Consider the following 113,803-nt stretch of genomic DNA (forward strand, 5'->3'; position numbering starts at 1 on the left):
TCCTGCACGCCGCCACCAGCCTGGGCGTGGACGCCCGGGACTGCGTCGTGATCGGCGACATCGGCCGAGACGTCGAGGCGGCGCGGGCCGCGGGCGCCCGCGCGATCATGGTGCCGACGCGCTACACGCTCCGCCACGAGATCGAAGCTGCCGAGGAGACCGCCGACAGCCTGCACACCGCAGTGCTCAAAGCGATCGGCGAGGTCCCCGCGGAACCGGCCCCATGACGGGGATCCCGTTGTGGAGAGACGGCACGGCGACCAAGGTCATCTCCCAATTTTCTCCCACACACAGAAAAAGGGCCCGGTCCGCTTAGCGGATCAGGACCCTGATCTGGTCAAACTGGGTCGGGGTGGCGGGATTTGAACCCACGGCCTCTTCGTCCCGAAATCTCGGCTACCCCACTGGTGCACTCCTGTCCCACCCGCTGACGAGGGTGAGTCCGTCTCTCAAGATCTCTGGATATGCCCCTCACTCCGATGCGGTTGCTGTACTTCGTGGCTGTACAGACTGCCGTGACTGCCCAGGTCAGGAAGGGGGTTGTGGGGCGACCGTGCCAGCCGGCTGAAGCGGCACAGGAGGACGGTCCGAGCCTGATGTGCCGCCATCATGATCGCCAAGGCTGCGGCTGGGGTGCCAGCGGCGGCCGGGATGCCGTCGGTGAAGTGGACAAGTGGCCGCTCAGGAGCGATGTCCACTTCAGCGCGTGGACGGCTTCGGGCGCGGAGCATTTCAATCGGTCACGATGACGCCCGATGGTTCCTGGTGCCTGGTGAAGGCACCGGCTGAAGGCGGCAGACAGGGTCCCCGGCATTGGGAGCAGAGGAATGAGCGCGCCAACGATTGAGACACAGACCCAGGTGGCCAGCGTCGAGGGCCAGGGCGGCGGGTTCGACCCGTTCGACCTCGACATCGCCTTCATCGAGGGCACGCCGGCGGCGGACACGGTGCTGATGTGCGGTACCGGCGACACGTGCGGGAGCTCGTGCCCCAGCGCCTGCACGACGTCGTAGAGGGCGAAGTCCTTGTTCGGTCTCGGGCACGTGATCAGGAACGGAGCGTGAGATGACCCGAGTCAGGCGCAGGATCTACATGCGCAGCGGTGCGGCGATGCTTCGCGCCTCGGTGAACCTCACGGGACCGAATCTGCCTGCGTGGCCGGGGCCGGACGGCACGGGGGAAGACTGGCGGACGTGGATCGACCGGGCGTGGGCCGACAGATCGTTCCGGCGGGCGGTCAGCTCTGCCAGTCCGGAGCTCGCCCGACAGGTTGGCGTGATCGTCAGTGGGCGGCCGTTGAAGTTGCGTCGAATGCAGCGAGCCGCCTTGTCCGTCGCGCGTTACGCCAACCGGTACGTACATCGGTCTACGCCGTTTGGGTGGTTCGCGGGTGTCGGGCTCGTCGAGTTCGGTGCTGGGGCGTTCGTGCGATTCGGAGAGGGGCACGAGGTCTGCGCTCGGGTCGATCCGGCGGAGCTGGACGGCTGGCTCAGCGAGCGGGAGTCCGACGCCGTCGTGATGTCCGACGTCGATGTGTGTGTGAACAACCTGGCGCGGGTGGAGGGGAACCGCGTCTTCGTTCCGTCGGAGGGCGATTCACGCTTCTCGCTGGCGCTGACTTCGGCGGTGGCCCTGGTCCTCAAGACGGCCGTCGCGCCGATCGGTTGTTCGGTGCTGGTCGACAAGCTCTCGGCAGAGTTTCCGGGCGTCAGTGAGGAGCGGTCGGGCGCGCTCGTGAGGGAGCTGCTTCGGGTTCGCCTGCTCAGGTCGGCGATGCGCGCCGCCGCCACCGTCACCGATCCCAGCGCGGGAGTTCCGGCGCTCACGCAAACCACGGCCGGTACGGTCGATGTGCGCCTGGACGCTCGGGTGCGGCTGCCGGAGACCGTCTCCATCGAGATCGAGACGGCTGCGACCGCGCTGGCGAGGCTTGCCACCTATCCGGCTGGAACCGCGGCATGGCGCCGCTACATCGAGCGCTTCGAGGAGCGGTACGGCGAAGGTGCCGAGGTCGAGTTGGACCGGCTGGTCGACCCAGTCTCGGGGTTGGGGCTGCCGGACGGCTTCGGCCAGGTCGAGGAGCCCCCACGGCCGATGTCGCGCCGTGACCGCCTGCTGCTGGAGCTCGCTGGCACTGCTGCGGTCGAGGGCCGACGGTCCATGATCCTCACCGAGGAAATGATCGAGGAACTGGAAGCGGCTGCCGGAGGCCCTGCGCTCGTGCCAGCGCCTCACCTTGAGCTGTGTGCTCAGGTGCAGTCGCGCTCGCTTGCCGCTCTTGATGCTGGCGACTTCCGCGTCCGGGTGCTGACCGTCTCCCGCGCGGCGGGGACGATGACCGGGCGGTTCTGGCACCTGTTTCCCGAGGCCGCTTCCGAGTACGCCACCCTCCCAACGGTGGACCCTCAGGCCAGCCTGGCGCAGTTGTCGTTTCATCCCGCACGCGTCGGGGCCGATCTCTTGGCCCGCGCGCCGCAGGTACTTCCGAAGATCGTGAGCGTCGGCGAATTTCGACATGTGGGGCCGGACGTCCACTTCGCCTCCGACTTGTCGGTCGGACTGCGAGCAGGGCACCTCTATCTGACCGTGACGGAGACGGGTGACCGTCTGGAGCTCCTGACGCCGACGGCTATCAACTTCGTCTGGAACAGCTTCACGCCTCCTCTGGTCAGGTTCCTGGCCGAGATCAGCAGGGCCGCGACGCCCCAGGTGACCTGGTTCGACTGGGGCGCGGCATGGACGCTGCCTTTCACACCGGCGCTCCACTACCGGCGCAGCGTTCTGGCCGCCGCCCGGTGGCAGCTTCGTGCCCGGGTGCTGCCCGATCGAACGGCTCCCCTTGAGCGCTGGGTAGAGCGGCTACATACCTGGCGGCTGGGAGTCGGCGCTCCCGAGCGTGTACTCCTCGCTCTGGACGACCAACACCTGCATCTGAACCTCACGCTGAATCTTGATCTTGACCTCCTCCGCTCTCACCTCAGCGCTTCCCGCACCGCGATCCTCCACGAGGCACCACCGCTCGACGCGAACGGGTGGATCGGCGGGAGAGCCCATAGTGTCGTTCTGCCGATGAGGTCGAGCCGATGAGCGCACCCCACATGCAGGCGCTGGCCGAGGGAACGCTCGGGCTGGCGCTTCTGCACCTTGAACGCGGCGATCTCGCCTCCGCGCGACCGCTCCTGGCGGACGCGGTCGCCGATGGCGTCAGCGTCGGAGCGAACGCCTCCTTGTTCCACGGCGCTCCCGCGCTGGAGTTCGTCCTCGGGTGTGCTGGCCGACGAGATCCAGCCGTAGAGGACGCTGTCGATCGAGTGGTCAGTGCTCGCTTGTCAGCTGCGGACGAGCGCCGAGGCTCAGAACGGCGCCCCAGTCTCAAGGAATTCGATTTGATCTCCGGGCTCACCGGGATGGCGGCGCTGCTCCTGTCGCGTCCCCGACCTTCATCGGGTCTCGACGATGTCCTGACCTACCTGATCGGACTCGCGACCCCGTCGGAGGGAGTACCAGGTTGGTGGTCGGACGACAGCCCTGGCCACGAGGAGACCGTCGGCGGGCACAGCAATCACGGGATCGCGCACGGGATCGCCGGTCCGCTCGCGATGCTCGCGATCGCGGCGCGTCGTGGTGCCCGCATTGAGGGCCAGGTGGAGGCGATGGAGGTCTTCTCCCGCTGGTTGGAGCGCTTTGGGGCGTTCTACTGGGTCACGCGCGATCAACTCGCGGCCAACGACCCACCGCGGACACATCCGGGGAGGCCGTCGTGGTGCTACGGAGATCTCGGCATCGCTCGCGCGCTCCAGCTGGCGGCGATCGCAACGGGAGACCTGACCAAACAGCAGGCAGCCGAGGACCGCGCGTACGACGCCCTCACTGATCCGGTTCGTCTTGGTCTGGTCATTGACGCGTCGCTGTGTCACGGCTGGGCTGGCTTGCTCGCGGTCACACGGGCGATAGCTGCCGATAGCCGCAGCCCGCAGCGGTTCAGCGCCCTGGCCGAAGCGCTTTCCGCCCGTCTCGCCGAGACCATCGCGGCTTTGCCCAAGACGGGGTTTTTGGAAGGTCGAACCGGAGCCCGGTTGGCGCTGGAGGGATCGACCACCACCGGCTGGACTCGCGCGCTGCTGATCGACTAACGCGAACTTCGACCTGAGCAGGAGAGAGCACGACCAATGGACTGGAACGACGAGAACCTCCCGGTCATGACGCCCGAGCAGGGCTGGTGCCAGGTGACGGTCACGTTCAAGGGCGGTGCCGGAATCAGCAGGGAAGCCGCGATCGCCCTGACGGCCGCCCTGTCCGATCAGCGGTTCCATTTTCTCCGCAAGGAGGGGAAGCTTCGCTTGCGCACCGAGCGTCCTGCGGACAGGGTGTTGAACGATTTCGTCACCGCTGGCCTGGCGACTAGCTGGGCTGCTGGAGTGTATGAGCCCGAGACCAACGCGTTCGGCGGGCCTCAGGGAATGAGCGTCGCGCACCACATCTTTTGCGCCGACAGCCGGGCGGCTCTGGCCGAGACGGGAGACGCGCGCACCAGGGAGCGGGCCATCCTGCTCGTCTCGACCATGAACCGAGCCGCCGGGCTCGATCCGTTCGAGATCGGAGATGTCTGGGCGAAGGTCGCGGATCTCCGGCCGAAGATCGAGCCTCCCGCGAGCGGGCGACGCCAGGCATCCCTCTCCGCGATGCGCCGCCTGATGAACGCCGACGCGGGACAACGAGAGGACGCGGAGCATGGCTGGCTCGCACGAGTCGAGGCTTTCGAAGAAGCCGGTCGCAGCCTCAGGCAACTCAACGCCGACGGCCTGCTGACGCGCGGGCTGCGCGCCGTCCTCGCACATCATGTGGTCTTCACCTTCAACCGAGCCGCCGTGCCCGTCGCCGAGCAATCGGCAGCGGCATGGCTGGCCCGACACGCTGCTTTCACCGATGACGAACCCGCTGCCGCGCCCAGCGGATCAGCAGGTCCGACCGCCCATAACCTCACGAACATGGAGACGACCATCACCACGACCATCGATCCCGCCGAGCTCCGCGCTGACCTGGTGACCAGACTCACCGCGTCCGGCCACCTGCGCACCCCGGCGATCATCGAGGCGTTCTCGACCTCAGAACGCCACGCGTTCGTCCCGGATGCGGAGCCGGAGGCCGCCTACAAGGACGACGCCGTCTCGATCAAGCTCGACGACGACGGCGAGATGATCTCCTGCATTTCCGCACCGTCGATCGTCGCCACGCAGTTGGAGCAGCTCGACCCGCGCCCTGGACACAAGATCCTCGAAGCCGGGGCCGCTACCGGGTACAACGCAGATCTCCTCGGCCGCCTGGTCCACCCCGGCGGGCACGTGTGGACCGTGGACGTAGACCAGGATCTCGTCGACAACGCCAAGGCCAACCTCTCCACCGCCGGTGCTTCGAACGTCACCGTGCTCCTGGCCGACGGCGCGGCGGGGCTCCCCGAGCACGGCCCCTACGACCGGATCCAGTTCAGCGTAGGTGCCGGCGACGTTCCGAACGCCGTCCTGGAGCAGCTCGCGCCCAACGGACGCCTGGTGATCCCGATGAGGATTCGCGGCAGCATCTCCCGCTCTTTCGCCTTCGAGCGAGACGGCGATACCTGGAAGACCGTCTCCTGCGAGATGGCGACGTTCGTTCCGCTCCGCAAGGGAGTCTGCGACGACGTCTACACCCTCGTCCACCATCAGGGACCCGGGAATGTCCGGCTGGAGACCTTCAGCGAACAGCAGGTCGACCGCGAGGCGATGACCACCATCCTCGACACACCAGCCACTAGGAAGTACACCGGGGTCAAGTTCCGGCAGGGTGATCCGTGGCAGTGGGTCTACCTGTGGCTGGCGTGCGTCCTCCCGAACGGCCTGTCCCGGATGCCTGGCCAGCGGCCCGGATTCACGCCCCACTTCGGATGGGGCTCGATGGCGGCTCTCGACGCGGGGGCGCTGGCCTACCTGACCGTCCGGGAGGGCGAGGATGACGCTGGCCGGTTCTGGGAGATCGGAGTCCTCGGCCACGGCACCGGTTCGGCGGAGCTCACTGACCAGATCGTGACCGCGATCGCCGATTGGAGCCGCGACTACGGCAACAGTGCGCCCGAGCCCGGGTTCCGAATGGCCACCGCCGCCCACCGCGATCAGCTCAAGGCCGCTGAGCCGCGCTTCGTGATCGACAAGAAGTTCAGCCGCCTCGTCGTCGACTGGCCATGACGAGGGGCTAGAGCAGTGATAGAGCTCGCGATCGCCGCACGCATCCCGCTGGTTCGCCGTAACAAACCCCCTGGGCTCTCGCTGGAAGCACGCATCGCGGAGCTCACCGCGCTGACCGTCGAGCCGCCTGGCGCGGACCACCACCAGCTGGTGGCCCGCGCCAGCGGGGTCCTCAACTTCGCCGCCTTGATCGCATCGGACACCGGGCTCCCGGACCTCGCGGCCGACCTCTGCTGGCGTCAGCACGAGATCTTCACCGAGTCGGACGACCTTCCCGCGGACGTCGCGGTGATGTCGCTGATGCCGCTGGTCAACATCGCACGACTCCTGATCCGGGAGGGTGACGGAGACGCGGCATACGACACCCTCCACCGCCTGTACCGGGCTGCTCAGCAGCGCGGCAGCGCCGTCATCGGAGAACACGAGATCGACATGGCGTCGTTGATCCGCGACGACGAGACCCACCGCGTGATCTGCACCGAGCTGTGGACCACGCTCCTTATCGACGGAGCCCGAGCGCTCGCCCGGAGCGGCCGGTGGACGGAGGCCGCCAACGCGATCAGCACACACCGCGGAGTCGGAAACCGTCTCCTCGACGGCAGGCAGATCAAGATCATGTCATTTGTGGAGCAGAATCTCCATGAGGAAGCCGTCCGAACGATCGACGCGAGCACGCTGACCGATCCGTGGGAGAGCACCGTCGCGAACCTGCTCCGGATCTACTGTCGGCCGGACAGGTCGAAGATGGCTCTCGATGAGCTGGACCGGATGGTTCAGGCGGCCAAGACGCTGGTCAATGACCCCAACCCGATGACCGCTTCCTTCCGCGTGCGCGCCGGTCTGACCGCACTCGATCTGGCCGCGAACCAACATGTGCCGAGCGCGATCGACCTGTGTGGCGCGATCATCGAGGTGGCCACGGCCGACGCCTACGCGGCCCGTGACGTCCTGGACTCGGAGCAGCGGCCCCAGCTGACCGTTGACTCCGTCCGCAAGCTCACAGCAGTGGTCTCGGCCGCTGGGCTCGGGCAACGGTTCCTCAAACCGGGCCAGCTTGACGCCCTCACGAAGGTGGTCGCTTTGGCGGATCGCCGCTTGCGGGCCCTCATCGACAAGACCTCGCGGTCGAAGGCGCGCGGCGGTTGACCGATCAGGAGAGCGGGCTCCAGCGCCAGGGCCGGGCTCCGCTCTTGTCCCGAAGACAATCGACACGGAGTTGCGCCTCGGACCTGGCGTCGGGATGTTCGGACGCGTGCTGCGCCAGGTAGCAGGTCATACGCAGCTCTCGAACATCGCGCATCACTTCGAACCCGTCCCACGCCGTGACGTCCTGGCCGTACGCCTTGCAGAACTCGGCGTAGTCCTCAGGTGAGATCCAGGCGAAGGACGTCAGCTTGATCGCTGTGGAGACGAGATCCCAAGCGGGAGAGCCGATCGAGAAGCGCTCCAGATCCACGAAGAAAGCGGACGTCTCGCCGAGGGCGACGACGACGTTGCCCGCCCACGCGTCGCCGTGAACGACGCACGGCTCGTCTTCGGGGAGGTGACCCCAAGCTGCGCGCAACGCCTCAAGGTGATCGGCGAGGAAGGCACGGTCATCGGGGGACAGCGTCGAGGCGGCGCTGATCCGCTCGGGGAGCCTCACGAAGGGGTTCAACGGAGCGAGGCCGATCTCCTCAGGAACCCTTTGGGAATGGAGACGCTTCAGAAGCGAGCCGATCTCGCCAGGACGGCCCTGTCGATGCTCGGGCAGGAGACGCCAATAGGTGACGGGACGGCCGTTGATGAGGACGGGCTGGTCGATGTCGTTCAGTGCCTCAACCGCGGGAACTCCCCGTTGCGCGAGCCAGCCGGATACCGCGACCTCACGGGCGGCGACCGTGCCCTGGCCGACGCGACCGATCCGGACGACGGCGTCGCCGACTCGATAGATGAAGTTCTCGCCCATCCTGATCGGAGTCGCCATGGACGGGTCGAGGCCAGCCCTGGCGCAGGCTTCCTCCACGATGAGTGGAAGGTCCGCTGAGAGGGTCACTGGTCGGGCACCATCTTCCGGATGCGTGCGCACAGTTCGGGAACACCGTGCTCACGCTGGTGCGGCACCGCGGTCCGCGCCAGTTCACGGAGATCGGTGAAGGCACGGCGGGACTGAATGCCGGCAGCATCGCGTAGTGCGGCCCTGGCGACGGTCACGCCTTCGGCGGGATCCCCGGTCATCATGGTCAACGTGGCCAGTTTCGTGCCGGAAATTGCGCGTGAACGCGCGTACTGATCGGTGTGCCCAGACACGGCTGTCGCGAGTCGGCGGGCTGCTCGCGGCTCCCGAATCCCTGCCGCGACCAGATCGAAGAGGGCGTGGCCGGTGTCTCCGTGGTGCTGCGCGGCGTCGTAGTACCCCATCCAAGGCGGGTCGATGGCCGGGTCGCTGTGGGAGAACGCCTCGTCGGCCTTGCCCAACGCGCGCAGAGTCTCTTCGATCTTGCCCCGGTCGCCGAGCCGGACCAGTTTGGCCAGGGCGCGGGCACGGCCGGTGTGGAGCATCGCGTGCTCGGTGGCTGTCAGCCGGTCGGATCGGACGAGGGCGAGCTCGATGAAGGTCAGCCCGGTGTCGGGGTTGCCCACCCAGATCGCTTGTCGTCCCAGATGGGAGAGGACCTTCGCGTGAAGATGCCAGTCGCCGACTTCCTCCGCGCAGGAGCGGGCAAGCTCCAGCATGGTGCGCGCGTCGTCATGAGCGTAGGAGTCGAAGGCCATCCACCCGCAGGTCGCGGCCAGCGAACCGACGGCGGAGAAGAGCGGCTGACGGAGCTTGGGCGGGCAGCCGCTGTCGAGAAGCTGGACGGCCCACCGCAGCTGCGCATTGACGGCTTCGCGGACCAGAGCGCCCCCGTACGGGTGGTCCGCACTGCCGAACATCCGGGCCGCCTGAACAATCTGCTTGATCTCCTCCGGCGTCACACGGGCCGGTGGCGCCGAGGGGGCGAGCGCGTCGAGGAGTCCCGTGGCCGGTTGGCTCGCTGCGACGGTGCCCGCCGCCAACATCATGAACGTGCGTCGCTGCACTGGACCCTCGCCCCCGTCGTCGGGTTCTCCGGGTCCTATTTTGGCCAACTGGTACGGCGGCTCAGTAGGTGAACGGCCGTGAATCTGGCGGTTGTCCAGATTTGCTGGGGCACTGTCCACTTTGCCTGACCGGCTCGACGGAGAGGGCGTCTCGTTGAGGACGGCCGTCAGCGCGCCCCCGGTGGTGAGGATCTCGTCCAGCCGTGCGGCCAAATCGGGGGCGCATCGCCTGTCCCCACCCTCGATCTTGCTGATCAGACTGCCGCTGACTGCGGCCTCTCTGCCCAGCGCTGGACCGCTGTAGGCGCGCATGAGTCGCCAGCGTCGCAGTTCGGCACCGAAGCGGGCCTCTGGCGACCTTTCTGGATCTAGCTGCCTTAGCGGGTAGGGCATCGCAGTCCCAGGGTTGCCGGGTGACGCGGCGGAAGTGGACAAGTCAGTCGCCGGTCAAGGTGTCCGCTTCGCGGCGTGGCTCGGCTTTGGCGACAGCGCCTTCAATCGTGTCACGTCGAGTGATCAGGGTCCAGCCGTTCGGAGTCGTCTGCCGTGCGGCTCGGATCATTCGCCGGACAGCCGTCTCACCGTCCATTTCCCGGCGAGCCGAACCAATTGAAGGAAGCCCTTCGAGGCCCTTGGCGATGTGAGGAACGCCGCCGAGCACTATCGGCGGGCAGCGGCCTGCCGTCCGCGCGCTTATGCCCGGATAGTCGCCCTGGATCTGGTCGCTGAGGGAGAGCTTCTCCTTGCACAGGGCGGAATCGAGCAGGCATGTGCCACTTGGTCCAGCGCACTGGACCACATGGACGGCGTCGCCTCCGCGCGCGCCCGCAAGGCGGTGGTTGGGATACGGCGCGATCTGGTCCGCTTCCGCACTCGCGGGCTCCGGTGCGCCCAGCAGCTCGACGAGTATGCGGTCGAGCTCCTCCGTAACTGAACTTGCTGTGCCTTCAGGGTCTTTCTCTTGATCAGGAGGTGGCGCTGGGCGGCGGGGGATGCCCGATCACCTTCCGGGCTCCGGTGGTGCGCTGTCTGGGACATCGGCTTACCGATGACGCACCGACATCTGCTGAGGATCGTCACGATCCACGCCGCTACCAGCCTTCCGCCGTGCAGGATCAACCATGCGCAACACGCCACACCAGTCCGCGGCCACTGGAGTGTGGAGATTCCGCACCACATCCGAGACGCTATACCGCGAGAACGCCTGCAGGGCCAGAACCGGTGCCGCTCCCCAATCCTGGCGAGCCCCGCGCAACCTGGCCATCGGCCTGGCCCACCCGATCGGCTGGACCAGCATCGCCGCAGCCACCACATCGACGGCCTTCAGCTATGCGCTCGCAGGACAGAGGAACGCTTCAGCCCTGCCGCTGTCACGAGGAGGTTCTCCTCATGACAGCGGCCTTGGAGTATGCGTGCTCAAACTAGGTCTGTCTAGATCTCGCCGGACATTCCGGATAGAACGCCCTCACTGAGGACCTTCCCGCAGTGCGATGTTCTCCCCGCTGAACTTATCCAACACCTTTCTGTCACCCAGAGGCGATTTCAAAGTCAAGCTGGTCTTGAAGGGATATCCGACTAAAGATGAGCTTTCCGAGCTCCACGGAAAGGCGGACTGGCATGAGTTCTTGGCCTGGATTGCAATCGTTACGCTTGTCGGGGACTCGGTTGCCGTCTTGTCCACGATCTCCTGGCAGAACCGCCCATCTGGCTCCACCTTGCTGAACAAGAGTTCCGCAGTGAGGGTGCGGCCATCAGGCGATACGGTGATCGAGCTCACAGAATATAAGCTCGGCTGTATACTGCAGCCGGCGACGGAAACCGCCAAACCCAGCGCGAGAAGCATTGGTATCCTGACACCGTGCACAGCCAATGGAGACCTTCCACTCAGTTGACTCTACGCTTCTTTATATCACCGCCCCAGAGGGTAGCGACTCTCTCCAGGTCCGTGAAGTAGTTGGCGCAACTGACGAACCAGCTGCTCTGATCCATATTGCGTCCACCACTGGTGATTCCCTTGCCCGTGATGAAACCGTCAGGTCGAATCGTATAGACAGGGCCGCCGGAGTCCCCACCTCGAGTGCAGGTTCCGTCCCTCTTGCCAACAGTGGCCGGAGAGAGAACTCCTATCTTTCTCCCGTTGTGGTGCATTTCAAGCGTCTCAGAGACCGCGCTGACCACCCAATTACATAGTTGGCCTGTCGTGATACCCCCAGTGCAATAGCGATCGCCCTTCTGCGAGGTACGCGACCAACGTCCGGCGACTCCTCGCTTGCTCGTAGAGTTAGGGCCACCGATGAAGATGGAAGCCGTGTGCTTCTTGTAGAGAATGATACGAGCGATGTCGCCAAACTTACCTGTTTTCCCCGGAGGGGTGATACTTCCGGGGCCGTCAGTCCAACTGGTGCCATGAGGGACGCCGATAGAAGGGAATCTGTCCGGAGGACTGTTGGTGGGCGCACAGTGCCCCGCAGCGATCATGTAATTGTCGGATGCGGTTCCCCAGGCGAATCCGGTCGTGCAATTTCCGCCGATGGCGAGGGTGAATTTGCTGCCGCCGTTCACATGGGTGTCGTTATCATCCTGTCGACTGTCCTGCAGCACCGGAGGGACGGCGTCGGGCTGAAGCCAGATCACCACATTGTGCAGGCCATAATGCTGTGCAAGGGCAAGTCTCAATTCCGAATACGGAGCCAGCTACTAGGAAAGGGCGTGTGGGATCTGCGAGCTGGCTATCGTCGGCGACGTCAACGTCGTTGTCCAGCGACATCAGGAAGGTGGAACTTATCGTAAGTGGATACGTGGTCTTGGGGTCATCGAGAACAGATCCTGTAGGCGATAGACTCAACTTCTGAGTACCATCTTCAACGACCATCGCGCTTTTGAGCGGCTTTGCTCGATTGGCGCTTGACTTGGACTTGTTGCTCGGAGTGCCAGCCAACCTGATGCTTGAGGATGATTCTACGATTCGTCGCCCCGAATTGTCGGTCAGCTGCAACCGCCCGTTTTCTGTGCTGCTCAGTTCGGATGACTCCGTACGTATCGGTAGTGAGAGGTCGATTCCCTTCTTTGGTCGCTGGTGAAGAACTATTTCTTGACGGAACCCCGTGCCTAGAGCGGTGACTATCAGGTCTGTCCCCGGACCTGCTGCGTTCGGATAGGTCGCCCTGTTCCCTGCGACCGTTGGGCGTGGTAGCGATGTCGTCCAGCTTAGATGAAGAGCGCTATCACCACTTGCAGAAAGGCTAGCGAGAGGCTTGCCTTCGCCACCTACGGAAAGTCGCAGCCCGGATTTGGATAGCTTCGGCTGGAGGGCCCCGTCTTTTTCGACAAGAGTTGTATCGATCCACCCCCATTTTCCGTCCGGCTTTTCTACCCGCACCGGCTGACTCCAGCTCTCAACCGTTACGCGGCCATCGGGATGGCGGACCGCTCTTCTGTCCTCAGTCGCAGTGCCGAGAATCTCAGCTGGGTGGTCCGATGCTTCATCGATCAGCATTCTTGCCGGCTGATGAGCCTCCGAATAGGCCGACTGCGGCAAAATGGAGATCGAGGTGCTGATCAGCACGCCAACCAAGGCTGCGCGTAACAATTGGCGCTGATATGTAGCAAAGGTTGAGCTCAAGATAGTACTCCTCCTTTGTTTGTGGTGATCAACAAGGTGCGCGCTCGTTGACATCTGCACAAGCCTCGCCGTATTGGCTTCTGTCAGAAGCTGCCTTCACGATTTGTGATCAGTGCACTGCCCTCTGTGATCATCTGCAGGTCATTTGATTCGGCAAGTCTCTTTCTCCTCTTCTCTTCTCTTCGTATGGGCAATGCCCAATCGGTAATGGTCGGCTCTCTTGAAGGTGAGGTGGAAAGCCGCTGTCAGGGACTGCTTGCCGGTGAGAACCTTGAGCGGCTGAACCTCTCAACCGAGGGATCTATGCCTGTGATGACACCAGGCGTTCAGATCCACCTTCGGGAGAATCGGCTGCAAAGCCACGTCTCTCAGCGTGATGTACAAGGGCAGGGCTGAAGTGTTCTTATGTCATGAGACCGAGTAGCTGAAGGCCGTCGATGGGGTGGCTGCGGTAGTGGTCAAGCTGCGGCGACGGTGGTCCAGCCGAGCGGATGGGTCAGGCCGACGGCAGGGGTGAGGATCGTGCGCCGCTCGATGCCGCTCTCACGGGGGAATCCGATGCTCAGATCGGCTGGGCAGACGTCCACCGGCATCCTCCAAGGGGGTGATGGCTGACGCGGCAACCAACACCCAGCGCCCCCATCACCGGCCAGCGCATCCCTTGGCACGCATATGTCGCCTGTTTGTCGACAGTAGGGACCGGCTCGCTGCTCAGGACGTGGTCAGCAGGTTGAGCAGCGCCCGGTGGTAGACGGCATGGACCTGCGGGATCGAGTCCAGCCGGATCCTCTCGTCGGTGCCGTGCAGGCCCCGGTAGTCCACGCCGAACCCTGCGGTGGCCGGTATGCCGAGCCCGGCCAGGTAGTTACCGATGTTGGACGGCCCGGCCACCTTCGCCGCCAACGGCACCCCGACCTCCTCGGCCGCCGCGAGCAGCGCGACCCGAAGCGGGTCCTGCTCGGCCAGCGCGAACGCCGGCCAGCGGGTGGTGAGCTCCACATGGCTCGGCTGCGTCCCCGGCCATTCGACATCGAGGGCGGTGACGGCGGAGCGCAGGAGGTTCAAAGCGGCCTGGTCGTCGAGAGCGGGCGTGAGGCGGATATCGACGTTGAAGGTGCACAGATCGGGAACGGTCGAGTAGCCTTCGCCGCCGCCGATCGCGGTGACGGTCAGCTTGGCCGGCAGCGGGAAGCCCGGCCCCGCCGGTCCCGGCAGGGGCGCCTGGTGCAGGCGGGAGACGAGGGCGGCGGCCTTGGCGATCGCCGACGGACTGGTACGGCTCGCGCCCGAGTGCCCGGCGACTCCGTGCACGTGCACCCTTGCGCGGAAGACCCCGCGACCGCCGGTCACCACGTGGTCCAACCCCGGATAGCCGATCATCACCCCGTCGACCCGGCCACGAGCGGGGTCTTCGAAGAAGGCCTTTGCCCCGCCGAAAGCACCGGTGTGCTCATCGACGTCGAACAGCAGCACCACGCTTCCGGGCCACCGGTCGGACGTCTGCTGGAGCCGTACTGCGAGGTGGGCGAACACCGCCGCTCCCGCTTTGGAGTCCGACGAGCCGCGACCGTGCATCCACCCCTCGGTGATCTCACCCGAGACAGGGGGATAGCTCCAGACCTTCTCATCACCGAACGGCGCGGTGTCCAAGCAGGCGTCCAGCACATACCGAGGGCCTGGCCCGCTCCCGGCGATCTCACATATGAGGGCGACCGTGCCCCCACCTTGCCCGGTCAGCCGTCGGCAGAGCAAACCGTGTTCGGTCAGCCAGGAGGCCATGCATTCCAGCACCGGATCGTAGGGGTCGATCCCGCCCCGGCTGGGGATCCGGACCAGCTCACGCGTCAGCTTCACCACGGCGGCCTGGTCCTCGTGAGCTGCCTGGAGCACGCCCGCAAGGTCGAGGGGAGTGTTGTCGTTGCCTGTCATTTCCGTGCGCTCCGATCCTGCAGCACTTCCAGCGCGGCGACGTCCTGAACGGTCTCTATGCGGCGTGAGGCAGCATAGGCTTGGCGGCCGCGATCCGCTCGGAGATGTCCACGACCGCGGGTGCCAGGTCGATGACCGCGTTCAGCCGCGACATCGGCGCGTTGAGGTAGACGAACCAGCGGGTGGCCCGCCCCTCGGGGAAGCGTCGGCGGAACTCGGTAGGTGTCAAGTCAAAGGGGACACAGGGGTAGCAATAGCTAAGCTGCCGACTCCTCAGACGGTGGGCCGCCCTCCTGATCAGGCTTGTTGATCCACGCCGCAGCCGGGAGCTCGGGCAGGCGGGGCCGGCAGGTGAAGCGCTGCGGGTTGACCATGCGGAAGGCGTCGACGGTCGCGGCCCGCCTGTCCTGCACGGCCTGAGCCGTACCGATGTGCACCGTGAAGGGCGTGTGCAGGCCGATACCGGAATGGTAGTGCTCGTGGTTGTAGTAGTCGAAGAAACGACGGCAGAAACCACGCGCATTGGCGATCGAACCGAACGCCTCAGGAAATACAGGGCAGTATTTGAGTGTTTTGTTGTGAACACGAACACGGGAGGCGGAGTGTGATGGCGCTTCACTGAATGTGGTGCTGTGTGAGAGATGGAGGTTTACTGGCCCTCCAGAGTCGCTCTGCGGGGAGAGGCTCTAAACCACCCCGAGCTGCATTGGCTGAAGACCGTTGTGGTGAACGTCGCGGGAAAAGGCACGGCTCGACCGTGTCAGGTAAGGTCCGGGAAGATGAGCGATGGGTGAAATCCTTCTGCCGTTGACGTGTCGAAATCAAGTCAGATGAGGTCGAAACCGAGGTCGTAAAACTACTTCGGGATGAGTCTGGGGGATACCCGTTTACTGCCCAGGCGGCCTCCGGCATATAGGCAGCATGAGCCCGGATCAGGCTCTCGTATGGAACGTGTGAAGGCGTGTCCCGACACAGCCGTGGAGACGGCGAGAGGGAGGGCTCCAAGCGGCGAATCCGCGAGGAGCGGAGTACCGATGCGGGACACGCTGGCGGACTCGCCCGTAGTAGCTGTGAAGTCCCTGCGTATCGCAGTGGGGGTGGAGCCAAGGGGAGGGGTCGTCCTGGTAAGCGAATGTGATCAACCGTGAAGGGAGGAATCGCATGAGTGAGCCGAAGTCTAAGGTCAAGTCGCATGATATCTCCAAGCGGCTGGTGTGGGGTGCTTGGTTGAAAGTGAAGGAGAATGGAGGAGCGGCCGGGGCCGACGGCGTGTCGATCTCGCAGTTCGAGGAGAACCTGAAAGACAACCTCTATAAACTGTGGAATCGCATGTCCTCGGGTAGCTACTTTCCCGGACCGGTCCGCGCGGTGGAAATACCCAAGAAGGGCGGAACGAGGGTTCTCGGCATCCCGAACGTGGTCGACAGGATTGCGCAGACAGCGGCGGTCATGGCGCTGGAGCCGAACGTGGAGAAGGTGTTCCATGACGACTCCTACGGCTACCGCCCTGGACGCTCCCCGCTGGACGCTGTCGGGACCTGCCGGAAACGGTGTTTTAAGAAGGACTGGGTCGTCGACCTCGACGTCAAAGCCTTCTTCGACTCCGTGCCATGGGATCTGATGCTGAAAGCGGTAGAGCGGCACACGGACTCGAAATGGGTCCTGTTATATGTGGAACGCTGGCTCAAAGCCCCGATGCTGATGCCCGATGGCACCCTGACAGCCCGGACGAAAGGGACGCCACAAGGCGGTCCGATTTCCCCGTTGCTCGCCAATTTGTTCCTGCATTACGGCTTCGATATGTGGATGTCGCGGGAATACCCGACGGTGACATTCGAACGCTTCGCAGACGATGTGGTGGTCCATTGCGTGACCGAACGACAGGCCCGGCAGGTGCGGGAGGCGATCGAATGTCGGTTCGCCGAGATCGGGCTGGAACTCCACCCCGACAAGACGAAGATCGTATACTGTAAGGACAGCAGACGTCACCAGGAGTTTGATCAGGTGACGTTTACGTTCTGCGGATATGCGTTCCGCCCCCGGATGGCCTTCGACAAGAACCGGAAGCAGATCTATACCGGGTTCTTGCCGGCGGTGGCTCCGGAAAAGCTGACCGAGATAAGCCGCAAGATTGCATCCTGGCGGATCCATCGGCGCACAACTCAGACACTCAACGAAATCGCACGATGGCTGAGCCCGGTCCTTCGAGGCTGGCTCAACTATTTCACCGTGTTCTACCCGAGCGCGGTGATACCACTATGCGAGCGCATTGACCGCCATCTGATGCGCTGGGCGCGATGGAAGTACAAGCGGCTGAAACACAGTGACAAGCGCGCGAGGAAATGGCTGGAAAGCGTTCGGAAGCGAGCGCCTCGGCTGTTCGCGCATTGGGCGCTGCGGTACTGACCGAAGGACTGGACGGCACGAGCCGGATGAATCGAGAGGTTCACGTCCGGATCTGTGGGGGCGGGCAGGTGAGATCCCTGCCCGCTACCCGGCAACTGCGCCTCCGAATATGGGTTGTCGTTGCTCGTCTTCGGCCGGGAATACGATTTGGTGATCCCCAGTTCCGACAGCAGTTCATCCACCGAGATCGACGTCATCGCGGCGCCTCGATCGGAATGGATCACATCGGGGGCGATACCGCCGTTGCCTCGGATCGCGTTCTCGATGAACGCCCTCGCGAGCAGTCCGGATTCGCGGGTGTGCACCTCCCAGTGCACCGCGTAGCGCGAATGGATGTCGAGCATCACGTATAAGTCGAGGAATTGGCCCCGGACCGGTCCGCGCAGCCTGGTGATGTCCCATGTCCACACCTGGTCGGGGTGGCGGGCGATGAGCTGGGGCTTCTTTTTGGCCTCGTGGCGGGCCTGGGCGCGCCGCTCGCGGACCTGGCCGCGTCTGCGCAGCTCGCGGTACATGGTCGACGGTGAGGCGAGGTAGAGGCCGCGGTCCAGTAGTGCGGCCCAGACCTGGCGTACGGACTTGTCCCTGAACTCCTGGGAGTTGAGGACGGAGACCAGGTGGTCGCGCTCTTCTTGTGAAAGGGCGTTGGGCGGTGCCGTTCTGATCGGCTGCCGGTGTTCGGTCCGGGGTGTGCGGTTCCGGTAGAGGGTGGATCGGCCGACTCCGGTCAGACGGCAGGAGGCTTTTACGCCGATATGGGGTTCGAGTTGCTCGTGGGTTGCCGCGCGGAGCTCGGTTACTGCTTCTCCGAGTCCGCGCTCTCGGATATCGATTCCAAGAGCGCCACGATATGCAGGTGATCCCGAACCGGTTCCGGGAAGGCTTTGATCAAGCAGCGGCCGGCCAGGGGGCGGGGGGATTTCGCATGTCGGGATGGGTGCCGTGATGGCCGACACTGTCCCGCGCCGAAAAGCAACCCAAGCGGAGCTCGCCCATGCACATCACCGCACCCCGCACCACCTGCGAAGCAACCACGTGATCCGAACTCCGAACAGCTCCTAGGGGCAGCTTGGCGCCGAGTGGCCCGTGGAAGTGGAGGAAGGTCTGATTGAACACGGCGATTCGCAAGGCGGGGTTGTGCGATGTCATGGCGGGCGACTCCGTGACCCCAGGTGGCGCCAGATGGCGGCTGGTTCGAGGGTCGAATGAGGATCAAACGATCAAGAAGGCCGGTCCGCCCTCAAGCGAACCGGCCTCTGACCTGGCCAAATTGGGTCGGGGTGGCGGGATTTGAACCCACGGCCTCTTCGTCCCGAACGAAGCGCGCTGCCAAGCTGCGCTACACCCCGGTGCTCCGGCTGTCTCGCCGACGCTTCGACGAGTCTAGCGGACTTCGGGCGTACTTGCGTACGTCATGGGGAGCGGCGGGGGGTGAGGGTGAGGAGGGAGGCTTCGGGGTGGCAGGAGAAGCGGGCGGGGGAGTAGGGGGAGGTGCCGAGGCCGGCGGAGACGTGGAGCCAGGAGCTGTCGTGGCGGCTGAGGCCTTTGGCGCGGGCGCGGTCGATGCCGCAGTTGGTGACGAGGGCGCCGTAGAAGGGGACGCAGATCTGGCCGCCGTGGGTGTGGCCGGCGAGGAGGAGCTGGTAGCCGTCGGCGGCGAACTTGGTCATGTTGCGGGGTTCGGGGGAGTGCATGATGCCGAGGCGGAGGTCGGCGTCGGCGGGGGCCGGACCGGCGATGAGCTCGTAGCGGTCTCGATCGATGTGGGAGTCGTGGATGCCGGCGACCGCGATGTCGCGGTCGCCGGCTTTGATGCGAGCGGTGGCGTTGTTCATGTCGAGCCACCCGGCGGCTTCCATGCCGGCGCCGAGTTCCTCCCAGGGCAGGCTGGTGACCTTGCGGCTGTGGATGCCTTTGGAGCTGCGCCAGAGGTAGCGGAGGGGGTTCTTGGGGATCGGCGCGTAGAGGTCGTTGGAGCCGTAGACGAAGAGCCCGGGGCGGGACAGGAGGGGTTCGAGGGCGTGGAGGAGGGCCGGGACGGCCTCGGGGTGGGCGATGGAGTCGCCGGTGTTGACCACAAGGTCGGGTTCGAGGTCGCCGAGTGATCGAACCCAGTCGATCAGCATGCGCCGGCCGGGCGTGAGGTGGAGATCGGAAAGATGCAGGATGCGCAGGGGGCGTTGTCCCGGGGCGAGCACGGGGACGTCGAAGCGCCTGAGCTTGAACCAGTTGCGCTCGACGATCGAGGCGTAGGCCAGGCCGGCCACGCCGGCACCGAGCAGGGACAAGGGGACTGCGACTGCTTTCCTCACGGTCTCATCATGCCTGACTTCGGGGGGTTCACAGAGGAAACCGAGGCGCCGACAGAGGTGGTGAGGCGGCAAGATGGACCGCATGAGTGGATTGAAGGACAAGCTACAGGCGGATCTCGCGACGTCCATGAAGGGCCGCGACGAGGTCCGCACGCGGACGCTGCGGATGGTCCTCGCGGCGGTCAGCACCGAGGAGGTGGCGGGCAAGCAGGCCCGGCGGCTGTCCGACGAGGAGATCGTCAAGGTGTTGACCCGGGAGGCGAAGAAGCGCCGGGAGGCGGCTGAGGCGTTCGAGAGCGCCGGGCGGGAGGAGAAGGCGCGCCTGGAGGTCGAGGAGCACGCGGTGCTGGAGGAGTACCTCCCGGCTCAGCTGTCCGACGAGGAGCTCGCACGGCTGGTCGATGAGGCCGTGGCGGAGAGCGGCGCCGAGGGTCCGAAGGCGATGGGCCAGGTCATGAAGGTCTTGAACCCGAAGGTGGCGGGGCGCGCGGAGGGCGGCCGGGTGGCCTCCGCCGTACGCGCTCGCCTGTCGGCCTGAGCCGCACGCCTGGTCTCTGTCCGGGCCGGGTTCGCGTCGGCCTGGCCGGCCCGGGTCTGGCGGCCTGAACCGCGAAGTCCTCCACAAGCGTCTGCCCGTGGAGGACTTCGGTGTCTCAGCTCGCCGTCCTATTCGACCGGCGTGATCGGACGTTCGTCGCCGAAGTTCCGGTCGAAGCGGCGGTCGGCTCCGTTTTCGCCCTGGCTGTCGGCGTCGCCGCCGTCCCCGTCGCCGCCACCGGTGTCGATGTCGCCGTCTCCGCCGTTCCTCGGCTCTTTCTTGACCGGTTTGGGGGCGCAGGAGCTGGCGCAGCCGCCGAAGCGCGCCATGTTGACCGGAACGAACGAGGTGGCCCGGGTGCCGGCGAGTGCGGCCCGCATCGACTCCACCCAGACCGGGCCGGCGATGGACGAGCCGTACATGTGGGTGTAGGACGTGCCGCCGATGGTCACGTTGGTGAGGTCGTGGGTGAAGGCGCCTCGGGTGTCGCCGATGCTGACGGCTGCGGCGAGGTCGGGCGTGTAGCCGGCGAACCAGGCGGCGGTGTAGTCGTCGGTCGTGCCGGTCTTGCCCGCCGCGTCACGGCCGATGTTGCCCTTGTCGCGCATGGTGCCCTTGGTGAACACCCCGGACAGGATGTGGTTGGCCGCGTCGGCGACCTCCGGGTCCAGGACCTCTTTGCACTTCGGCTTGTAGGTCTTGGTCTTGCCGTCCCTCTCGCGGATCTCGGTGATCGCCATCGGCTCGCAGTACTTTCCGCGCGCCGCGATGGTGGCGTAGGAGTTGGCGACGGTGACGGGATCGGACTCGTTGACGCCGAGCGTGAAGGTCTCGACTTGCTCAAGTTTCTCGCCGTTGGCCCGCTTCATCCCCAGTTTCTCGGCGGTCTTGACGGTGTCGCAGAGACCGACCCTCTGCTGGAGCTGCATGAAGAAGGTGTTGACGGAGTTCCAGGTGCCGGTCTGCAGGTTCTGGAAGCCGCCGCCGCCTTCGCTGGAGTTTCTGACGGGGTGGCCGGGGATGCCGACCAGGTTGTTCTTGCAGTCCCGGAAGGCGCTCGCGCTGGGAGCGTAGTAGACGTTTCCCGAGGAGAAGCCGTCGCTGAGCTTCATGCCCTTTTCGAGCGCGGCGACGAGGGTGTAGACCTTGGCCGTCGACCCCGTCTGGAAGCCGATGGCACCGCCGTGGGCCTCGTCGGCGACCACGTTGTAGCCCATCTCGTTTTTCTTGCCCTTGTTGCCGTAGGTACGGCTGGCCGCCATGGCCCTGATCTCGCCCGTGCCGGGCACGATCATGGCTTCGGAGACGACGGGTTTGTCCGAGGGGTAGGCGTACTTCCTGATGGCCTTTTCGGCGGCCTTCTGCATCTTCGGGTCGAGCGTGGTCTTGATGGTGAGGCCGCCCCTGACGAGGCGCCTCTCGCGCTCTTCCGGGGTCTTGCCGAACTGCCGGTTGTTGAGGATCTCGTACCGCGTGTACATGCAGAAGTACGCGTACTTGCTCTGCTCGCACCCGCCCGGCATCTCGGTGTCCTTCCAACCGAGTTTGCGCTTCTTCGCCGCTTCGGCCTCCTCCTTGCTGATCTTCTTCAGCTCGGCCATGCGGTCCAGGACGAGGTTGCGCCGGTCCTGTAGGCGCTTGCGTTGCGCCTTGCTGACGTTGGGGTCGGTGCTCGACGGGTTCTGTACGGCTGCCGCCAGCGTCGCCGCCTCGTGCAGTTCGAGCTTGGACGCGGGCTTGTCGAAGAAGCGCTTGGACGCGGCCTGGATGCCGTGGGCGCCGGCGCCGAAGTAGGCGATGTTCAGGTAGCGCTCAAGGATCTGGTCCTTGGTGTACTTCTGTTCGATCGCCATCGCGTGGCGGAGTTCGTTGAGCTTGCGGGTCAGGCTGGCTTCGACCGCGGCGTCCTGGTCTTCCTTGTTCTCGGCCGCGTTGACGAGCACCTGCTTGACGTACTGCTGGGTGATCGACGAGCCGCCCTCGGTGATGCCGCCGCTGGTGAGGTTCTTGACGAGCGCGCGGAGTGTGCCTTCGAGGTCGATCGCGCCGTGCTCGTAGAACCTGAAGTCCTCGATCGCGATGATCGCCTGTTGCATGATCGGCGCGACCTGGTCGAGAGAGACCGACTCCCGGTTCTCGTAGTAGAACTGCGCGAACTTCTTGCCGTTCACGTCGAGGATTTCGGTCACCTGGGGGAGCGGAGGCTCTTCCAGCTCCTCCGGCTGTAGTCGTAGGTCTTCTGTCGCGGATTTGACGGCGATGCCGGCGCCGCCGACCGCAGGCAAGGCCACAGCAGCGGCCAGTACGCCCGCGGCGCCTCCCGCGGCGATGAGCCGTACGAGAGTTGTGACCGCTGATGCCCGAACTTTGCCTGTAGCTTGCACGAGACCAAGGGTACGCGGGCTCCCTGACTCAATCGGTACTCAAAGTCCATTTCGCCTTGACCAGTCCCTGCCATCGGGGGGTGACTAGTCATTCCCGGCCACATGATCCCGGATGACCACACGGGAAATTGGCCCGACTGGGGCTGTCGGCGGGAACGCCTGGTTGCGTACGTTCTCCTCTGCGGCAACTGAATACGGAGGCTCGACGCCCGCGCCCGTCGGCCGAAACGACTGACCACCTAAGGGGAGTGGGGTCGAAATGTGGATCACGGATTGGACCTCCCGTGCCGCCTGTCGAGGTGCGGACCCGGATGCTCTGTTCGTCCAGGGTGCCGCCCAGAACAGGGCGAAGCTCATCTGCCGAGGATGCCCGGTCCGTACCGAATGCCTGGCCGATGCGTTGGACAATCGCATCGAGTTCGGGGTCTGGGGCGGGATGACCGAGCGGGAACGACGTGCGTTGCTTCGGCGGCGACCGGATGTCGCATCGTGGCGCGACTTGCTTGAGTCGGCCAAGGAGGAATACGAGCGGACCAATGAGCTGATAGCGGGTTGACTTTGACCCGGGTTCGGCTCGGCCCGCGCTCAGGCGAGCACCTCACGCCCGCGCCCGGTCCCACCGAACCCTGAACCCCGGGCCTGTACGGCCGGCGCCGCATTTCCGCGGCGACGCGTCACCTGCTGTGTGCCGTGCCGTACAGGCTCATCCACCTCTCACCCGACCGCGCGCGTGCCCTTCGGCGCCTCGGCGAGCATTTCGCCGATCTGCCGCAATCCGTCGAGGTCATGCACATCCTCAGCCATGGCAGGCACTTGAGTGACAGGCACGGTCGGGTGAGCCGAGATGAAGTGTTCTTGTTCGCGGGCTTCGCGAGCCGCCAGCTGCATACGGCCGGTGTGCAGGCGCAGCACCGCCGCGGTCAGCTCGTGTTCGCCTCGCGCTTCGAGCTCTTCGGCCGCTGCGGCGCTGCGCGCCGCCGACAGAGACGTCGCGGGCGTCCTGTGGACCCGATTCACCACGAGGCCGGCGAGGGGCATGCGCTCCTCCGCCAGCCTCTCCACGAAATACGAGGCTTCGCGCATCGCGTCGCGTTCCGGCGCGGCCACCACCAGGAACGCGGTGCCGGGCGCCTGAAGCAGTTGGTAAGTCTGATCGGCCCGCTGCCGGAAGCCGCCGAAGACGGCGTCGAGTGCCGAGACGAACGTCTGGATGTCTTTCAGCACATTGGCCCCGAGCACCTTCGTCAGCACCCCGGCCACCAGCCCGAATCCGGCGTTGAGCAGTTTGAACGCGCTGCGCCCCCCGGCCTTGGCGGGCGCGGTGAGCAGGCGGATGAACCTTCCGTCAAGGAATCGCCCGAGACGTTCGGGCGCGTCGAGAAAGTCCAGCGCCGACCGGGAGGGCGGGGTGTCGACGATGATCAGGTCCCACTCGTCGGACCGCCTGAGCTGCCCGAGTTTCTCCATGGCCATGTATTCCTGCGTGCCGGAGAAGCTCGACGACAGCGACTGGTAGAACGGGTTCGACAGGATCTGCTTGGCCCGCTCCGGGTCGGCGTGCGCCTCGATGATCTCGTCGAACGTGCGCTTCATGTCGAGCATCATCGCGTGCAGCTCGCCCGGCCCGTCGACGCCGGCGACCCGGCGCGGCACGTTGTCCAGGTGGGTCAGGCCCATCGACTGGGCGAGCCTGCGGGCGGGGTCCACCGTGAGCACGACGACCGACCTGCCGTGTTCGGCGGCCCGCAGCCCGAGCGCCGCCGCGGTGGTCGTCTTGCCGACGCCGCCAGCGCCGCAGCAGACGATGATGCGGGTGCGCGGGTCGGCCAGGATGGCGTCGGTGTGAAGCACCGGTGCTGATTTGACACTCATATCCGCTTCTCCGACTCGCCGGTCGCCAGCTGTACGTTCACGCCGCGCCCTGCGCCCGTATGGCCTCGGCGAGCTCATAGAGCCCCGCCAGGTCGACCCCGTCGGCCAGTAGAGGCAGTTCGTAGCGCGGCAGGTGGGCGCCGGCCAGCGTGCGTCTCTCGCGGCGCTCAAGCGCGGTACGGCGGGCGTGGTCGGCCACCTCGGCGGTGAGCGCCTCGGCGAGGGACTCGGCCATCGCCGAGGCGTTGCCGCTGTCGGCCAGTCCGACGGCCTTGAGGCCGAGCGCCAGCTCGGCCGCGTCGAAGTGGCCCTTGGCCGCGGCGTCCAAGGTCGCCTTGGCGAACAGCGGCGGTCGCGTCATGTTGATGAAGATGCCGCCCGGCCGGAGGCGTGCCTCGCGGAGCTCGGCGATGCCGTCGAGGGTCTCCTGGACCGGCATCTCCTCAAGCAGGGTGACGAAGTGGACCCGCGTCTCGGGCGAGGCCATGACGCCGCGCACGAGGTCGGCGTGGTTCTTGATCGGACCGAGCCGCGCCAGCCCCGCGACCTCGGAGGTGACGTTGAGAAAACGGGCGATGCGCCCGGTCGGGGGCGCATCGAGCACGACCGCGTCGTAGACGCGGCGGCCGTTCTTGCCGCGCCGCCGTACGGCCTCGCTCGTCTTGCCTGTGACAAGGACATCGCGCAGCCCCGGGGCGATCGTGGTCGCGAAGTCGACCACGCCCATCTTGGTAAGGGCCTTGCCCGCCCGGCGCATGCCGTAGAACATCTCCAGGTATTCGAGCATGGCCTCTTCAGGGTCCACGGCCAGCGCGAACACGTCGCCCCCGCCGGGGGCGACGGCGATCTTGCGCTCCTCGTAGGGAAGCGGCGGCAGGTCGAAGACCTGGGCGATGCCCTGGCGCCCCTCGACCTCGACAAGTAGGACCTTGCGGCCTTCGGCCGCAAGAGCCAGCGCGAGAGCGGCGGCCACCGTGGTCTTCCCGGTGCCGCCCTTGCCGGTGACGACATGCAGCCGTACGCCGTCCCAGTCGGTGTCGCGAGCGCTCACATTTCGAAGGCTACCGAACGGTCGTCGGGTGCCTTCGCCGACGGTCTTTGAAATGGCTCACACCGGGTGCGGCCTCGGCTACCGATGGGATAGCGGCATCCCGTTAGTGTGTGCCACATGAAGAAATGGGAATACCTGACGGCGCCGTTGCTGATCCACAACACGAAGATGATCTTGGATAACTTCGGTGCCGACGGCTGGGAGCTCGTGCAGATCGTGCAGGGCGCGACCCCGGAGCAGCTCGTAGCCTACTTCAAGCGGGAGAAGGCGTGACGCCCGAGGAGCGCCTCGCCGCGCTGGGCCTGGAGCTCCCCGAGGTGGTCGCCCCGCTCGCGGCGTATCTGCCCGCGGTGCGCACCGGCGACTACGTCTACACCTCGGGGCAGCTCGCCATGGTCGGCGGCAAGCTGGAGGTGACCGGCAAGGTCGGCGCCGAGGTGACGCCGGAGGTCGCCGCCGAGCAGGCCCGCATCTGCGCGTTGAACGGGTTGGCGGCGATCGCGTCCGTCGCGGGCGGCCTGTCCAACATCACGCGCATCGTCAAGGTCGTCGTGTTCGTGGCTAGCGCGCCGGGCTTCACGGGCCAGCCGGCCGTGGGCAACGGTGCCAGCGAGCTGCTGGCCGAGGTTCTCGGCGAGGCCGGCAGGCACGCGCGCAGCGCCGTCGGGGTGGCGGTCCTGCCGCTGGACGCCCCCGTCGAGGTGGAATTCGTGGCCGAGGTGCGCTGAATGGAAGGGGTCCCGCTCGCGGGCGAGTTCGTCTCGCGTGCCCGCGACATCATGGCCGGCAGGCTGGCCCCGGTGGCGGCGCGCGACGCCGCGACCGTGGTTCTGCTGCGTGAAGGGCTTGAGGTCTACCTGCTGCGCCGCAGGGCCGAAATGGCCTTCGCGGCCGGAGCCTACGTGTTCCCCGGCGGCTCCGTGGACGAGCGGGACAAAGATCACGGCGTCGCGTGGGCGGGACCCTCGCCGCGGGAGTGGGGCGACGTCCTGCACGCCGACGCCAAGACCGCGCAGGGGCTCGTGTGCGCAGCCGTACGCGAGACCTTCGAGGAGTCCGGGGTCCTGCTCGCGGGCTCCGGACCGGATTCGGTGGTCGCCGACACGACCGGGGACGACTGGGAGGCCGAGCGGCTGGCGCTGATCGACCGGTCACTGTCGTTCGCCGAGTTCCTCGACCGGCGAGGTCTGGTGCTCCGTTCCGACCTGCTCAAGGCGTGGGGGCACTGGATCACGCCGGAGGTCGAGGACAGGCGGTTCGACACCAGGTTCTTCGCCGCCGCCCTGCCGCCGGGGCAGCGCACCCGCGACGTGGGCGGTGAGGCCGACAAGGTCACGTGGCTCTCACCGGCCGAGGCGCTGGCCCGCGCGGAGGACGGGGAGATCTACCTCATGCCGCCGACCTTCACGACGCTGTCCGAGCTGTCGGGCTACGCGAAGGTCGCGGAGGTGCTCGCGGCCGAACGCACGATCAAGGCCTTCCTTCCACAGGCCGTAGAGATCGACGGGGAGATGCGGTTGATCATCCCGGGTGAGGACTACAGACGACCATGAACAGCCCCGAGGGAGCGCGTACGGCGCACGCCGTCAACATCCTCGCCCCCAACCCGTCGGTCATGACGCTCGACGGCACCAACACGTGGGTGGTGGGAGCGGGGGAGTCGGTGATCGTGATCGATCCCGGCCCGCTCGACGAGATCCACCTGCGGCGTGTCGCGGCGCATGTCGGTGACCGCCGCGTGGAGTCGATCCTGCTCACGCACGGCCACGACGACCATAGCGGCGGCGCGCGGCGTTTCGCCGAGCTGACGGGCGCGCCGGTCAGGGCGGCCGACCCCCGCCACAGGCTGGGGGAGGAGGGGCTGGCCGAGGGGGATGTGGTCGCCGTCGGCGACGCCGAACTTCACGTCTACGCAACCCCGGGGCACACGTTCGACTCGGTGTGCCTCTGGCTGCCGCACGACCGGGCGCTGTTCACCGGTGACACCGTGCTCGGCCGGGGCACGACCGTGATCGCCCCCGAAGGGGACCTGGCCGACTATCTGCGCACGTTGGACCGCCTGCGTGAGCTGGTGGGCTCCCTCGCGGCCGACGTGCTCCTGCCGGGACACGGCCCGGTGGTGGCCGACCCGGAGGCGGTCGTCGCCGCCTACGTGGCGCACCGGCGCGAACGGCTGGCGCAGATCAGGGCGGCCCAGGCGCTCGGAGCCGTGACGCCGCGCGAGGTCGTCGAGATCGTCTACGCGGACGTGGATCGGACGCTGTGGCCCGCAGCCGAGATGTCGGTGCGGGCCCAGCTCGCCTACCTCGAAGGACGCTCCGAGGCGCCCGTGGAAGGACGCCTCAGAGGACATCTTTAAGGGCGTCTCGAAGGACGCCGGGTCACCGTGAGCGGTTGTGCAGCCGCTCGGTGTCCATGATGACCACGGCCTTGGCCTCGATGCGCAGCCATCCACGCTGGGCGAAGTCGGCGAGGGCCTTGTTGACCGTCTCCCGGGAGGCGCCCACGAGCTGGGCCAGCTCCTCCTGGGTCAGGTCGTGGTGGACGCGGAGCCCGTCCTCGGTGCGTGTGCCGAACCGCTCCGCCAGGTCCAGCAGGGCCTTGGCGACCCGGCCGGGCACGTCGGTGAAGACCAGGTCGGCCAGCACGTCGTTGGTGCGCCTCAGCCGCTGGGCCAGGGCCCGCAGGAGATGCAGGGCGACTTCGGGCCGTCCTGTCAGCCAGGGGCGGAGGTCGTCGTGGCCGAGCCCGGCCAGGCGGACGTCGGTCAACGCGATGGCTGACGCCGTACGTGGTCGTGGGTCGAAAAGGGAGAGTTCGCCGAACATCTCGCCTGGCCCCAGCACGCTCAACAGGTTCTCCCTGCCGTCAGGAGCCGTGCGCGATAGTTTGATCTTACCCTCCAGCACCACGTAGAGCCGGTCGCCGGTCTCGTTCTCGCTGAAGAGCGTCTGTCCCTTGGACAGCGCGACCTCGGTGATGCTCGTGCGCAGCGCGGCTGCGCCCTCACGATCGAGAGCGGCGAACAGGGGGGCCTTGCCCAGCACGTCGTCGGTGTTCACTCCTGCCTCCTCTGCAAGCCATTGTGACGCACGCCATCGGGCGGGTCATGGGGAGGCTGTGCGCATAGGCTGTCCGGGTGCCCCGCAAAGCTCTCAACTCCGCCGCTGGCGAGTCCCGGCTGGCCCTTGTCCGCCGTGCCCGTCGTATGAATCGGATACTGGCGGAAACCTACCCTGATGCCCACTGTGAGCTTGATTTCGGCAACCCGCTCGAACTGCTGGTCGCCACGATTCTCTCGGCGCAGTGTACGGACAAAAGGGTAAATATGGTTACTCCAACCCTTTTCGCGAAGTATCGGACAGTTGAAGATTACGCCGGGGCCGACCGTGCCGAGCTTGAAGAGATCATCCGATCCACCGGGTTCTTCCGCGCTAAGACCACCAGCATCATCGGCATGGCCCAGGCCGTCTGCGTCCGCTACGGCGGCCTGGTGCCCGGCCGCCTCAAGGACCTCGTCACGCTTCCCGGAGTCGGACGAAAAACCGCCAACGTGGTGCTCGGCAACGCCTTCGGCGTGCCCGGCATCACCGTGGACACCCACTTCCAGCGGCTCACCCGCCGCTTCGGATGGACCACCGAGACCGACCCGGTCAAGATCGAGCACGCTGTCGGCGCACTCATCCCGAAACGGGAGTGGACCGTCATGTCCCATCGGCTCATCTGGCACGGCCGCCGCATGTGCATCGCGCGCAAGCCCGCCTGCGGCGTGTGCCCCCTCGCCGCCCTCTGCCCGTCGTACGGCACAGGCCCCACAGATCCGGACCTCGCGGCCAAGCTCGTCCGCTCGGGCCCCTTCTCGTAAGCGTCCGGCCCCCGAGGCCCCACGGCGTACGGCGAGGGCTTCGGGCACCCCTACACTTCGGTCATCTTCGAAAGGCGCCCTGTGATCGACGCGACGCATGTGCCCGAGTGGCTTGCCACTCTGACGACGGCCGCCGGGAGGGCCCCGGTGCCCGGCTATCTGAAGCCGCCGGCCGACGGAGGTCGGGCCGCCGCGGTGCTCATGCTGTTCGGCGAGAGCCCGCAGGGCCCGGACGTCCTGCTGATCCAGCGCAGCTCCCGGGGCAGCCGGCACGCCGGTCAGCCCGCCTTCCCCGGCGGCGGAGTCGACCCGCAGGACGCGAGCCCGGCGGCCGCCGCGCTCCGTGAGGCGCGAGAGGAGACCGGGCTCGACCCCGCCGGGGTGGCGGTCGTCGGCGCCCTGCCCGAGCTTTACGTCGCGGCCAGCGACAACCGGGTCACTCCGGTGGTCGGCTGGTGGCACACTCCCTCGGCCGTGAGCGCCGCGTCCCCCGACGAGGTCGAGTCGGTCGAGCGCGTGCCTCTCGCGGAGCTGTGCGACCCGGGCAACCGGCTGCGCACACGCACCCCCAGCGGATATGTCGGCGCCGCCTTCCGGGTGCGCGGCCTGCTCGTGTGGGGGTTCACCGCCGGTCTGCTCGACCGTGTCCTGGCCGCGGGCCGCTTCGAGCGCCCCTGGGACGCCTCGCGGGTGGAGGATCTGCCCCCCGACGTGCTGGGCCTCGCCGGCCGCCGATAACCGGGCCTCGTCGCCCGGCGTCGACGGGGCCTCGCGGGCGGGCGTCGGGCGGGCCTCACCGGCCGGTGCTAACGCGGTCACAGGTCGGCCGACGTCAGTGCGAGGCCGAGAGCGGCCCAGTCGGCCACGTCGTCGTCGCCGTCCTCGACCAGGACGCGCAGCGCGGCCAGTCCCGTCGGGTCGGGAGGCGTGCCGACGACGTTGGGCAGGGCGTAGGCCGCGCCGTAGCGCACCCGCGGGTCCTCGTGCCGCGCGAGGTCGATCACGGTGGGGAGGGCCCGCCGGTCACGGAGGTGGCCGAGGGCGATGAGCACCGAGTAGAGCACGATCGGATCCTCCTCGCAGGTGGCGAGGAAGCGCAGGATCGGCAGGCTGCGGTCGGCGAACGGCCGGTCCGGCGTGCCGAGTTGCCCGAGGATGTCCACCCCGAGCACGCGTTCGGTGGTCGTCTGCCCGGCGCACAGCCGCCTGGCCTCGGTGAAGGTCGCCAGGTCGCCGCGCCGCTGCAGGTCGGCGATGGCCTGCCAGCGGATCGGGCCGTCGGGGTCTCGGTCGGTGAGGGCCGCTTGGACCAGATCGCTTATCTCCGTTGTCGCGGACATGAAGTCACGATAACGCTACGGAGAGTGTCTGCCTTTAGGGTGATCGGCGTGTCGGGCCGGAGCCGTACGAAGCCGCGGCTCGACGCGGCTCGACACGGTCCTTCGGCGAAGAACTACGCATGGACCGGGCACGCTGGATAACGTTGATAGCGTGCGCGGCGATCTCCTTGACCTCATCCTCATCGGATTGATGGTTGCCTTCGGCATATCGGGCTACCGTCAGGGCTTCATCGTCGGCGTGCTGAGCCTTGTGGGCTTCGTGGGCGGCGCCTTCCTCGGCGTCGCCATCGCTCCTTCGATAGCGCGGGCCGTGGTGACCGGTGACACCGAGCAGGCACTGCTCGCGATCGTCATCGTGTTCCTCGCCGCGACGGTCGGGCAGTTCGCGTCGTCGACGATCGGCGCCGTGGTGCGCAGCCACGTCACCTGGGAGCCGGCGAGGGTGGCCGACGCGGTCGGAGGCACCGTCACCAGCGCGTTATCCGTCTTGATCTTCGCCTGGTTGATCGGGTCTCTTGTCCGGGTCTCGCCGATTCCGCCGCTCAGCCAGCAGGTCAACGGGTCTCTGCTGCTCTCCACGGTCGACCAGGCCCTGCCGCAGGCGGCCAGGGCATGGCAGAAGCCCTTCCGGGAGTTCGTCGACAAGTCCGGCTTTCCCGCTGTCTTCGCGGAGATCGGCGCCGGCGCGTTCGTCGAGGTGCCGCCGCCCGACCGGGGCGTGCTGCAGGGGGGCGACCTCAAGAGGGCCCGCCAGGGCATCGTCAAGGTGCAGGGCCGCGCGCCGTCCTGCAACAAGCAGATCGAGGGCACCGGCTTCGTCTACGCCCAAGACCGCATCATGACCAACGCCCATGTCCTTGCGGGCGTGACCCAGAACATCACCGTCACCGACCACTCCGGCGAATCGCATTCCGCCCGCGTGGTGCTCTACAACCCCCGGCGCGACATCGCCGTCCTGTACGCCCCCGGTCTCAACCTGCCGGTGCTCCGCTTCGACGGCACCGCGGCCAAGGGCGACAGCGCCATCATCGCCGGCTACCCCCGCGGCGAGGGCTTCACGCCCCGCGCCGCCCGCATCCGCATCAAGCAGGACGCCAAGGGGCCCGACATCTACGGCCGCACCACCGTCGTCCGCGAGGTCTACGCCGTACGCGGGCTCGTCCAGCCCGGCAACTCCGGCGGACCGCTCCTCTCCCCCGACGGGCGCGTTTTCGGCGTCATCTTCGCCGCCGCGACCGACCAGGAGGAGACGGGCTACGTGCTCACCGCGGCGGAGGTCCGCCCCGACGCCCAGGCGGGGGCGGCGGCACGCCACTCCGTCGACACGCAGGACTGCGACTAGCTCACGGCGCCAGCGCCCCGAGCACGGACGCGATCGCCTCGTCGGCGTCGGCGTCCTCCCCGGCCGCCACCCGCCTCGCCGCCTCGGCCACAGACCGCGTGGCGATGCCGTACGGCTCCCGCCCCGCGCCGGCCACCCGCTCCGCGCCGCGCGCCAGCAGGGCGGACGCCCCCCGGGCGTTGCCGCGTTGCAGATGGGTCAGCCCCACGCAGATCTGGGCGAGCCCCTGCCACAGGTCCCTTTCGTCGTCGGGGCCGGTCTTCCACCGGGCCTCCAGCACCTCGTGCGCGTGGAACGGCCTCCGCTCGGCGAGCAGCCGTACGGCTTCCGCCACGGCCTCACCCGCCTCCGGCGCGTAGTCGTCGGGCACGCGCGGCACCCCGCCGGCCGCGCCGTACGGCAGAGGCCGCCCGAACGAGTCCCGGGGCCGCGCGTTCTGCGGCCTGCCCGCGGGGTCGCGATCACGTGGACGGGTGCCCATCATCGCTCCGGTTCCGGATCGGCGAGCCAGCCGAGCAGCTCGGAGTTGAAATGCTCGGGGCGCTCCTCATGCGGGAAATGCCCGGCCCCTTCGAGCAGGCGCCACCGGTACGGCGCGGCCACGTAACGGCCGGACCCCTGTGCCGTGCGCGGCAGGATGCACCGGTCCAGCGCGCCGTGGAGCTGGAGCGTGGGCGCCTCGACCTCGGCGCGCATCTGCCGGGCGAACCGCAGCCCGTCGGGGCGGAACTGCGACCGGAAGAACCACCGGTAGTACTCCAGCGAGCAGTGGGCGACGTGGGGGATGCGAAATACGTCCTGATAGCGGCGGGCCACGCTCTCTTCCGGCCACGACGGGCCCGACCAGCGGTCGAGCAGCCTGCCCACCAGCGCGCCCTCACGGCGCGCCAGGCGCCGTTCAGGCAGCATGGGGACCTGGAACCCGAGAGCGTATCTACTGGCCTTCAGCTGCCCTCTGAGGTCGCCGAACAGCGCCGCGCGCAGCCGTCGCGGATGCGGAGCCGACACCGCCACCAGGCGTCGCACCACCTTCGGATGGCGCGCGGCCATCGTCCAGCCCAGCAGCCCGCCCCAGTCGTGGCCCACCACGACGCCCGAGGGCTCGCCGAGCGCGCGGATCATCCCGGCCGCGTCTCCCGCCAGGGTCGGCAGGTCGTATCCGCGCGGAGGCTTGTCGCTCCCCCCGTAACCCCGCAGGTCCACCGCGACCGCCCGGAATCCGGCGGCCGACAGCGACTCCAACTGGTGCCGCCACGACCACCAGAACTGCGGAAAGCCATGCAGAAGCAGGACCAGCGGCCCCTCGCCCGCCTCCACGACGTGGAAACGCGTGCCTCCGGCGTGGACCGAGCGGTGCTCCCACGGGCCGTCGATCCTGACCAGCGACTCGTCAGGTGCCATCGCCGACCGACTTGGGCCCGGAAGCGCTCGACGCGCTGTCCAGCGGGACTCTGTGGATGCCGACCTGCCCTGCGGTCGGCAGCGACTCGGGCCCGGGCGCCCCGTGGGGCTGGACCGCGGGGGCCTTGCCGTCCACGTTGGCGATGTCCTTGAGGTCGCGCAGCGTGCGTGTGGTGCGCTTCATGCCGGACAGCCCCTTGAGGCGGCGGTATCCGATGAACACCAGCAGCGTGCTCACCACCAGGTAGAAGACCGTCACGATCAAGAAGGCGAGCCACTGCCAGAGACCGAGCGCGACCAGGGCGTAGGCGATGGTGAACGACCCCAGGATCAGGCACAGGTGGGCCATGAACGCCGCTGCGGCGAACAGCCCGCCCGCCGTGCCGACCCGCTTGGCGTCGAACCTGACCTCGGCCTTGGCCAGTTCGATCTCCGAGCGGATCAGGGTGGAGATGTGGGTGGTCGCCTCGGCGACGAGCGCGCCCAGGGACTCGCCCTCAGGTGGCGGAGCCGGTGTCTGCGGCATGACGTTCTCCTATCGGGTGCAGGAAGTGTCAAACATCATCCTGCGCGTTGAGACGGTTTCGTATGCGCACCCGGAGCAAGACGGCGGCCGCGACACTCGCCGCGAAGCTCGCCGCGAGCACCCCGGCCGTGACCGCGTTGGTCCGGGCCACGTCACCGCTGTACGCGAGGTTGCCGATCAGCAGCGAGACCGTGAACCCGATCCCGCCGAGGATCGAAACCGCCGCCATGTCACGCCAATTGAGCTCGTCGGACAGTCTGGCGAGCCCGAGGCGTACAGAAAGCCAGGCACCGCCGAACACCCCCAGGAACTTGCCGATCAGCAACCCGGCGATCACTCCCAGGACTATCCGGTCGGTAAAGATCAAGCTGAGGCTCTCATTGTCCAGCAATACCCCGGCGGACAGGAAGGCAAAGACCGGTACGGCAAAGCCCGCGGAGATCGGGCGCACGTAGTGGTCCGCCCGCTCGCACGGCGAATAGTCCTCGTCCGGTCCACTGTGCACCCTGGTGAGCAGTCCCAGCGCCACACCGGCCACCGTCGCGTGCACGCCGCTCACCTCGACGAAATACCAGGCCAGGAGGGCGACGGGGACCAGCACCCACCATGACGTGACGTGCTTGCGCTGCAGATACCAGTAGAGGACGAGGAAGAGGATCCCGGCCCCCAGCATGAGAAGGTTCAACCCGTCCGTATAGAAGAGCGCGATGATCGTGATGGCTCCGAGGTCGTCCACCACCGCACAGGTCAGCAGGAACGCGCGCAGTGACGAGGGCATCGCCGACGCCGTCACCGCCAGCACCGCCAGTGCGAACGCGATGTCGGTGGCCGTCGGAATGGCCCATCCCCGCGCCGCGTCCGGCGCGCCCCAGCTCACCAGCAGATAGACGATCGCGGGTACGGCCATGCCGGCGAATGCGGCGATGATCGGTAAGGCGGCCTTCTTGAGGTTGGACAGCTCGCCGTGGACGAACTCCTCTTTGACCTCAAGCCCGGCCACAAAGAAGAAGATCGTCAGGAGTCCGTTCTGGGCCCACTTCACAAGCTCCAGATCGAGGTGGAGGAACTCCGGGCCGATCTTCGTGCTGCGTAGCGCGTCGTATGACTCGTAGGAGATATTGGCCCAGATCAGTGCTACCACGGTGGCGACCAGCATCACGATGCCGCCGATGGTCTCTGTTCGCAGCGCTTCGGCTACTTGCCGGGTGTACCTTACGGTCGGCCGAAAAGGCCAGATTTGGGCCGCGCGGCGCATGCTCCCCCTTGGTGGCTAGTCACGATCGGGACGTTCCCCCCGCGGCCGACCAGACTTCCCGGCACACCTGCGCCCTAGAGTACCCAAGGAGCAAAAAAGATCACTTCATGGGTTCGAATCACACCAAAGAGCGCGGATCACCATCTCTGTGATCCGCGCTCTCCGCGTACTTCAGATACCTCGGCCCCTGGAGCCTCCCAGCGAGGTCAGTCTTCGCTCTTGGCCGACGGGAGCTTGCCGGCGATCAGGTTCATCACCGAGTCGTCCGTCAGCGTCGTCACGTCACCGAGCGAACGGTTCTCCGCCACGTCCCGCAGCAGCCGGCGCATGATCTTGCCCGACCGGGTCTTCGGCAACTCGGGCACCACCAGGATCTGGCGCGGCTTGGCGATCGGGCCGAGGGTCTTGGCCACGTGCGACCGCAGCTCGGCGGCGATGTCGGCGCTCTCCTCGGCGCTGCCGCGCAGGATGGTGAACGCCACGATCGCCTGCCCCGTCACCGGGTCGGTGGCGCCGACCACGGCCGCCTCCGCGACCTTCGGATGCGACACCAGCGCCGACTCCACTTCTGTCGTGGAGATGTTGTGCCCCGAGACGAGCATGACGTCGTCGACCCGGCCGAGCAGCCACAGGTCGCCGTCCTCGTCCCGCTTGGCGCCGTCGCCGGGGAAGTACATCCCGTCGAAGCGCGACCAGTACGTGTCGATGTAGCGCTGGTCGTCGCCCCAGATCGTGCGGAGCATCGACGGCCACGGATCGCGCACCACGAGGAATCCGCCGCCGCCGTTCGGCACGGACCGCGCCTGGTCGTCGACCACGTCGGCGGTGATGCCCGGCAGCGGGCGCATCGCCGCACCGGGCTTGCCCGCAGACACGCCGGGCAGCGGGCTGATCATGATGCCGCCGGTCTCGGTCTGCCACCACGTGTCCACCACCGGGCAGCGGTTGCCGCCGATGTGCTCGCGGTACCAGACATACGCCTCAGGGTTGATCGGCTCGCCCACGCTGCCGAGAATGCGCAGCGAGGACATGTCGAACTTCGCGGGGATGTCGTCGCCCCACTTCATGAACGTCCGGATGGCGGTGGGCGCGGTGTAGAGGATCGTGACCTTGTACTTCTGCACGACCTCCCAGAACCGGCCCTTGTGCGGAGTGTCCGGCGTGCCCTCGTAGATCACGCTGGTCGCTCCGTTGGCCAGCGGTCCGTACACGATGTACGAGTGCCCCGTCACCCAGCCGATGTCCGCCGTACACCAGTAGATGTCGGTCTCGGGCTTCAGGTCGAACACCGCGTCGTGCGTCCACGCCACCTGCGTCAGGTAGCCGCCCGTCGTGTGCAGGATGCCCTTCGGCCTGCCCGTCGTGCCGCTCGTGTAGAGGATGTAGAGCGGGTCCTCGGCGTCGTGCGGCACCGGCTCGTGCACGTCGCTCTGGCGGTCGACCAGGTCGTGCCACCAGACGTCACGGTCGGTGAAGTCCACGTCCTCGCCGGTGCGCCGCACCACGAGGACGCTGGTCACGTTCGGGCACTCCTTGAGCGCCTCGTCCACCGTCGGCTTCAACGCGCTCGGCGCCCCGCGCCTGAACCCGCCGTCGGCCGTCACCACGACCTTCGCGTCGGCGTCCTGAATGCGGCCGCTCAGCGCGGTCGCGGAGAACCCGCCGAACACCACCGAGTGGATCGCGCCGATCCGCGCGCAGGCCAGCAGGGTGATCGGCAGTTCCGGGATCATCGGCATGTAGACCGCGACCCGGTCGCCCTTGCGGACTCCGAGCTCCTCAAGCGCGTTGGCGGCCTTGGAGACCTCACGCTTCAGATCGGCATACGTGAGGGTACGGCTGTCGCCCTCCGGCTCGCCCTCCCAGTAGTAGGCCACCTTGTCGCCGTTGCCGGCCTCCACATGGCGGTCGACACAGTTGTAGGCCACGTTCAGCTTGCCGCCGACGAACCACTTGGCGAAGGGCGGGTTCCATTCCAGTGTGGTGTTCCAGCGCTCGGCCCACGTCAGACGGTCGGCCGCGCGCTCCCAGAACCCGAGCCGGTCCTTGGCGGCCTCCTCGTAGGCCGCGGCGGTCACGTTGGCGTTCGCGGCCAACTCGGCCGGGGGCGGGAACTTGCGGTTCTCTTGAAGCAGGTTCGACAGGGTCTCCTGGGACTCACCGGGATCGCGACCAGGGGTGTCCGCCGCCACTACATACTCCTTCACGTGTCCTAAGGCCGCGCTCGCCCGGCCAGGTGGCCGCGCGGACTCGGGGCCGGCTTCGCCGTACCGGGCCTGATTGTGTCTGCTTGCATCCCACTTCACCAGCCGACGTGCGCTCCCCACAAGAGGTCTAGACAGGTCTGTACCGAAGGGTCGCATGATCGGTTGATGTTCACAGGTTCATGACAATCACGTCTGAAACGTTGTAATACCGAAATAATACGAAACGTGGGTGTTTCCGGACACGGCGCGCCGAGCGGTTCCGATCAATCGCCGAACGACCATTCCACGGTGATCCGGCCCAGTCCGCAGTCCGCGCCTTCAGGAAGCCTTCAGGAGTCCTTAGGGAGCCTTGGGGCCGGAAGCCTTTGGGCCTGGGGCGAGTGTACGTTTGGGCCCCGGGTGCGCGGCCGGATCCAGTGGGGCGACGGCGGCCCTCATGGGAGCGTGCCGGTAGGGTCTGGGCTCGTGAAGGACCCACTGGCTGCCATCGCCGAACTTCCTGGAGTGTCCGAGACGGTCCAGCAGGCCAGAGAGGCGGTCGACCGGCTCTACCGCCATCGCGTGCTCCGCCGCAGAAGCCCTGAGGTGTCTGCCGAGTCCGCCCTCCGGGGCGCCCGCGCCTCAGCGGCCCTGGAAGGCGTCGACGTGCCTCTCGACGCCCTCCGCAGGGAAGAGGTCACAGACCCGATCGTCCACGGCGCGCTGCGCGTCACCGCCGAACTCGGACGTCTCGGCAAGACATGGCGCACGGCGCCGCGCCAAGTTCTCGCCCGCCTCCACACCCTCGCCGCCGCCGGCCTCGTCGGCGAACCGCTCCTCGGCCGCCCCCGCACCGAAGCCGGCGCCCCGGACCCCCTCGGACTCGGCTCCGTCCCCCCGCCCGCCGAGACCTCGGCCCGCATGGACGGCCTGGTCACCCTCGTGACCGGCCCCACCGCCGCCCCCGCGCTCGTTCTGGCCGCCATCGTCCACGCCGAACTCGCCGTGCTGCGGCCCTTCGGCTCGGCAGACGGACTCATCGCCAGAGCCGCGGAACGGCTCACCCTCGTGGAGTTCGGGCTCGACCCCAAATCCCTCGCGGTCGTGGAAGCCGGACACCTGGAGCTCGGCGGTGACTACGCGAAGGCCCTGAGCGGCTACCTCACCGGCACGCCGGAGGGCGTGGCCCAGTGGGTGAGCCACTGCGCGTCCGCGGTCACCCTCGGGGTCCGTGAGGCCACGGCCATCTGCGAGGCGATGCAGCGGGGGTAGCGAGGGGCAGCGGAGCCGGGAGTCCTGGAGCCCTGGAGTCCTGGAGTCCTGGAGGCGACGCCCCGGGCGGGCGACCGACTTGGGGAGCATGTCCGGACACAGCGGACGGCGTCCCTGGACTGGGACGCCGTCGCCAGCACGTCACGCCGGGTTACCAAGCGTGCACCTGTATTCGTCGGACCGGGTCAAGCCCGTCTCGACGCGCCTCCCGCGGCTGGTCGCGCGTGGGTACCCGGCGGCCGTGCCCCGGACGTGTTGTCCGTGAAACCTTTCTACGACGGATTCGTGCAGATGGGAAGGCCCGGTTCCAAGCTCTTTGCCAACTGGCGGGACTTTGGTGGGCGAACCTCACTTATCACCCTGCAAGTCGTCAAAACTATGCAGGACCTCCGCGAGTCGGCTCGTCCCGCTGATCACTCACGGTAATGATCTCCGGGTGTGGCGCGAAAGAATGGAGGCGGTTACGCAAAGTGTCTGGTTCGTTACCCCGAAAAATCTAGCGGAAATCGTAGATTTCGCCTCGACGAAACTCGCGTTGATCGGGCACCATACGGTGGTATCTCCCTAAACTGGAGTGCCTGCGCATGGGCAACCTTTGCAACTCCCGTGCCATGTTCTGGTTAACTGTTGAAAGACTTTTTTCCTAAACGGGACCGGCTCTACCCCCCCGGAGCCGGACCGCTCGGCGACCCCCGCTCTCCCCCCCGGCGGGGGTCGCCTTTTTTCTCCAGCCCCTTCGGCCTCACGGGCCTCCGGGCTCCACCGGCTCTTACCGGCGCCAGGCGCCAGGCGCCAGGCCCGCCCTACGGCACAAGCCCCGCACGCGTCCCCGCACGCGTCCCCGCACGCGTCCCCGCACGCGTCCCCGCACGCGTCCCCGCACGCGTCGCGTACGCGGGCAGCGCCTCCCCGGGCCTCCCTGGGCCTCCCCGGGCTCGGCTGTGCCCGCGTGATCCGCCTGGCACCCGCCGTGGTCATCCACAGGTCGGCCGGAGGATGGCGACTATCCCCAGAATCACGTTCGGCCCCATGGGCGGCCCCTGAGCCGGGGCATCCTGAGCCTCCTCGAAACGAAGGAGGCAGGAATGAACCGCCCTTTGATCGTCACCGACCACCCGGAGCTCCTCGATGACCTGCTCCGCATCGCCGCGGCGGCCGGGGCCGAGCTGACGGTCGCGCACGCGGCCGTCCACGCCAAGCCGTTCTGGAGCCGGGCACCGGTCGTCGTCGTGGGCGATGACATGGCCGACGCCGTCGCGGCGATGGCGCCCCCGGCGCGCGACAGGGTCCTGCTCGTCACGCGCGAACACGACGATCCGGCCTCTTGGCGCCGATGCGTCGCCGTCGGGGCTCAAGGCGTTCTGGAGCTTCCCGACGCCGAGCGGCGACTCGTCGACGAGTTCGCCGACGCCGTGGAGCCGGTGACCAGGGCGGGGGTGACGGTCTGCGTGATAGGCGGGCGCGGCGGCGCGGGAGCAAGCGTGTTGGCGGCCTCGCTCGCGGTCAGCGCGTCGCGCAAACGCCTGCGCACCCTGCTCGTCGACGCCGACCCCTTGGGCGGCGGCATCGACGCCCTCATGGGCCAGGAGTCCGCCGAAGGCGCGCGCTGGTCCGACCTGGTGGCCCGGGAGGGCCGCATCAGTTTCACGGCCCTGCACGCGGCGCTGCCCTCCTTCGGCGAGTTGGCAGTCCTCGCGTTCCACCGGGGCCATGCAGCACAGATTCCGGCCGAGGCCATGCGCTCCGTGCTGCACGCGGGCCAACGCGGATTCGACCTCGTCGTCATCGACCTGCCCCGCCATCTCGACCTCGCGGCGGCCGAAGCGCTGGCGCGAGCCGGCACGACCCTGCTGGTCGTCACCGCCGACGTCCGAGGGGTCCTCGCGGGCGCCCAGGTGCTCGCCTGCCTTCAGCAGCACACCCGCGACGTGCGGGCGGTGGTCCGTGAAGGCGTCCTGGACAAGACGGTGGTGTGCGACTCGCTGGGCATTCCCCACGCGGGTGTCCTGCCTGACCAGCCGCGCCTCGCGATGGCTCTCAACCGGGGCAGCCCTCCTCCGTTGGGGACCCGCACTCCGCTGGGCCGACTCTGCGTGTCCTTTCTCGGCACCTTGCTCACCCCTGAGCCCACGGGTTCACACCGGGGGTGACGTCCGGCCGGGTGCCGGGCATGGCGGGCGGCTTCTTCCGGCGTCGGCCGGCACCGGCCCGGAGGAGAGGGAGGTCATGCGGGGAGGAAGAGCGGCCGGGTGGGTGCCTCCGGAGCGCCGGCCGTTGATCGCCGGCTGTGGCCGAAGACGCCCTGGGCCGAGTGGAGGCCCGATACCCCTCCGAAACAGCCTTCCCTTGTCTCGAACAGGTGCTCCCGTCAGGAGCGATCCGCTGATCCATTCAGCACTGTGGAGGAAAAGTGAGCATGATGAGCATTGACCACTCGGTGGTCTCTTCCGACCTCCTGGAGGCCGTTCGGCTACGGATCGCGCGGTCAGGAGTCGAGCCGACCGCCGCTCACGTGGCAGCCGCGGTAAGGGCCGAGAAAGCGGTGCTCGGCGACGCCGAGATCCTCACCGTCGCGCGGGTGCTCTGCGCCGACCTCATCGGAGCCGGGCCCTTGGAGCCGCTGCTCGCCGAGCCGGACGTGACCGACGTCCTGGTCAACGGCCCGAAGGAGGTGTGGGTCGACGACGGTCTCGGGCTGCGGCGCACGTCTGTCGTCTTTCCCGATGACGACGCCGTCAGACGGCTTGCCCAACGGCTCGCATCCGCGGCAGGCCGACGGTTGGACGACGCCTCTCCACACGTTGACGCGCGGCTTGCGGGCGGTGTCCGCTTGCACGCGGTCCTCGCGCCGATCGCGCCGGGAGGCACGTGCATCTCGCTGAGGCTTCCCCCTCGGCGCACCTTCACCATGCCCGACCTCGTGCGGTCGGGAGCCATCCCCGCCGACGCCGCCGATGTGCTCGCCGCCGTCGTGGACGCACGTCTCGCGTTCCTCGTCACCGGCGGCACCGGCACCGGCAAAACGACGTTGCTCTCGGCCCTTCTCTCACTGGCGGATCCCTCTGAGCGGCTTCTTCTCGTCGAGGACTCCGCTGAGCTCCAGCCGCGCCACCCGCACGTGGTGCGGCTGGAGTCACGCCCCGCCAACGTGGAAGGCGCGGGCGGTGTGGGCCTTCAAGACCTCGTGCGCCAGGCACTGCGGATGCGCCCTGACCGGTTGGTCGTCGGTGAGGTGAGAGGAGCCGAGGCGATCACCTTGCTGGCAGCCCTCAACACCGGGCACGAAGGCGGCTGCGGCACCCTGCACGCCAATACGGCGGCCGACGTGCCTCCTCGGCTGGAGGCCCTCGCCTGTGCGGCGGGTCTGACCCGGGAGGCACTGCACAGTCAGCTTGCCGCCGCACTCGACGTCATCATTCACCTGGTCCGCGACCAACTCGGCGGGCGCCGCAGAATCGCGGAGATCTGCCTGCTCAACCGCCTGCCCGATGGCTTGGTGGAAGCCGCACCCGCCTTGACCTTCACCCCTGAGGGCTCCACCATCCACGGCCTCGCCCTCCCGGCCCTGCGCAAGCGCATCCTCCAACGAAGAAGATCGCACAAGGTCTATGGCTGGGGATGAGCACCGGCGTGTGACGGGCCTTGCGCTTATCAGCATGCGGGAGACCACAGCTTCGGCACTGATTCGGCACTGATTCGGCACTGATTCGGCACGGCGAACGCCGCCTGATGAGGGTTGTCGGATGTCCCGGCCACGGATTTCACCGCGGGCCCGTGCATGTCGTGGGCATATGCCTGTGCATGTTCTGATCGCATTCGGCTCTGACACGTCAGAGAAACCGCTCAACCTCATATCGTTCGTGTGCCGCCCCTCCGGCCCGACCCATTAAGGAAGCACGGTGCTGACGATTATCGCTTCAGTTGGTGTTATGACCGCACTATGGTGCTGGTCGGCTCCACATTCGGAGACGGCGCGATTGCGGCGCCTCCATACCGGAGGTGACGTCCGCCAACGCCGTCATTTTAAGCAGGCTTGGAGCATACGCACTGCATGGCTTCTCCATATCCAACGGCATGCGGTGTGGCGAGGCAAATCTCAAGAAGTCATCGCATGGCGTCGCGCCCAAGTCGAGTTCTGCCAAGGACTCTCCGCTGAGCTCTCCGCAGGGCGCACCCCCGGTGAGGCGATGGTCCGCGTCATCGCGACCTCCGACTTTCCCGACCCGTCGCGCTTCGCCGCCGTGGCGGCAGCCGCGCAGGACGGACGCGACGTCGCCGCCGCCCTCGTGCGCGCAGCGCCCAGGCTCGGAGGGGAGGGCTTACAGAGGCTTGCCGCCTGCTGGCAGGCGAGTCATACGGCGGGAGCCGCCCTGGCCCCTCTCATCGATCAGGTCGCCGCCTCCCTCCGCGCATCCCTACGCCACCATGAGGAACTCACCGCCCATCTGTCCGGTCCCCGAGCCACGGCCAAGCTCCTGGCGATCCTTCCTCTGCTCGGCATCCTTATGGGAATCGGATTGGGGATGAGTCCGTTGGATTTTCTCTTCGGCGGTCCAGCCGGCTTTGCCTGCCTTGCGGCGGGTGTGGCCTTGAATCTCGCCGGTTTGTGGTGGATCCACCGGATGGTGAGCCGAGTGCAGGAGCCGTAGCGGTTGCGATTCGTGATCTCCAAATCACCGCGTCGGCCTTCAGCGCTGCTGCAAAATTGTGCGAGAAAGAGTAGTTCCTTTTATCGGTGGTCGTCTCGCCATAGTCGTCGCCTCGCCATGGCCTCCGTGTGTGAAATATCCGCCCTTTAAATCCGTCGGTGCAATACGTGTCGATTCCTCTGTGGAAAACGCTCTCCCGTGGCTGGAGGAATGTGTCGTGCTGCGGGATATGTGGACCCAGAGGCTTGCCGCCGGCCGTGTCGAAAACCTCTGGTCGGCTCAGATGCCCGCGACGGTGAAATCCCTGCCGCTCAACCACGCAGATTCAACTACAGTATCGAGGTGAGATCGCCGTCGTGATCCTTATAGCCGCCCTGCTCGTGTCACTCGCTTCATGGTGCTGGCTTTCCGCCGGCAGACCAAGTGAGCGTCTTTCAGAGCTTCTCGGGAGATCCGCTCCTACTGCGTCTCCACCTGAACGGGCCGACGCAGCCGCACCCCGAAAGATCTCATATGCTCCGAAGGCCACACATGGCTTACAAATCGCCCTAGAGGAGTTGCCGAATTCCAAGGCCATCCCAGGGTATTCCAGAGGTGGCACGCGGCGTAAAGCGGTGGTTGGAATGCGCCCCGGTCGCCGGTCGGCGATATCGACGACCCGGCCGGGTGAAGCTCTCGCTTCGTTGCGCTCCGCAGAGGTCTCCAGCAATAGGAACGGGAAGCCGCCTCAGTGGGTCGTCATCCTCTCCATGCCGTTGGCATTCTTATTCTTCGTTGTGTCCATTGGCGGCATGGCAGGGGTGATTCTCGGTCTACTCGCCGCACTTGTCATCGCCATGGCATCCCGTCGGCACGAGTCGCGCCATGGGCGTCTCGCGCGAACGCGCATGGCCGCAGACCTGCCGTTCGCCATCGAGCTCATGGCGGCATGTCTGCGTGCTGGGCGTCCCCTGGGCTCGGCCGTCGACTCGACGGCATCCGCGGTCGGCGGACCTCTGGCCGAGCGGCTGACCAGTGTGAGCAGGCGGCTGAGCCTGGGGGCCGACGCCGCCGACGCCTGGCGCGAGCTCGGGTCCGAGCCCGCGCTCGCCGAGCTGGCCAGAGGAATGGTCCGCGCCGCCGACAGCGGAGCACCGACGGCCCGCATCCTCACCCGTCTGGCAGACGACACTCGTCGTACGGCACACGCCGCAGCCCTGGCCGCCGCCCGTCGGGTGGGCGTCTACGCCGTGGCGCCCCTCGGGCTGTGCTTCCTGCCGTCGTTCGTGCTCTTGGGCATTGTCCCGGTCGTGGCCGGCTTGGCTTCACAGATCGTGCTGCCCTAGCGTCGGCGATTCCCAGGGCGCACATGAACAGCCTTTCTTTAAGCGCTGCTCGGGGTGGCGCTGAACCTCTCCTGGTGTCTTCTGGATTCACCAGCGACTCTGCGATGAACCCTCCTGGGTTCAGAGTGCTTCGAGTGCCCACGGCACGACTTTCTGCTGTGAGGCGAATATTCACAGAAGCCTCATCCGCAAAACGTGATTTCTCCAGAAATGGCAGGTCGTTGGTGCGTCAGGAGTGAAATGGGCCTGGTATCGATTGCTTCTCTCAGGCATCTACTTGATCTGGCGAGAACCGCTTATATCGGTCGGTTGTATCCACAGATTCGAGGCTCGGGCGGCGCCCTCATCGAGTTATCCACAGAATCGCGTTCGGCCGCTCGCGGGTTCAGCAGTTCCACCATTCTGGGTCTTCCATTCACCGGGCGGCCACGCCCGGTCGATCAACAGGAGAAAATCATGCACAAGCAGATCTCACACGTGAATTCTCGTGCCATGCGGCCCACCGCCGCCCTCGTCGGCCAAGCCTTGGCATCCGCATGTCCGCTGCGTGCAGCCTCGACGGCTCGTGGCCGGGGTCGTCCCGTCGACATGTGGATGGTCATCGGGATGGTCCTGCCGACAAGGCCGAGCGCGCCCACCCCGTCGGTCCACCGGGCCCGCCTGCTCGGCGCCGCCGCCATCCGGATCCTGCGGCGCCTCGTGGCCACCGCGATTCCCGCGACAGGGGCACCCGACATCGCGGCTCACCGCGGCTGTGGGACACAGTCGTCGATTCGCGGCCACGCCAAGCATGGGCGTGACAGGGGCATGTCCACAGCGGAGTACGCCGTGGGCACCATCGCGGCATGTGGCTTCGCCGCTCTCCTGTTCAAGATCGTCACTTCGGAGGAGGTCCGTACCCTGCTCGTCGAACTGATCAAGCGGGCCTTGAGCGTCGCCGGCTGATCGACGCGATCACACCATTCGCCAGAAAGCTGCCGCTATGAGCCAGGTCTTGGGATCCCCATGCCTTCCGTCGTTGCGGGCGGTCCTTCGCTCGCGGGGCTCGATCACCGCTGAGACCGCTGCGGTCCTACCGGTCATCGTCGTCGTGCTGGCCGCGTCCCTCTGGATGATCGCCATCGTCGACGGGCAGCTCCGATGCGTTGACGCCGCTCGAACCGGCGCGAGGGCCGCAGCCCGCGGCGAGAGCCCCGATCAGGTGCGCCAAGCCGTCGCCTCATCGCTCCCGTCCGGCGCACACGTGGTGGTCACCCGTGATGGTGGAGCCGTCCGTGTGGAGGTCGCATTCAAAGTTCGCCCGGAATGGGGAAACGGCTTGCCCGGCATCACGGTGCGGGCCACGGCGGTGTCCGCCGCTGAGCCGGGGGAGCCGGGGGAGCCGGGGGAGCCCCATCAGATCCCCCCGAGGAGACCGTTGCCTTCAGGCGACGGAAATCGGGAGCGGGAGGGCCGCCAAGGCCCGACCGTGCATTGACCTGACGGGTTGGCGCATCAGAGATCTCCGTTCGCCGGTGCGTTAGATGGATGGTGCTGTTGTGATTAAGAGCATCCACGGGGCAGGGCTTGCCCTTCGCCGGGCTATGGAAGCGGCCGAGTGAGCAGCCGCCTTCTTCAGGAGGCGGAGGAGTCACAGTGCCTTTTCTGCGGGGCCTTGGCGGTTCGATCGCCTTGAGGCCACGCCTCCCCTCGATCCAGACGGCCACAAGGAGATGGCCACAAAGGAACGCGATCGGCTGAAGATCGTGCGTGTGTTCGTACGGCGTTTCGCCTGGCGGCGGAATGCCTGCCCCTGCCCTGCTCCGCAGGGGTCCGATCCCTCCCCGCCTGAAGGCGGGGGTTTCTTCGGAGGTTTCTGATGATGTCTGGGGAGCAGACGAAGGCCCTATCCCGCCTGGAGCGCGGATCGGTAACCGTGTGGGCGCTGACGGTCATCGCCCTGATCATGCTTGTGACATATGCGGTGGTCGTGGTCGGCATGGTCCGCGTCGCGCGTCATCGGGCGCAAGCGGCGGCCGACCTCAGTGCGCTGAACGCCGCGAGAGTCTTGCTTGCTGACCACGCCCATGCGTGCCGGGAGGCGACGACTCTGGCGCACGCCAACGGGGCCGTGCTCCAGCGGTGTGATGTGACCGATGAAACCGTTGATGTGCGCGTCGCTATACGCACGACTCTGCCTCTACGGGGTGTCGGCCTGCACGTCATCACAGCACGCGCGAGAGCCGGTCCCGCCGAGGCATCACGAGCGTTGCCCACGCCTCAGTGACCGACCGGCTTCCGCGAAAGCCCCTATACGACCAACCGCTCTCTCGGGCACCCCCTCGTGTCGTTAGTAGCAACACCACCAGCGGATCGTCTCGACGGTCACGGCCAAAAAGCGCGGCGGGCTGCGCGCCAAGCGCCGCGCCCTGACCTCATGCACCACTCCAAGGGGCGCTGCCCGGGCCGGTTGAGGGGGATTGGGGGTGGGGCCTGCCTGATGGGGGCGGTGTGTTCGGAGTCAGGGCAGCAGGATGTCCAGGAGTTGCAAGGCGCCGGCCTTGTCGAGGGGGTCGTTGCCATTGCCGCACTTCGGCGACTGGATACATGAGGGGCAGCCGCGTTCGCATTCGCAGCTGGCGATGGCTTCGCGTGTCGCGCGTAGCCAGTCGGCGGCACGGGCGTATCCCCGTTCGGCGAAGCCGGCTCCGCCTTGGTGGCCGTCGTAGACGAACACGGTGAGAAGGCCGGTGTCGGGGTGGAGTTCGGTGGAGACTCCGCCGATGTCCCATCGATCGCAGGTGGCGAAGAGAGGGAGGAGCCCGATGGAGGCGTGTTCTGCGGCATGGGCCGCTCCGCCGAGGTGGAGGCCGGTTTCGGCGAGCTCGGAAACCCGGGAGGGAGGCAGGGTCCACCAGACGGCGCGGGTGCGTAGTGTGCGCGGCGGGAGGTCGAGCGGTTCATCGCCGAGCATCTCTCCGGTCTGGAGTCTGCGCTTCAGATAGGAGATGACTTGGCGGGTCACCTCGACTTCGCCGAAATGAAGGTGCCCATGCCCGAGCGGGTGGGATCGCAGCGTGGACAGGACGGTGATGTCGGTGACATCGCGTGCGTAGGTGGAGTAGTCCGGCTCGCCGGAGGTCAGCAGGGCGATGCCTGTCTCCAGGTCCAGCTCTTTGACCAGGAAGCTCTCGCCTTGGTGCACATAGACCGCGCCTGTGTGAACGGAGGTGTGCGCGGATGACTCGTCCACTGTTCCAAGGAGACGCCCTGTCGTCTGTTCGACGAGTTGGATCAGTTGTCCTCCGCCGCCACGGATGTCGGCGAGGTCGGTGGCTCGCTCGCGGCTGGTCCAGAACCACCCGGAGGCTCGACGGCGCAGCAGGCCCCGGGCCACCAGGTCGTCAAGGACTGCGGGGGAGCTGGGTCCGAAGATGGAAAGGTCGTTGTCGGTGAGGGGGATCTCCGCCGCCGCCGCGCAAAGGTGAGGCGCGAGAACATAGGAGTTGTCGGGGTCGAGGACGATGCTTTCGACGGGCTGGCCGAACAGCGCCTCGGGATGATGCACAAGGTAGGTGTCGAGGGGGTCGTCTCTCGCGATGAGCACCGCGAGGGCGTCCTGTCCCGCGCGCCCGGCTCGCCCGGCCTGCTGCCATAGAGACGCGCGCGTGCCCGGCCATCCGGCGATCAGCACGGCGTCCAGCCCGGAGATGTCGACGCCGAGTTCCAAGGCGTTCGTTGTGGCGAGCCCGATGAGAGTGCCGGTCCGCACGGCCTTCTCCAGTAGTCGCCGGTCCTCGGCCAGATACCCCGCGCGATAAGCGGCGACCTTGTTCGGCAGATCCCGGAGGTCGTCGTCCAGCGTGAACTCACCCGACGGGCTGCTCCCTGCCAGGCTGTCGTTCTCCCGGTCGCCGGGTCCGATTTCCGGGACGGCGGGTCCGCCGTCGCTGGGCTCCTTTACCGGAGTGGCGGACCTGCTGTTCCGGTTGTGCTGGTGGCTTTCCGGGGCGGTAGGGCCGCTGTCGCGGTCGTCGAGTCCGATTTCCGGGATAGCGGGTCCGGTGTTGCGGTCGCCGGGTCGGCTTTCTGGAGTGGCGGGTCCGCCGTTGTGGTCGCCGGGTCGGCTTTCTGGGGCGGCGGGCTTGTTCTCCCGGTTGCCGGGCGCGGGCTCCTGGCCATGGGGCGCGGCTTCATGGGCGGGGGCGCTGGGCTCCTCCGACGGAGAAAGTGGGTGCCTGCGTGAGGGAGAGGTGGTGTTGCGGGTCCCCTGTGTGTAGGGGGTCGTTGTTTGGTTTTGGAGTGGCCGAGGTGCTGAAAGAGGCTGCTCGGACAGCGTTGAAGAACGTGAAGGGGGGAGAAGATCGCTGAGTTTCGCGCGTGCGGTCATGGCCACCGTTTCGGCACCGCGGCGCGAGCGCACGAAGGCGAGGGTCCTGACGTTGGCGGCGACGAGGTCGGCGAGGAGATCGGCGGTCTCGGCGGCGGCGGTACGCCGTACTGGAGCCCCTCCTTCGCCCCGCAGATCGGTCAGAGGGGGCTCCCAGAGGGCAAAGGTAGTGGCGCCCCTCGGTGAGGTGTCGGTCGTCACCTCGACCGTTTCAAGCCCTGTTAGGCGGGTTGCGGCGATACCGGGATCTCTGGCGGTCGCGGAGGCGAGCATGAAGACGGGGCGCGAGCCGTACTTCGCCGTGACTCGGCGGAGGCGGCGGAGGATCTGGGCGACGTGGGATCCGAACACGCCGCGGTAGCCGTGGCACTCGTCGACGATGACCATGCGGAGGCGGCGCAGGAAGGTGGACCACTGGGCGTGGCGGGGCAGGAGATTACGGTGGACCATATCGGGATTGGTCAGCACGTAGTTTGCGTGTTGCCTGATCCAGGCGCGCTCTTCGAAAGGTGTGTCCCCGTCGAAACACGCCGCCCGCAGCGGTGGCATGTCAAAGGCGCGCAGTGCTCTGAGCTGGTCGGCGGCGAGAGCCTTGGTGGGGGTGAGATAGAGAACGGTGGCCCCGTCGAGCACTTCGGTGATTGCCGGCACCAGGTAGGCAAGGGTCTTTCCCGAGGCGGTGCCAGTGGCAATGATCACGTTTTGGCCACGGTGCGCGTGCTCGGCGGCCTCCAACTGGTGGGGCCAGAGGCCGAAGACCCCCAAGTTCGCCATACGCGTAATGACGAACTCGGGCGTCCAGGCGGGCCAACGGGCTTGACCAGCTTGACGTGCTGGAACGTGCTCCACGTGCGTCACGCGCTTCCGGCGTGCGGGAACGGCGAGCAGGTTGCCGAGTAGGTCATCTGCTCGATGCGGAGTCGAAGCGGAGGAGGTCACTGGTTTCCAGTCTGTCATCCGGGGGCAGAGTCGCCGGGACTCGTGATTTCGTATAGACACTGAGGCAGACCGTGGTTGAATGCCGCGCGTCGGGGTCTTGTTATTCCGGGGTGACCAACCCCAGATTGCCAGGCCCGCAACTGTACTTTCGCAGGCAAGGCGCTGGAGGATCTGTGGATCTGAAGTTGGACCACCACACCGAGGACGGGCTCACCACAGTTGACGTCGAGGGCGAGATCGACGTCTACACCGCGCCACGACTTCGTGAGCTCCTGATCGACCTGGTGAACAAGGGTAACTTCCACCTGCTGGTCAACATGGAGAAGGTCGACTTCCTCGACTCGACCGGCCTGGGTGTCCTGGTAGGCGGACTCAAGCGTGTGCGCGCGCACGACGGGTCACTGGAACTCGTCTGCACACAGGAGCGCATCCTGAAGATCTTCCGGATCACCGGACTTACGAAGGTCTTCGGGATCTACGCTTCCGTGGAAGAGGCCAGGGAAGCTCACGGCCGAGACAAGTAGTCATGGCCACCGTCGAGCTGACGTTCAGTGCCCTACCCGCCCACGTGCGCACGGCCCGCTTGGTCGCCACGGCGATCGCCCGGCGCACAGGCGTGCAGGAGTCCCTGCTGGACGAGGTGCGGCTCGCAGTCGGTGAAGCATGCTCAAGGGCAGTGGAGGCACATCGACTGCACTGCCCGAGCGAGCCCATCCGCATTGAGCTGTCCGATGACTCGGGACGGTTCGAGGTGGTCGTCAGCGACTCCGCCCCCAATGAGGAGTCGCCGATCGAGGAGCCTTCCCAAACGCTCCACCTGGGCGACGAGGCATCTTTCAACCTGGTGCCGGACAGTTTCATGTCGGGATTCGGCATAGCTGTCATCACCGGGTTGGCCGACGACGTCGAGGTCTACCCCGGACCCAAGGGAATGCGCATTCGCATGAGCTGGCCTGCAGCCGCCACTGCGGCCAACGGGCTGACCCCCGCCTGAAACCAGGATCATCACCCCCAACGACCAGTGAGCTCCCGCTCACGACTGAGCTCCTGCTCACGACGCAGACCGCTGCCGGGCGAAAGCCGTACGGCATACGGAGTCGAACGGCGACGCCGGCATTGGCGCATCCCATGCCAATACCGGCGTCGCCGGGTGTCGTTTCCAGCCCTTTCGATGGGCTGCCCGCGCTCTCTCCGGGAAATCGTCGAGGTGAGCATCCGGGGCGGCGGCCGTCCGGCTTTGATCTTTCGCCGCTGCGCGAGGCGCCGTCGGGCTGCTGTGTCGCGGGATGCGTGGTTGCGGGATGCGTGCAACTGCCCAGGACCGCTGTAACGAGTCCCGATGCCAGCGCACTTCACGTGTTCTGAGAGGGCCTTGCGGAGATCCGTACGGTCGCCGTCAAGGCCGTATACCTGCGGCCCTCGGGCCAGTGGGCGATGATGTTGTCGCGTTCGGCCAGCCGCCGCCAGAGTGCCGACCCGCCCGCGTAGACGCCGGTGGGCACCAGGTTCTGGCCGCGGGGCCAGCCGAAGCCGCCGTCGACCAGGCCGTTGTACATGGGCCAGCTGGAGGATGCCGTGGTCTGTGTGAACGCTCTCGACGCTAGACACTATCTAGGACCAAATCGGTCCTAGATATATCAATAGTCTGGTCACCATGGCTGATTCTGTCGCCCGGCTCCTGACCCTGCTCTCGCTGTTGCAGTCTCCCCGGGAGCGGCCGGGCAGCGAACTCGCCGACCGTCTCGGAGTGACCGATCGGACAGTGCGGCGTGACATCGACCGGCTGCGCGGCCTCGGTTACCCGATCGAGGCGACCCTGGGCACTCTGGGCGGCTACCGCCTCGCAGCCGGACAGGCGATGCCTCCGCTCCTGCTGGACGATGAGGAGGCGGTCGCGGTTGCCGTCGGGATCCGCGCCGCCGCAGGGATGGCTGTGGACGGGCTCGGGGAGGCTTCGGCACGGGCACTGACCAAGCTCACCCAGGTCCTCCCGGCGCGGCTGCGGCAACGTGTCTCCGTGCTCGCAGCGGCGACGATGCCGGTGATCGGGGACGACCCGCAGGTCGATGTGGATGTCCTGACGGCTCTGGCGGGGGCGATAGCCCGCATGGAGAAGGTCCGCTTCGAGTACCGCTCGGCAGACGGTACCGAGACAAGGCGCCTTGCGGACCCGGTCGGTCTCGTCGCGCACCGGCGGCGCTGGTATCTGGTCGCGTTCGATGACGATCGCCGGGAATGGCGGACCTACCGAGTGGACCGGGTGAGCGAGCCGCGCCCGACAGGGATGCGCGCGTCTCCGCCCGAACTCCCGGCGGATAGCCCTGCGGACTACGTGGCCGGGCGTCGCTCCGACTGGGGCACTGTGGTTCACCAGGTCGAGGTGACCTTCGACGCGCCGCTTTCGGCGGTGGTCGGCCGCCTGGGAGACGGCCCAGCCGAAGTACGAGCAATCAACGCCAAACAATGCCGCATGACCGCCGAACGGGACGATCCCTTGCCGTGGCTGGCTGAGCGGATGCTCGCGCTCGGATGTGAGTTTGAGGTCCACTCCCCACCTGAGCTGGCCGAAGTCCTCGCAGAACTCGGTACCCGGGCGACGCGGGCGGCACGCAGCATCCGACCTGTATGACGAGCAAGCGGTTCAGTCGGCGGCGCGAAGCGAGAACCGGCCGATTGCCGATATTCGCCCCGGGAGCCGCCGCGCGGGGCGCGATCTCTGGGTTGGCGCCGGCGGCCAGTGCTGTTCCCGCCCCTGACGACCGATGTGCGGCGATCTTGGGGACGGCTCTGATGTAACCGGAGGCGCGGCAGGCTCCAGCAGAGGGGAACCGTGCTCGCCTGGTGGGCGATGGCGGGGTGCCTTCCGAGGGTGGGCGACCATCGGGCGCGGCGCTCGGGCTTGGGTGTTGGTTGGGATTCGAGCAGGTTGGTGCTGATCGATTCCCGAGCGGGGTGGCCGGCCAGGTGCGGGGCCGGCGCCGTACGTGGGGGTGGGATGGGTGGTTGTGGTGGGATCTGGGGGAATATGAGATGGGTTATGGGCCAGGTGGAATGTAGATAAGAGTGCAACCGAATAGTGGTGACAATGGGGTTGCCGTTTTCCCTGTGGATGCCACGGAGGGGCAATAGCCAGGTCAATTCTCGGCAGTTGCTCGATGTAGGGCCAATTCAGCAAGTTCAGAGGCTTCATATCCGCCGCGACGCTGCGTAGACTCCCCGGCACCGGCCAAGGTTTGTCCCGCGGAGCGGCGAAGCAGGCCCGCGAAGGCCCTGTGGGGCGTGTGTCCCGCAGTGCGTCGAGGGTCTGGTCGATCGTCACCACGCAGGCGGACGCAACTGGAAGCGGCACAGCCAAACACCCGGATGTGCGCCGCCCGATCCAGTCTCACGAGAAAGCTCCGCCGCGCCGTCCGGGCAGGACGCCAATCCGTCTTGCCGAGGAGAAGTATGTCTGGGCCTTATCTCTCCGCTGCGGATCCGACAGCGGTAACCCTGAGCGGTGGCCACCTGACGATTGTCGTGGTGGTTGCCGCAGTGGCTCTGCTCGCCCTAGCCGTTGCCGGCGGCCTGGTGCGTGAGGTGCTCGCTGCCGGCCAGGGCACCGAGCGCATGCAAAACATAGCCAAAGCAGTTCAAGAAGGTGCTGCGGCTTATCTTACCCGGCAGTTCCGCACGCTCGTGCTGTTCGTCGTACTGATTCCGTTTTTGCTTCTCTTGCTGCCGGCCGACACGACCGGTGTCGCGATCGGCCGTTCGCTGTTCTTCGTGGTCGGAGCGTTGTTCTCGGCGCTGACCGGCTTCATGGGGATGTGGCTGGCCGTCAGAGGAAATGTTCGTGTCGCCGCCGCCGCCCGGCAGTCGGGGGAGAAGGCGGCGATGCGGATCGCCTTCCGCACCGGTGGTGTGGCGGGCATGTTCACGGTCGGGCTGGGCCTGCTGGGCGCCGCGGTCGTGGTGTTGATCTACAAGGGCGACGCGCCCGCGGTACTGGAGGGATTCGGCTTCGGCGCGGCGCTGCTGGCGATGTTCATGCGTGTCGGCGGAGGCATCTTCACCAAGGCCGCCGACGTGGGCGCCGACCTGGTCGGCAAGGTGGAGAAGGGCATCCCCGAGGACGATCCGCGCAATGCCGCCACCATCGCCGACAACGTGGGAGACAACGTCGGCGACTGCGCGGGTATGGCGGCGGACCTGTTCGAGTCGTACGCGGTCATGCTGGTGGCCAGCCTGATCCTGGGCAAGATCGCGTTCGGCACGGAAGGTCTGGTCTTTCCGCTGATCGTGCCGATGGTCGGTGTGATCACCGCGATCATCGGCATTTTCACGACGTCGCCGCGTTCGGGCGACCGTTCAGGAATGACCGCGATCAACAGGGGATTCTTTATCTCCGCGGCCATTTCCGCCGTGCTGGTGGCGGTGGCGGCCTACCTCTACCTTCCGGGGAGCTTCGCCGAGCTGACCGATGTGAGTCCGGCGATCGCGGCGCTGGACTCCGACCCCAGGCTCATCGCGATCGGGGCCGTGCTCATCGGCCTGGTGCTGGCGAGCGCGATCCAGATCCTCACCGGATACTTCACCGAGACCCATCGGCGTCCGGTGAGGGAGATCGGCGAGAGCTCGCTGACAGGGCCGGCGACGGTGATCCTGTCGGGCATCAGCGTCGGCCTGGAGTCGGCGGTCTATTCGGCGCTGCTCATCGGCGGTGCGGTCTACGGCGCGTTCCTGCTCGGGTTCGGCAATGTGACGGTGGCGCTGTTCGCCGTCGCGCTGGCCGGCACGGGGCTGCTCACGACGGTCGGCGTGATCGTGTCCATGGACACGTTCGGTCCGGTGTCGGACAACGCCCAGGGCATCGCGGAGATGTCGGGTGACGTCGAGGGGGAGGGGGCGCGTGTCCTGACCAACCTCGACGCGGTGGGCAACACCACCAAGGCCATCACGAAGGGCATCGCGATCGCGACGGCCGTGCTGGCGGCGACCGCGCTGTTCGGGTCGTTCCGTACGGCGGTGGAGACCGAGCTGGGCAGAGCCAGTGAATCGGTGAGGGAGGCGCTGGGATCGTTCAGCACGTTCAGCCTGAGTGTGGATTCGCCGAACACCCTGGTCGGCCTGGTCGTGGGCGCGGCGGTCGTGTTCCTGTTCTCGGGTCTGGCGATCATGGCGGTGGGCCGGGCCGCGGGGCGTGTGGTGCTGGAGGTGCGTGACCAGTTCCGCCGCAAGCCCGGGATCATGGACGGCACGGAGCAGCCGGAATACGGCAGGGTGGTGGACATCTGCACCCGTGACTCGCTGCGGGAGTTGGCCACTCCGGGGCTTCTCGCGGTGCTGACACCCATCGCGGTGGGGTTCGCCCTCGGATACGCGCCGCTCGGGGCCTATCTGGCGGGCGCGATCGCGACGGGCACCCTCATGGCGGTCTTCCTGGCCAACTCGGGCGGCGCCTGGGACAACGCCAAGAAGCTCGTCGAGGACGGCCACCATGGCGGCAAGGGGTCGGAGGCGCATTCGGCCACGATCATCGGTGACACGGTGGGCGACCCGTTCAAGGACACCGCGGGCCCGGCCATCAACCCGTTGATCAAGGTCATGAACCTCGTGGCGCTGCTCATCGCCCCGGCGGTCGTGGCGAATGCCGACAACGTGGCGCTGCGGATCGGCATCACCGTGGTCGCCGTCGGCATCGTCGTCGGCGCGATCGTCTTCTCCAAGCGCCAGTCGGCCAACGTGGCCCCTGCGGGGAACAGCCGGCAGGAGCGCACACGCGAGCCGGTAGGCGGCTGACCTTCTCGGAAGCGACGTCTCGAAAGTGAGGTCTTGGCACGCGTGGCCTGCGGCGGGATGACCGCCGCAGGCCACGCGCGCATGCCACGGCTCGTTTCCGGGGCGGCCACCCCTGGTGGGAGACTGGCCGAGTGGTACGGCACAGCACAGGAGGCGCGCAGTGACCGAGCCGGAGCGACCCTCGGGCGGGAAGACGCTGGGGCTCATCCTGCTGGCGATGTTGGTGATCCTTGGAGCCCTGGTGGCGCTCGCCGTGTGGGCGTCGAGAGGAGCGTGACGGCATGGCCATATTGGTCGTGTTGCGGCATGCCAAAGCGGCCACGGTGCCGGGGCTGCCGGATGTGGACCGCCCGTTGACGCCTCGGGGCGTGCGTGACGCGGAGCGTGCCGGCCAGGCGCTCAAGGTTCGCGGCGTGGCGCCCGACCTGGTGGTGTGCTCCCCGTCGACGCGGACCAGGCAGACGGCTGAGCACGCTCTCGCCGTACTTTCGCCGGAGGCGCGGGTGGACTTCGAGCGGGACATCTACAACGCCTATCCCGATGATCTTGTCGATCTGCTCCGGCGCACCGACCCCGAGGTGGGCACGCTGGTGCTGATCGGGCATAACCCGGGCGTGCACGAGCTCGTGATGGGCCTGACCGGTGTGGAGGACGACCAGGCGTTCAAGCCCGGTTCGTTCGCCGTTCTGGAGACCGATGTGGCGTGGGCGCACATCGGGCCGGGCGACGGCCGTGAGGTGGCACGGTGGGGTCCGAGGGACTGAACCACTCACGCTGACCAAGCCCCCCGCAAACACTCGACCACGGCATACGTCAGGGCTTGGGGGGTTCGATGCGCAAGATCGTGGATGCGCTTCGAGCCGGCTATGCGCTTCCTTCACGGCCCCCGTGGACCTATGGGCTGGTCTGCGGACTGGCGATCGGCGTGCCGCTCCTGATCGGGGCGATGCTCAACGCGCCTCATGAGGGTGCGAGCGTAGCGCTCGGCGCCTACCTCGTGGCGTTCGGCGACGCCTCGGGCATACCGTACGGCGCGCGATCACGCCGATTGCTGGCCATGACGGCGTTCGTCACGGCAGGCGTGGGCATCGGGGCGCTGATGCGTCCGGTGCCGTGGGTCGCGGTCGCGGTGATCGGCGCGTTGGCCGCGCTCAGCGCGCGGTCGACCTGGGTCGGGCTGCCTCCGGTGCTCGGCATGGTGATCGCGTATTTCGGGGGCACGAGCCCCGGCGCCGCGATGCTGCTGCCGCTGACGGCGCTCGGCGGGCTCGTGCTGTCGGCCGCGGTGCTCGCACCGTGGCCCATGCGCCGGATGCGGCCGCTCCGCGAGGCGTTCGCCACGGCCTTCGAGACGCTCGCGGACCTCGTCGAGGGAGGCACGGGCACCCCGCTGCCCGACGCGCGCTGGGAGCCGCTGCGGCGCGCGGCGTCGGTAGCGCTCGACGACGCCCGTACGGCGTACGCCTACTACGGCTATCCCGTCGCGGCGGTCGACCGTGCGCCGGGCCTGGTGCTTGAGGCCCTGGTCCGTGTCTTCGACGAGACGGTCGCGCTGCGGAGCCTGCGGCAGGCGGCAGGGGAGGCGGTCAGGAGTACGGCATGGCCCGAGGAACTGGACCGGGCCCTGTCGGCGCAGGCCCGGGCGCTTCGGGCGACGCCGCTCGGGGGCGGCTCCGAGTGCGCCGCCGAGGCGATGGCCGCCGCGGCGGGGTTCGCCGAGCATGTGGAGTCGGTGCGTGAGCAGGCCCTCGCCGGCGAGGAGAGGCTGTCGGCGTCGGCGATCCTCGGGCAGGTGCGGCGATCCGTGGAACGCCTCACGGTGGCCGTGCGTGCGGCGTCGGCGCTGTCACTGGAGAGCGCGAGACCGGCCCCGCGCCTGCCGAGGTTCTCGCTTCCCGCGTGGCCGCGGTGGGAGCAGGGACTCGGGGCCCATCCCGTCCGGCTCGGGGCGATCACGGCCCTTGCCATGGCGCTCACCATCCCCATCCACAGCCACCTCGGCAAGTGGTTCGTCATTACCGTCCTGGTCAGCCTGCGGCCCACCTACGGGGACACCGTCGACCGGGTGACCCTCCGCATCGCGGGCACGACCCTTGGTTCGGCCGCCGCCGCGGTCGTCCTCGTGCTGGCCCCCGGCTCCTACACCCTCGCGCTGATCGTGTTCGTCTCCGCCTCGATCGGGTTCGCGCTGCGCGGCGTGAGCTACGGATACTGGTCGATCTTCAGCACGCCGCTCGTCATGCTCCTGTCGAACTACGCGGTGCCGCTCGGGTGGGAGGCGGCCGAGATCCGGGTGATCCTGACCATGGCCGGAGGTGTGCTCGCGCTGCTCGGAGCACGGCTTCTCTGGCCCCGAGGCGAGAGGGTACGGCTGCCGCTCAGGGTGGCCGACATGCTCGACGCCCACGCGGCGCTCGCGCGGGCGCTCGCGGGACAGCGCCTCGACGGCTTCGACGACCTGGTGGACGTGGCGGGACGAGCGGCCGACAAGGTCGGCGAATCCCTTGACCGGCTCGCCAAGGAGCCCGGCGGGCAGCCGCCGGAAGCCCTCAGGTCGGCCCTCACCTATGCCGGGCGGGTCAGGGACGACACGCTCACGGTGGCGGCCGTGCACCGGGTCAACGAGGCGGGGTCGGCGCGGGCGTCCGGCCTGTTGGACGCGGTGGCGGACCGGCTGTTCGGGCTGGCTCACGCCGTACGGACGGGGGAGCGGCCGGCGGCGGCCGACGACCTGGACGAGGCGCTGGAGGAAGTGGCGAGCCGGGTCGGCGCGCTGGCGAGGCTGCGGCGCGGCGAGGTGGAGTCGGGGCGGGCCGAGCAGATGACGCCGGTGCGGCGGGAGTTTCTCTTCATCGCCGCCGCCCACCCGGCGCTGCGCACCCTCGCGGTCGACGCGGTCAAACTGTCGGCCGCGGTCGAGAGGGGGGTGCCGGCCGGGCGGGGCCGGAGAAGGCCCGGCCGCGTCGGAGGGGCGGCCGGGGGCTCGGTGAGCTGAGGCGGCGGGCGCCTCAGCGGGCGTCGGTGACGCCGTCTTCGGCGTCGGCGGCCTCGACCTCGTCGCGTGAGATGCCGAGGAGGTAGAGGATCGAGTCGAGGTAGGGGACGTTGACGGCGGTGTCGGCGGCCTGCCGCACCACGGGTTTGGCGTTGAAGGCGATGCCGAGACCGGCCGCCGCGATCATATCCAGATCGTTGGCCCCGTCGCCGATCGCGACGGTCTGGCTGATGGGGATGCCCGCCTGTTCGGCGAAGCGGGTCAGGGCGCGGGCCTTGCCGGGGCGGTCGACGATCTCGCCGACGACACGGCCGGTGAGCTTGCCCTTCGAGACTTCCAGGGTGTTGGCCGCGGAGTAGTCGATGCCGAGGTCTGTGACGAGGGAGTCGGTGATCTGGGTGAATCCGCCGCTGACGATCGCGAACTTGTAGTCGAGGCGCTTGAGGGTGCGCACCAGGGTGCGGGCTCCGGGGGTGAGGACGACTTCGCTCTTGACCCGTTCGAAGATCTCCTCGGGGAGCCCGGCGAGGAGGGACACGCGCTCCCGGAGCGACTGCGCGAAGTCCAGTTCGCCGCGCATGGCGGCGCTCGTCACCTTCTCGACCTCGTCGAGGCATCCGGCGTGCGCCGCGAGCAGTTCGATGACCTCACCCTGGATGAGGGTCGAGTCCACGTCCATGACGACGAGCCGCTTGGCCCGGCGGGACAGCCCGGAGCGCTGTACGGCGACGTCGACCTGCTGAGCGGCGGCCTCGATGGCGAGCTCGGCGCGCAGGGCGTCGGGGTTGGCCCCGGAGACGGCGAGCTCGATGGACGTGACGGGGTAGTGGGCGAGCCGTTCGATGCGGTCGATGTTGGCGCCTGCGGCGGCGATGCGCCCGGTGATGCCGGCCATGGCTGCCGGGGTGAGGGGCGCGCCGAGCACGGCGATGTGCAGGCGTCCGCGTCGCCGCTTCTCCTTGGCCTGGGAGCCGGTGGAGAGCTCGACCTCCATGCCGAGGTCTTCGGCGACGCGATCGATCGCGCTCCAGAGCGCGCCGAGGGTGCTGCCCGTGCCGGTCGGGGCGCCGCCCGCGTAGGCGACGAGCACACCGAGTGTGAGGCGGCCTCGGATGACGACTTGTTCGACGTCGGCGACGCTGACGGGGAACTCCGCCAGGACCGAGAAGAGGCGGGAGGTCACACCCGGCCGGTCGGGGCCGGTCAGGGTGATGAGGAGCGTGCGCTGGTCCACAGAATCCCAGGCTAGTGGGCGCCTCGGGCAGGCGGCATAGGAGGTTCGCGATTCGGACAAGTTTCCGGGCTGCGGCCCTGGTCGGACAGGAGATCGCGGCGGGTGTGGTGGTGAAAATCACGTTGGGGGCGGCGGGGCGGTGCCGTACGGCAATGCGGGAGATGTGCCCTGATGTGGGAAAACCGTGGGGATTTAGGAACTCGGCAGCCCCGCGAGCCTCGTGCGCGGACTCGACACCGTCACCCACATCAGCATCGAAAGCGGTGCCCTTTCCCTTGCCGACCTATGGGTTCAGGGGATTTCCACGGTCATGCCGCTGCGCTATTTGAACGAAGGAATGCTGGACGTGATGGTCCGCGGTCAGGGGCCTCGGCTGTCCTGCTTGAGGCCGGGGTGCTCCTCGGTTTCGCCGCGGTCATGGGACTCGTGGCCGTGAAACCGTTCCGCTGGGACGACATCTGAGACATTTATCAAGTCCCCCCTCCGAACTCCTGTCTGAAATCCGCTTGCCGAAAGCCGCTTTCGCGAAACGCTTTCAGAAGGCGGTGCCGGAAACGGCTCTCTGAACGTGCCGAACGCCCGGCCATCGCGTGGTGGCCGGGCGTTCGCCGTACATGCGTCAGCGGGTGATCGCGGTCTTCACCTTCTTGCTGAAGAACCACGACTTGATGCCGGCCGCGTCGAGCTCCTCCTTGCTGAGGGTCTCGGAGCCGGTCGGGAAGTCGTAGGCGACCACTCCGAGCTGGGCCCGCGCGTAGCCGCGGGTCGTCTTCTTCAGGCGCACCTCGATGTCGAGCCATTCCTTGTCGCCGACCTCGGCGTAGTACGGCGAGGTGCAGAAGAAGGCGTTGTCCTCGAACTCGCACTCGGTGTCCTCGGGGCCGTCCCACCGGACCGTGCTGCCGATGCCCTTGGGCAGAAGGCCGCCGACGTAATAGTTGTCCGCCGTGTGCGGGCCGCGGTTGACCGCCGTGATGCGATAGGTGATTTTGCTGCCGGCGCGGACCTTCTTGGGCGCCTTGACCGAGACGGCGAAGGTGGAGTACGGCTCGGTCGCCTTCGTGGCCGCGGCGGCGGGCGCGGTGACCGTCGCCGAGGCCGGGGCCGCCGTGAGGGCCATGGCGCCGGCCAGGGGGGCCGCGAGCACGAGCGACGCGATTTTCTTCAGGGGGGAAGGCATGGGGTTTGCTCCAGAAAGCGGGGAACGGGAACGCTGCGGTGCTCCCGTAAAGTTTGCATGTTCTACCACGATCTAGGATGACTAGTAAAACGAATTGCTATACACCACATCTCATATGACTTGTCACATATGGTCACCGGCAGGCTCAAAAGCATGTCGGCGGCGCGCGTCGCGCTCCAGCCGTGCGTACCGGCGTTCCACCGTCTCCCAGGCGGGCGGCCGAGAGCGGATCTCGTCGGAGGCGGCGTCTATGGTGTGGGGGTGACTGCGCAGGGGGACAGCACGGACGGCCGTGCCGGCGTCGGTGACACCGACGCGGCGCTGCACGCCGTCAGCGCCGCCGTGCTCGCCGTCACGCGCCATCTATCGGTGCGCGAGGTGCTCCAGGTCATCGTGCGCTCGGCGCGTCGGCTGCTCAACGCCCGTTACGGCGCGCTGGGCGTGCCCGACGACGACGGCTCCTTCGCCGAGTTCGTGGCCGAGGGCATCAGCGAGCGCCAGTGGCAGGCGATCGGCCCGCTGCCGAGGCAGCACGGCATGCTGGGCGCGATGCTGCGCGAGGGAACGGCGATCCGGCTGCCCGACATCGAGGAGGACGCGAGGTTCGACGGCTGGCCTCCAGCCCATCCTGTGCTCAAAGACTTCCTCGGTGTCCCGATCCGCGACGGCGACCAAGTGCTCGGCATCGTCTTCCTGGCCGACAAGCGGGACAAGGGCGGGTTCACCGAGGCCGACGAGAAACTGTTGACGCTGTTCGCCGCGCACGCGGCCATCGCGCTCACCAACGCGCGCCTCTACGAGCGCTCCCGGGAGCTGACCCTCGTCGAGGAGCGCAAGCGCATGGCGCGCGAGCTGCATGACGCCGTGACCCAGAAGCTGTTCTCGCTGCGCCTGACCGCCCAGTCCGCGGGCGAGCTGCTCCGCGTCGACCCCGAGCGCGCGGCCGTCGAGCTCGACCGGGTGCAGCGCCTCGCGGGCGAGGCGCTCACCGAGCTGCGCACCGTGATCGTGGAGTTGCGTCCGGCCGAGCTCGCTCGGCACGGGCTCGTCGAGACGTTACGTAAACACGTCAACCTGCTCGACGTCCTGCACCCGGCGTGCGTGGTCTTCGACTCCGGGCCGATCGGCGCGGTCGAGCCCGAGGTGGAGATGGCCGTGCTCCGCGTGGCTCAGGAGGCGCTGCACAACGCGCTGCGGCACTCCGACGCCACCACCGTCGAGGTGGGCCTCGTGAGTGAGGGCGGCAGGCTCACGCTTCGGGTCCGCGATGACGGCAGGGGATTCGACCTCGAGGCTGCGGCGAGCTGCGGGCTCGGGCTGGCGTCGATGTCTGACCGGGCGGCCGCGGTGGGCGGCCGGGTGCGGGTCGAGTCCGAGCGGGGGAAGGGCACGTCGGTGCGCATGGAGGTCGAGTTCCGTTGATCCGGGTGCTGGTCGCCGACGACCATCCGGTCGTCCGGCAGGGGCTGCGCACGTTCCTCGGGCTCCAGGAGGACATCGAGATCGTCGGTGAGGCCGCCGACGGGGCCGAGGCCGTCGCGCTGACCGAGAGCCTCGGACCCGACGTGCTGCTCCTCGACCTCAAGATGCCCGTGCTCGACGGGCTCGGCGCGCTCAACGCGCTCAACGGGCAGGCCCCGGGTGGTGGTTCGGGCACACGCGTGCTGGTGCTGACCTCCATGAGCGACTCGGGCGACGTGGCTCCCGCGATGCGCGCCGGCGCCGCCGGCTTCCTCTACAAGGATGTCGAGCCTCAGGCTCTCGTCCAGGCGATCCGCGCCGTCCACGGCGGTCAGGTGCTACTCGCGCCGCAGGCGGTCGAGGCCGTGCTGACTGGCACGCCGCCGCCCGCGGGCGGGCCCGGCGCGGTCGGCGGGCGCCACGAGTGGCCGCTGACCCCGCTCACCGACCGCGAGCGGGAGGTGCTCGGGCTGATCGCGCGGGGGTGCTCCAACCGTGAGATCGCCCGCGAGCTGAGCGTCGCCGAGAAGACGGTCAAGACGCATGTGTCCAACGTGCTGATGAAGCTCGGCGTGCATGACCGCACCCAGGCCGCGCTCTATGCCGTACGGCACGGCCTGGGCTGACGGCTCCCCGCCCGCAGGGGACGGCGACGGCACTCTGCGCGTGTGGGACCCGCTCAAGCGCAAGCAGATCGGCATGGCGAAGAAGGCGCGCAAGGGTGGCGTCTACTCGGTCGCCGTGGTCGTCCTGGAAAGAAAGACCGTGGTGATCTCTGCAGGTAAGGAGAAAAAGATCAAACTTTGGAACCTTAAGGCGGGGTCTCCGACATCCTGAGGCTGCGGCACAAGCCTGTGTTGCGGCGTATTGTGTGGTCCCACTTCTAGCTCAACTTTCTCATGGTCTGTGCCGAGGAGGCGCCCATGCCGCCCGTTCGATCCCCCCGGACGGGTGACCCCGACGTACTCGGGGGCTACCGCGTTACCGGACGCCTTGGCTCCGGCCGTCAGGGCACGGTGTTCACCGCCCAGGCGCCGGGCGGTGCCAAGGTGGCGGTCAAGCTGCTCCACGCGAGGTTCCGGCTCACGGATGAGGGCCGTGACAGGTTCCTCGCGGTGATGGCCCCGTTATGTAAGGTCTCCTACCCCAACGTTGCCAACCTGATCGATGTAGGGGTCGAGGATGGCCTGCCCTACCTCGTCACTGAATTCGCCGCCGGCTCTACGCTTGCCGGGCCCGTGGCGGGCCCCGCGCGGCGCCGTCTCGCCGCCGGCACCGCCCGCGCCCTCGCGGCCCTTCACGCCGAGGGGAAGGCCCATCAAGCCTTCGGCCCGGGGGAGGTGCTGCTGTCGGATGACGAGCCCCGCGTGATCGGCGTGGGGCTGGCCGAGGCGCTGGAATCGGCTGAGACCGTATTCAGCGCGGTTGTCGGCACACCGCAGTACATGTCGCCCGAGCAGGTCGCCGGTGAGGAGCCCGGCCCCGCGGCGGATGTGTTCGCCTGGGCCGGGATGATGGTCTTCTCCGCCACCGGTCGGCACCCCTTTGGCGACGGGCCGATAGAAGAGATCATGGATCGCATCGCGATCTCGGAGCCCGACCTCCCGAGGGGACTGCCCTCGATCATCGCGCAATGCTTTGACAAGTCCCCTGGGAACCGCCCCACCATGGCAGCGGTCCTCTCCGTTCTTGAAGGAGTCGGCAAGGCCCCCGCCCCGTCCGCGGAGCCGGAGACCGGAATGGCACGGTCCGACGCTCCCGCAGCGGGTGCCCCGACGGCCACGAGGAGCCGCCCCAAGGCCCCGGCGCGCGCCAGGGGTACGGCCAAGGCCAAGAGCACGGCCCGCGCCGCGGAAAGCGCCCCGGACGTTCCGAGCACAGCGGATGCCGTGGCTTCTGCTGTGCCCCCTGCGGCCGGGCTCGCCACGGGCGCCCAGGCCGCCGGGGCTCAGCCTTCAGGCAGGGCGAAAGCCGCGGCAGGCACCACGTCATCCAAGGACACCGCAGACAGCAAGCGGGGCAAATCGGCTAAGAAGACCAAGGCCGCCAGGGGCGCGGGAGCGGCATCCTCGGGCAAGGTCACCGCTGCCGGTGGCACTTCGTCGAAAGACGCCGGTTCCGCGGACAAGGCCGAGCCCGCGACACGTGTCGACGCCCCCACCGGCGGCTCCGCGAAGGGCGGCACCGCCGGCCGTACGGCCGGGGCCTCGAAGGCGAAGAGCTCGGTCACGGGGGCGTCGGCCGCAGGCCGTCCAGACGCCGGCGCCGCGGGGGGCCCGGTCGGCGCGGGGGGCGCGGCCGGCGATTCGGGCTTGGGCGGCTTGGAAACCGACGCTGCGGCGTCCGGCGCTTTGAGCACCGGTTCAGGCCTCGGCGGATCGGCCTCGGGCACTTCGGCGACCGGTTCGGGGCTCGGCGGCTCGGAGGCGGACGGTTCGGCTGTCGGCGTGAGCGGTGCCGGGTCGAGCCTGGGGCGTTCGGGTGGCTCGGCGTCGGGTGGCTCGGGATCCGGCGTTTCGGCGACCGGCTCGGGATCCGGCGGTTCGGCGACCGGCGGTTCGGCGGCCGGGGCGGGTTCGGGGCGGTCGGGTTCGGGCACCTCGGTGACCGGTGCCTCCGCCACGGGCGGCTCGGCGACCGGCGGGTCGGGCTCGGACACCGCGGCGGGCGACGACTGGGAGACCGGGGGTTCGGCCGTTGACGGGTCAAGTTTGGGCCGGTCGGGCTCGGGGCTCGGGGGTTCGGCTTCGGGTAGCTCGTGGACGGGTGCCTCCGCCGGTGCCTCCGCCACAGGGAGTTCGGCCGCGGCTGGTGCGGTCGGCGGTGCGAAGGTCGGCGGTGCGAAGGTCGGCGGTTCAGGGATCGGCTCCGGGTCGGGCGGTTCGGCGAGCAGCGGTTCCGCGAGCAGCGGCTCGGTGACCGGCGGTTCGGCGGCCGGGTCGGATTCGGGCCGGTCAGGTGCGGGCCGGTCAGGTTCGGGTCGGTCGGGTTCGGGGCTCGGTGGTTCGGGCACCTCGGTGACCGGTGCCTCCGCCGCGGGCGGCTCGGTGACCGGCGGGTCGGGCTCGGACGCCATGGCGGGCGACGGCCGAAAGACCGATGCTTCGAACGCGGGGGGTTCCGCCAAGGGCGGTTCGGGCCGTTCGGCGGCGACGGGTTCGGTGACCGGCGTCTCTCCTGGGGGCGACGTGGCGAAGGGGGGCCGGGCGGCGGAGAAGAGCGCCTCGGCCTTGCCATTCTTCGACGACGATGACCGTATCGGTGACGGCATCGGCGCCCCCACCCCGGTGACCCCGGCCGCGCGTATGAAGCCCAGGGGCCGCAGGTGGCCGCGGCGGGTCGCGGCGGGGGTCGCGGTCGCGGCGGTGGCGCTCGCCGTACCGGCGTGGCTCAGCCTGGACGACCCCGCCGCGACGCGAGCCGTGGCCTCGCCGCCTCCGGCGGCGCTGCCCTCGCGGGCGGTGTCGCCTTCCACCACGCCGGTCGGCGCGGTCGGGCTCCCGTCGGGCGGCCCCTCCGCCGGCGGCGTGCCGACCGCCGCCCCCACCGTCGTGCTGAACGCCGCACCGGGCATGGTCGCCGGCTCCGGGCCCACGGCCGCCACGCCGGGGCCGACGGCGCCGGGGGCCACGGCCAACGTGCCCGTCCCGCTCGCCGCGTCGATGCCGCCGGCGTCCACCCCCATGTCGGCCTCTGCGCCGACCTCTGCGCCGACCTCTGTCTCCACTCCCGTGCCGACCGCACTGGCGGCCCCCGCGCCCGGCGCACCCTCGCCCGGGTTCAATAGCGCCCCCGCCCCCTCGGGTACGGCATGGCTCGGGTACGGCTACCGCCTGACGTCGAAGGCGGGCGTCCGCGTGGCGGTGCCGTACGTGACCGGGAAGCGGGAACGCGTGGTGTCCGGCGGGCCGAACGGCGTCATCAAGCAGTGGGACGTCGCGACGGGCAAGACCGTGTGGTCGTCGCGTAAGCGCCACCGGGGCCCTGTCGAGGCTGTTGTGACGGCGAAGCGCGGCCGTACGCCGGTCGTGGTGAGCGCGGGCAAGGACGGCACCGTGCGCGTGTGGCGGATGTCGGACGGCAAGGCCCTGGACTCGTTCAAGCCGACCAAGGGCAAGGGGGCCGTGACGGCGGTCACGACGGTCAAGCGGAAGGGGCGCGTGGTCGTCGCCTCGGCCGTACGCGGCGGTGTGGTGCGGCTGAACGACCTGCGGACCGGCAAGGCCGTGGGTAAGCCGCTGCGCGGGCACAAGGGCGCGGTGACGTGGCTCGACTCGGGCACGGTGAAGGGCCGCGCGGTGCTGGTCTCGGGCGGCAAAGACGAGACCGTGCGCGTGTGGGATCCGGTCAAGGGCAAGCGTGTCGGCAAGTCGTTCAAGCAGCACACCCGCGCGGTGGAGTCGCTGGTCCTCACCCGGCTCGGCAAGCGGCCGGTCGTCGTCTCGGCGGGTGCCGAGCACGGCATCCGGGTGTGGGACGCCGCGACACGCAAGAGCCTGCGCAAGCCTCTCCGCGGTCCGAAGGGCTCGGTTCACGCGCTGGCGACGGTCACGGTGAACCGCAGGGCGACGCTGGTGGCGGGCAGCGCCGACGGTGTCGTCCGGGTGTGGGACCTGGCGACCGGCAAGCTGCGCGGCAAGATCGAGAAGGCTCACCGAGGGGGGATCACGTCAGTGGTCCCGATCATGGACGACCAGGGCAGGCTCTCGGTGCTCTCTGCGGGCACCGACTCGCAGCTGAGGTTCTGGCGTTTCGGTCCCATCCCGTAGCGCGTGTCCTGGAGCGCGTGTGCCTCAGCGGTGCGTGCTGGGTTCGAAGATGGCGTGGTGGGCCGCCACGCGGGCCCGCCGCACCGCGCGGTCGAGTTCGCGCAGCGCTCCGGTGCCTCCGGCGATCTGCCCGGAGGTGAGCCCGCGTTCTCCCGCCAGGCCCAGCATGACGGTGAGCCTGGCGGCGAGTACGGCGACGCGGTGCGCCCGGGGCGGGTAGCCGGGCGCGAGGGCCTCCTCGGCGCGGGCGAGCATGTCGGTCGGCGGCGCGGGCCTGGGGCCGTCCACGGCGGTGAGCACGTCGGTGGCGGTGCGCATGGCGGCCGACAGGGCCTGCTCGGCTTCGGCGATGGACGGGATGTCGGGCGCTTGGGGGCTGGCCTCCACGACGGCCCACTGGGTGCCTGAATACGATGAACCCCGGAGGTCTGGGGCCGGTACCAGGCCGACGGCGCGGCCGGGGAGCACAGCGATCACCGCTTGGCCGGCGTCGAGCGCCGACGTGTTGAAGGCGGGTGGGCCTGTGAGGCCGAGCGGGTCGCCGGGGGCGGGCAGCGCCAGGCGCAGAGCGTTCATCCCCTCGATCCGCAAATCCGCAAGAAACCCCCGAAGCGGGACATCTCTCACGACGCAGGGTCCCCCGAGCCGTTCGACCTGGTCAACGGCTTCGTCTAGACCCACGTGCCCGGTCAGCCAGGAGTTGCCCCAGCAGACCAATCCGGCCGAGATAGGTGATTCAGGGTGCACCAGTCCACGATAAACGTTGACCCTGCAATACGGTTTGCATGTGGGACTGCGAGCATGACCACGCGAGGAGGTTCGGGGATGGGCGGTCAGGTGCTTCGGCTGCAGGACGTCGCACTGCGCAAAGGCGGTGCGGTTCTCTTGCGTGGCATCGACTGGACCGTCCGCGAGGACGAGAGATGGGTGGTGATCGGCCCCAACGGCGCCGGCAAGACCACCCTGCTCCAACTCGCGGCGACGCTGCTGTTCCCCAGCGAGGGCGTTGTGGAGGTCCTCGGCGAGCGGATGGGGCAGACCGACGTCTTCGACCTGCGTCCGCGCATCGGGCTCGCCAGCGCGGTGCTGGCCGACCGGGTGCCGCCGGAGGAGAAGGTCATCGACGTGGTCCTGACGGCCTCCTACGCGATCTTCGGCCGTTGGACGGAGGAATACGACTCCCACGACGTGACCAGGGCGGTCGAGCTGATCGACCAGATGGGCTGCGCGCACCTCATCCGCCGCCAATTCGGCACGCTGTCGGAGGGCGAGCGCAAGCGCGTGCAGATCGCGCGGGCGCTGATGCCCGACCCCGAGCTGCTGCTGCTGGACGAGCCCGCCGCCGGGCTCGACCTCAGCGGCCGGGAAGACCTCGTCAGGCGCCTGTCGGCGCTGGCCCTCGACCCGAGGTCGCCCACGATGGTCATGGTCACGCACCACGTCGAGGAGGTGCCGATGGGCTTCACCCACGGCATGCTGCTGCGCCACGGCTCTGTCGTCGCCCAGGGGCCGCTCCGGCACGTGATGACCGCCGACAACCTGGCCCACACCTTCGGCATCCCGCTCGGGCTCGACCACGGCCCCGACGGCCGCTGGTACGCTCGCCCCCACCCCCAGTACTGATCTTGTACGGCTGTCGCCCTACGATCGGGCGTTAGCCGAGATCGAGGGGGCGAGGGCCCAGTGACACCGTGGGAGGCGGCTGCCGTGTTCGCGGCCGGGATCGCTGCCGGCGGGATCAACGTGGTCGTCGGGTCGGGTTCGCTGATCACCTTTCCCACACTCCTCGCGGTCGGCATCCCGCCGATCACGGCGAACATCGCCAACAACGTCGGCCTGGTGCCGGGCTCGCTCACCGGCGTGCTCGGCTATCGGTCGGAGCTCTCCGGCCAGCGCGACCGCCTGGTACGGCTCGGCGTGGCCTCGGTGGTGGGAGCGCTCATCGGCGGCGTCCTGCTCCTGCGTCTCCCGGAAAGCGCCTTCCAGGTGATCGTGCCGGTCCTGATCGCGGTGGCCTGCGTGCTGGTCGTGTTCCAGCCGCAGATCAACAGGTGGCTGATGCGCCGCAGGGAGAACGCCCACCCCCACGGAGGGCCCGTGCTGTGGGCCGCGGTGCTCGCGGCCGGGGCCTACGGCGGTTACTTCGGCGCGGCGCAGGGAGTGGTGCTGATCGGGCTGCTCGGCGCGTTTCTCGACGAGGACCTGCAGCGCGTCAACGCCGCCAAGAACATGCTGGTGCTGCTGGTGAACGGGGCGGCGGCCGTACTCTTCACCGTGGTGGCCCACGTCGACTGGGCCGCCGCCGGGCTGGTCGCGCTCGGGTCGATGGTCGGCGGCTACCTCGGGGCGAGGGTCGGGCGCAGGCTGCCCGCGCCCGTCCTGCGGGGCATCGTCGTGTGCGTCGGAGTCCTCGCCATCGTCAAACTCCTGACCGAGTGAGGGGTCAGGGGAGCGCGGGGCGCACCTGGATCATGCCGTCCTCGCTCACCCGGGTCTCGAAGGTCGGCTGGGGCGCCGTCGCGGGGCCGTGGGCCACGGAGCCGTCGGCCAGGCGGAACGTGCTGCCATGCCACGGGCATGTCACGCACACCTCCCCGTCCACCATGGAGACCTTGCCCTGGTGGAGCGGCCCGGCGAGATGTGAGCAGTGGTCGGCGAGCACGGTCACGGTCGTGCCGCGACGCATCACGAACAGGTCGATATATCCGAGGCGGCGCGTCACGGGCCGCCCGTCGGGCAGGTTCTTGATCATTCCAAGGTCGTGCCACCCGAGAGGCACCAGATGGGCCACGGACTCGGCGTGGTTGGCCCCCGCCGCCTGCCGGTAGGCCATGTGGCCGCCCAGGTAGCCGCCGACACTCGCCGCTCCCAGCCCGGCGAACGCCACCAGGCGCCCGGCGCGTTCGCGCCCGGACACGCGCAGCAGCAGGGAACCGGTGTAGAGGCTGAACGCGGTCAAATTTGCCAAAGCATGGACGAATCCCACCCGCTGTTGTTCGCGGTGGAGCGACGACCAGTCGGTGATGCCCGCCGCGGCGGTGGGGATCGCTCCACTGATGCCCGCTGCGAGCAGGGTGCGGGTCGCGCGCCTGTCGGCGCGGGCGAGATCGAGTACGGCTGTCGCCGCCCAGCACCCGAGGCTGAACGTGGCGAGGGCCGGATGCAGTGGCTTGCCGGTCGGCACGCCGTGCAGGAAATCGCGCAGGGCACCGGGGCGTAGGCGCTGCCGTACGACCTTGGCGAGCACCGAGATCGGCTGGTCCATCGCGGTGGTGTGTTCGAGCCGATCGGTGAGCTCAGCCGTCGGCACCATGCGCCTCAGAGCTCTTCGCCCTGGTCTCACAGTTTCCTTCACCTCTGCCCCCTGGAGCCTGCTCGGCGCATCCCTTCCACCGGACTAAGGATGAAACACGCACCAGGGGACCTACCCGGATGAACTCCGGAAAAATCAGATCACCCCTCGGACAGGTGGCCACGCTTGATGGAGAGCTCGATCAGCTCGGTGGCGTAGGCGCCCAGCGAGGGGGACCCGGCCTCGATGATCTTCGCGTTGCGTCTGACCTGGTCGGCCGTGATCTTGTAGAGCGCCCACGTGCCACCCTCGGTGTGATGGTTGGCGAGCAGCGGCGCGAGCCGGTCCAGAGCCTTGGCGAACTTCGCCTCGGGAGTCGCGCGGGCCTCGAACTCATCCCACAGGGCGCGGAACTTGGCGGTCTGGTCGTCCGGTAGGAGGCCGAAGATCCGGTCGGCCGCGGCGCGCTCGCGCTCGGGCTGGTGGAGCACGGCCTCCGGGTCGTAGATGAACGTGTCGCCGGCGTCGATCTCCACCAGGTCGTGGATCAGCAGCATCGCGATGACGCGCTCAAGGTCGACGCCGGGCGGGGCGTGCTCGGCGAGGACCAGCGCGAGCATGCAGAGCTGCCAGGAGTGCTCGGCGTCGTTCTCGCGGCGCGACCCGTCCATGAGCGTGTTGCGGCGGAGCACCCGCTTGAGCTTGTCGATCTCTTGGACGAAAGCCATCTGGGTGTGGAGGCGGTCCAGCAGAGGCGCGGTAGTCACCTGAGCAAGCCTAGTGGTGATCAAGTCCTTGACAAGGTTGGGCCCTGTGTCGACCGACGTCTAATACGAACGGCGGCTCACGTTCCGATGAACGAGATGTGAGCCACGGGTGACTGTTTTGGGATGAGACTGTTGCGACCGCCTCTGGGCAAGTTGTCCTATCGACGTGGTCCAGAGATGGCATGCTCAGAGAACAATGAACACACGCATCCGCCTTGTCCCCGCAACCACCGACAGCCTCCGTATCGGCAGAGTTGTGGGCGCCGCCATCACGGCCACCGCGCTCCTGACCGTCTCCTGCTCGGCTGCCGAATCCGCGGAAAGGCCTGCGATCGAGACGAAGGCGGCCACGTCCGCGCCCGCGGAGTCGCCGGAGGAGACCCGGCCCACCTCTCAGCGCAAGCCGTACACCATCGCTTTCGGTGGTGACGTGCACTTCGAGGGGCTGCTGCGGGCACGCCTCAACAACCCGCGTACGGCTTTCGGCCCCATCGCCCCTGTGCTGCGCAGGGCCGACCTCGCGGTGATCAACCTGGAGACCGCGGTTACCACGGGGGGCAGGCCGGCACCGGGCAAGCAGTACGTGTTCCGCGCGCCGCCCTCGGCCCTCACCGCGCTGAAGGCGGCCGGGGTCGACACGGCCTCGCTCGCCAACAACCACGGCATGGACTTCATGGAGAGCGGCCTCGCCGACTCGCTCGCGAACGCGAAGCGGGCGAAGTTCCCGCTGATCGGAGTGGGGAGGAACGCGGCGGAGGCGTATCGGCCGTTCCGCCGCACCGTGAACGGCAACCGGGTGGCGATCATCGCGGCCACGCAAGTGCTCGACTCGGAGTTCATTCAGGCGTGGACCGCGACCAACAGCAAGCCGGGTCTGGCCTCCGCCAAGAACGAGCCCCGCCTCCTTCACGAGGTGCGGGCCGCGCGGCGCGACTCCGACACGGTGGTCGTTTTCCTGCACTGGGGCGCCGAGCTGGTCGCATGCCCCACGGAGGTACAGCGGAGCCTGGCCCGGCGGCTGATCTCTGCGGGAGCCGACGTGATCGTCGGAGGGCACGCTCACATCCTGCTCGGGAGCGGTTACATGAGCGGGCGATACGTGAACTACGGCCTCGGAAACTTTGTCTTCTACAACTGGGGGCCCAAAACCGGCAAAACCGGGGTGCTTACCCTCACGATCAACGGCAGGAAGGTGCTGAAGGAGCAGTGGACTCCTGCGACGATCCAGGGCGGCGTGCCCGTTCCCGTGACCGGGGCGGCCGGGAGACAGGCCCTGACCTCGTGGAAGAGCCTGCGGGGATGTGCCGGGCTCAGCGCGGCGCCAGGAGATGATTCCACGCGGTAAACCGTACTAGCGGGTTAAACGTCCTAGATCACTATCATCTGGTAGTACGAGTGATTGGTAGGTATGAACTGACTGGGAACGATCCAACAGGGCAAGATATATGGAGTGTCCAGCCTGCCTTGTGAGGATCGAGAGGGACAGGAGACCACGTCGCTCCGTCGCCGTCCCACCCAGCGTCGCAGCGCCCGCCGAGTCGAGCGCATGCTCGACGCCTGCGCCGAGTTGCTTGACGAAATCGGGTATGAAGCCCTGTCAACCACCCGTATCGCCGATCGCGCGGGCGTCGCGATCGGTTCCGTCTATCAGTTCTTCCCCGACAAGAAAGCCATTGCCGAGGCGCTGACCAGGCGCAACGTGGAGTTATTCGTCACCCGAGTCGGGCGGCGCTTCCTTCTGGAGGACTATCTCAGTTGGTGGGCGGCAATTGATGCAATCATCGATGAATACGTGGATATGCATCGCTCCGTCCCCGGCTTCCGCTCACTCCACTTCAGTGATGTCGTCGAACTGAACCTGATCGACTCGTCCTCCGACAGCAACACGGTGATCGCGGGCCGACTACGCGGGCTGCTGCTCGAGGAGTACGGCATGGCCGACAGCGAGGAACTCGACCTCGCCGTGCTGGTGGCCGTCGAAGCGGGGGACGCGGTGCTCAAGTTGGCGTTCCGCAGGGACGCCGACGGCGCCCCTGAGATCGTCGAGGAGGCCAAGAAGCTCGTGCGGGGCTATCTGAGGCAGGCCCTGGAGCCCAGTAGGGCCGGTCAGCCGTCTCGCGGGTCGTAGAGCGCGTCACCCGGTCCCGCGCCGTCGTAGAACTCGACGCTCACGCCGCCGGTGGGTGGCTGGGCGCTGGGCTGATGCACGGGGGAGGGCTGCGGGGTGGCGCTCGCGACCGCCTCGGGGCTCTCGTCGAGGGGTTGATCGGGGTGGTCCTGCGGTTTTTCGTCCACTGCCGGGGTTCGTCGGTCGGCCGCCGCGAGCGGCCGGCCTTCGGTCTCGCGTTCTCTCGTGGTGATCTCGGTGAGCTCCGCCGCGCGGGGGTTCCGCTCGCGGGCTAACGGCGGAGTCTTCACCATGTCCACCCGATCGCTCTGGTCGCTCTGGTTCCCCTGGTCGACCGAGTCGGCCCGCGGTTCCGTGCGGATCGGGCATCGCGGTTTGGTGTCGCGGAGCGACGAGACGCTGCGGGTGCCGCGCGCCTGCCGGGAAAGCTGCCCGCGCAGGGCCTTCTGATCGGCTGTGAGCTGGGCTTCTAAAGCGCGCAGGTCGCGTTCGGCGCGCTCCAGCGCTTCGAGTCGTCCAGACAGATATCCCGCTGACCCCGGTATGACCGCCGCGAGAACCACAGCACACCCGACCGCGAAGGTCACCTGTTTGGACAGCCCCATCGCAGCCCCTTCCTCGGCGTCGCCCTCCACCGGTCTTGTCGCTTATGCCCGATGACTAGGAGGAACACGCACAGTGTAGGGGTTCATGTACGTAACGTTATCGAATATGTGTGATGACCACTGAGCGTATTGTCCCGGCAAAACAGCCCCTCCCTAGGTACGCTCGCGGTGTGGCGCATGTGACACGTGAGCACCTTGATCGACTGCTGGAGCAGGCCCTTTTGGCCGATGACCACGCCTCACTCGCAGGCAAACTTGACGATCTGGCGCACTCCTACGAGTCCGGCGAGGTCTCCAGAGCCGCGATCCTCGTCCTCGCGGCCGAGGAATGGCGACAGGCGGGGCAGGCCGCGCGGGCCCTCACCAGCTTCCAGAGCGCGATTGACGACGGAGGCGAGGTCATTGTCGATCCCCGGGCGGGAATCGCCGACACCCTCTTCGAACTCGACCGGCCCGACGAGGCCAGAGAGCTTATCGATGTGATCCACAGTGAAGGCCGGGTCAATCCGGCCACCGCGTTGACCGTTGCCGAGACCCTCGTGGCCTATGGCGATCTGCGCGCCGCGCACGAGTGGGCCACGCAGGGCGTACTCGGCGGCCAGGAAGGCAGTGGAGACCACAGCGCTCTACTGCGCGCGCGTTATCGAATCCGGGTCGACCTCGGCCTTCCCGAGGACGAGTTGGACGCGCTGATCACCTGACCCCCGCCGACCGCAGACAATCGCAGAGAAGCGCAGGAAGGGCCGCGATCCACATGGATCGCGGCCCTTCCTGCGCATGCCCCTGCCTCGAATGCCTCGAAGGGCCCCTCAGAGCGCCGGAGCCCGCCCACAGGGCTCCGGGCGGCGCAATGTCAGCGGAGGGCGCCCGCGGACGACTTGAGCGTGTGCACCGTGCCCTTGAGCGGGCTCGTGGCGTCCCTCAACGTGCGGGTCCCGTCCTTGCCCGTGCTCACTGTGCCCACAGCGCCCACTGTGCCCACAGCGCCCACAGCGCCCACTGCGCCCGCCGTGCCCTTGAGAGCGCGTGCCGTGTCCTTGACCGTTCCGACGGTGTCCGCGATCGGCCGCGGGTTGACCGTCACCGAGCCCGCGGACGTGGGCAGGTGAGGGAACTCGGACATCGGACCGTCGATGCTGCGGGGGAGTCGAAGACCATCCATGGTCATGAACGCCGGAGGCAGCCCGGGCGTGCCCAGTGCGGCCGCGGGCTGCACCTTGATCAGCGGAATGGCGACGCCCGGAAGAGACGGCAGGCCCGGGAAATCCGGCATGCCGGACAACCGGGTCATGGGGGAGACGGTGACCGGGCCGGTGATCCGAGCCCGCCCCGCAGGCGGAGTCGTGAGGGAATGGCTGAGCGGGGCGCCCGCCGCATCGGTGGTGTTGCGCACCTGTCCGGTCTGCACCAGACCCGGTACGCCCAGTGCCGACGCGAGCCGGGTGATCGCCATCTCGTTCTCCCCGCCGCCGTGTTCGCGCACCGACGTCCACAACCCCGTGGTGTCGTCGCAGACCTCGGCGACCACGCCGGCCGGGGTGAAGAGGCTCACCGGATTGCCGCCTACGCAGGGTCCCGCCCTGCGGGAGTCGGCGTCGGCGGTCGCGGGGCCCGTCCCGAGGTAGCCCACCCCCGCCAGAACCGCTGCGAGCGAGACGATCCCCCGGATCTTTCGTGGTGCGTTCGACATTGGCATCCCCCGATGCTGGTCGGTTATCGACGAAGGCGAAGGTAGCCAGGGGTGCCGGGGCCGGGAGGACCGGTTAACCCAATGGTGGACAACCCCTTACCCACGCGCCCTGCGCGCCGACTGGATCACCAAGGGCCACGCACTTCAGTGACCTGCGCATTGCCGTACTGAAGTGAGACCGCCGTGCGCCTGGGGCTCCTACCTCGGTGGTACTCGGGGGGCGTTCCATGGCGAAAGTCGGATCTCACGATGGAACTTCCAGCGGAGGCGCCGTCGAAGGCGCGGCACGAGCATGGTCGGCATGCGTTCGACAACCCTCCGTGGCGCACTGGCCACCTGCGTGGCGCTGCTCGCCTTCTCCGCGCCCGCGCTCGCCGCCGTGCTGAAGCCGTGCTGAAGCCGTGCTGAAGCCGTGCTGAAGCCGTGCTGAAGCCGCGCTGGACAGGACCGGGCGGGAGGGGCGGGTCGGCCCGATCGGCGGCACGGCATGGCCCCTGAGGGTGAGCTCAGGGGCCAGAGGCGGAATCAGGCTTTGCGGACGGTCAAGGTGTCGCCGGCGGCGTCGAGTTCGACGAGGACCTCGTCGCCGTCGTGGACCCCGCCGGACAGGACCTCCTTGGCCAGCTTGTCGCCGATGGCCGACTGGATGAGGCGGCGTAGGGGGCGGGCGCCGTACAGGGGGTCGTAGCCGGTCAGGGCGAGCCATTCGCGGGCGTCGGGGGTGACGGTCAGGGCGAGCCTGCGGTCGGCGAGGCGCGCGGCCAGGTGGGAGACCTGGAGATCGACGATGCGGGTCAGCTCCTCGGTGCCGAGGGCGTCGAAGAGGATCACGTCGTCGAGCCGGTTGAGGAACTCCGGTTTGAAGGACTTGCGCACGGCGTCGAGGACGGACTTGCGCTTGGCGCCGTTCTCCAGGGCGGGATCGACGAGGAACTGGGATCCGATGTTGGACGTGAGGATCAGGATGGCGTTCCGGAAGTCGACCGTGCGGCCCTGGCCGTCGGTGAGACGGCCGTCGTCGAGGACCTGGAGCAGGATGTCGAAGACCTCGTGGTGGGCCTTCTCCACCTCGTCGAGGAGGACCACGGTGTAGGGCCGGCGGCGGACCGCCTCGGTGAGCTGGCCGCCCTCCTCGTAGCCGATGTATCCGGGCGGGGCGCCGACGAGCCTGGCCACCGAGTGCTTCTCGGAGTATTCGCTCATGTCGATGCGGGTCATGGCCCGCTCGTCGTCGAACAGGAACTCCGCGAGGGCCTTGGCCAGCTCGGTCTTGCCGACGCCGGTCGGCCCGAGGAACAGGAACGAGCCGGTGGGGCGGTCGGGGTCGGCGATGCCGGCACGGGCGCGCCTGACGGCGTCCGACACGGCGCGGACGGCCTCGACCTGGCCGATGAGGCGGCTCCCGATCTCGTCTTCCATGCGCAGCAGTTTGGCGGTCTCGCCTTCGAGCAGCCTGCCCGTCGGGACGCCGGTCCACGAGGAGACGACCTCGGCGATGTCGTCGGGGCCGACCTCCTCCTTGACCATCTGCTTGAAGTCGTCCTCCACGGCGGCTGCCGTCGCCTCGGCGATCTCCTTCTCCAGGCGGGGCACATCGCCGTACATGATGCGGGAGGCCGCTTCGAAGTCGTTGTCGCGCTGGGAACGCTCGGCGGCCGACCTGGCCTCGTCGAGCTGCTTTTTGAGTTCGCCGACGCGGTTGAGCCCGGCCTTCTCACGCTCCCAGCGGGCGACGAGCGCGTTGAGCTCCTCCTGGCGGTCGGCGAGATCCTTGCGGATCTTGCTCAGGCGCTGCCGCGCGGCCTCGTCGGTCTCCTTGGCGAGGGCGAGCTCCTCCATATGCATGCGGTCGACCGAGCGCTGCAGCTCGTCGATCTCCACCGGACGCGAGTCGATCTCCATGCGCAGGCGGGAGGCGGCCTCGTCGACGAGGTCGATCGCCTTGTCGGGCAGGAACCTCGCGGTGATGTAGCGGTCGGAGAGGGCGGCGGCGGCCACCAGCGCGCCGTCGGCGATCTGCACCTGGTGGTGCGCCTCGTAGCGGCCCTTGAGGCCGCGCAGGATCGCGATGGTGTCCTCGACGGAGGGCTCGCCCACATAGACCTGCTGGAAGCGCCGCTCAAGCGCCGCGTCCTTCTCGATGCGCTCGCGGTATTCGTCGAGGGTGGTGGCGCCGATCATGCGCAGCTCGCCGCGGGCGAGCATGGGCTTGAGCATGTTGCCGGCGTCCATGGCGCCTTCGGCCGCGCCGGCGCCGACCATGGTGTGCAGCTCGTCGATGAAGGTGATGATCTGACCGTCGCTGTGCTTGATCTCGTTGAGGACGGCCTTGAGCCGCTCCTCGAACTCACCCCGGTATTTCGCGCCCGCGACCATCGCGCTCAGGTCGAGGGCGACCAGCCGCTTGCCGCGGAGGCTCTCGGGGACGTCGCCGGCGACGATGCGCTGCGCCAGCCCTTCGACCACGGCGGTCTTGCCGACGCCGGGCTCGCCGATGAGCACGGGGTTGTTCTTGGTGCGGCGCGACAGCACCTGGACGACGCGGCGGATCTCCGAATCGCGGCCGATCACCGGGTCGAGCCTGCCGGACCTGGCGCGCTCGGTGAGGTCGACGCCGTATTTCTCCAGCGCCTGATAGGTCGACTCCGGGGTCTCGCTCGTGACCCTCGCATGCCCCCTGACCTTCTCGAACGCCTCAAGCAGGGCCTCGGGGCCGGCGCCTTGGGCCTTGAGCAGCTCGGCCACCCGCCCTCCGTCGGCGGCGAGGCCCACGAGCAGGTGCTCGGTCGAGACGTATTCGTCCTCAAGCTGCTTGGCGCGGTGCCCGGCCGTGTTGACCACCGTGAGAAGCTGCCGCGAGCTGCTCGGCGCGCTGACCGTCGCCCCCCGGGCCTTCGGCAGCGCCGCCAGCGCCTCCTCCGCCTGCGCGCGCAGCGCCTTCCAATCGGCTCCGACCGCGTCGAGCAGGGGAACGGCGGTGCCCTCGCTCTGGGCGAGCAGCGCGGTGAACAGGTGGAGCGGCGACACCTCGGGGTTGCCCTCGGCCGCCGCCCTGCGGATCGCCGAGGAGACCGCCTCCTGGCTCTTCTGGGTCAGCTTGCTTTCCATGCGTGATCCCGCCTCGTTGATTCAGTGCCCCGTGGTGTTGGCGCGCCCCCGCCGTGCCGTGAGACTCCCGGCCTCGTGAATCGCCTCGTGAATCGCGTCGTGGATCAGGGGGGAAGCTCGTAGCGGATCAGCGCGCGGATCGTCGTGATCTCCGCCCGCACCTTCATGAGCTCGTCGTGCAGGCGGAGGTTTTCGCTTTCCAGTTCGAGAATGCGTTTGATGCCCGCGAGGTTGATGCCCTCCTCTTGGGAGAGGCGCTGGACCTCGCGGAGCAACACGATGTCGCGGGTGGAGTAGAGACGCCCACGGCCCGCCGTACGACCCGGGCTGACAAGGCCGAGCCGGTCATATTGCCGCAGTGTCTGAGGGTGGAGCCCGGAAAGCTGGGCCGCCACCGATATGACATAGACCGGTGTGTCGTCGGACAGGTTGAAGTAGTTGGCGTCCATCGGCTCACTCGCTTCTGGCCTGTTGGATCAGGTCGGCGCGGAGATCCGGTCCCGCGATGGCGTCACGGAACTCCTCGAGCACCGAGCGTGCCTTGTCGTCCAGCTGCTGCGGCACCGCCACTTCGACGGTGACGAGCAGATCGCCCTTGCTGCCGTCTTTGCGTGTCACCCCGCGTCCGCGCACCCGGAACGTGCGCCCGTTGGGCGTGCCTTCAGGGATGCGGAGGGTGACGGGCATCGACTTGAGAGTCGGCACCTTGATCTCGGCGCCGAGGGCCGCCTCGGTGAAGGTCACCGGGACGGTCAGGGTGAGGTTGTCGTCCGAGCGGCCGAAGACCGCGTGCGGCTTGACATGGACCTGGACGTAGAGGTCGCCGGCGGGCCCGCCGCCCTCCCCGGGAGCGCCCTTGCCCTTGAGCCGGATGCGCTGGCCGTCGGCCACCCCCGCCGGGATGCGGGCGTGGAGCGTGCGGGTGCTCTTGCCCCGGCCGCTGCCCTCGCACACCGGGCACGGGTCGTCGACGATCAGGCCCCGGCCGCGGCAGTCGCGGCAGGGCTCGGAGAAGGCGAAGTTGCCGAGGTTGCGGCTCGCGGCCCCGGTGCCCTCACAGGTCGGGCAGACCCGCGGGGTGGTGCCCGCCTTGGCCCCCGTGCCGCTGCAGGCGGAACAGGCCGACGAGCTGGTCAGCCGCAGCGAGACCGTGCTCCCCTCGGCGGCCTCGGTGAACGACAGCGTCACCTCCGACTCGATGTCCTGTCCGCGCCGCGGACGCGAGGTGGTGGTCGTGCGACCACCACCCCGGTTGAACAGCCCGCCGAAGATGTCGCCGATGCGCTCGCCGGCGCCGCCCGAGTGGCCGCTGCCGCCGAACAGGTCACCGAAGTCGAACGGGAACCCGCCGCCGCTCCCGCGCTGCGCGCCGCTCCCGGCGAAGCCGCCGAGACCCGACCCGAACAGGGTGCGCGCCTCGTCGTATTCCTTGCGGCGCTTGGCGTCGGAGAGGACGTCGTAGGCCTCCGAGACCTCTTTGAACTTGATCTCGGTCTCGGTGCTGCCCTGATTGGCGTCAGGGTGGTATTTCCGGGCGAGCTTGCGGTAGGCCTTCTTGATCTCATCGGCCGAAGCGGTCTTCGGAACACCAAGGACGGCGTAGTAGTCCTTCTCCAAGAAGTCCTTGGTGCTCATCTGCGTGTCATCCTTCGCTTGGGTGGGCGGATGTCAGTTGTCGTCGGAGAGGATGTCGCCGGAGAACCCGGGACCTTTGGAACCCGTGGATCCGGTCGACCCCGTGGACCCGGAGGCCCCGGAGCTCCCGGAGCCCTCCGCGGACCCAGCGGCCTCCGGCGCAGCCCCCGACTCGTCGGGCTCGGCCACGGCGACCCTGGCAGGCCGCAGCACGCGCTCGCCGATGCGATAACCCGGCTGGAGGATCTCCACGCAGGTCGGCTCGGTGACCTCCGCGGAGTAGCTGTGCATCAGCGCCTCGTGCACGGTCGGGTCGAAGGGGTCTCCCTTCACTCCGAACGGCGCGAGGCCGAGCTTGGTCAGCGCCCCCTCCAACGACTCGCTCACCTTGGCGAAACCGCCGGTCAACTCGCCGTGGTCACGGGCACGCCCGATGTCGTCGAGGACCGGAAGAAGCTCGGTGATCGCCCCCGCCACCGCGTGCTCGCGGACCGCGACCCGATCGCGCTCCACCCGCTTGCGGTAGTTGGAGTATTCCGCCTGAAGACGCTGGAGATCGGCTGTGCGCTCGGCGAGCTGTACGCCCAGCTCGCTGCCCGCGCCCGCCGGTGCCGCCGACGTGTCCGCCGGCTTGCCGGAGCCCTCCCGCGCCTGCCCGGTCTTCGGGTTGATCTTGCGGTTGTCGCGGATCACCGGCTCTTCTTCGGGCCCGTTCTCACGCGTGTTCACGAATATGCTCCCCTCGCCGCGAAGGTCACTTGTCCTTCTTGGGCTCGTCGTCCACGATCTCGGCCTCGACCACGTCGTCGTCGGCCTTGGCTCCGGCGCCCTGGGCCTGGCCGTCGGCGGACTGCGCCTGGCCGTCGCCCGAGCTCTGCTGCTGGGCGTAGATCGCCGAACCCATCTTCTGGCTGACGGTCGCGAGAGTCTCGGCCGCCGCGCGGATCGCCGGGACGTCGGTGCCTTCCAGGGCCTTCTTCAGGTCCGAGAGCGAGGACTCGACCTCCGCCTTGACGTCGGAGGGCACCTTGTCGTCGTTCTCCCGGAGGAACTTCTCCGTCTGGTAGGCGAGGGCGTCCGCGTTGTTGCGGACCTCGGCCTCCTCGCGGCGCTGCTTGTCCTCCTCGGCGTAGGACTCGGCCTCGCGCATCATGCGCGCGATGTCGTCCTTCTGCAGCGCCGAGCCGCCGGTGATCGTCATCGACTGCTCCTTGCCGGTGCCGAGGTCCTTGGCGGAGACGTTGACGATGCCGTTGGTGTCGATGTCGAAGGTGACCTCGATCTGCGGGATGCCGCGCGGCGCCGGGGCGATGCCGGTCAGCTCGAAGGTGGCGAGCTTCTTGTTGGCGGAGGCGATCTCGCGCTCGCCCTGGTAGACCTGGATCTGGACCGAGGGCTGGTTGTCCTCGGCGGTGGTGAAGACCTCGGAGCGCTTGGTCGGGATGGTCGTGTTGCGCTCGATGATCTTGGTGAAGATGCCGCCCTTGGTCTCGATGCCCAGCGACAGCGGGGTCACGTCGAGCAGGAGGACATCCTTGACCTCGCCCTTGAGCACACCGGCCTGGAGCGCCGCGCCGATGGCCACGACCTCGTCCGGGTTGACCGTCTTGTTGGGCTCCTTGCCGGCCGTCAGCTCCTTGACCAGCTCGGTGACGGCGGGCATGCGGGTCGAGCCGCCGACGAGCACCACGTGGTTGATGTCGGAGACCTTGATGCCGGCGTCCTTGATGACCTGGTGGAACGGGCCCTTGCACCGGTCGAGCAGGTCGGAGGTCAGCCGCTGGAACTCGGCCCTGGTGAGCTTCTCGTCCAGGTGCAGCGGGCCCTCGGAGGAGGCGGTGATGTAGGGCAGGTTGATAGAGGTCTCCGACTGGCTGGAGAGCTCGATCTTGGCCTTCTCCGCGGCCTCGCGCAGGCGCTGCAGGGCCATCTTGTCCTTGGAAAGGTCGACGCCGTGGGCGTTCTTGAAGCGGTTGACCAGCTCGTCGACGACACGCTGGTCCCAGTCGTCGCCGCCGAGGTGGTTGTCACCGCTCGTGGCCTTGACCTCGACGAACCCGTGGCCGTCCTCGTCGGAGCCGACATCGAGCAGGGAGACGTCGAAGGTGCCGCCGCCGAGGTCGAAGACCAGGACGGTCTCGTCCTTCTCCTTGTCCAGGCCGTAGGCCAGGGCGGCCGAGGTCGGCTCGTTGATGATGCGGAGCACGTTGAGGCCCGCGATCTGGCCGGCCTCCTTGGTGGCCTGGCGCTGCGCGTCGTTGAAGTAGGCAGGGACGGTGATCACGGCGTCGGTGATCTTCTCGCCGAGGTAGGACTCGGCGTCCTGCTTGAGCTTCTGCAGCACGAACGAGCTGATCTGCTGGGGCGTGAACTTCTTGCCGTCGATCTCGACGGACCAATTCGTGCCCATTTCCCGCTTGACTGAGCGGATCGTCCGGTCGACGTTGGTGACGGCCTGACGCTTGGCCACCTCACCCACGAGGACCTCGCCGTTCTTCGCGAAGGCGACCACGGACGGCGTGGTCCGGGAGCCCTGCGCGTTGGTGATGACGGTGGGCTCACCGCCCTCGAGGATCGAGACGACGGAGTTGGTCGTCCCCAGGTCGATTCCTACCGCACGTGCCATGAGTACGTCCTTGTAGTCAAAGTTGAGTCGGTCCGACTCAATATTGGGAGCGCGCCTGACGTTTGTCAAACGACTTGAGTGTATAGGGCTCAACCTTCTAGTGCGCGGCTTCATTCCCCTTCGGTCGGTCTCTCCGAGTCGTGCGCGCGCCCCGAGGGGAGGGGGGTCGGGCATATGATGCATGCGCACGTATATATCCTGTGTTGCGTATGGAATCGCAGTTCACAGGAGGTGCCGACGATGGCGATGCCGCAGGGCCGTATGCCGACTCCCCAAGGCGAAGCCCTCGTGGCCGAGCTCCGCTGGGTGCACGACACCATCCGGCGCGACCTTGAGACGGTGACCTGGATGGCCGAGGAGGTCGGGGCCGGCATGCCGCCGCAGGAGGCCCTCGACACGATCCAGCGCCTCTCGACGAACGGCCCCCTCTGGCACCTGCGGATCAACTGCATGCGCTACTGCCGCTTCGTGCATTCGCACCACCGCGGTGAGACGCAGTGGATGTTCCCCGCCCTCAAACGGACCAACCCGGCGCTCGCTCCAGTGGTGGACAAGCTGAACGCCGACCACGACCGGGTGTCCGACCAGCTCGACGAGGTCGAGGCGGCGGCCGACGCCCTGTTCCGGGGCGACACCACCGCCAATCGCGAACGGCTCGCGGTCGCCCTCCGAAGCCTCGCCACGGACCTGCTCGCCCACCTCGAGTACGAGGAGGAGCAGGTGTTCGACACCATCCGCACCTGGACCCACTGGCCCTACATGTCGCAGGACCTGACGCCTTGACCGACGAGCCCGCCCACCGCGACGACGACGGCGACGACGACCGCGACCACGACGCCTACTCCTGTGCCCGGGCCTGGGTGGCGTTGAGTACGGCTCACGCCCTGGTGACCGACCGCCTCAGCGCGGCCCTGACCGAATCCTGCGGCCTGAGCATGAACGACTTCGAGGTCCTACTCCGGCTGAACCGAGTCGCCCCGCCGGGGTTGCGCCTCGGCGATCTGCAGCCCGCCGTACGGCTGTCGCAGCCTTCCCTCAGCCGGATGATCGCCCGGCTGGCATACCGGGGCCTGGTGCGGCGCGAACGCGATCCGGACGACGGGCGCAGCGTGCTGATCTCCATCACGGAGGCGGGCGCGGCACAGCTCCGCCGTGCCGCGCCCGTGCACGCCGACACCCTCCGCGAGGTGCTGCTTGACCGGCTCACGCCGGCCGAGCACGACAGCCTCGCGGCAGTGCTTGACAGGGTTGCGGGGATATCCCCGGTAGGACCACCTGAAACAAGGAGTGACCAGATATGAAACGCCAAGTGCAGTTCGGGCTCAACGCCGACGGCGTCGCCGGGGGCATGGACGCGGCGCAGCGCATCGTCGGCATCGCCGAGCGCAGCGGCATTGAATACGTGGGGATCCAGGACCATCCATACAACCCCACTTTCTACGACACCTTCTCCGTCATCACCTGGCTCGCCGCCCGCACGGAGAAGGTGAGGTTCTTCCCTAACGTCGCGAATCTTCCGCTGCGTCCTCCGGCCATGCTGGCCAAGCAGGCCGCCGCCATCGACGCGCTCTCCGGCGGGCGGTTCGAGCTCGGGCTCGGCGCCGGGGCGTTCGCCGAGGCGATCAGCGGTATGGGCGGCCCCAGCCGTACGACCCGGGAGGCGCGTGAGGCGCTGTCGGAGGCCATCGACATCCTGAGGGCCACCTGGGCGGGGCGGCCGTTCTCCTTCGAGGGCGAGCACTACCGCCTGGCGGGCACGCAGCCGGGCCCGTCGCCGGCGCACGAGATCGGCATCTGGGTGGGAGCGACGGGCCCCAGGGCGGCCGCGCTGATCGGGGCGAAGGCCGATGGGTGGTCGGTGTCGGCGGCGTATGTCCCGCCGGCGAAGCTGCCCGCGCTCAACGAGATCATCACCGGCGCGGCCAAGGAGGCCGGGCGGGACCCCGACCGTATCGTGCGGCTCTACAACCTCATGGGACTCATCGGTGGCAAGGGCAATGGCGCCTTGGAAGGCCCCGTGGATCGGTGGGTGGAGACGATCACCGCGCTCTACACCGAGTACGAGATGAACATGTTCGTGTTCTGGCCCACCGAGGACCGGGAGCGCCAGTCGCAGATCTTCGCCGAGGAGGTCGCCCCGGCGGTGCGCGCCGCCCTTGCGCGCCGCGGCTAGACCGGCGGGGCCTGACGGCAGGGCCCGGCTCCAGGGCCCGACTGCGGGATCGATGATCGAACCCGGTGGCAGGAGCGAAGGCGCCGGGTCCCGAGCCCCCACGGCACGGGACCCGGCGCGCGGGCTCACACCTGGCCGAGGAGCTCGTTGAAGCGGCCGAGCATCAAGTCGGCGCCCTTGTACTGCGAGGTGACCTCGGCGCCCACAACGCCCATGCCGGGGAGCTGGCTCGCGCCCGCGCTCGGGCCGAGCGGCAGCAGGATGAGCGGCTCGCCCACCTCGTAGGTGGAGCGCTTGTCCTCACCGGCGATGAGGGCGGCGATGTTCTCCGCGACCACGTCGCCGTGGCGCATCGCCGAGCCGGCCCGCTTGGCCTCGGGCACCGTGGTGATGTCGCCGATGGCGAACACCGTGTCGTGTCCTTCGACCTGGAGCGTGTCGGTCACCTTGATCTGGCCGTTCGCCTCCCGCGCGGCGGCCAGGGAACCGGCCAGGTAGTCGGTGACGGGGTTGACCCCGTAGCACCGGAACCAGATGTCGGCCTCCACGGTCGTCCCGGCCTGGGTGGTCGCGGTGATGTCGCCCTGGACACCGATGGGGGTCTCCGGCTCGTGGGTGAGGGCGCTGCCGAGCACGAGCTGCACGTCCAGCGTGGCGAGCTGGGAGCGGATCTCCTCGCGGAGCTCCTGGGCGAAGTCGGCCAGGATGTCGGCGACGGGGTCGACGATGACGACCTGCTTGTCGGGCCACTCGGCCTTGATCTCGCCGGCGAACTCCAGGCCCACCGGACCCGCGCCGAGCAGCAGGACGCGCTTGGCCGCGGCCAGCTCCCCATGGGCCGTGCGGTACTTGTCCTGGGCCGCGGCGCTGTCGTCCATGTTGGTCTTAGCCGGGAACGGGTAGGTGGAGCCCGTGGCGAGGACGACGTAGTCGGCCTTGAGCTTCTCCCCGGAGGCCAGCGTGACCTGGTGGGGCTCGACGCTGACCGCGCGGTCGCGCACGACGCGGCCCTTGGCGAGGAGGCCGTCGTAGGGGATGAAGATGTTCGGCATCCAGTCGGGCTTGACGATGGCCCGGAGGGCTCCGACGTTGTGGACGAAGGCGTCACGGGGCTCGACGAGCACTACGTCGGCTTTGTCGTCGAGGGCCTTGGCGGCTGCGGTTCCGCCGTACCCTCCTCCGATGACCACTACGGTCGCGCTCATATTCAGGCTCCTTACCGTTGGTTCACTGAGTACAAGGTAGGTACAGCGAACTAAAGTAGTTGGAGCTTTCAACTATTCCGTCGACGGCCCACCAATTGGCGGAGCCGGGCAAGGGCGGGCGGCCCGAAACAGGCCGGTGAGGATTGTCCCGGGGCACGTGCGCTCACCCGCCGCCGCGCGTGAGCGCATCCGGCTCGCGGCGAGCGCTAGACGGGCGCGTGCGGCCCTGTTCCCCAGGTAGCCGCCCGCTCCCTCACCGCGGCGCGCGCAGCCGCGCTCCGTCGACGACCTTGCGCTTGCCGACGGGGTGCTTGAGCTTCACCGTGGTGGTCTTCTGTACGGCGAGGGCGATGCAGGACATGGACGCCGCATTCTGGGCGGCGCCTTCGTAGAGCGTCACGATGACCCGCTTGGGCGTGCGCTTGACCTTGACCCGGTCCAGCACGGTGCAAGGTGCGACGCCCGACCACCACACCAGTGTGATCGCCCGTCCCTTCGAGGTGACCTTGGCGCTGGTCCACGGCACCGGCCGCGGGTTGATCGCGTTCCCGACGGGCTTGGTGGGCCGTGGCCGGTCATCCGCCGGCGGGGGAGACGAGGAGCCGAGCGCGGGGGCCGCAGGGGGAGCTGTGGAGCCGAGCGCGGGGGCCGCCGCAGTGAGGGTCAACGCCATGCATCCGGTAATCAGTAAGGCCTTTCGCATATCCTCACCACGGATCGCGCGCGGCCATGGTTCACGCTCCTCGCTTCACACGGCAGTGGCGTCGGCGGCGCGCGGGAGACGTACACGCGGGAGACGTACACGCGGGAGATGGACATGCGTGAGGTGGTCACGCGGGCGGTGCCGTACGGCACGGGCCTCGCGCGCGGACGCCGGTAGGCTGCATCGTCGTGGCCGACACACATCACTCCGCTCACTCCACGGGGGACGCTGACATGATCGCGATTCTGGGGACCGGCAAGATGGGCGAAGCCCTCATGTCGGGCTTGCTTCGGGCGGGCTTCAAATCCGGCCAGATCATGGCGACGGCACGCCGGGTGGAGCGTGCCGAGGCGCTGCGTGAGAGCTACGGCGTGCGCGTGGTGTCCAACATCGAAGCCGCCAAATCCGCCGACACCCTCATCCTGACCGTCAAGCCCCAGGACATGGCGGGGCTGCTGGCGGAGATCCAGCCCTACGTCCCCGCCGACCGGCTCGTGATCTCCGCGGCGGCCGGCATCACGACCGCCTTCGTGGAGTCGCGGCTCGGCACGGACGTGCCGGTGGTCCGGGTGATGTCCAACACCCCCGTGCTGGTCGACGAGGCGATGAGCGTGATCTCCGCGGGCGCCCACGCGGGCGAGGAGCACCTGCGCCACACGGAGGAGCTGCTGAAGCCCGTCGGCAAGGTGCTGCGCATCCCCGAGTCGCAGCAGGACGCGGCCACCGCGCTGTCGGGCAGCGGCCCGGCCTACTTCTTCTACCTGGTCGAGGCCATGGTCGACGCCGGCATCCTGCTCGGCATGCCGCGCTCGGCGGCGCTTGACATGGTGACGCAGTCGATCGTGGGTGCGGCGATCATGCTCCGGGACTCCGGCGAGCACCCGGTCATCCTGCGCGAGGCGGTCACCTCGCCCGGTGGCACCACGATCGCCGCGATCGCCGAGCTTGAGCGCCACAGCGTGCGCGCGGCCTTCCTCGCCGCGATCGAGGCGGCACGCGACCGGGGCCGCGAGCTGGCCGCCGGCTGACGCCGGGAGGTCGGGCCGCAGAGCTCCCGGGGCCGCGGAGCCCGCCCCGACCGCAGAGCCCGCCCCGACCGCGAATCAGTCCGGGCTGAAAAGCCTTAGGAAAGTTTCCAATTCAAAGGCATCATTTCCCTGGGATGGCCGCAGGTGAAATGAGGTCGGCTCGTGGCACAAGGACCTTCGATATGGTCGAGGGACTTCCGGCTCTTCTTCGCGGCCCGCACGGTGTCGATGCTCGGGCACGGCATGCTGCCCGTGGCCACGGCGCTCGGCGTGCAGAAGGACCACGGCCCGACCGGCGTAGGGCTGGCGCTGGCCGCCGGGATGGCGCCGATGGCGCTGCTCATCCTGTTCGGCGGGGTGTTCGGCGACCGTTTCACCCCGCGCCGGATGATGGTGGGCGCCGACACCGTGCGCATGCTGTCCCAGGGATGTCTGGCCGCCCTGTTCTTCACCGGCGTTCCGGCCCTGTGGCAGATCATCCTGCTTTCCGCGATCACCGGTGCCGCCGCGGCCATGTTCCTCCCCGGCGTGGCGAGTACGGTGCCCCGCGTGGCCCGCGATGTACAGCAGGCCAATGCCGCCCTGCGCGTGTCCGAGTCGGTCATGCAGCTGGTAGGGCCGGGGCTGGCCGGAGTCCTGGTGGCGTCCGCCGGGGTGGGGGTGGTGTTCGCCGTCGAGGCCGGCGGGTTCGCGCTCAGCGCGCTGTGCCTGCTGCTGATGCGCGTGGAGGTGGAACGTGACGCCACCGCGAAGACCTCAGTGATCCGCGACCTGCGGGAGGGGTGGACCGAGTTCAGATCGCGCACCTGGATGTGGAGCGTGATCCTGGTGTGGGTGGTTTTCGGCATCACGCTGTTCGGCCCGATGATTCCGCTCGGCGCGCTGCTGGTGACGGAGAACGCCGGCGAGTCCGCCTATGGCCTGGTGCTGTCGGCCGGCGGCGCGGGCACGATCCTCGGCGGCCTGGTCGCCATGCGGCTACGCCCGCGGCGCCCGCTGGCGGCGGGCGCCGTCGCGATGTTCGGCTTCGCCCTGCAACCGCTGACGATCGCCCTCGCCGCACCCCTCCCTATGGTCATGGCGGGGTTCGTACTGGGGGGCGCCGGATGGGCCTTCTGGTCGGTGATGTGGGCGACGAGCATCCAGACGCACGTCGCCCCCGACGTGCTGAACCGCGTGAGCGCCTACGAGATCGGCGGGTCGATCTTCGCGATGCCGATCGGCCAGGCCCTCGCAGGGCCGATCGCCTCGCTGCTGGGCGGCCTGACCGGTGCCCCGGGCGCTCAGGCCCTCTCTGCGGGGGCCACGGCGATGCTGTGGCTTTCCACGGCGGTCACCGTCACCGGCCTGCTCACGCTGCTTCTCATTCCCGCGGTGCGCGGCCTGCGCCGCGCCGACCCCGCGCCGACCCCGGCTGCGGGGCCCCAGCCCGTTTCGTAGGAGAGTCCCCTCAGGCGTCGCGCCGCTGGAGCAGTACGGCGCCGATCGCCAGGATGACCACGGCCCACAGCGTGTAGACCCCGAGCCCGGCCCACGGGCCGAGGAGCCCGTCGGTCGCGCCGACCTTGGAAGTACCCGTGGGGGAGGCGACCAGAAGCCCGGTCTCACTCCCGAAGTCACCGGAACCGCTTCACAGTGATCACGCCTTGTCCTTCTGGGGGACGGGCAGCGGGATCTTCGCCATGACCCGGAAGCCGCCGCTTTCCCGTGTCCCCGTCTGCAACTGCCCGCCGCAGAGCGCGACGCGCTCGGCCATGCCGGACAATCCGTGTCCACCGCTCCCGCCGGAGACGCCGACACCGTCGTCCAGCACCTCGACTTCGACGGAGGAGTCCGTATAGGCCAGCCGTACCGTGGCGCGGGCCCCGCCGCCGTGTTTGCGCGTGTTGGTGAGGGCCTCCTGCACGATCCGGTAGACCGCGCGGTCGATCGCCGAGGGCAGAGGTACGGCGTCGCCCTCCACCCGCAGCTCAACGGGCAGGCCGGCCTGTCTGACCTGGGTGAAGAGGTCGGGGAGCGCCGCCGTACCCGCCGTCGGCGCCGCGGCGGGGTCGTCGGGGGCCTCATCCGGGCCGGTGCCGTCGGCCCGCAGCACGTTGAGGAGCTGACGCATCTCGCCGAGCGCCTCCCTGGCGGTGCTTTCCGCGGTGGCGAGCGCCTCCTGGGCGCTGTCGGGGCGCCTGGCCATGTTCGTGCGGGCCGCGCCGACCATGACACTGATCACGCTGATGTGGTGGGCCACCACGTCATGGAGCTCGCGGGCGATGCGTCTGCGCTCGGCGCGCACCGCCTCGTCGGCGGCCTGCCGTGCCGCACGCCTGCGCAGTTCGAGGCGTAGACGTATGACCTGCCCGACCACGATGACCAGCAGGGGGCCGAATGCGAAGCTCAGGACGTGGCCGACCGTGCCGGTGCGCACGTAGGTGAGGAGGGCCGAGGCGCCGATGTACAGCGCCATGGTCACGGCGCAGGTGATCCAACTGACCTTCGACCTTGTGTACTTGCCCACGCTGTAGAACGCGACCAGCGCCGCGGGACCGAACAGCGTGCTGTCGGTGTGGACGAGCGCGGCTCGCGCGATGTCCGCCGCCACCACGACGCCGAGGACGTGCAGGGGGTGACTGCGCCTCCGCAGCAGGGCGAGGGCGCCGACGGCGCACAGGAGTAGCGACGCGCCCAAGCCTAGGGAAGGCGGGCGGGGCGGTTGCCGGCCCAGCTCGAAGAGGATGAGCGAGCTGAGCGTCTCCAGCAGCCACACGACGGTGACCAGGCAGATGTTCAGGGCGCGGGCCCACCGGTCGGCCTTCCACGCGGTCTGGGTGCTCCGCATGCGCATACCCAGAGATTACGTGTTTGCTCAATGATCTGCCGAAATAGTCTAAGGATTGAGAACAAGCGTTACCCAAGGGCGTACGGCTCCGCCGAATGATCGCCGGATCGGCCCGGTGCGGTAACGTCGGCTCCCTGGAGGGAGGGGGCGGCCGCCCTCCACACGCCCTCGGGAGAGCCGTTTACGAGGGGGAGCCCTCCATGAGTGAGTCCGTGTGGGTTGTCTGGGACGACGCGCTCACCTCCTACGACTTCGGGCCCGGTCACCCGATGGCTCCTATCCGGGTCGAGCTGACCATGGCGCTCGCACGTGAGCTCGGCGTGCTCGACGGGGTCGAGCTGACCGGATGCGCCGCCGCCACCGACGACGAACTCGCTCTCGTCCACCACCGCGACTACATCGAGGCGGTCAAGGCGGTCTCCGCGCGCGGTGAGCCCGATCTGCGCCGCGGCCTCGGGCCCGGCGACACCCCGGCCTTCCGCGGCGTGCACGAGGCGTCGGCGCTGATCGCGGGGGCGACGCTGACCGCCGCGCGAGCCGTGTGGACGGGGAGGGCCGAGCACGCCGTCAACATCGCGGGCGGCCTCCACCACGCGATGCCGGGCGCGGCGAGCGGCTTCTGCGTCTACAACGACCCCGGCGTCGCGATCGCCTGGCTGCTCTCCCAGGGGGCCGAGCGGGTCGCCTACGTCGATGTCGATGTGCACCACGGCGACGGGGTGCAATACATGTTCGAGCACGATCCCCGCGTCCTCACGATCAGCCTGCACGAGACCCCGACGAGCCTGTTCCCCGGCACCGGCTTCCCCACGGAGACCGGCGCCGAAGGCACCGCCGTCAACGTGGCCCTTCCCGTCGGGTGCGGCGACGGCGGCTGGCTGCGGGCGTTCCACGCGGTCGTGCCGCCGCTGTTGAGGGAGTTCGCCCCCGAGGTGCTCGTCACCCAGCACGGCTGCGACAGCCATGCCCTCGATCCGCTCGCGCACCTCATGCTGAGCATCGACGGGCAGCGTACGGCGTATGCCGTGCTCCACAGCCTGGCCCATGAGACGGCCGGCGGGCGCTGGATCGCGACCGGAGGCGGTGGCTATGAGCTGGTCCAGGTGGTGCCCCGGGCATGGACGCATCTGATCGCGGAGGCCGCGGGCGATCCGGTCGAGCCGACGACCCCGACCCCGGCGCGGTGGCGGGAGTTTGCGACGGAAAAAACTGGTGAGGTACCGCCTTTGACGATGACCGACGGTCGTAGCCCGGAATTTTACGACTTCACTGATGGTTATGACCCTAGTGACGCCGTCGACCGCTCCATCGTGGCGACGCGGAAGGCGGTCTTTCCCCTACATGGACTCGACCCTCTCCCCTGAGGGGCCTTCCGGAGGTCAACTTGCCCAGCCGGGATGAACTACGCGACCACCTGATACGCACCAGAATCGCTGGAGATGTCGCAACCAGCAGGGAAAACAACCTCGATCACTATCGGTTGCTGGCGGAGCGTGACCCCTACCTCATGCTCGGGCTCACCCTCTCGGAGCCGTGGCCGTTCCGCGACATCCTCGCATTGATGGCCAAGGCCGCGGGAGTCGTCCCCGACCCCGAGCATCTCACGGGCCAGGACACCATCGATCCCGAGCGCGTGCTCGACGCGCTGGACGAGATGGCGGAGGTCATCGCGGGGGCTCTCGCCGTACCGGGAGCGCGGGTGCTGCTGGCCACGGGGCACCCGGCGGGGCTGCTGCCCGTGCACCTGGCGCTGGGGCGGCTCGCGGTGGCGCACGGAGCCACCCTGCTTGAGCCCGCCGAGGGCTTCGAGCACGTCAACCCGTACTTCGGTCGCAGGCGCTCGATCCGCTACCTCGAAGGCGTGGCGATCCTCTCGGACAAGGGCGCCTTCGTCCACTCCCACGAGGCCGAGCCGATGCGTGCGATGCTCGCCGAGCTCGGAGACGACCGGCCCGACCTGGTCATCGCCGACCACGGCTGGGCGGGCGCCGCGGGGGAGGCGGGTCTGCTCACGGTGGGCTTCGCCGACAGCAACGACCCGGCGCTCTTCGTGGGGGAGGCCGAAGGCAAGCTCGCGGCCGTCGTGCCGCTCGATGACCACGTGCTTCCGCGTTACTACGCTCCGTTGGCTGATTATCTGGTAACGCAGGTCACCCGCGCCCTAGGAGCCTGATTCGGCCCACCTTATACGTGTATTTCGCGCCTGCATTCCTCGTCACACCCCCCGCGTTTGCCAACTTTTTGAGGCCGCTGGGCGAGGCTGATGGTGAGGGAGTTGGCCCGTTCCAGTGCGTGGCCAGGGCCCTGCGGTGGCTGCTGGCCTGGCACTTCTCGGGTTTCACGGACATAGGACACCGATGGCTGATGAAATGGGGGGTTTGCGCGTTCGGGGTCCGGACTTACGCTGACAGCAGTACACGTGCGTGAGCAATGGCACCAGTGGGGATAACCCGGATACACGTGCGGAAGAGGCGTCCGATGGGTGCAGTCGAAAGACCTCTCAGTGAGGTGCAGTTCTTGACGGTGGCCGAGGTGGCCACGGTCATGAGGGTGTCCAAGATGACGGTGTACCGGCTCGTACACTCAGGCGAACTGCCGGCCATCAGGGTCGGCCGGTCGTTCCGAGTGCCCGAGAAGGCGGTACACGACTATCTGCGGGATGCCTACATCGCGGCAGGGTGAGGCCACGGTCCCGGCATACCGGGAAAGGTTGCCGAGGGCCCGGCGCTTCACATCATGTAGCGGTATGCGACGGCATGCCGTGAATGGCTGATGCGCGGGGTCCCCCCAGGGACCGATCTACCGTGGATCGCCGGTAGTCTGTTGGCCCGGTGTGCGTTCGTGCACCGGTTTGACGTCTACCGCTACCTGGGGGTCCCGTGGGCTCTGTGATTAAGAAGCGCCGTAAGCGCATGGCCAAGAAGAAGCACCGCAAGCTGCTGAAGAAGACCCGCATCCAGCGGCGCAACAAGAAGTAGTAACGCGGGACCTGCGAGGCGCCGATGACCCACACCGTGCTTGTCACAGGGGTCTCACGCCACATCGGCGCCCGAGTGGCGGGCGTTCTCGCGTCCGACCCGGATGTCGCCAGCGTCATCGGAGTGGACACCGCACCGCCCTGGAGTCAGGGCAGGTCGTATGACCCATCGGGTCGCGCGCAGTTCGTCCGGGTCGATCTGCGCAGTTCCGACATCGCAGATGTGATGTCGGTAGCCGACATCGACACCGTTGTGCATTTGAGTCTGGTCAGCGCTCCTTCACGTAGCGCGGGCAGGGACTCCATGAAGGAGCACAACATCATCGGGACGATGCAGCTCCTGGCCGCCTGCCAGCGGTCGGCCACCGTGCGGCGTGTCGTCGTGCGCTCGACCACCGCTGTCTACGGTTCGTCGTCCCACGACCCGGCCGTCTTCACCGAAGATCTAGAGGCGGCCGACACGCCGAACCACGGCTACGGCAAGGACGCCATCGAAGTCGAGGGCTACGTGCGGGGCTTCGCCCGGCGCCGCCCCGACATCCCGGTGTCGTTACTGCGGTTCGCCCCCCTCATGGGGCCGACCGTGTCCTCGCCGCTCACCCGGTTCTTCGTCAAGCCCGTGCTGCCGACCGTGCTGGGCTTCGACCCGCGCCTCCAGTTCGTCCACGAGGACGACGCGGTCGAAGTCCTGCGCCGCATGGCCGTGGAAGACCACCCCGGCACCTTCAACGTGGCGGGCGACGGCGTCCTGACGATGTCCCAGTGCGTGCGGCGCACGGGACGGCTCACGGTTCCGCTTCCCTCGCCCGCGTTCCGCGTGCTCGGCGAGGCCGTACGGCGGGCCGGTATCCTCGAGTATTCGCCGGAGCAGCTCAGCCTGCTGAGCCACGGCCGGGCCGTCGACACCGCACGACTGGCCCACGAACTGGGATGGAAGCCGAAGTTCACCACCGCGGCCGCCTTCGACGACTTCCTCCGCGCCCACGGGATGCCGGGCGGGCTCCCGGTCGCGTTGGTCGACGCGGTGGCGGAGCTGGTCCGTCCCCGTGGAGACACCGGGGGTGAGTGACAATGCGATCCGCACCTGACGACGACCGGCCGGGACGGGTCATCCCATTCGGGAAGGGCCGAGACAGGGCCTACGACGCTTACGGCCACGCCTACGACGCCGATGAGGCGCGCGGAGATCACGGGGCCGAGCGCCGCGTCGACCACCTGACCCGCTTCATGGACTTCTTGCGCCGGAGGGTCGCCGGCGACTACGAGGTCGACGAGTTCGGGTTCGACCCTGAGCTGACCGACAAGGTCACGCTCGAACTCATGCGGCCGCTGTACCGCACGTGGTTCCGGGTCGAGACCCTGGGAGCGGGCGACGTGCCCGCGGAGAGCGGCGCCCTGATCGTCGCCAACCACTCCGGCACGCTCCCGCTGGACGCCCTGATGTTGCAGGTCGCCATGCACGACGAGGTCGGCAGGCCCCTGCGCCTGCTCGGAGCCGACCTCGTCTACCAACTCCCCGTTCTCAACCACCTGGCCCGCAAGACCGGCCACACGCTGGCCTGCCGCGAGGACGCCGACAGGCTCCTGCGCAAGGGGGAGGCGGTCGGGGTGTTCCCCGAAGGGTTCAAGGGGGTCGGCAAGCCGTTCTCCGAGCGCTACCGGCTGCAGCGGTTCGGCAGGGGCGGTTTCGTGGCCTCCGCCATACGCGCCGGGGTGCCCATCGTGCCGTGCGCGATCGTGGGGGCCGAGGAGATCTATCCGAAGATCGGCGATCTGCCGGTGCTCGCCCGCATCCTGGGGCTGCCTTACCTCCCGATCACGCCGCTCTTCCCGTGGTTCGGGCCGCTCGGGCTGATCCCGTTGCCGTCCAAGTGGATGATCGAGTTCGGGGAGCCCATCCGCACCGACGACTACGATCCCGGCGCGGCCGACGACCCGATGCTGGTCTTCAACCTCACCGACCATGTGCGGGAGATCATGCAGCAGATGCTCAACGAGCTGCGCCTGCGTCGGGGGCACGCCTTCCCGCCGCTCTTCTGACCCCGATGCGTGACCCCGATGCGTGACCCCGATGCGTGACCCCGATGCGTGACCCCGATGCGTGACCCCGATGCGTGACCCCGATGCATGGCCCTGGCGCGGGCGATCCGGCAGGGGCGATCCGGCGGGGGCGATCCGGCGGCGGGCAGGGAGCCCACAGGGCGGACTCAGCGCCGGGAGCGGTAGAGCCTGCGCAGCGCCACGGCGGCGGCGATGCCGCCGGCGACGGCCCCCGCGCCGGCCGCGATGGGCAGGCCGATCATCGTGGCCTTGCGCCCGGTGCGGAAGTCCCGGATCTCCCAGCCGTTCCTCCGCGCGTGTTCGCGCAGCTCGGCGTCGGGGTTGATCGCGTACGCGTTGCCGACCAGCGACAGCATCGGCAGGTCGTTGGCCGAGTCGCTGTAGGCCGTACAGCGGGACAGGTCCAGACCCTCGCGCCGGGCGAGGGCGCGTACGGCCTCGGCCTTGGCCGGGCCGTGCAGCAGGTCGCCCACGAGCCGCCCGGTGTAGACGCCGTCCTTGGTCTCCGACACCGTGCCGAGCGCGCCGGTCAGGCCGAGCCGCTGGGCGATCACCCTGGCCAGCTCGACCGGGGTCGCGGTGACCAGCCACACCCGCTGGCCGGCGTCCAGGTGGCTCTGGGCGAGCGCTCTGGTGCCCGCCCAGATGCGGTCGGCCATCGCCTCGTCGTAGATGTCCTCGCCGAGCCGTACGACCTCGGCGACCTCGCTGCCCGCCACGAAGGCCAGGGCGGTCTCCCTGGCCTGCGCGATGTGCACGGGGTTCTCGCTCCCCCCGAGGCGGAACAGGGCCTGGCCCAGGGCGAACCTGAAGAGGTCACGGGATGTGAACAGACCGCGGGCCGCGAGCCCGCGGGCGAAGTGGTAGATCGAAGCGCCGCGCATCATCGTGTTGTCGACGTCGAAGAAGGCGGCCGCGGTGGGGTCGGGCTCGGCCACGGGCGCGGTGACCACCGCGGCCGCGGCCGCCACCTCGCCTGCCATCTCGGCCTCGACCCCGTGACGCCGTCGCAATAGCCGCCTCATAGCCGCTCAGCTTAACCGCCGTGAGTGGACGAACCCGTAAGAGTCAGGTGAACACCGCGTGGTGGCGGGTCTCATACGGCACCGCCCACGAAGCCTTTAATCCGGCGAGGCCAGCCCATCGATCAGGTTCAGGTAGCCATTGGCCTGGCGTTGGGTTTCCGCGTCCATCTGGCGCAGCATGGGCTCCACCATGTTGCGCTGCTCCTTGGCGAACCGCTGGAGGTCGGCGCGTTCGCCCGACCCGCGGTGTCTGACCCTGCTCAGGGTGTCGATGGCGAGGCGCGTGGTGACCTCCATGTCCTTCAGCGTGGTTCCGACCAGGTTCCCCCGCTCGGGGGAGCCGAGGAGCGCGGCGACCTCCTCCGCCCGGGTGCGGGCGGAGACCAGCTCGCGCTGGGCCCTCTCCACGTCGCTGGTGCTGAGGTTGAGCAGGGTGTTCTCGGCCGCGCGCTTGAGCGGGTAGAGCACGTCGCCCGGCACCGAGCCGTACGCCGCGAACCCGCTGATCAAGACCATCCCGCCGAGCATCAGGCTGATCACCTGGGCCATCAGGTGAATGCCTCGCCCTCGGCCTCCCGACGGTGTTCCGCGTTCCGGGTCGGTATCGTCCGCGCCCTCCCCGGCCTGAGCCGCCGCCCAGAGTTCTTCACGGAGTCTGGACCGGAACTCGCCCCGTGGGCCGCCGCCCAGGCGCGTGTTCATCCCGGTCAGGTGTTGTTCGAGTAGGTGTGCCTGCGCTCTCCGCGAGGCACCGGGCAGCCGCCGCCCGGGCCGCAACCAACGCATGAACGCTCCCTGCCGCCCCCGCACGATGATCTATCGGTGTTACTTGCCTAACGACGAGTCGCATTCAAGGTTACGCGGTAGGTGAAACTTCAACGAAGTTCGTTGGAGAGCGCCCTGGCGAGCGCGCGCACCGCTCGGAACTGCAGTGCTTTGATCGCGCCGTTCTTCTTGCCCATGATGAGGGCCGTCTCGGCGAGTGACATTCCGTGCAGGAAACGTAGCACCACGCATTCCTGTTGGTCGGCTTTGAGGTCGCGTACGGCGCGCAACACCTTCTCGTTTGTGATGGCGGTCACAACCGCGTTCTCGGGGATGTGCGGACCGTCCAGCGGGGTGTCGAGTACTTCCGCCGTGGACACCTCAAGTCGGTAACGACCGGACTTGAAATGATCGGTCACGAGATTGCGGGCGATCGTCACCAACCAGGCGGCAAAGTCGCGCCCCTGCCAGGTGAAATCGGTGATTCGCCGGAGCGCGCGGAGGAAGGTCTCGCTAGTCAGATCCTCCGCGAGCGTGTGAGAACCCACACGGAAGTAGATGTAGCGATAGACCAGGTCAAGGTAGCGATCGTAGAGCGTGCCAAACGCTTCGGCGTCGCCCGTCTTGGCCCGCAGCACTAACGTTTTCAGGTCGTCGCCCTTAGACGGCGCGAGTTCCTCGTGGGCGGGGGACTTGTGCGTGGAGTCACTTCGAGTGGCGTCTCTGCGCGCGCCTTTGTGCACGTCCTTCTGCGCGGCAAGGTCACGCGGCGGTGCGGGCTGCGCCACCCCTGCGGCGGCTGAAGGGAGTAGCCCGGCGAACGGCCATGTATCAGGCATCCGGTATCCCTGGGGAGAATGGGGTGCGGCGTGCTCGCCCACTCTAGAAATCAAAGCTTAATTACACAATCCATTCCGCAGTCTCTGCTGTACGTATTCGGTGACTTCCGGGTGGAGCGATGCACTCGCGTGCGCCCCCGCGAGGGGAGGGCCAGGTGCGGCGTCCACCACACCGGCTACCCGCACGGGGGCGATGTCCGGCAGCATTGGGGGCACCATGGAAGTCGTTGTCGCCGTCATCGCGTTCGCCGGAGCCCTGCTGTCGGCCATCGCCACCGGAGCGCTCATCGGGCGGTTGCGGGAGGAGACCACCGGCTGGCTGATCGCCTGGAGCGTCGTCACCGCCTCGCTGTGCGTCGCTCTCGGCATGGTCGCCACCGGCCATCTGATCGGGTTCGGGCCGTCCACGTTCCGGCTCCTCCAGCTCACCGGTTCATTCCTCGCGCCGGTCTATCTCGCCGTCGGTCTCGTCCAACTGCTGACGGGCAAGGTCCCCGTCAAGTTCGCGGCCTGGCTGACCAGCATCGGGTTCAGCGTGGTCGCCGCAGGGGTCCTCCTGTTCGACCCGCTCAACGCCGCCGACAAGTTCGGCAAGGCGCTCCCCGCAGCCGACCTGCACTGGAAATGGCCGCCGTCCTACGCCCTCCTCGCCGCGCACATCATCGCCGCACTGGTGCTGATCGCCACCCTGGTGATCGCCGTGATGCGGGGGCGCGGGGGCGACGACTACGACGCCGACAACATGCACGCCGCGCTGGTGCTGGTGCCGACCGGCCTCGCACTCATCGCGTCGGGCACGTTAGGGCTGCCCGGGCCGCTCACCGTCATCCTGCTCGCCGCGACCGCCGCCGCGATCTGGTACTCGGTGCTCCGCCCGCTCGCCCCCTACGAAGACGACGAGGAAGAGGACGACGAGATCGACGACGAGGAATGGGGCCGCTCCCGCAGGGGAGAGCGTGGCCGAGGTGCGGACCGCGCGGGTGACCGCGCCGGCGCCCGCAGGGGTGACGACGGGGGTGACGGCGCGCCGGTCGGCGAGCGGCCCGGAGGCCGGGGCGGCGACCGGGCGGGAAGAGGCGGGGCGCAGCCCGACCCCGCCGCGCAGCCCTCCCGCCGCGGGCGCACCGGGCCCATGGCACCCGTCGAGCAGCCCCGCAGATCCGGCCTCGGCGATCTCGTCGCGGAATACCGCGCGGGCGAGGCCGAGGTCGACTACTCCGCACGCATGGCGCCGGGAGGGCCCGGAGCGGCCCACGGTCGGCCGGACGCCTTCCACGACGGCCCCGGATGGCCCGGACCGGGCGGACCGGGCGGACCGGACGGATCGGGCCATGGCGTCGACGACGGGCGCGGCCGGTGGCGGGGCGACTACGCCGACGCCACCGCCTCAGGGCAGCACGGCGGGCTAGGCGGCCCTGGCGGGCCGGGTGGCCCCGGAGGTCCCAGTGGCCCTGGCGGGCCGGGTGGTCTGGGTGGCCACGGCGGTCCGGGCGCGTTCGACGACGACCCCTTCGGCGGTCCCGCGACCGGGCAGATCATGCCCGGCGAACTCGCCGCGTACGGCATGTCCGAGGACGACAGGCACCGCCGCCCCGACTACGGAGCCCCGCCCGACAGGCAGGTCTACGGGAGCCCGCCGTCGGAATACGGCGACCAGGCCGGCTCGCAGGCGCGGCCGTACGACCCGGGCTTCGACCCCGACATGCCGGCCACCGGCATGATCTCCAGCATCGACGTCGCCAACTACGCCGGCCCGCCCCAAGGCCCGGCGGTCCCCGGCGGTACGGGAGCTCCCGGTGGACCGGTCGGCGGTATGAGGGGCGGCGCGGGAGCCGGTCCGGGCTCCTTCGGGCACGACCCGCTGGGGGCGGGCCGGCCCGACGTCCTGGCGTACGGCTCGCACAGCGCACCAGGCGGCTCCAACACCACCTGGTCGGACGCCGGCCGCTCCGACGGCACCTGGTCGGCAGGGGCCCAGGCGGGCAACGCCCACATCGGGCCCGGTGGCGACACCGGCGGCGCAGGAGGCGGCCGTCCCTCGCCGAACATCTTCGGCATGCTCACCGTCTTCACCCTCATGGACGGCGCGGGCGAGGCTTTCGACCGCCTCGCCGACGACACCGTCGAGGCGGTCCAGCGCACCGAACCCGACACGTTGATCTTCGCCTGCCACAGCGTCAAGTCCGCGCCGCTGCAGCGCATCGTCTACGAGATCTACCGTGACCAGGTCGCCTACGCCGAGCACCAGCGCCGGCCCCATGTCGAGCGCTTCGTCACCGAACGCCAGCCGCTCGTCCTGGCCACCAACGTGATCGAGCTGAACGTCAACGCCGCCAAGGTCGTGCCTCTCCCGACGGCGTTCCAACCTTGAACGATGTACGGCACGGCCCCGCCGGGGCCCGTGCCGTACACGGTGTCCGGGGCCCGTGAGGCGGGCCCGGGGCGCGAGAGGTGCCGGGGTCAGGAGAGGGCGGCGCGGAGGCGGGCCTCGTCGACCCGCCAGTAGTCATGCTGCACCCCGTCCACCAAGGTCACCGGGATCATCTCCCAGTATTTTTCGTAAAGCTCAGGCGAGCCGGTGATGTCCCGCTCCTCCCACGTCACACCGAGATCGCCGGCGACCCGTTCGACGACGGCTCGGGCGTCGTCGCAGAGGTGGCAGCCGGGCTTTCCGAGCAGCGTGATGCGGTGGGTCGTGTCGGCCATGGCGTTCACCGTAGCCGACGCGCCGGGGGCCGCCTGTGACCCCTGGAAGGGGCCGGGGCTGCGGCCGCGTTGCCGTACCGACTTTGTGCGTCGGTTCACAAAGGGATTAACCTGGGGGAGCAGTGTCCTCACCTCGATAATCCCGTAATCCGTCGCTTCCGCGCCAGCGGCAGAGCCGCGCCGGACGACCTGTCCCCCTGGAGCTCCGGCACGTGACCCGCCGAATGTCCCAAGCCCGTGGCATACCCGAGGCGACCGTAGCCCGGTTGCCGCTCTACTTGCGGGCGCTCAACGGGATGGCGGAGCGCGGGGTCGCGACGGTGAGCTCGGAGGACCTGGCGGTGGCGGCGGGGGTGAATTCGGCGAAGCTGCGCAAGGACCTTTCCCACCTCGGGTCGTACGGCACGCGAGGGGTGGGCTACGACGTCGAATACCTGATCTACCAGATCTCCCGTGAACTCGGCCTGACGCAGGACTGGGCCGTCGCGATCATCGGCGTCGGTAACCTTGGTCGGGCTTTGGCGAACTATGGTGGGTTTGTGTCGCGCGGTTTCAGGGTTGCCGCGCTCTTCGACGCCGACCCCGACGTGGTGGGCGACCACATCGCGGGATTGAATGTGGAGCACATCGACGACCTGGAGGCCGTGATCCGGCGCCGGGGAGTGTCCATCGCGGTGATCGCGACACCGGCGGCGAAGGCGCAGCAGGTCTGCGACCGCGTGATGTCGGCGGGAGTCACAAGCATCCTGAACTTCGCTCCGGTCGTCCTGTCTGTACCTGATGACGTCGATGTCCGTAAAGTCGACCTTTCTATAGAACTGCAGATCCTGGCGTTCCACGAGCAGCGCAAAGCGGATCGGATGAGTGGGGGGCCGGTAATGGCCGAGGAGTGGCCCGAGGCGGTGAACCTTTCGATCTCTTCGGATGTCGTGGGTTCCCTGGGTTCCGTGAGATCCGCGGATCCGGCGGGCACCGGCGAGCGGGAGTCGCAATGACCGTGCTCGCGCTGGGAGTGAGTCACCGCACCGCGCCGGTGGCGCTGCTTGAACGCGTGTCCGTGTCCGGCGACGCGCTGGTCAAGCTGCTGCACGACGCCCACCGGGACGAGTCGGTGGCCGAGGTCATGGTGATCTCCACCTGCAACCGCGTGGAGATCTACGCAGGGGTGGACCGGTTCCACGGCGCGCTGAACGCGTTGACCGCGCTGCTCAGCGCCCACTCGGGCGTCCCCGTCGAGCGGCTGACGCCGCACCTCTACGTGCACTACGCCGACCGCGCCGTCGAACACCTGTTCTCCGTCGCCTGCGGCTTGGACTCCATGGTGCTCGGCGAGGGCCAGATCCTCGGGCAGGTACGGCAGGCGCTCAAACTGGCCCAGCAGGAGGGCACGCTCGGCCAGTCCCTCAACGAGCTCGCCCAGCAGGCGCTGCGCGTCGGCAAGCGCGCCCACACCGAGACCGGCATCGACCGCGCCGGCGCCTCCCTGGTGGGCGTCGGGCTCACCCTGGCCGAGCGCGAGATCGGCCCGGTGGCGGGCAAGCGCGCGCTGGTGGTCGGCGCGGGGTCCATGAGCGCTCTGACGGCGGCGACACTGGCCCGCGAGGGCGTCACCGACATCGTGGTCGCGAACCGCACGTTCGAGCGTGCCGTACGGCTCGCCGAGACGGTCGGCGGGCGTGCCGTACGGCTGGACCAGGTGGCCGACGAGCTGACGGAAGCCGACCTCGTCGTGTCCTGCACCGGCGCCGGCAGCCTGGTGATCACGCCGGACATGATCGAGCCGCGCGACAGGCCGCTGTTCCTGCTGGACCTCGCCCTGCCGCACGACATCGACCCGGCCGTCCGCGCCCTCGACGGAGTGACGCTCGTCGACCTGGAGTCGATGCAGGAGTCCGGGGTCGCGGCGCAGGGCGCCGAACGCGCCGAGGCGATCGAGTCCGCGAAACGAATCGTGTGCGTCGAGGTCGAGGCATATCTTGAAGGGGAGCGCGCGGCACGGGTCACCCCGACCGTCGTGGCGCTGCGCAGCAAGGCGGCCGACGTGGTGGAGGCCGAGCTCGGCAGGCTGGCCGCGCGGGTGCCCGAGATCGAGGGCAGACTGCGCGACGAGGTGACGCAGACCGTGCGGCGCGTGGTGGACAAGCTGCTTCACGAGCCGACCGTGCGTGTCAAACGACTCGCCGCCTCCTCCGCGGGTGATCATTATGCGGAGGCCCTGCGCGAACTGTTCGACTTGGATCCGAAGGTGCCCGAGGCCGTGGGACGGCCCGAGACGATCGACACGGAGGTGGACCGGTGACAACGCCCCTGCGCCTCGGCACGCGCCGGAGTCTGATGGCGACCACGCAGTCGCAGATGGTGGCCGACCGGCTCACCGCCGCGACGGGCAGGCCGGTCGAGCTGGTCGGCGTGACGACCTTCGGCGACGTGACCAAGGCGCATCTCGCGCAGCTCGGCGGCACGGGCGTGTTCGTCAGCGCGCTGCGTGACAAGCTCGTCGAAGGCGAGATCGACTTCGCGGTCCACTCGCTCAAGGACCTGCCGACCGCGCCGGACGAAAGGCTTTCGCTGGCCGCCGTCGTGGCCCGGCACGATCACCGGGACGCCCTGGTCGGCCCGCTGAAGCTCGCCGACCTGCGGCCCGGCGCCACCGTCGGCACCGGCTCGCCCCGGCGGGTGGCGCAGCTCCGGATGCTCCGGCCCGACCTGAACTACGTCCCGATCCGCGGCAACGCCGACACCAGGATCGCCAAGGTCCACGCGGGCGAGCTGGACGCGGTCGTGCTGGCCGCCGCGGGGCTGTTCAGGATCGGGCGCGACGACGAGATCGCCCAGACCTTCGAGGTCGAGGAGATGCTTCCCGCCCCCGGGCAGGGCGCCCTCGCCGTCGAGTGCCCCGCGGACCGGCCCGAGCTGATCGAGCTGCTGCGCGCGCTCGACGACCCGCAGACCAGGGCGGCGGTGACGGCCGAACGGGCCGTGCTCGCCGCGCTTGAGGCCGGGTGTTCCGCGCCCGTGGGTGCGTTCGCTCTCGCGGACGGGCACACTCTCAACCTGACCGCCGTCGTCGTCGGCATCGACGGCGCACGTGCGGTCCGCAAGTCCACCGCCGGATCCTCCGACTCGGCCATGGAGCTCGGACGCGACCTCGCGTCCGCCATGATCGGGGAGGGGGCCGACATGTTGATGGGGGAGCAGTCCCATTGAGCTCCGCAAGTCCAGCCTCCGAGCACCAGACCGGATTCGTCGCCTTCGTCGGCGCCGGCCCCGGTGACGAGAACCTTCTGACCCTTCGGGGCGCCGACCTGCTCTCGCGGGCCGACATCGTGGTCCTGGACCGCGAGGCGTACGGCGCGCTCCTGCGGCATTGCCGCCAGGAGGCCGAGATCCTCGACGGGGAGCTGACGGCGCACGCCGTACACGCCGCCAAGGACGGCAAGGTCGTCGTCAGGCTGTGCGCGGGCGACCCGATGTTCTTCTCGTCGATCACCGACGAGGTCACGGCCTGTGCGAAGGCGGAGGTGGACTTCGAGATCGTGCCGGGTGTCCCGCCGGCGACGGCGGTGCTCACCTACGCGGGCATCCCGCCGGCGACGGCCGTGCCCGAGTTCCGGATCGTCGACGCGGCGCAGGAGCAGGACTGGGCGTCGCACGCCGCCTGCCCGGGCACGCTCGTGATCTACAACGGCGTGGCGGAAGCCGTACCGATCGCCAAGGCGCTCATCGCGAACGGCAAGGCCGACACCACGCCGGTCGCCGTCAGCAGCGGCGGCACGACGACCGAGCAGTACACCGTGGTGTCCTCGCTCGCCCGGCTCCAGGCCGACCTCAAGCACGCGGGGATCACCGAGCCCGCGCTGATCGTGGTGGGCGACGCGGTCGGCATGCGCGAGCGCATGTCGTGGTTCGAGACCAAGCCGCTGTTCGGCTGGCGAGTGCTCGTGCCCCGCACCAAGGAGCAGTCGGCGGCGCTGTCGGAGCAGCTCCAGTCGTACGGCGCGGTGCCCGAGGAGGTGCCGACGATCTCGGTCGAGCCGCCCCGCACCCCGCAGCAGATGGACCGTGCGATCAAGGGGCTCGTCACGGGCCGCTACGAGTGGGTGGCGTTCACCAGCGCCAACGCGGTGAAGGCGGTCAGGGAGAAGTTCGAGGAGTACGGCCTGGACGCCCGGGCGTTCGCCGGCCTCAAGGTGGCCTCCGTGGGCGACGCGACCTCGCGGGCGCTGATCGAGTTCGGCGTCAAGCCCGACCTCGTGCCGACGGGGGAGCAGTCCTCCGAGGGCCTGGTCGCGGAGTGGCCGCCCTACGACTCGATGCTCGACCCGATCAACCGCGTCCTGCTGCCCCGCGCCGACATCGCGACCGAGACGCTCGTCGCGGGCCTGACCGAGCTCGGATGGGAGTGCGACGACGTCACGGCGTACCGCACGGTCCGGGCCGCTCCGCCGCCGGCGCCGATCCGCGAGGCGATCAAGGGCGGCGGGTTCGACGCGGTGCTGTTCACCTCGTCGAGCACGGTCCGCAACCTGGTCGGTATCGCGGGCAAGCCGCATCACGTCACCGTGATCGCGGTCATCGGCCCGCAGACCGCCAAGACCGCCGAGGAGTTCGGCCTGCGGGTCGACGTGATGGCGGACAAGCCATCGGCTTCCGCGCTCGGCGCCGCGCTCGCGGAGTACGGCGCGAAGATGCGGCAGGCGTCCGTGGAAGCGGGCGAGGTGCCCCGCAAGCCTTCGCAGATGCGCCGAGGAGCCCGTCGGCGGATGAAGTAGGCCCTGTCCGTCTGTTCAATTCCACAGCGGATCGTCGTCGTCTCCACGACGGGATCATCCGTACACAGGGGCGGCAGCCTGCCGCGACGTCCACGTTCACCCGAAGGGGGTTCCCACCCATGAGCGCAGAGTTCCCCGTCGCGCGGCCGAGGCGGCTGCGGCGCAGCGCGGCGATGCGCCGGCTCACGGCGGGCACGCGGCTCCACCCGGCGGACCTGATCCTTCCGATGTTCGTCAAAGAGGGGATCAGCGAGCCGCACCCGGTCTCCTCCATGCCCGGCGTCCTCCAGCACACGCGCGACTCCCTGCGCAAAGCCGCCCGCGAGGCCGCCGAGGCGGGCGTGGGCGGCGTGATCCTGTTCGGCGTGCCCCAGGTCAAGGACGCCCGCGGATCGGCCGCCGACGACCCCGACGGCATCGTGCAGCAGGCCCTCGCCGACGTGACCGCCGAAGTCGGCGACGCGCTCGTCGTGATGAGCGACACCTGCCTCGACGAGTTCACCGACCACGGGCACTGCGGCATCCTCACCGAGACCGGCGAGGTCGACAACGACGCCACCCTCGCCCGCTACGCCTCCGCCGCCGTCGCGCAGGCGCGGGCCGGCTCCCAGGTCATCGCGCCCAGCGGCATGATGGACGGCCAGGTGGCCGCCATCCGCTCAGCGCTCGACACCGCCGGCTACCCGCACATTCCGATCCTGGCCTACTCGGCGAAATACGCCTCGGCCTTCTACGGCCCCTTCCGGGAGGCCGCTGAATGCGCGCCGCAGTTCGGCGACCGCAACTCCTACCAGCAGGACCCCGCGGGCCCCCTCGGCGAGGCCCTCCGGGAGGTGCGGCTCGACCTCGCCGAAGGCGCCGACGCCGTCATGGTCAAGCCAGCCCTCGCATACCTCGACATCCTCCGCCAGATCCGCGACACCGTCGACGTGCCCGTCGCCGCCTACCAGGTCAGCGGGGAATACGCCATGGTCGAGGCTGCGGCGGCCAACGGGTGGATCGACCGCGACCGCGTGATCATGGAGTCGCTGGTCGCCATCCGCCGGGCCGGAGCCGACCTCATCCTTACGTATTGGGCCACCGAGGTGGCTCGCAAGCTCTGAACTGGGGGGTTTGCATCAGCCACGTGAGGCGCGTGCGTTAGAGTGCGAGAACGAAGTGCTGGTGTGTCCCAGGTGGCGCAGTCCAGTCCTTTTTGCCGGTGTGAATCATGTTTCGGCACATCCTGATTAGTTGAGAACCTCCCGATCAGGTGAGGACTGGAGTCACCGGAGTCGGGGCCGCCCGATGTGCGCCCCGACACAGGCCGGGGTCGCTCACAGACGACGGAGGGCACCATGGTGGGGGTACCGCTCGCTCGGCGCAGCAAGCGGCGCACGCGGCCGACGAAGAACATCGTCAACGTGCTTCAATACGCCGCGATCGGCTGGGCCGCAGCCCCCGGCGCCCACCCGCTGACACGCGGAGCCAGAGCCTGCTCCTGCGACCGCCTCGGCTGCCCCGAACCCGGCGCCCACCCCGTAACCCCCGCCTGGCGCATCCAAGCCACCACCGACACCGCCCAACTGACCCGCTGGTGGGAACACGACCCCGAAGCCAACGTCATCCTCCCCACCGGACGAATCTTCGACGTCTTCGACGTCCCCCGCGCCGCCGGCCTCGCCACGCTCACGCGGATGGACGCCAAAGGCCAGTCCACAGGCCCAGTCGCTGAAAGCGGCGACCGGGTCCTCTTCTTCGTCGCCACCCGCGGCGCCCCCGAAGACGACGAGGAATGGTGGTCGTGCGATCTGGACTACGTGCCGGCCACGATCGACGAGACGCCCGGTCTCCGCTGGCATTGCCGCGAAAGTTACGTCCTCGCGCCGCCTTCGGCGCTCCCCGGCGGGGCCACGGTGACATGGCTCCGCGCGCCTTCGGGGCTTCCGTTGCCCGACCCGCTGGTGCTGTTGGCTGAGCTGGCGGACTGTATTTAAAGGCGCGTGTTTGATTGCGCGCGTGTTTGATTGCGCGCCTGCGGCGCGCGGCGAGAGGGCGACTCCCGAGAGGTTGGGCTTCGGTCAGGCGGGTCGGTCGGGTCGGCTGGGCGATTGGGCCGACGGCCTGGATGGGCTGCGAGGCGGGCGGCTCCGGGGGGTCGGGTGGGAGACCAATAGGCTGGGCTCTGTGAGCGGTATCAAGATCTCCGAGTCCCTGTTCGAGCGTGCGCGCGAGGTTGTGCCGGGGGGTGTCAACTCGCCGGTCCGCGCGTTCGGAGCGGTGGGCGGCACGCCGCGTTTCATGGAATCCGGCGAGGGCGCCTATCTGGTGGACGTCGACGGCAACCGCTATGTGGACCTCGTGTGCTCGTGGGGGCCGATGCTTCTCGGCCACCGCCACCCGGACGTGGTGGCGGCGCTGTCGGAGGCGGTGACGCGGGGCACGTCGTTCGGTACGGCGACGCGCGGCGAGGTGGAGCTGGCCGAGGAGATCGTGTCCAGGGTGGCGCCGGTGGAGAAGGTCCGGCTGGTGAGCTCGGGCACCGAGGCGACGATGTCGGCGGTGAGGCTGGCCCGCGGCTTCACGGGGCGGAGCAAGGTGGTGAAGTTCGCCGGGTGCTACCACGGGCATGTGGACGCGCTGCTGGCGTCGGCGGGGTCGGGCGTGGTGACGTTCGGGCTGCCGGACACGCCAGGGGTCACGGGTGCTTCGGCGGCGGACACGATCGTCTTGCCGTACAACTCGGTGGAGGCGGTCGAGGCGGCGTTCCGGGAGGCGGGCCCCGAGATCGCGTGTGTGATCACGGAGGCGTGTCCGGCGAACATGGGTGTGGTGCCGCCGCTGCCCGGGTTCAATCAGCGGTTGCGGGAGCTGTGCACGGAACACGGCGCCCTGCTGATCATTGACGAGGTGCTGACGGGTTTCCGGGTGTCGCCCGCCGGGTGGTACGGCCTGGACCCGGTCGAGGCCGACCTGATGACGTTCGGCAAGGTCATGGGGGGCGGGCTTCCCGCGGCGGCGTTCGGCGGTCGCGCCGACGTCATGTCGGCGCTCGCGCCGGAGGGGCCGGTCTACCAGGCGGGCACCCTGTCGGGCAACCCGCTGGCGTGTGCGGCAGGGCTCGCCACGCTGCGCGCGGCGGACGGCGAGGTCTACGACAGGGTCGACGCCTCGGCGCTGCTGGTCGGCAGGATCGCGTCCGACGCGCTGAGTTCGGCGGGGGTGCCCCACAGTCTGCAGCGCGCGGGCAACCTGTTCTCGATTTTCTTCACTGAGGGGCCGGTGACGGATTTCGCCGCGGCCCAGAAGCAGAACACCGCCGCGTATCGCGCGTTCTTCCACGCGATGCTGGACGAGGGCGTCTACATGCCGCCTTCCGCGTATGAGGCGTGGTTCCTGTCGGCGGCTCACGGCGATAAGGCGCTGACCCGTGTCGCCGAGGCGCTGCCTGTCGCGGCGAAGGCGGCGGCGTCCGTCCTTTAAAGGCGTGCTTTGAACGCGCCCTTTTGGCGCGTGCCTTGAGCGTGCGCTTTGAGCGTGAGCGTTCTACCGGTCGGGGGTGGGCTCGGCGGGCGGGGTGAGGTGGCGGCGGTTCTCGCGCGCGTGCCTGGCCTGCCGAGCGAGGGTCTCAAGGTAGGAGGGGGCGGTCGGGGTTTCCGGTTCGCTTCTCCGTCGGAATCTCATGCATCAATCATCCGACCTTTAATAGTTGAGCACAATCGATTATTTCTTAGCTCTATCATTTAGACTTGCTTACATGTTGGACCTGAACCGCTTGAAGGCCCTCCACGCCGTCTCGGTCTACGGTTCCGTCGGGGCGGCGGCCGAAGCCCTCCGGGTCACGCCCTCGGCGATCTCCCAGCAGCTCGCCAAGCTGGAGCGTGAGACGGGCGCCACGCTGATCGAGCGCAACGGGCGCGGGGTGAGGCTCACCGACGCCGCCGGGGTGCTGGCCGACCACGCCGACCGCATCCTGGCCCTCGTCGAGACCGCGGAGGCCGACTTCGAGGCGCTGCGCGGAACGGTGGTGGGCAAGCTCGTGATGTCGGCGTTTCCCACGGCGGCCCGCGGGCTCGCCCCCGGCGCGCTCAAGCTGCTGAAGGAGCGCCACCCCGACCTCCTCGTGCATTTCCACGAGCGTGAGCCGGAACGCCAGGTCCGCGAGGTGCTGCGGGGCGAACTCGACCTCGTCGTGGTGCAGGACTGGCTCAACCGGCCGATGGCCATGCCCGAAGGGCTGTCCCGCGCGGCTCTCATCGATGACGTGGCCGACGCCTTCATCCCGGCCGACCACCCGCTGGCGAACGAACCCGAGATCAGGCTGGCCGAGCTCCACGGGGAGCGCTGGATCAGCTCCTCGCCCGGCACCGTCTGCCACGACTGGCTCGTCTTCACTCTGCGCAGCTCCGAGGTCGAGCCTGAGATCACGTGCATGGTCGACGAATATCCGACCCAGCTCGCGCTGGTGGCCGCCGGTCAGGGCTGCGCGATCATTCCGCGCCTCGGCCGGGACTTCGTGCCGGAAGGGGTGCGTGTGGTGCCGATCCTGCCCCGCCCGACCCGGCGCATCTACGCGCTGTGGCGCACGGAGAGCGCGAGGCGGCCGGCGATCCGGGCCGCCGTCGACGCGCTGCGCCGCGTCGCCGCGGAGCTCGCCTGAGCGGTGCCGTACGGCAAAGTACGGCAAAGCCGGCGGTGCCGTACGGCATCCCAATCCCAGGCGTATTCCCAGCGTGCGGGGTGAGTTACTTGCGGTTCACCCCGTGGGGTGAACCGTGCTTAACGGCTACCTACGGGTAGGCTGGCGGCACCATGGCTGCTACCACCGTCGTTCACCTGTTGCGCCACGGCGAGGTCGAGAATCCCGCCAATGTGCTTTACGGCAGGCTGCCCGGATACCACCTATCGGAAACCGGTCGTCGCATGGCGGAGACGGTGTCCAAGGCGGTGGCGGCCCGCGATGTCGTTGAAGTGCGCAGTTCGCCGTTGGAACGCGCGCTGGAGACCGCCACGCCGGTGGCCGAGGCGTTCGGGGTGCAGGTCGTCCCCGACGAGCGACTGCTTGAGGCGGGCAACCTCTTCGAGGGGCTGAGCCTGGCCGCCGGGCGCGGGCTGTTCCGGGACGTGCGCAACTACCGCCACCTGTGGAATCCCTTTCGGCCCTCCTGGGGTGAGCGCTACATCGACGTGGTGACGCGCATGAAGGCCGCGGTCGACTCCGCGAGGGACGCCGCCAGGGGGCATGAGGCCATTCTGATCTCCCACCAGCTTCCCATCTGGATCATCCGGATGGCGGCGGAGGGCAGACGGCTCTGGCACGATCCGCGGCAGCGCCAGTGCGGCCTCGCGAGCATGACGTCTTTCACGTTCGACGGCGACCGTTTGATCAGCGTCGGTTACAGCGAACCCGCGGGGTCGCTGGTGCGTCGCCCCAGTGTCCCGGGCGCCTGACTGCGCCGATAGAGTGGAAGCTCTACCGGTTGTAGTGCAAGGAGAAACCGCCTCCCATGTCCAACTCGTCGATTGTTCGTGCATGGGGCGGGTGCTCGGAGTCGCTCGGCGCCGTCGGTCACGCAGCCCGGATGTTCCGGGGCGGGCACGGGGGCCGGCGCCGCGGCCGTGCGGGAGCCGGCCGGTGAGGGGCAGGCGCCTGCGGACCGGTCTGGCGCTGGGCGCGGCGGCGCTCGTCCTGACCGCCTGCGCGGGCGGCCAGGGGAGCGGACCGCAGTCGGGCGATACGAGGTTCGTGGCCGGCGACGGCAAGATGAACGTGTTCCCCTCGGCCGAGCGCAAACCGGCCCCTGCGGTCGACGGGCCTACCCTGGAGGACGGCACCCTGTCGCTCGCCGCCTTCAAGGGCAAGGTCGTGGTGATGAACTTCTGGGCCTCCTGGTGTGCTCCGTGCCGCGCCGAGGCCCCCACCCTCAAGGATGTCGCCGAGCGCACCAAGGGGCAGGGCGTCGAGTTCGTCGGCATCGCCTTCAAGGACGACAAGATCCAGGCGAAGGCGTTCGAGCGCTCCTACAAGATCACATACCCCAGCATCTACGATCAGCCGGGCAAGGTCGCGCTGGCCTTCCAGGGGATCATGCCTCCGGCCGCGGTGCCGACCACGCTCATCATCGACAGACAGGGCCGCGTCGCGGCCCGGGCGCTCGGCGCGGTCAAGTACAACGACCTGCTGAACGCGGTCAACGGCATCAGCGGGGAGAAGTGAACCTCGACCTGGCCGGGACCATAGCCGGCGGATCGCTGCTCATCGCCCTGCCCATCGCGGTCGCGGCGGGGCTCGTGTCGTTCGCGTCCCCGTGTGTGCTGCCGCTCGTGCCCGGCTACCTGTCCTACGTCACGGGCATGAGCGACGACCCCAAGCGCGGCCGTCTGCTGATCGGCAGCCTCCTGTTCGTGCTCGGGTTCGCGGTGGTCTTCGTCTCGGCCGGAGCCGTCGTCGGCGGCGTGGGCAGCGCGCTGCTGCAGAACGCCGACATCGTCAAACGGGTGCTCGGCGTGGTCACCATCGCCCTCGGCCTGGCCTTTCTCGGGGTGATCCCGGGGCTCCAGCGCGATTTCCGCGTCCACCGCCGGCCGGCGGCCGGGCTCGCCGGAGCGCCGCTGCTCGGCGTGGTGTTCGGCCTCGGCTGGACCCCCTGCATCGGCCCGACCCTCGCCGTGGTGCTCTCGCTCGGCCTCACGGAGGGCAGCGCGGGCCGCGGTGCCGTACTCGCCTTCGCCTACGCGCTCGGCCTCGGCCTGCCGTTCGTCGTGGCCGGCCTCGCCTACCGGCGCGCGCTGCACGCCTTCGCGGCGCTGCGCCGCCACTCGCGGCTCATCACACGCATCGGCGGGGCGATGCTGGTGCTCGTGGGCGTGATGCTCATGACCGGACTCTGGGACCAGCTCATCGCCTCGATGCAGGGCTGGATCGGCGGATTCGAGCCGGTGCTCTGATGGCGACGACCTCAAGCGACGTGAAGCTCGACGTCACACCGCGCGGCCCGGGAGGCGGCCTCGGCGTCGCGGGCTGGCTGCGGTGGGGGTGGCGCACCCTCACCTCGATGCGCACCGCGCTCGTCCTGCTGTTCCTGTTCGCCGTGGCCTCGATCCCCGGCTCGCTGGTGCCCCAGCGCGGAGTCGCGCCCGAGAAGGTCGCCGAGCACTTCAAGAACACCCCCGAACTGGCCGCGTGGCTCGACCGCCTCTGGTTCTACGACGTCTTCCAGTCGCCGTGGTTCGCAGCGATCTACCTGCTGCTGTTCCTGTCGCTGATCGGCTGTGTCATCCCCCGCACGAAGGTGCATCTGGAGGAGATACGCCGCAAGCCTCCGGCCATACCGCGCAACCTCAAGAGGCTGCCCCACCACGCGTCCTTCACCGAGGAGACCACGGTCGACGAGGTGGCCGCGCGGCTGCGCAAGCGGCGCTTCCGGGTGGAGACCGGCCCGGACTGGGTCTCCGCCGAGAAGGGCTACCTCCGCGAGACCGGCAACCTGTTCTTCCACATCTCGCTGCTCGGCCTGCTGGTGGCCGTCGGCTTCGGGTCGCTGTACGGCTACCGCGGCAACGTCCTGCTCATGGAGGGCAGTGGGTTCGCCAACACCGTCGCCG

General features: G+C 68.5%; 104 protein-coding genes, 1 tRNA gene and 3 pseudogenes (2 of these 108 only partly in view). 64 read left to right on the top strand and 44 right to left on the bottom strand.

Features of this window, described 5'->3' with window-relative positions; translation table 11 throughout:
* The 6 genes from BLQ73_RS05215 to BLQ73_RS05240 form a co-directional block, all read left to right on the top strand.
* Positions 1–227: the end of a D-glycero-alpha-D-manno-heptose-1,7-bisphosphate 7-phosphatase gene (locus tag BLQ73_RS05215; RefSeq protein ID WP_218125631.1), read on the top strand. The gene continues 331 nt to the left of window position 1, outside the view; only the last 227 of its 558 coding nucleotides appear in the window; its start codon lies off the left edge, out of view; it ends in the stop codon at positions 225–227.
* A 600-nt stretch (positions 228–827) separates the two neighbouring features.
* The gene (locus BLQ73_RS05220) at positions 828–1,013 is read left to right on the top strand and encodes an FxLD family lanthipeptide (RefSeq protein WP_093168828.1); all 186 of its coding nucleotides are present in this window, start codon (positions 828–830) and stop codon (positions 1,011–1,013) included.
* A gap of 79 nt (positions 1,014–1,092) precedes the next feature.
* The gene (locus BLQ73_RS05225; RefSeq protein WP_245690806.1) at positions 1,093–3,087 is read left to right on the top strand and encodes a lantibiotic dehydratase family protein; all 1,995 of its coding nucleotides are present in this window, start codon (positions 1,093–1,095) and stop codon (positions 3,085–3,087) included.
* Positions 3,084–4,133, top strand: a complete 1,050-nt coding sequence (locus BLQ73_RS05230; RefSeq protein ID WP_093168832.1) for a lanthionine synthetase C family protein — start codon at positions 3,084–3,086, stop codon at positions 4,131–4,133. The genes BLQ73_RS05225 and BLQ73_RS05230 overlap by 4 nt, the downstream gene beginning before the upstream one ends.
* A gap of 36 nt (positions 4,134–4,169) precedes the next feature.
* A complete protein-coding gene (fxlM, locus tag BLQ73_RS05235) occupies positions 4,170–6,218 on the top strand; it encodes a methyltransferase, FxLD system (RefSeq protein WP_093168834.1) in 2,049 nt (682 codons plus the stop codon).
* Positions 6,219–6,233: 15 nt separating this feature from the next.
* On the top strand, positions 6,234–7,364 hold the full coding sequence (locus tag BLQ73_RS05240; RefSeq protein WP_245690807.1) for a hypothetical protein: 1,131 nt from the start codon (positions 6,234–6,236) through the stop codon (positions 7,362–7,364).
* Positions 7,365–7,368: 4 nt separating this feature from the next.
* On the opposite strand, the gene BLQ73_RS05245 is transcribed toward BLQ73_RS05240, so the two are convergent.
* The 4 genes from BLQ73_RS05245 to BLQ73_RS30980 all read right to left on the bottom strand — a co-directional run bounded on the left by BLQ73_RS05245 (position 7,369) and on the right by BLQ73_RS30980 (position 11,957).
* Positions 7,369–8,253 carry a phosphotransferase enzyme family protein gene (locus BLQ73_RS05245; RefSeq protein ID WP_245690808.1) on the bottom strand — a complete coding sequence of 295 codons (885 nt, stop codon included), beginning with the start codon at positions 8,251–8,253 and terminating at the stop codon, positions 7,369–7,371.
* Positions 8,250–9,674, bottom strand: coding sequence for a helix-turn-helix domain-containing protein (locus tag BLQ73_RS05250; RefSeq protein ID WP_338056594.1), 1,425 nt, complete (start codon positions 9,672–9,674; stop codon positions 8,250–8,252). The genes BLQ73_RS05245 and BLQ73_RS05250 overlap by 4 nt, the downstream gene beginning before the upstream one ends.
* 1,072 nt (positions 9,675–10,746) lie before the next feature.
* Positions 10,747–11,058 (bottom strand): hypothetical protein, encoded by a 312-nt coding sequence (locus BLQ73_RS05260; RefSeq protein WP_143020132.1) that lies wholly within the window; start codon positions 11,056–11,058, stop codon positions 10,747–10,749.
* Positions 11,059–11,165: 107 nt separating this feature from the next.
* Positions 11,166–11,957, bottom strand: a complete 792-nt coding sequence (locus BLQ73_RS30980) for a chymotrypsin family serine protease (RefSeq protein ID WP_143020133.1) — start codon at positions 11,955–11,957, stop codon at positions 11,166–11,168.
* Between the two features lie 1,051 nt (positions 11,958–13,008).
* On the opposite strand from BLQ73_RS30980, the gene BLQ73_RS30985 reads away from it, so the two are divergent.
* Positions 13,009–13,299: a hypothetical protein gene (locus tag BLQ73_RS30985; protein ID WP_143020134.1), complete on the top strand. Its 291-nt coding sequence runs from the start codon at positions 13,009–13,011 to the stop codon at positions 13,297–13,299.
* A 62-nt stretch (positions 13,300–13,361) separates the two neighbouring features.
* Here the strand turns inward: BLQ73_RS30985 and BLQ73_RS34460 are convergent, their stop codons facing one another.
* The 5 genes and pseudogenes from BLQ73_RS34460 to BLQ73_RS34925 form a co-directional block, all read right to left on the bottom strand.
* Positions 13,362–13,490, bottom strand: a complete 129-nt coding sequence (locus BLQ73_RS34460; RefSeq protein WP_275936262.1) for a hypothetical protein — start codon at positions 13,488–13,490, stop codon at positions 13,362–13,364.
* A gap of 124 nt (positions 13,491–13,614) precedes the next feature.
* The gene (locus BLQ73_RS05265) at positions 13,615–14,832 is read right to left on the bottom strand and encodes a M20 family metallopeptidase (RefSeq protein ID WP_093168842.1); all 1,218 of its coding nucleotides are present in this window, start codon (positions 14,830–14,832) and stop codon (positions 13,615–13,617) included.
* Between the two features lie 55 nt (positions 14,833–14,887).
* Positions 14,888–15,061 carry a hypothetical protein gene (locus tag BLQ73_RS32110; RefSeq protein ID WP_176955285.1) on the bottom strand — a complete coding sequence of 58 codons (174 nt, stop codon included), beginning with the start codon at positions 15,059–15,061 and terminating at the stop codon, positions 14,888–14,890.
* Positions 15,062–15,089: 28 nt separating this feature from the next.
* Complete coding sequence (locus BLQ73_RS33810; protein WP_245690809.1) at positions 15,090–15,269, bottom strand: hypothetical protein; 180 nt, start codon at positions 15,267–15,269, stop codon at positions 15,090–15,092.
* Between the two features lie 18 nt (positions 15,270–15,287).
* A pseudogene (locus BLQ73_RS34925) lies at positions 15,288–15,401 on the bottom strand (IS3-like element IS1141 family transposase); the annotation flags it as partial.
* Positions 15,402–15,993: 592 nt separating this feature from the next.
* Here BLQ73_RS34925 and ltrA point away from each other — a divergent pair.
* Positions 15,994–17,238 (top strand): group II intron reverse transcriptase/maturase, encoded by a 1,245-nt coding sequence (ltrA, locus tag BLQ73_RS05275; protein ID WP_093168844.1) that lies wholly within the window; start codon positions 15,994–15,996, stop codon positions 17,236–17,238.
* Positions 17,239–17,375: 137 nt separating this feature from the next.
* On the opposite strand, the pseudogene BLQ73_RS34930 reads toward ltrA, so the two are convergent.
* From BLQ73_RS34930 to BLQ73_RS05290, 3 genes and pseudogenes are all read right to left on the bottom strand, one after another.
* A pseudogene (locus tag BLQ73_RS34930) lies at positions 17,376–17,753 on the bottom strand (DDE-type integrase/transposase/recombinase); the annotation flags it as partial.
* 760 nt (positions 17,754–18,513) lie between these two features.
* A tRNA-Pro gene (locus tag BLQ73_RS05285) sits at positions 18,514–18,587 on the bottom strand.
* A gap of 63 nt (positions 18,588–18,650) precedes the next feature.
* Positions 18,651–19,550: a metallophosphoesterase gene (locus BLQ73_RS05290; protein WP_093168848.1), complete on the bottom strand. Its 900-nt coding sequence runs from the start codon at positions 19,548–19,550 to the stop codon at positions 18,651–18,653.
* Positions 19,551–19,632: 82 nt separating this feature from the next.
* Between BLQ73_RS05290 and BLQ73_RS05295 the strand changes: the two genes are divergently transcribed.
* Positions 19,633–20,088, top strand: a complete 456-nt coding sequence (locus BLQ73_RS05295) for a GatB/YqeY domain-containing protein (protein ID WP_093169251.1) — start codon at positions 19,633–19,635, stop codon at positions 20,086–20,088.
* 128 nt (positions 20,089–20,216) lie between these two features.
* On the opposite strand, the gene BLQ73_RS05300 is transcribed toward BLQ73_RS05295, so the two are convergent.
* Positions 20,217–22,472, bottom strand: coding sequence for a transglycosylase domain-containing protein (locus BLQ73_RS05300; protein WP_093168850.1), 2,256 nt, complete (start codon positions 22,470–22,472; stop codon positions 20,217–20,219).
* 259 nt (positions 22,473–22,731) lie between these two features.
* Here BLQ73_RS05300 and BLQ73_RS05305 point away from each other — a divergent pair, with 259 nt between their 5' ends.
* Complete coding sequence (locus BLQ73_RS05305; protein ID WP_093168852.1) at positions 22,732–23,028, top strand: WhiB family transcriptional regulator; 297 nt, start codon at positions 22,732–22,734, stop codon at positions 23,026–23,028.
* A gap of 158 nt (positions 23,029–23,186) precedes the next feature.
* On the opposite strand, the gene bagB is transcribed toward BLQ73_RS05305, so the two are convergent.
* Both bagB and bagA read right to left on the bottom strand, forming a co-directional pair.
* Positions 23,187–24,344, bottom strand: a complete 1,158-nt coding sequence (gene bagB / locus BLQ73_RS05310) for an ATPase BagB (protein WP_093168854.1) — start codon at positions 24,342–24,344, stop codon at positions 23,187–23,189.
* Between the two features lie 37 nt (positions 24,345–24,381).
* Positions 24,382–25,395 (bottom strand): ATPase BagA, encoded by a 1,014-nt coding sequence (gene bagA, locus BLQ73_RS05315; protein ID WP_093168856.1) that lies wholly within the window; start codon positions 25,393–25,395, stop codon positions 24,382–24,384.
* 117 nt (positions 25,396–25,512) lie between these two features.
* Between bagA and BLQ73_RS05320 the strand changes: the two genes are divergently transcribed.
* From BLQ73_RS05320 to BLQ73_RS05335, 4 genes are read left to right on the top strand one after another with little or no spacing between them, the layout of a single operon-like run.
* Positions 25,513–25,668, top strand: coding sequence for a Sp36 family protein (locus BLQ73_RS05320; RefSeq protein ID WP_090771375.1), 156 nt, complete (start codon positions 25,513–25,515; stop codon positions 25,666–25,668).
* Entirely contained in the window at positions 25,665–26,123 is a 459-nt protein-coding gene (locus BLQ73_RS05325; RefSeq protein WP_093168858.1) for a RidA family protein, read from the top strand. The genes BLQ73_RS05320 and BLQ73_RS05325 overlap by 4 nt, the downstream gene beginning before the upstream one ends.
* The gene (locus BLQ73_RS05330) at positions 26,124–26,948 is read left to right on the top strand and encodes an NUDIX hydrolase (RefSeq protein ID WP_093168860.1); all 825 of its coding nucleotides are present in this window, start codon (positions 26,124–26,126) and stop codon (positions 26,946–26,948) included. It begins immediately after the preceding gene.
* Positions 26,945–27,754, top strand: a complete 810-nt coding sequence (locus BLQ73_RS05335) for an MBL fold metallo-hydrolase (protein WP_093168862.1) — start codon at positions 26,945–26,947, stop codon at positions 27,752–27,754. Before BLQ73_RS05330 ends, BLQ73_RS05335 begins: the two co-directional genes overlap by 4 nt.
* A gap of 22 nt (positions 27,755–27,776) precedes the next feature.
* Here BLQ73_RS05335 and BLQ73_RS05340 read toward each other — a convergent pair whose 3' ends face one another.
* The gene (locus BLQ73_RS05340; RefSeq protein ID WP_093168864.1) at positions 27,777–28,457 is read right to left on the bottom strand and encodes a Crp/Fnr family transcriptional regulator; all 681 of its coding nucleotides are present in this window, start codon (positions 28,455–28,457) and stop codon (positions 27,777–27,779) included.
* Positions 28,458–28,534: 77 nt separating this feature from the next.
* On the opposite strand from BLQ73_RS05340, the gene nth reads away from it, so the two are divergent.
* The gene (nth, locus tag BLQ73_RS05345) at positions 28,535–29,260 is read left to right on the top strand and encodes an endonuclease III (RefSeq protein ID WP_420819992.1); all 726 of its coding nucleotides are present in this window, start codon (positions 28,535–28,537) and stop codon (positions 29,258–29,260) included.
* An 81-nt stretch (positions 29,261–29,341) separates the two neighbouring features.
* On the top strand, positions 29,342–29,998 hold the full coding sequence (locus tag BLQ73_RS05350) for an NUDIX hydrolase (protein WP_176955286.1): 657 nt from the start codon (positions 29,342–29,344) through the stop codon (positions 29,996–29,998).
* 77 nt (positions 29,999–30,075) lie between these two features.
* On the opposite strand, the gene BLQ73_RS05355 is transcribed toward BLQ73_RS05350, so the two are convergent.
* The gene (locus BLQ73_RS05355) at positions 30,076–30,600 is read right to left on the bottom strand and encodes a HEAT repeat domain-containing protein (RefSeq protein WP_093168868.1); all 525 of its coding nucleotides are present in this window, start codon (positions 30,598–30,600) and stop codon (positions 30,076–30,078) included.
* A 151-nt stretch (positions 30,601–30,751) separates the two neighbouring features.
* Between BLQ73_RS05355 and BLQ73_RS05360 the strand changes: the two genes are divergently transcribed.
* A complete protein-coding gene (locus BLQ73_RS05360) occupies positions 30,752–31,942 on the top strand; it encodes a MarP family serine protease (protein WP_093168870.1) in 1,191 nt (396 codons plus the stop codon).
* Position 31,943: 1 nt separating this feature from the next.
* On the opposite strand, the gene BLQ73_RS05365 is transcribed toward BLQ73_RS05360, so the two are convergent.
* From BLQ73_RS05365 to acs, 5 genes are all read right to left on the bottom strand, one after another.
* On the bottom strand, positions 31,944–32,423 hold the full coding sequence (locus BLQ73_RS05365; RefSeq protein ID WP_245690810.1) for a DUF309 domain-containing protein: 480 nt from the start codon (positions 32,421–32,423) through the stop codon (positions 31,944–31,946).
* Positions 32,423–33,343 carry an alpha/beta fold hydrolase gene (locus BLQ73_RS05370; protein WP_093168874.1) on the bottom strand — a complete coding sequence of 307 codons (921 nt, stop codon included), beginning with the start codon at positions 33,341–33,343 and terminating at the stop codon, positions 32,423–32,425. Before BLQ73_RS05370 ends, BLQ73_RS05365 begins: the two co-directional genes overlap by 1 nt.
* Positions 33,333–33,869, bottom strand: a complete 537-nt coding sequence (locus BLQ73_RS05375; RefSeq protein ID WP_218125632.1) for a phage holin family protein — start codon at positions 33,867–33,869, stop codon at positions 33,333–33,335. Before BLQ73_RS05375 ends, BLQ73_RS05370 begins: the two co-directional genes overlap by 11 nt.
* A gap of 28 nt (positions 33,870–33,897) precedes the next feature.
* Positions 33,898–35,124 carry a Na+/H+ antiporter NhaA gene (gene nhaA, locus BLQ73_RS05380; protein WP_093168877.1) on the bottom strand — a complete coding sequence of 409 codons (1,227 nt, stop codon included), beginning with the start codon at positions 35,122–35,124 and terminating at the stop codon, positions 33,898–33,900.
* A gap of 206 nt (positions 35,125–35,330) precedes the next feature.
* On the bottom strand, positions 35,331–37,316 hold the full coding sequence (gene acs / locus BLQ73_RS05385; RefSeq protein ID WP_093168879.1) for an acetate--CoA ligase: 1,986 nt from the start codon (positions 37,314–37,316) through the stop codon (positions 35,331–35,333).
* A gap of 480 nt (positions 37,317–37,796) precedes the next feature.
* On the opposite strand from acs, the gene BLQ73_RS05390 reads away from it, so the two are divergent.
* From BLQ73_RS05390 to BLQ73_RS05425, 8 genes are all read left to right on the top strand, one after another.
* Positions 37,797–38,582: a Fic family protein gene (locus BLQ73_RS05390; protein ID WP_093168881.1), complete on the top strand. Its 786-nt coding sequence runs from the start codon at positions 37,797–37,799 to the stop codon at positions 38,580–38,582.
* Positions 38,583–39,667: 1,085 nt separating this feature from the next.
* Positions 39,668–40,732, top strand: a complete 1,065-nt coding sequence (gene ssd / locus BLQ73_RS05395; RefSeq protein ID WP_093168883.1) for a septum site-determining protein Ssd — start codon at positions 39,668–39,670, stop codon at positions 40,730–40,732.
* A gap of 266 nt (positions 40,733–40,998) precedes the next feature.
* Positions 40,999–42,204 carry a TadA family conjugal transfer-associated ATPase gene (locus BLQ73_RS05400; RefSeq protein ID WP_245690811.1) on the top strand — a complete coding sequence of 402 codons (1,206 nt, stop codon included), beginning with the start codon at positions 40,999–41,001 and terminating at the stop codon, positions 42,202–42,204.
* Positions 42,205–42,511: 307 nt separating this feature from the next.
* Complete coding sequence (locus BLQ73_RS34465) at positions 42,512–43,231, top strand: type II secretion system F family protein (protein WP_093168885.1); 720 nt, start codon at positions 42,512–42,514, stop codon at positions 43,229–43,231.
* A gap of 791 nt (positions 43,232–44,022) precedes the next feature.
* Positions 44,023–44,556 (top strand): type II secretion system F family protein, encoded by a 534-nt coding sequence (locus BLQ73_RS05410; protein ID WP_245690813.1) that lies wholly within the window; start codon positions 44,023–44,025, stop codon positions 44,554–44,556.
* 456 nt (positions 44,557–45,012) lie between these two features.
* A complete protein-coding gene (locus BLQ73_RS34830; RefSeq protein ID WP_338056595.1) occupies positions 45,013–45,501 on the top strand; it encodes a DUF4244 domain-containing protein in 489 nt (162 codons plus the stop codon).
* Positions 45,502–45,538: 37 nt separating this feature from the next.
* Positions 45,539–46,033: a TadE family type IV pilus minor pilin gene (locus BLQ73_RS30990; RefSeq protein WP_143020136.1), complete on the top strand. Its 495-nt coding sequence runs from the start codon at positions 45,539–45,541 to the stop codon at positions 46,031–46,033.
* A 381-nt stretch (positions 46,034–46,414) separates the two neighbouring features.
* On the top strand, positions 46,415–46,822 hold the full coding sequence (locus BLQ73_RS05425) for an Rv3654c family TadE-like protein (protein WP_218125633.1): 408 nt from the start codon (positions 46,415–46,417) through the stop codon (positions 46,820–46,822).
* A 234-nt stretch (positions 46,823–47,056) separates the two neighbouring features.
* On the opposite strand, the gene BLQ73_RS05430 is transcribed toward BLQ73_RS05425, so the two are convergent.
* The gene (locus BLQ73_RS05430) at positions 47,057–49,624 is read right to left on the bottom strand and encodes a DEAD/DEAH box helicase (protein ID WP_245690814.1); all 2,568 of its coding nucleotides are present in this window, start codon (positions 49,622–49,624) and stop codon (positions 47,057–47,059) included.
* 413 nt (positions 49,625–50,037) lie between these two features.
* On the opposite strand from BLQ73_RS05430, the gene BLQ73_RS05435 reads away from it, so the two are divergent.
* Together BLQ73_RS05435 and BLQ73_RS05440 are read left to right on the top strand one after the other, a co-directional pair.
* Positions 50,038–50,388 carry an STAS domain-containing protein gene (locus BLQ73_RS05435; RefSeq protein WP_093168889.1) on the top strand — a complete coding sequence of 117 codons (351 nt, stop codon included), beginning with the start codon at positions 50,038–50,040 and terminating at the stop codon, positions 50,386–50,388.
* A 2-nt stretch (positions 50,389–50,390) separates the two neighbouring features.
* Positions 50,391–50,858, top strand: coding sequence for an ATP-binding protein (locus BLQ73_RS05440; protein ID WP_093168891.1), 468 nt, complete (start codon positions 50,391–50,393; stop codon positions 50,856–50,858).
* A gap of 358 nt (positions 50,859–51,216) precedes the next feature.
* Here the strand turns inward: BLQ73_RS05440 and BLQ73_RS05445 are convergent, their stop codons facing one another.
* Positions 51,217–51,420 (bottom strand): hypothetical protein, encoded by a 204-nt coding sequence (locus BLQ73_RS05445; RefSeq protein WP_218125634.1) that lies wholly within the window; start codon positions 51,418–51,420, stop codon positions 51,217–51,219.
* 98 nt (positions 51,421–51,518) lie between these two features.
* Here BLQ73_RS05445 and BLQ73_RS05450 point away from each other — a divergent pair, with 98 nt between their 5' ends.
* From BLQ73_RS05450 to BLQ73_RS05465, 4 genes are all read left to right on the top strand, one after another.
* Positions 51,519–52,493: a helix-turn-helix transcriptional regulator gene (locus tag BLQ73_RS05450; RefSeq protein ID WP_093168893.1), complete on the top strand. Its 975-nt coding sequence runs from the start codon at positions 51,519–51,521 to the stop codon at positions 52,491–52,493.
* A gap of 818 nt (positions 52,494–53,311) precedes the next feature.
* Entirely contained in the window at positions 53,312–55,645 is a 2,334-nt protein-coding gene (locus tag BLQ73_RS05455) for a sodium-translocating pyrophosphatase (protein ID WP_093168895.1), read from the top strand.
* A 281-nt stretch (positions 55,646–55,926) separates the two neighbouring features.
* Positions 55,927–56,409, top strand: coding sequence for a SixA phosphatase family protein (locus BLQ73_RS05460; protein WP_093168897.1), 483 nt, complete (start codon positions 55,927–55,929; stop codon positions 56,407–56,409).
* 68 nt (positions 56,410–56,477) lie between these two features.
* The gene (locus tag BLQ73_RS05465; RefSeq protein WP_093168899.1) at positions 56,478–58,640 is read left to right on the top strand and encodes an FUSC family protein; all 2,163 of its coding nucleotides are present in this window, start codon (positions 56,478–56,480) and stop codon (positions 58,638–58,640) included.
* A gap of 13 nt (positions 58,641–58,653) precedes the next feature.
* Here the strand turns inward: BLQ73_RS05465 and serB are convergent, their stop codons facing one another.
* Positions 58,654–59,874: a phosphoserine phosphatase SerB gene (serB, locus tag BLQ73_RS05470; RefSeq protein WP_093168901.1), complete on the bottom strand. Its 1,221-nt coding sequence runs from the start codon at positions 59,872–59,874 to the stop codon at positions 58,654–58,656.
* A 619-nt stretch (positions 59,875–60,493) separates the two neighbouring features.
* Positions 60,494–61,054, bottom strand: a complete 561-nt coding sequence (locus BLQ73_RS05480; RefSeq protein ID WP_093168905.1) for a DUF11 domain-containing protein — start codon at positions 61,052–61,054, stop codon at positions 60,494–60,496.
* Positions 61,055–61,315: 261 nt separating this feature from the next.
* Here BLQ73_RS05480 and BLQ73_RS05485 point away from each other — a divergent pair, with 261 nt between their 5' ends.
* From BLQ73_RS05485 to BLQ73_RS05500, 4 genes are all read left to right on the top strand, one after another.
* On the top strand, positions 61,316–62,476 hold the full coding sequence (locus tag BLQ73_RS05485) for a GAF domain-containing sensor histidine kinase (RefSeq protein WP_245690815.1): 1,161 nt from the start codon (positions 61,316–61,318) through the stop codon (positions 62,474–62,476).
* Positions 62,473–63,141, top strand: a complete 669-nt coding sequence (locus tag BLQ73_RS05490; RefSeq protein ID WP_093168907.1) for a response regulator — start codon at positions 62,473–62,475, stop codon at positions 63,139–63,141. Before BLQ73_RS05485 ends, BLQ73_RS05490 begins: the two co-directional genes overlap by 4 nt.
* Entirely contained in the window at positions 63,116–63,352 is a 237-nt protein-coding gene (locus BLQ73_RS05495) for a WD40 repeat domain-containing protein (RefSeq protein ID WP_093168909.1), read from the top strand. The genes BLQ73_RS05490 and BLQ73_RS05495 overlap by 26 nt, the downstream gene beginning before the upstream one ends.
* 86 nt (positions 63,353–63,438) lie before the next feature.
* Complete coding sequence (locus BLQ73_RS05500) at positions 63,439–67,284, top strand: serine/threonine-protein kinase (RefSeq protein WP_176955287.1); 3,846 nt, start codon at positions 63,439–63,441, stop codon at positions 67,282–67,284.
* Between the two features lie 24 nt (positions 67,285–67,308).
* Here the strand turns inward: BLQ73_RS05500 and BLQ73_RS05505 are convergent, their stop codons facing one another.
* The gene (locus tag BLQ73_RS05505; protein WP_338056596.1) at positions 67,309–67,860 is read right to left on the bottom strand and encodes a hypothetical protein; all 552 of its coding nucleotides are present in this window, start codon (positions 67,858–67,860) and stop codon (positions 67,309–67,311) included.
* A gap of 249 nt (positions 67,861–68,109) precedes the next feature.
* On the opposite strand from BLQ73_RS05505, the gene BLQ73_RS05510 reads away from it, so the two are divergent.
* Positions 68,110–68,907: an ABC transporter ATP-binding protein gene (locus BLQ73_RS05510; protein ID WP_093168915.1), complete on the top strand. Its 798-nt coding sequence runs from the start codon at positions 68,110–68,112 to the stop codon at positions 68,905–68,907.
* 60 nt (positions 68,908–68,967) lie between these two features.
* Entirely contained in the window at positions 68,968–69,723 is a 756-nt protein-coding gene (locus BLQ73_RS05515; RefSeq protein ID WP_093168917.1) for a sulfite exporter TauE/SafE family protein, read from the top strand.
* A gap of 4 nt (positions 69,724–69,727) precedes the next feature.
* Here BLQ73_RS05515 and BLQ73_RS05520 read toward each other — a convergent pair whose 3' ends face one another.
* Complete coding sequence (locus BLQ73_RS05520) at positions 69,728–70,597, bottom strand: Rieske (2Fe-2S) protein (protein ID WP_093168919.1); 870 nt, start codon at positions 70,595–70,597, stop codon at positions 69,728–69,730.
* A 140-nt stretch (positions 70,598–70,737) separates the two neighbouring features.
* On the bottom strand, positions 70,738–71,304 hold the full coding sequence (locus BLQ73_RS05525) for an HD domain-containing protein (RefSeq protein WP_093169265.1): 567 nt from the start codon (positions 71,302–71,304) through the stop codon (positions 70,738–70,740).
* A gap of 235 nt (positions 71,305–71,539) precedes the next feature.
* Between BLQ73_RS05525 and BLQ73_RS05530 the strand changes: the two genes are divergently transcribed.
* Positions 71,540–72,688 carry a CapA family protein gene (locus BLQ73_RS05530; RefSeq protein ID WP_093168921.1) on the top strand — a complete coding sequence of 383 codons (1,149 nt, stop codon included), beginning with the start codon at positions 71,540–71,542 and terminating at the stop codon, positions 72,686–72,688.
* Positions 72,689–72,793: 105 nt separating this feature from the next.
* A complete protein-coding gene (locus BLQ73_RS05535; protein WP_245690816.1) occupies positions 72,794–73,471 on the top strand; it encodes a TetR/AcrR family transcriptional regulator in 678 nt (225 codons plus the stop codon).
* Here the strand turns inward: BLQ73_RS05535 and BLQ73_RS05540 are convergent.
* The gene (locus tag BLQ73_RS05540) at positions 73,450–74,076 is read right to left on the bottom strand and encodes a hypothetical protein (protein ID WP_093168925.1); all 627 of its coding nucleotides are present in this window, start codon (positions 74,074–74,076) and stop codon (positions 73,450–73,452) included. The genes BLQ73_RS05535 and BLQ73_RS05540 overlap by 22 nt on opposite strands.
* 170 nt (positions 74,077–74,246) lie before the next feature.
* On the opposite strand from BLQ73_RS05540, the gene BLQ73_RS05545 reads away from it, so the two are divergent.
* Complete coding sequence (locus BLQ73_RS05545; protein WP_093168927.1) at positions 74,247–74,777, top strand: hypothetical protein; 531 nt, start codon at positions 74,247–74,249, stop codon at positions 74,775–74,777.
* Positions 74,778–74,929: 152 nt separating this feature from the next.
* Here BLQ73_RS05545 and BLQ73_RS32115 read toward each other — a convergent pair whose 3' ends face one another.
* The 6 genes and pseudogenes from BLQ73_RS32115 to dnaK all read right to left on the bottom strand — a co-directional run bounded on the left by BLQ73_RS32115 (position 74,930) and on the right by dnaK (position 83,135).
* The gene (locus tag BLQ73_RS32115) at positions 74,930–75,772 is read right to left on the bottom strand and encodes a hypothetical protein (protein WP_176955288.1); all 843 of its coding nucleotides are present in this window, start codon (positions 75,770–75,772) and stop codon (positions 74,930–74,932) included.
* A gap of 519 nt (positions 75,773–76,291) precedes the next feature.
* On the bottom strand, positions 76,292–78,874 hold the full coding sequence (clpB, locus tag BLQ73_RS05555; RefSeq protein WP_093168931.1) for an ATP-dependent chaperone ClpB: 2,583 nt from the start codon (positions 78,872–78,874) through the stop codon (positions 76,292–76,294).
* A gap of 190 nt (positions 78,875–79,064) precedes the next feature.
* Positions 79,065–79,323, bottom strand: a pseudogene (locus BLQ73_RS05560) (heat shock protein transcriptional repressor HspR); the annotation flags it as partial.
* Positions 79,324–79,327: 4 nt separating this feature from the next.
* Positions 79,328–80,509 carry a molecular chaperone DnaJ gene (gene dnaJ, locus BLQ73_RS05565; RefSeq protein ID WP_093168935.1) on the bottom strand — a complete coding sequence of 394 codons (1,182 nt, stop codon included), beginning with the start codon at positions 80,507–80,509 and terminating at the stop codon, positions 79,328–79,330.
* A 33-nt stretch (positions 80,510–80,542) separates the two neighbouring features.
* Positions 80,543–81,244: a nucleotide exchange factor GrpE gene (gene grpE, locus BLQ73_RS05570; protein ID WP_420819994.1), complete on the bottom strand. Its 702-nt coding sequence runs from the start codon at positions 81,242–81,244 to the stop codon at positions 80,543–80,545.
* A 19-nt stretch (positions 81,245–81,263) separates the two neighbouring features.
* The gene (dnaK, locus tag BLQ73_RS05575) at positions 81,264–83,135 is read right to left on the bottom strand and encodes a molecular chaperone DnaK (protein ID WP_093168939.1); all 1,872 of its coding nucleotides are present in this window, start codon (positions 83,133–83,135) and stop codon (positions 81,264–81,266) included.
* 240 nt (positions 83,136–83,375) lie between these two features.
* Here dnaK and BLQ73_RS05580 point away from each other — a divergent pair, with 240 nt between their 5' ends.
* Genes BLQ73_RS05580 through BLQ73_RS05590 form a run of 3 tightly spaced genes read left to right on the top strand, consistent with a single transcriptional unit; the run spans position 83,376 to position 85,308 of the window.
* Positions 83,376–83,918, top strand: a complete 543-nt coding sequence (locus tag BLQ73_RS05580; protein ID WP_176955289.1) for a hemerythrin domain-containing protein — start codon at positions 83,376–83,378, stop codon at positions 83,916–83,918.
* Positions 83,915–84,436 carry a MarR family winged helix-turn-helix transcriptional regulator gene (locus tag BLQ73_RS05585; RefSeq protein WP_093168944.1) on the top strand — a complete coding sequence of 174 codons (522 nt, stop codon included), beginning with the start codon at positions 83,915–83,917 and terminating at the stop codon, positions 84,434–84,436. Before BLQ73_RS05580 ends, BLQ73_RS05585 begins: the two co-directional genes overlap by 4 nt.
* A complete protein-coding gene (locus BLQ73_RS05590) occupies positions 84,433–85,308 on the top strand; it encodes an LLM class flavin-dependent oxidoreductase (RefSeq protein ID WP_093168946.1) in 876 nt (291 codons plus the stop codon). Before BLQ73_RS05585 ends, BLQ73_RS05590 begins: the two co-directional genes overlap by 4 nt.
* Positions 85,309–85,433: 125 nt before the next feature.
* On the opposite strand, the gene BLQ73_RS05595 is transcribed toward BLQ73_RS05590, so the two are convergent.
* Both BLQ73_RS05595 and BLQ73_RS05600 read right to left on the bottom strand, forming a co-directional pair.
* Positions 85,434–86,513: an NAD(P)/FAD-dependent oxidoreductase gene (locus BLQ73_RS05595; RefSeq protein ID WP_093168948.1), complete on the bottom strand. Its 1,080-nt coding sequence runs from the start codon at positions 86,511–86,513 to the stop codon at positions 85,434–85,436.
* Between the two features lie 253 nt (positions 86,514–86,766).
* Positions 86,767–87,186, bottom strand: a complete 420-nt coding sequence (locus BLQ73_RS05600; protein WP_245690817.1) for a hypothetical protein — start codon at positions 87,184–87,186, stop codon at positions 86,767–86,769.
* A 263-nt stretch (positions 87,187–87,449) separates the two neighbouring features.
* Here BLQ73_RS05600 and proC point away from each other — a divergent pair, with 263 nt between their 5' ends.
* Both proC and BLQ73_RS05610 read left to right on the top strand, forming a co-directional pair.
* Entirely contained in the window at positions 87,450–88,244 is a 795-nt protein-coding gene (gene proC / locus BLQ73_RS05605) for a pyrroline-5-carboxylate reductase (protein WP_093168952.1), read from the top strand.
* 162 nt (positions 88,245–88,406) lie between these two features.
* The gene (locus BLQ73_RS05610) at positions 88,407–89,684 is read left to right on the top strand and encodes an MFS transporter (RefSeq protein WP_245690818.1); all 1,278 of its coding nucleotides are present in this window, start codon (positions 88,407–88,409) and stop codon (positions 89,682–89,684) included.
* 199 nt (positions 89,685–89,883) lie between these two features.
* Here BLQ73_RS05610 and BLQ73_RS05615 read toward each other — a convergent pair whose 3' ends face one another.
* Positions 89,884–91,080, bottom strand: a complete 1,197-nt coding sequence (locus tag BLQ73_RS05615) for a sensor histidine kinase (RefSeq protein WP_093168954.1) — start codon at positions 91,078–91,080, stop codon at positions 89,884–89,886.
* Between the two features lie 194 nt (positions 91,081–91,274).
* On the opposite strand from BLQ73_RS05615, the gene BLQ73_RS05620 reads away from it, so the two are divergent.
* From BLQ73_RS05620 to BLQ73_RS05645, 6 genes are all read left to right on the top strand, one after another.
* Positions 91,275–92,438, top strand: a complete 1,164-nt coding sequence (locus BLQ73_RS05620) for an acetoin utilization protein AcuC (protein ID WP_093168956.1) — start codon at positions 91,275–91,277, stop codon at positions 92,436–92,438.
* A gap of 20 nt (positions 92,439–92,458) precedes the next feature.
* On the top strand, positions 92,459–93,247 hold the full coding sequence (locus tag BLQ73_RS05625; RefSeq protein ID WP_093168958.1) for a phosphatase: 789 nt from the start codon (positions 92,459–92,461) through the stop codon (positions 93,245–93,247).
* Positions 93,248–93,552: 305 nt separating this feature from the next.
* Positions 93,553–93,756, top strand: coding sequence for a helix-turn-helix domain-containing protein (locus BLQ73_RS05630; protein WP_093168960.1), 204 nt, complete (start codon positions 93,553–93,555; stop codon positions 93,754–93,756).
* A gap of 197 nt (positions 93,757–93,953) precedes the next feature.
* Entirely contained in the window at positions 93,954–94,052 is a 99-nt protein-coding gene (locus tag BLQ73_RS05635) for a 30S ribosomal protein bS22 (RefSeq protein WP_018654693.1), read from the top strand.
* Positions 94,053–94,076: 24 nt separating this feature from the next.
* Positions 94,077–95,120: an NAD-dependent epimerase/dehydratase family protein gene (locus BLQ73_RS05640; RefSeq protein ID WP_093168962.1), complete on the top strand. Its 1,044-nt coding sequence runs from the start codon at positions 94,077–94,079 to the stop codon at positions 95,118–95,120.
* 2 nt (positions 95,121–95,122) lie between these two features.
* A complete protein-coding gene (locus tag BLQ73_RS05645) occupies positions 95,123–96,091 on the top strand; it encodes a lysophospholipid acyltransferase family protein (protein ID WP_093168964.1) in 969 nt (322 codons plus the stop codon).
* A 167-nt stretch (positions 96,092–96,258) separates the two neighbouring features.
* Here the strand turns inward: BLQ73_RS05645 and BLQ73_RS05650 are convergent, their stop codons facing one another.
* The 3 genes from BLQ73_RS05650 to BLQ73_RS05660 form a co-directional block, all read right to left on the bottom strand.
* Positions 96,259–97,137 carry an HAD family hydrolase gene (locus BLQ73_RS05650; RefSeq protein WP_093168966.1) on the bottom strand — a complete coding sequence of 293 codons (879 nt, stop codon included), beginning with the start codon at positions 97,135–97,137 and terminating at the stop codon, positions 96,259–96,261.
* Between the two features lie 96 nt (positions 97,138–97,233).
* Positions 97,234–97,923: a DUF5667 domain-containing protein gene (locus BLQ73_RS05655; protein ID WP_143020139.1), complete on the bottom strand. Its 690-nt coding sequence runs from the start codon at positions 97,921–97,923 to the stop codon at positions 97,234–97,236.
* A gap of 89 nt (positions 97,924–98,012) precedes the next feature.
* Positions 98,013–98,741, bottom strand: a complete 729-nt coding sequence (locus BLQ73_RS05660; RefSeq protein ID WP_093168970.1) for a sigma-70 family RNA polymerase sigma factor — start codon at positions 98,739–98,741, stop codon at positions 98,013–98,015.
* Between the two features lie 217 nt (positions 98,742–98,958).
* On the opposite strand from BLQ73_RS05660, the gene BLQ73_RS05665 reads away from it, so the two are divergent.
* Positions 98,959–101,112, top strand: coding sequence for a putative quinol monooxygenase (locus BLQ73_RS05665; protein ID WP_143020140.1), 2,154 nt, complete (start codon positions 98,959–98,961; stop codon positions 101,110–101,112).
* Positions 101,113–101,201: 89 nt separating this feature from the next.
* Here BLQ73_RS05665 and BLQ73_RS05670 read toward each other — a convergent pair whose 3' ends face one another.
* Positions 101,202–101,447: a glutaredoxin family protein gene (locus BLQ73_RS05670; protein WP_093168973.1), complete on the bottom strand. Its 246-nt coding sequence runs from the start codon at positions 101,445–101,447 to the stop codon at positions 101,202–101,204.
* Between the two features lie 224 nt (positions 101,448–101,671).
* On the opposite strand from BLQ73_RS05670, the gene BLQ73_RS05675 reads away from it, so the two are divergent.
* The 7 genes from BLQ73_RS05675 (at position 101,672) to hemL (ending at position 109,681) form a co-directional block, all read left to right on the top strand.
* Positions 101,672–102,442, top strand: a complete 771-nt coding sequence (locus BLQ73_RS05675) for a redox-sensing transcriptional repressor Rex (RefSeq protein WP_245690819.1) — start codon at positions 101,672–101,674, stop codon at positions 102,440–102,442.
* Positions 102,439–103,746: a glutamyl-tRNA reductase gene (locus BLQ73_RS05680; RefSeq protein WP_093168975.1), complete on the top strand. Its 1,308-nt coding sequence runs from the start codon at positions 102,439–102,441 to the stop codon at positions 103,744–103,746. Before BLQ73_RS05675 ends, BLQ73_RS05680 begins: the two co-directional genes overlap by 4 nt.
* Positions 103,743–104,654, top strand: coding sequence for a hydroxymethylbilane synthase (gene hemC, locus BLQ73_RS05685; protein WP_093168977.1), 912 nt, complete (start codon positions 103,743–103,745; stop codon positions 104,652–104,654). Before BLQ73_RS05680 ends, hemC begins: the two co-directional genes overlap by 4 nt.
* Positions 104,651–106,219 carry a bifunctional uroporphyrinogen-III C-methyltransferase/uroporphyrinogen-III synthase gene (locus BLQ73_RS05690; protein WP_093168979.1) on the top strand — a complete coding sequence of 523 codons (1,569 nt, stop codon included), beginning with the start codon at positions 104,651–104,653 and terminating at the stop codon, positions 106,217–106,219. The genes hemC and BLQ73_RS05690 overlap by 4 nt, the downstream gene beginning before the upstream one ends.
* Before the next feature lie 119 nt (positions 106,220–106,338).
* Positions 106,339–107,322 carry a porphobilinogen synthase gene (hemB, locus tag BLQ73_RS05695; protein ID WP_093168981.1) on the top strand — a complete coding sequence of 328 codons (984 nt, stop codon included), beginning with the start codon at positions 106,339–106,341 and terminating at the stop codon, positions 107,320–107,322.
* A gap of 234 nt (positions 107,323–107,556) precedes the next feature.
* Positions 107,557–108,195 carry a bifunctional DNA primase/polymerase gene (locus tag BLQ73_RS05700; RefSeq protein ID WP_093168983.1) on the top strand — a complete coding sequence of 213 codons (639 nt, stop codon included), beginning with the start codon at positions 107,557–107,559 and terminating at the stop codon, positions 108,193–108,195.
* A 190-nt stretch (positions 108,196–108,385) separates the two neighbouring features.
* Positions 108,386–109,681 carry a glutamate-1-semialdehyde 2,1-aminomutase gene (gene hemL / locus BLQ73_RS05705; protein WP_093168985.1) on the top strand — a complete coding sequence of 432 codons (1,296 nt, stop codon included), beginning with the start codon at positions 108,386–108,388 and terminating at the stop codon, positions 109,679–109,681.
* A 63-nt stretch (positions 109,682–109,744) separates the two neighbouring features.
* Here the strand turns inward: hemL and BLQ73_RS32120 are convergent, their stop codons facing one another.
* A complete protein-coding gene (locus tag BLQ73_RS32120; protein WP_176955290.1) occupies positions 109,745–109,882 on the bottom strand; it encodes a hypothetical protein in 138 nt (45 codons plus the stop codon).
* Positions 109,883–109,955: 73 nt separating this feature from the next.
* Between BLQ73_RS32120 and BLQ73_RS05710 the strand changes: the two genes are divergently transcribed.
* The 5 genes from BLQ73_RS05710 to resB form a co-directional block, all read left to right on the top strand.
* Positions 109,956–110,858, top strand: coding sequence for a LysR family transcriptional regulator (locus BLQ73_RS05710; RefSeq protein ID WP_093168987.1), 903 nt, complete (start codon positions 109,956–109,958; stop codon positions 110,856–110,858).
* Positions 110,859–111,010: 152 nt separating this feature from the next.
* Entirely contained in the window at positions 111,011–111,649 is a 639-nt protein-coding gene (locus BLQ73_RS05715; protein WP_093168989.1) for a histidine phosphatase family protein, read from the top strand.
* 184 nt (positions 111,650–111,833) lie between these two features.
* On the top strand, positions 111,834–112,415 hold the full coding sequence (locus BLQ73_RS05720) for a TlpA family protein disulfide reductase (RefSeq protein ID WP_245690820.1): 582 nt from the start codon (positions 111,834–111,836) through the stop codon (positions 112,413–112,415).
* Entirely contained in the window at positions 112,412–113,146 is a 735-nt protein-coding gene (locus tag BLQ73_RS05725) for a cytochrome c biogenesis CcdA family protein (protein ID WP_093168993.1), read from the top strand. Before BLQ73_RS05720 ends, BLQ73_RS05725 begins: the two co-directional genes overlap by 4 nt.
* Positions 113,146–113,803: the 5' portion of a cytochrome c biogenesis protein ResB gene (gene resB, locus BLQ73_RS05730; protein ID WP_093168995.1), read on the top strand. It continues 929 nt past the right edge of the window; the window shows 658 of its 1,587 coding nt (coding positions 1–658); its start codon is at positions 113,146–113,148; the stop codon falls past the right edge of the window. Before BLQ73_RS05725 ends, resB begins: the two co-directional genes overlap by 1 nt.

Source organism: Sinosporangium album, assembly GCF_900100605.1.
In the GTDB taxonomy this organism is placed as follows: Bacteria; Actinomycetota; Actinomycetes; order Streptosporangiales; family Streptosporangiaceae; genus Sinosporangium; species Sinosporangium album.

Excerpts from the sequence above, each read along its gene's own strand:
- BLQ73_RS05220 (WP_093168828.1), top strand. The coding sequence starts at position 828 with ATGAGCGCGCCAACGATTGAGACACAGACCCAGGTGGCCAGCGTCGAG.
- BLQ73_RS05225 (WP_245690806.1), top strand. The coding sequence starts at position 1,093 with ATGCGCAGCGGTGCGGCGATGCTTCGCGCCTCGGTGAACCTCACGGGA.
- BLQ73_RS05230 (WP_093168832.1), top strand. The coding sequence starts at position 3,084 with ATGAGCGCACCCCACATGCAGGCGCTGGCCGAGGGAACGCTCGGGCTG.
- fxlM (WP_093168834.1), top strand. The coding sequence starts at position 4,170 with ATGGACTGGAACGACGAGAACCTCCCGGTCATGACGCCCGAGCAGGGC.
- BLQ73_RS05250 (WP_338056594.1), bottom strand. The coding sequence starts at position 9,674 with ATGCCCTACCCGCTAAGGCAGCTAGATCCAGAAAGGTCGCCAGAGGCC.
- BLQ73_RS05265 (WP_093168842.1), bottom strand. The coding sequence starts at position 14,832 with ATGACAGGCAACGACAACACTCCCCTCGACCTTGCGGGCGTGCTCCAG.
- ltrA (WP_093168844.1), top strand. The coding sequence starts at position 15,994 with ATGAGTGAGCCGAAGTCTAAGGTCAAGTCGCATGATATCTCCAAGCGG.
- BLQ73_RS05295 (WP_093169251.1), top strand. The coding sequence starts at position 19,633 with ATGAGTGGATTGAAGGACAAGCTACAGGCGGATCTCGCGACGTCCATG.
- BLQ73_RS05305 (WP_093168852.1), top strand. The coding sequence starts at position 22,732 with ATGTGGATCACGGATTGGACCTCCCGTGCCGCCTGTCGAGGTGCGGAC.
- bagB (WP_093168854.1), bottom strand. The coding sequence starts at position 24,344 with ATGAGTGTCAAATCAGCACCGGTGCTTCACACCGACGCCATCCTGGCC.
- BLQ73_RS05320 (WP_090771375.1), top strand. The coding sequence starts at position 25,513 with ATGAAGAAATGGGAATACCTGACGGCGCCGTTGCTGATCCACAACACG.
- BLQ73_RS05330 (WP_093168860.1), top strand. The coding sequence starts at position 26,124 with ATGGAAGGGGTCCCGCTCGCGGGCGAGTTCGTCTCGCGTGCCCGCGAC.
- BLQ73_RS05335 (WP_093168862.1), top strand. The coding sequence starts at position 26,945 with ATGAACAGCCCCGAGGGAGCGCGTACGGCGCACGCCGTCAACATCCTC.
- BLQ73_RS05355 (WP_093168868.1), bottom strand. The coding sequence starts at position 30,600 with ATGTCCGCGACAACGGAGATAAGCGATCTGGTCCAAGCGGCCCTCACC.
- BLQ73_RS05365 (WP_245690810.1), bottom strand. The coding sequence starts at position 32,423 with ATGGGCACCCGTCCACGTGATCGCGACCCCGCGGGCAGGCCGCAGAAC.
- BLQ73_RS05370 (WP_093168874.1), bottom strand. The coding sequence starts at position 33,343 with ATGGCACCTGACGAGTCGCTGGTCAGGATCGACGGCCCGTGGGAGCAC.
- BLQ73_RS05375 (WP_218125632.1), bottom strand. The coding sequence starts at position 33,869 with ATGCCGCAGACACCGGCTCCGCCACCTGAGGGCGAGTCCCTGGGCGCG.
- nhaA (WP_093168877.1), bottom strand. The coding sequence starts at position 35,124 with ATGCGCCGCGCGGCCCAAATCTGGCCTTTTCGGCCGACCGTAAGGTAC.
- ssd (WP_093168883.1), top strand. The coding sequence starts at position 39,668 with ATGAACCGCCCTTTGATCGTCACCGACCACCCGGAGCTCCTCGATGAC.
- BLQ73_RS05400 (WP_245690811.1), top strand. The coding sequence starts at position 40,999 with ATGATGAGCATTGACCACTCGGTGGTCTCTTCCGACCTCCTGGAGGCC.
- BLQ73_RS34465 (WP_093168885.1), top strand. The coding sequence starts at position 42,512 with ATGACCGCACTATGGTGCTGGTCGGCTCCACATTCGGAGACGGCGCGA.
- BLQ73_RS05410 (WP_245690813.1), top strand. The coding sequence starts at position 44,023 with ATGGCAGGGGTGATTCTCGGTCTACTCGCCGCACTTGTCATCGCCATG.
- BLQ73_RS34830 (WP_338056595.1), top strand. The coding sequence starts at position 45,013 with ATGCACAAGCAGATCTCACACGTGAATTCTCGTGCCATGCGGCCCACC.
- BLQ73_RS30990 (WP_143020136.1), top strand. The coding sequence starts at position 45,539 with ATGAGCCAGGTCTTGGGATCCCCATGCCTTCCGTCGTTGCGGGCGGTC.
- BLQ73_RS05425 (WP_218125633.1), top strand. The coding sequence starts at position 46,415 with ATGATGTCTGGGGAGCAGACGAAGGCCCTATCCCGCCTGGAGCGCGGA.
- BLQ73_RS05440 (WP_093168891.1), top strand. The coding sequence starts at position 50,391 with ATGGCCACCGTCGAGCTGACGTTCAGTGCCCTACCCGCCCACGTGCGC.
- BLQ73_RS05445 (WP_218125634.1), bottom strand. The coding sequence starts at position 51,420 with ATGTACAACGGCCTGGTCGACGGCGGCTTCGGCTGGCCCCGCGGCCAG.
- BLQ73_RS05450 (WP_093168893.1), top strand. The coding sequence starts at position 51,519 with ATGGCTGATTCTGTCGCCCGGCTCCTGACCCTGCTCTCGCTGTTGCAG.
- BLQ73_RS05455 (WP_093168895.1), top strand. The coding sequence starts at position 53,312 with ATGTCTGGGCCTTATCTCTCCGCTGCGGATCCGACAGCGGTAACCCTG.
- BLQ73_RS05460 (WP_093168897.1), top strand. The coding sequence starts at position 55,927 with ATGGCCATATTGGTCGTGTTGCGGCATGCCAAAGCGGCCACGGTGCCG.
- BLQ73_RS05465 (WP_093168899.1), top strand. The coding sequence starts at position 56,478 with ATGCGCAAGATCGTGGATGCGCTTCGAGCCGGCTATGCGCTTCCTTCA.
- BLQ73_RS05480 (WP_093168905.1), bottom strand. The coding sequence starts at position 61,054 with ATGCCTTCCCCCCTGAAGAAAATCGCGTCGCTCGTGCTCGCGGCCCCC.
- BLQ73_RS05495 (WP_093168909.1), top strand. The coding sequence starts at position 63,116 with ATGCCGTACGGCACGGCCTGGGCTGACGGCTCCCCGCCCGCAGGGGAC.
- BLQ73_RS05500 (WP_176955287.1), top strand. The coding sequence starts at position 63,439 with ATGCCGCCCGTTCGATCCCCCCGGACGGGTGACCCCGACGTACTCGGG.
- BLQ73_RS05505 (WP_338056596.1), bottom strand. The coding sequence starts at position 67,860 with ATGAACGCTCTGCGCCTGGCGCTGCCCGCCCCCGGCGACCCGCTCGGC.
- BLQ73_RS05510 (WP_093168915.1), top strand. The coding sequence starts at position 68,110 with ATGGGCGGTCAGGTGCTTCGGCTGCAGGACGTCGCACTGCGCAAAGGC.
- BLQ73_RS05520 (WP_093168919.1), bottom strand. The coding sequence starts at position 70,597 with ATGGTGCCGACGGCTGAGCTCACCGATCGGCTCGAACACACCACCGCG.
- BLQ73_RS05525 (WP_093169265.1), bottom strand. The coding sequence starts at position 71,304 with ATGGCTTTCGTCCAAGAGATCGACAAGCTCAAGCGGGTGCTCCGCCGC.
- BLQ73_RS05530 (WP_093168921.1), top strand. The coding sequence starts at position 71,540 with ATGAACACACGCATCCGCCTTGTCCCCGCAACCACCGACAGCCTCCGT.
- BLQ73_RS05540 (WP_093168925.1), bottom strand. The coding sequence starts at position 74,076 with ATGGGGCTGTCCAAACAGGTGACCTTCGCGGTCGGGTGTGCTGTGGTT.
- BLQ73_RS32115 (WP_176955288.1), bottom strand. The coding sequence starts at position 75,772 with ATGCCAATGTCGAACGCACCACGAAAGATCCGGGGGATCGTCTCGCTC.
- clpB (WP_093168931.1), bottom strand. The coding sequence starts at position 78,874 with ATGGAAAGCAAGCTGACCCAGAAGAGCCAGGAGGCGGTCTCCTCGGCG.
- dnaJ (WP_093168935.1), bottom strand. The coding sequence starts at position 80,509 with ATGAGCACCAAGGACTTCTTGGAGAAGGACTACTACGCCGTCCTTGGT.
- dnaK (WP_093168939.1), bottom strand. The coding sequence starts at position 83,135 with ATGGCACGTGCGGTAGGAATCGACCTGGGGACGACCAACTCCGTCGTC.
- BLQ73_RS05580 (WP_176955289.1), top strand. The coding sequence starts at position 83,376 with ATGGCGATGCCGCAGGGCCGTATGCCGACTCCCCAAGGCGAAGCCCTC.
- BLQ73_RS05590 (WP_093168946.1), top strand. The coding sequence starts at position 84,433 with ATGAAACGCCAAGTGCAGTTCGGGCTCAACGCCGACGGCGTCGCCGGG.
- BLQ73_RS05595 (WP_093168948.1), bottom strand. The coding sequence starts at position 86,513 with ATGAGCGCGACCGTAGTGGTCATCGGAGGAGGGTACGGCGGAACCGCA.
- BLQ73_RS05600 (WP_245690817.1), bottom strand. The coding sequence starts at position 87,186 with ATGGCGTTGACCCTCACTGCGGCGGCCCCCGCGCTCGGCTCCACAGCT.
- proC (WP_093168952.1), top strand. The coding sequence starts at position 87,450 with ATGATCGCGATTCTGGGGACCGGCAAGATGGGCGAAGCCCTCATGTCG.
- BLQ73_RS05615 (WP_093168954.1), bottom strand. The coding sequence starts at position 91,080 with ATGCGCATGCGGAGCACCCAGACCGCGTGGAAGGCCGACCGGTGGGCC.
- BLQ73_RS05620 (WP_093168956.1), top strand. The coding sequence starts at position 91,275 with ATGAGTGAGTCCGTGTGGGTTGTCTGGGACGACGCGCTCACCTCCTAC.
- BLQ73_RS05630 (WP_093168960.1), top strand. The coding sequence starts at position 93,553 with ATGGGTGCAGTCGAAAGACCTCTCAGTGAGGTGCAGTTCTTGACGGTG.
- BLQ73_RS05640 (WP_093168962.1), top strand. The coding sequence starts at position 94,077 with ATGACCCACACCGTGCTTGTCACAGGGGTCTCACGCCACATCGGCGCC.
- BLQ73_RS05645 (WP_093168964.1), top strand. The coding sequence starts at position 95,123 with ATGCGATCCGCACCTGACGACGACCGGCCGGGACGGGTCATCCCATTC.
- BLQ73_RS05650 (WP_093168966.1), bottom strand. The coding sequence starts at position 97,137 with ATGAGGCGGCTATTGCGACGGCGTCACGGGGTCGAGGCCGAGATGGCA.
- BLQ73_RS05655 (WP_143020139.1), bottom strand. The coding sequence starts at position 97,923 with ATGCGTTGGTTGCGGCCCGGGCGGCGGCTGCCCGGTGCCTCGCGGAGA.
- BLQ73_RS05660 (WP_093168970.1), bottom strand. The coding sequence starts at position 98,741 with ATGCCTGATACATGGCCGTTCGCCGGGCTACTCCCTTCAGCCGCCGCA.
- BLQ73_RS05665 (WP_143020140.1), top strand. The coding sequence starts at position 98,959 with ATGGAAGTCGTTGTCGCCGTCATCGCGTTCGCCGGAGCCCTGCTGTCG.
- BLQ73_RS05670 (WP_093168973.1), bottom strand. The coding sequence starts at position 101,447 with ATGGCCGACACGACCCACCGCATCACGCTGCTCGGAAAGCCCGGCTGC.
- BLQ73_RS05675 (WP_245690819.1), top strand. The coding sequence starts at position 101,672 with ATGTCCCAAGCCCGTGGCATACCCGAGGCGACCGTAGCCCGGTTGCCG.
- BLQ73_RS05680 (WP_093168975.1), top strand. The coding sequence starts at position 102,439 with ATGACCGTGCTCGCGCTGGGAGTGAGTCACCGCACCGCGCCGGTGGCG.
- hemB (WP_093168981.1), top strand. The coding sequence starts at position 106,339 with ATGAGCGCAGAGTTCCCCGTCGCGCGGCCGAGGCGGCTGCGGCGCAGC.
- BLQ73_RS05700 (WP_093168983.1), top strand. The coding sequence starts at position 107,557 with ATGGTGGGGGTACCGCTCGCTCGGCGCAGCAAGCGGCGCACGCGGCCG.
- BLQ73_RS32120 (WP_176955290.1), bottom strand. The coding sequence starts at position 109,882 with ATGAGATTCCGACGGAGAAGCGAACCGGAAACCCCGACCGCCCCCTCC.
- BLQ73_RS05710 (WP_093168987.1), top strand. The coding sequence starts at position 109,956 with ATGTTGGACCTGAACCGCTTGAAGGCCCTCCACGCCGTCTCGGTCTAC.
- BLQ73_RS05715 (WP_093168989.1), top strand. The coding sequence starts at position 111,011 with ATGGCTGCTACCACCGTCGTTCACCTGTTGCGCCACGGCGAGGTCGAG.